At 34.5% G+C, this 115,343-nt stretch carries 92 protein-coding genes, 1 tRNA gene, 1 other RNA gene and 1 pseudogene (2 of these 95 only partly in view); 59 read left to right on the top strand and 36 right to left on the bottom strand.

The features are described 5' to 3' along the window. Both GAPWK_RS10075 and GAPWK_RS10070 read right to left on the bottom strand, forming a co-directional pair. Window positions 1-146, bottom strand: the beginning of a protein-coding gene (locus GAPWK_RS10075) for a YdgH/BhsA/McbA-like domain containing protein (protein ID WP_025316109.1). It extends 655 nt beyond the left edge of the window; 146 of the gene's 801 nt are visible here — the first part of the coding sequence; it begins with the start codon at window positions 144-146; its stop codon lies off the left edge, out of view. Window positions 147-579: 433 nt separating this feature from the next. Further along, the gene (locus GAPWK_RS10070; RefSeq protein WP_051516273.1) at window positions 580-1,104 is read right to left on the bottom strand and encodes an NUDIX hydrolase; all 525 of its coding nucleotides are present in this window, start codon (window positions 1,102-1,104) and stop codon (window positions 580-582) included. A gap of 106 nt (window positions 1,105-1,210) precedes the next feature. Between GAPWK_RS10070 and GAPWK_RS10065 the strand changes: the two genes are divergently transcribed. The 8 genes from GAPWK_RS10065 to era all read left to right on the top strand — a co-directional run bounded on the left by GAPWK_RS10065 (window position 1,211) and on the right by era (window position 10,619). Beyond that, the gene (locus GAPWK_RS10065) at window positions 1,211-3,682 is read left to right on the top strand and encodes a class I adenylate cyclase (protein ID WP_025316108.1); all 2,472 of its coding nucleotides are present in this window, start codon (window positions 1,211-1,213) and stop codon (window positions 3,680-3,682) included. Window positions 3,683-3,892: 210 nt separating this feature from the next. Continuing rightward, window positions 3,893-4,468, top strand: coding sequence for an RNA polymerase sigma factor RpoE (gene rpoE, locus GAPWK_RS10060; RefSeq protein WP_025316107.1), 576 nt, complete (start codon window positions 3,893-3,895; stop codon window positions 4,466-4,468). A 42-nt stretch (window positions 4,469-4,510) separates the two neighbouring features. Beyond that, complete coding sequence (locus GAPWK_RS10055) at window positions 4,511-5,074, top strand: RseA family anti-sigma factor (protein WP_025316106.1); 564 nt, start codon at window positions 4,511-4,513, stop codon at window positions 5,072-5,074. 6 nt (window positions 5,075-5,080) lie between these two features. After that, a complete protein-coding gene (locus GAPWK_RS10050) occupies window positions 5,081-6,064 on the top strand; it encodes a MucB/RseB C-terminal domain-containing protein (RefSeq protein ID WP_025316105.1) in 984 nt (327 codons plus the stop codon). Window positions 6,065-6,210: 146 nt separating this feature from the next. Continuing rightward, window positions 6,211-8,007: a translation elongation factor 4 gene (gene lepA, locus GAPWK_RS10045; protein WP_025316104.1), complete on the top strand. Its 1,797-nt coding sequence runs from the start codon at window positions 6,211-6,213 to the stop codon at window positions 8,005-8,007. A 19-nt stretch (window positions 8,008-8,026) separates the two neighbouring features. Beyond that, complete coding sequence (gene lepB / locus GAPWK_RS10040; protein WP_025316103.1) at window positions 8,027-9,031, top strand: signal peptidase I; 1,005 nt, start codon at window positions 8,027-8,029, stop codon at window positions 9,029-9,031. 8 nt (window positions 9,032-9,039) lie between these two features. After that, on the top strand, window positions 9,040-9,717 hold the full coding sequence (gene rnc / locus GAPWK_RS10035) for a ribonuclease III (protein WP_370531448.1): 678 nt from the start codon (window positions 9,040-9,042) through the stop codon (window positions 9,715-9,717). Beyond that, window positions 9,714-10,619 carry a GTPase Era gene (era, locus tag GAPWK_RS10030; protein WP_025316101.1) on the top strand — a complete coding sequence of 302 codons (906 nt, stop codon included), beginning with the start codon at window positions 9,714-9,716 and terminating at the stop codon, window positions 10,617-10,619. The genes rnc and era overlap by 4 nt, the downstream gene beginning before the upstream one ends. Before the next feature lie 215 nt (window positions 10,620-10,834). Here era and GAPWK_RS10025 read toward each other — a convergent pair whose 3' ends face one another. The 4 genes from GAPWK_RS10025 to GAPWK_RS10010 form a co-directional block, all read right to left on the bottom strand. Then, window positions 10,835-11,527: an L-ribulose-5-phosphate 4-epimerase gene (locus GAPWK_RS10025; protein WP_025316100.1), complete on the bottom strand. Its 693-nt coding sequence runs from the start codon at window positions 11,525-11,527 to the stop codon at window positions 10,835-10,837. Window positions 11,528-11,615: 88 nt separating this feature from the next. Beyond that, a complete protein-coding gene (locus tag GAPWK_RS10020; RefSeq protein WP_238551161.1) occupies window positions 11,616-13,004 on the bottom strand; it encodes a sugar porter family MFS transporter in 1,389 nt (462 codons plus the stop codon). Between the two features lie 111 nt (window positions 13,005-13,115). Then, entirely contained in the window at window positions 13,116-14,624 is a 1,509-nt protein-coding gene (gene araA, locus GAPWK_RS10015; protein ID WP_025316098.1) for an L-arabinose isomerase, read from the bottom strand. Between the two features lie 39 nt (window positions 14,625-14,663). Further along, window positions 14,664-16,325, bottom strand: a complete 1,662-nt coding sequence (locus tag GAPWK_RS10010) for a ribulokinase (RefSeq protein WP_025316097.1) — start codon at window positions 16,323-16,325, stop codon at window positions 14,664-14,666. 202 nt (window positions 16,326-16,527) lie between these two features. Here GAPWK_RS10010 and araC point away from each other — a divergent pair, with 202 nt between their 5' ends. The 3 genes from araC (at window position 16,528) to purD (ending at window position 20,938) form a co-directional block, all read left to right on the top strand. Beyond that, window positions 16,528-17,439, top strand: coding sequence for an arabinose operon transcriptional regulator AraC (gene araC, locus GAPWK_RS10005; RefSeq protein ID WP_025316096.1), 912 nt, complete (start codon window positions 16,528-16,530; stop codon window positions 17,437-17,439). 530 nt (window positions 17,440-17,969) lie between these two features. After that, complete coding sequence (gene purH, locus GAPWK_RS10000) at window positions 17,970-19,562, top strand: bifunctional phosphoribosylaminoimidazolecarboxamide formyltransferase/IMP cyclohydrolase (RefSeq protein ID WP_025316095.1); 1,593 nt, start codon at window positions 17,970-17,972, stop codon at window positions 19,560-19,562. A gap of 80 nt (window positions 19,563-19,642) precedes the next feature. Beyond that, window positions 19,643-20,938, top strand: a complete 1,296-nt coding sequence (gene purD / locus GAPWK_RS09995; protein ID WP_025316094.1) for a phosphoribosylamine--glycine ligase — start codon at window positions 19,643-19,645, stop codon at window positions 20,936-20,938. A gap of 101 nt (window positions 20,939-21,039) precedes the next feature. On the opposite strand, the gene GAPWK_RS09990 is transcribed toward purD, so the two are convergent. Next, window positions 21,040-21,408: a hypothetical protein gene (locus GAPWK_RS09990; RefSeq protein ID WP_025316093.1), complete on the bottom strand. Its 369-nt coding sequence runs from the start codon at window positions 21,406-21,408 to the stop codon at window positions 21,040-21,042. 735 nt (window positions 21,409-22,143) lie between these two features. Between GAPWK_RS09990 and rnr the strand changes: the two genes are divergently transcribed. From rnr to GAPWK_RS09945, 9 genes are all read left to right on the top strand, one after another. Beyond that, window positions 22,144-24,603 carry a ribonuclease R gene (gene rnr, locus GAPWK_RS09985; protein ID WP_025316092.1) on the top strand — a complete coding sequence of 820 codons (2,460 nt, stop codon included), beginning with the start codon at window positions 22,144-22,146 and terminating at the stop codon, window positions 24,601-24,603. Between the two features lie 7 nt (window positions 24,604-24,610). Further along, window positions 24,611-25,363, top strand: coding sequence for a 23S rRNA (guanosine(2251)-2'-O)-methyltransferase RlmB (gene rlmB, locus GAPWK_RS09980; protein ID WP_025316091.1), 753 nt, complete (start codon window positions 24,611-24,613; stop codon window positions 25,361-25,363). Between the two features lie 14 nt (window positions 25,364-25,377). Continuing rightward, window positions 25,378-25,992, top strand: coding sequence for a hypothetical protein (locus GAPWK_RS09975; RefSeq protein WP_025316090.1), 615 nt, complete (start codon window positions 25,378-25,380; stop codon window positions 25,990-25,992). 189 nt (window positions 25,993-26,181) lie between these two features. Next, window positions 26,182-28,272, top strand: a complete 2,091-nt coding sequence (locus GAPWK_RS09970) for a BglG family transcription antiterminator (RefSeq protein WP_025316089.1) — start codon at window positions 26,182-26,184, stop codon at window positions 28,270-28,272. A 26-nt stretch (window positions 28,273-28,298) separates the two neighbouring features. Beyond that, a complete protein-coding gene (locus GAPWK_RS09965) occupies window positions 28,299-28,601 on the top strand; it encodes a PTS sugar transporter subunit IIB (RefSeq protein ID WP_025316088.1) in 303 nt (100 codons plus the stop codon). Window positions 28,602-28,622: 21 nt separating this feature from the next. After that, on the top strand, window positions 28,623-29,912 hold the full coding sequence (locus GAPWK_RS09960) for a PTS sugar transporter subunit IIC (RefSeq protein ID WP_025316087.1): 1,290 nt from the start codon (window positions 28,623-28,625) through the stop codon (window positions 29,910-29,912). Window positions 29,913-29,926: 14 nt separating this feature from the next. Next, entirely contained in the window at window positions 29,927-30,331 is a 405-nt protein-coding gene (locus GAPWK_RS09955; RefSeq protein ID WP_025316086.1) for a hypothetical protein, read from the top strand. Window positions 30,332-30,343: 12 nt separating this feature from the next. After that, window positions 30,344-31,201, top strand: coding sequence for a class II fructose-bisphosphate aldolase (locus GAPWK_RS09950; protein WP_038517453.1), 858 nt, complete (start codon window positions 30,344-30,346; stop codon window positions 31,199-31,201). 11 nt (window positions 31,202-31,212) lie between these two features. Continuing rightward, window positions 31,213-31,824, top strand: a complete 612-nt coding sequence (locus GAPWK_RS09945) for an AAA family ATPase (RefSeq protein ID WP_025316085.1) — start codon at window positions 31,213-31,215, stop codon at window positions 31,822-31,824. Window positions 31,825-31,977: 153 nt separating this feature from the next. Here GAPWK_RS09945 and GAPWK_RS09940 read toward each other — a convergent pair whose 3' ends face one another. The 13 genes from GAPWK_RS09940 to GAPWK_RS09885 form a co-directional block, all read right to left on the bottom strand. After that, window positions 31,978-32,523, bottom strand: a complete 546-nt coding sequence (locus GAPWK_RS09940; protein WP_025316084.1) for a 5-formyltetrahydrofolate cyclo-ligase — start codon at window positions 32,521-32,523, stop codon at window positions 31,978-31,980. Window positions 32,524-32,555: 32 nt separating this feature from the next. Further along, a non-coding RNA gene (gene ssrS / locus GAPWK_RS14625) (6S RNA) lies at window positions 32,556-32,737 on the bottom strand. A 65-nt stretch (window positions 32,738-32,802) separates the two neighbouring features. After that, window positions 32,803-33,087: a cell division protein ZapA gene (gene zapA / locus GAPWK_RS09935; protein WP_025316083.1), complete on the bottom strand. Its 285-nt coding sequence runs from the start codon at window positions 33,085-33,087 to the stop codon at window positions 32,803-32,805. A gap of 7 nt (window positions 33,088-33,094) precedes the next feature. Beyond that, a complete protein-coding gene (gene dxs / locus GAPWK_RS09930; protein ID WP_025316082.1) occupies window positions 33,095-34,957 on the bottom strand; it encodes a 1-deoxy-D-xylulose-5-phosphate synthase in 1,863 nt (620 codons plus the stop codon). A 15-nt stretch (window positions 34,958-34,972) separates the two neighbouring features. Next, window positions 34,973-35,842, bottom strand: a complete 870-nt coding sequence (gene ispA / locus GAPWK_RS09925; protein WP_025316081.1) for a (2E,6E)-farnesyl diphosphate synthase — start codon at window positions 35,840-35,842, stop codon at window positions 34,973-34,975. Beyond that, the gene (xseB, locus tag GAPWK_RS09920) at window positions 35,835-36,080 is read right to left on the bottom strand and encodes an exodeoxyribonuclease VII small subunit (protein ID WP_025316080.1); all 246 of its coding nucleotides are present in this window, start codon (window positions 36,078-36,080) and stop codon (window positions 35,835-35,837) included. The genes ispA and xseB overlap by 8 nt, the downstream gene beginning before the upstream one ends. A gap of 151 nt (window positions 36,081-36,231) precedes the next feature. After that, a complete protein-coding gene (gene rmuC / locus GAPWK_RS09915) occupies window positions 36,232-37,578 on the bottom strand; it encodes a DNA recombination protein RmuC (RefSeq protein ID WP_051516271.1) in 1,347 nt (448 codons plus the stop codon). Between the two features lie 2 nt (window positions 37,579-37,580). After that, the gene (gene epmA / locus GAPWK_RS09910) at window positions 37,581-38,555 is read right to left on the bottom strand and encodes an elongation factor P--(R)-beta-lysine ligase (RefSeq protein WP_025316079.1); all 975 of its coding nucleotides are present in this window, start codon (window positions 38,553-38,555) and stop codon (window positions 37,581-37,583) included. A 67-nt stretch (window positions 38,556-38,622) separates the two neighbouring features. Next, window positions 38,623-40,980 (bottom strand): glucans biosynthesis glucosyltransferase MdoH, encoded by a 2,358-nt coding sequence (gene mdoH, locus GAPWK_RS09905; protein ID WP_025316078.1) that lies wholly within the window; start codon window positions 40,978-40,980, stop codon window positions 38,623-38,625. A gap of 18 nt (window positions 40,981-40,998) precedes the next feature. Further along, window positions 40,999-42,561 carry a glucan biosynthesis protein G gene (locus GAPWK_RS09900; RefSeq protein WP_080692486.1) on the bottom strand — a complete coding sequence of 521 codons (1,563 nt, stop codon included), beginning with the start codon at window positions 42,559-42,561 and terminating at the stop codon, window positions 40,999-41,001. 17 nt (window positions 42,562-42,578) lie between these two features. Beyond that, window positions 42,579-43,244: a hypothetical protein gene (locus tag GAPWK_RS09895; protein WP_025316076.1), complete on the bottom strand. Its 666-nt coding sequence runs from the start codon at window positions 43,242-43,244 to the stop codon at window positions 42,579-42,581. 152 nt (window positions 43,245-43,396) lie between these two features. Then, window positions 43,397-43,633, bottom strand: coding sequence for a YecH family metal-binding protein (locus tag GAPWK_RS09890; protein WP_025316075.1), 237 nt, complete (start codon window positions 43,631-43,633; stop codon window positions 43,397-43,399). Between the two features lie 177 nt (window positions 43,634-43,810). Beyond that, window positions 43,811-45,751: an exoribonuclease II gene (locus GAPWK_RS09885; protein ID WP_025316074.1), complete on the bottom strand. Its 1,941-nt coding sequence runs from the start codon at window positions 45,749-45,751 to the stop codon at window positions 43,811-43,813. A gap of 136 nt (window positions 45,752-45,887) precedes the next feature. Here GAPWK_RS09885 and GAPWK_RS09880 point away from each other — a divergent pair, with 136 nt between their 5' ends. After that, entirely contained in the window at window positions 45,888-46,661 is a 774-nt protein-coding gene (locus GAPWK_RS09880; RefSeq protein ID WP_025316073.1) for an alpha/beta fold hydrolase, read from the top strand. Between the two features lie 31 nt (window positions 46,662-46,692). Here GAPWK_RS09880 and GAPWK_RS09875 read toward each other — a convergent pair whose 3' ends face one another. From GAPWK_RS09875 to GAPWK_RS09860, 4 genes are read right to left on the bottom strand one after another with little or no spacing between them, the layout of a single operon-like run. Continuing rightward, complete coding sequence (locus tag GAPWK_RS09875) at window positions 46,693-47,016, bottom strand: type IV pilus modification PilV family protein (protein WP_025316072.1); 324 nt, start codon at window positions 47,014-47,016, stop codon at window positions 46,693-46,695. Next, on the bottom strand, window positions 47,009-47,446 hold the full coding sequence (locus GAPWK_RS09870; RefSeq protein WP_025316071.1) for a DUF2509 family protein: 438 nt from the start codon (window positions 47,444-47,446) through the stop codon (window positions 47,009-47,011). Before GAPWK_RS09870 ends, GAPWK_RS09875 begins: the two co-directional genes overlap by 8 nt. Beyond that, window positions 47,415-47,993, bottom strand: a complete 579-nt coding sequence (locus tag GAPWK_RS09865; protein WP_025316070.1) for a prepilin peptidase-dependent protein — start codon at window positions 47,991-47,993, stop codon at window positions 47,415-47,417. Before GAPWK_RS09865 ends, GAPWK_RS09870 begins: the two co-directional genes overlap by 32 nt. Beyond that, the gene (locus GAPWK_RS09860) at window positions 47,987-48,463 is read right to left on the bottom strand and encodes a prepilin-type N-terminal cleavage/methylation domain-containing protein (protein WP_025316069.1); all 477 of its coding nucleotides are present in this window, start codon (window positions 48,461-48,463) and stop codon (window positions 47,987-47,989) included. The genes GAPWK_RS09865 and GAPWK_RS09860 overlap by 7 nt, the downstream gene beginning before the upstream one ends. Window positions 48,464-48,684: 221 nt before the next feature. On the opposite strand from GAPWK_RS09860, the gene dapD reads away from it, so the two are divergent. From dapD to GAPWK_RS09830, 6 genes and pseudogenes are all read left to right on the top strand, one after another. After that, on the top strand, window positions 48,685-49,509 hold the full coding sequence (gene dapD / locus GAPWK_RS09855; RefSeq protein ID WP_025316068.1) for a 2,3,4,5-tetrahydropyridine-2,6-dicarboxylate N-succinyltransferase: 825 nt from the start codon (window positions 48,685-48,687) through the stop codon (window positions 49,507-49,509). Between the two features lie 104 nt (window positions 49,510-49,613). Beyond that, a complete protein-coding gene (locus tag GAPWK_RS09850; RefSeq protein WP_025316067.1) occupies window positions 49,614-50,105 on the top strand; it encodes a YajQ family cyclic di-GMP-binding protein in 492 nt (163 codons plus the stop codon). A 232-nt stretch (window positions 50,106-50,337) separates the two neighbouring features. Continuing rightward, window positions 50,338-52,611: a beta-glucosidase BglX gene (gene bglX / locus GAPWK_RS09845; protein ID WP_407919859.1), complete on the top strand. Its 2,274-nt coding sequence runs from the start codon at window positions 50,338-50,340 to the stop codon at window positions 52,609-52,611. 53 nt (window positions 52,612-52,664) lie between these two features. Beyond that, entirely contained in the window at window positions 52,665-54,365 is a 1,701-nt protein-coding gene (locus tag GAPWK_RS09840) for a sensor histidine kinase (protein WP_025316065.1), read from the top strand. After that, window positions 54,359-55,078, top strand: coding sequence for a two-component system response regulator BtsR (gene btsR / locus GAPWK_RS09835; RefSeq protein ID WP_025316064.1), 720 nt, complete (start codon window positions 54,359-54,361; stop codon window positions 55,076-55,078). The genes GAPWK_RS09840 and btsR overlap by 7 nt, the downstream gene beginning before the upstream one ends. Before the next feature lie 321 nt (window positions 55,079-55,399). Next, window positions 55,400-57,546: pseudogene (locus GAPWK_RS09830) on the top strand (carbon starvation CstA family protein). A 479-nt stretch (window positions 57,547-58,025) separates the two neighbouring features. On the opposite strand, the gene GAPWK_RS09825 reads toward GAPWK_RS09830, so the two are convergent. After that, entirely contained in the window at window positions 58,026-59,222 is a 1,197-nt protein-coding gene (locus GAPWK_RS09825; RefSeq protein WP_025316063.1) for an NAD(P)-dependent alcohol dehydrogenase, read from the bottom strand. Between the two features lie 132 nt (window positions 59,223-59,354). Here GAPWK_RS09825 and GAPWK_RS09820 point away from each other — a divergent pair, with 132 nt between their 5' ends. Next, window positions 59,355-60,248 (top strand): LysR family transcriptional regulator, encoded by an 894-nt coding sequence (locus GAPWK_RS09820; RefSeq protein ID WP_025316062.1) that lies wholly within the window; start codon window positions 59,355-59,357, stop codon window positions 60,246-60,248. A gap of 333 nt (window positions 60,249-60,581) precedes the next feature. On the opposite strand, the gene GAPWK_RS09815 is transcribed toward GAPWK_RS09820, so the two are convergent. Together GAPWK_RS09815 and GAPWK_RS09810 are read right to left on the bottom strand one after the other, a co-directional pair. Beyond that, on the bottom strand, window positions 60,582-61,046 hold the full coding sequence (locus tag GAPWK_RS09815) for an NfeD family protein (RefSeq protein ID WP_025316061.1): 465 nt from the start codon (window positions 61,044-61,046) through the stop codon (window positions 60,582-60,584). A 104-nt stretch (window positions 61,047-61,150) separates the two neighbouring features. Next, window positions 61,151-62,059: an SPFH domain-containing protein gene (locus GAPWK_RS09810; protein ID WP_025316060.1), complete on the bottom strand. Its 909-nt coding sequence runs from the start codon at window positions 62,057-62,059 to the stop codon at window positions 61,151-61,153. A 308-nt stretch (window positions 62,060-62,367) separates the two neighbouring features. Between GAPWK_RS09810 and GAPWK_RS09805 the strand changes: the two genes are divergently transcribed. From GAPWK_RS09805 to truB, 12 genes are all read left to right on the top strand, one after another. Next, window positions 62,368-64,854 carry a tetratricopeptide repeat protein gene (locus GAPWK_RS09805; protein WP_025316059.1) on the top strand — a complete coding sequence of 829 codons (2,487 nt, stop codon included), beginning with the start codon at window positions 62,368-62,370 and terminating at the stop codon, window positions 64,852-64,854. Between the two features lie 326 nt (window positions 64,855-65,180). Then, on the top strand, window positions 65,181-66,743 hold the full coding sequence (locus GAPWK_RS09800) for an anthranilate synthase component 1 (protein WP_025316058.1): 1,563 nt from the start codon (window positions 65,181-65,183) through the stop codon (window positions 66,741-66,743). After that, on the top strand, window positions 66,743-68,377 hold the full coding sequence (trpD, locus tag GAPWK_RS09795; protein ID WP_025316057.1) for a bifunctional anthranilate synthase glutamate amidotransferase component TrpG/anthranilate phosphoribosyltransferase TrpD: 1,635 nt from the start codon (window positions 66,743-66,745) through the stop codon (window positions 68,375-68,377). Before GAPWK_RS09800 ends, trpD begins: the two co-directional genes overlap by 1 nt. A gap of 15 nt (window positions 68,378-68,392) precedes the next feature. Next, complete coding sequence (trpCF, locus tag GAPWK_RS09790; protein ID WP_051516270.1) at window positions 68,393-69,775, top strand: bifunctional indole-3-glycerol-phosphate synthase TrpC/phosphoribosylanthranilate isomerase TrpF; 1,383 nt, start codon at window positions 68,393-68,395, stop codon at window positions 69,773-69,775. A 25-nt stretch (window positions 69,776-69,800) separates the two neighbouring features. Then, a complete protein-coding gene (gene trpB / locus GAPWK_RS09785) occupies window positions 69,801-70,994 on the top strand; it encodes a tryptophan synthase subunit beta (RefSeq protein WP_025316056.1) in 1,194 nt (397 codons plus the stop codon). Then, a complete protein-coding gene (trpA, locus tag GAPWK_RS09780; protein ID WP_025316055.1) occupies window positions 70,991-71,797 on the top strand; it encodes a tryptophan synthase subunit alpha in 807 nt (268 codons plus the stop codon). The genes trpB and trpA overlap by 4 nt, the downstream gene beginning before the upstream one ends. A 207-nt stretch (window positions 71,798-72,004) precedes the next feature. Then, window positions 72,005-72,081, top strand: a tRNA-Met gene (locus GAPWK_RS09775). A gap of 194 nt (window positions 72,082-72,275) precedes the next feature. Beyond that, window positions 72,276-72,737, top strand: coding sequence for a ribosome maturation factor RimP (rimP, locus tag GAPWK_RS09770; RefSeq protein WP_025316054.1), 462 nt, complete (start codon window positions 72,276-72,278; stop codon window positions 72,735-72,737). A 16-nt stretch (window positions 72,738-72,753) separates the two neighbouring features. Then, window positions 72,754-74,229: a transcription termination factor NusA gene (gene nusA / locus GAPWK_RS09765; RefSeq protein ID WP_025316053.1), complete on the top strand. Its 1,476-nt coding sequence runs from the start codon at window positions 72,754-72,756 to the stop codon at window positions 74,227-74,229. 17 nt (window positions 74,230-74,246) lie between these two features. Next, complete coding sequence (gene infB / locus GAPWK_RS09760) at window positions 74,247-76,946, top strand: translation initiation factor IF-2 (RefSeq protein WP_025316052.1); 2,700 nt, start codon at window positions 74,247-74,249, stop codon at window positions 76,944-76,946. A gap of 65 nt (window positions 76,947-77,011) precedes the next feature. Further along, window positions 77,012-77,389 (top strand): 30S ribosome-binding factor RbfA, encoded by a 378-nt coding sequence (gene rbfA, locus GAPWK_RS09755; protein WP_025316051.1) that lies wholly within the window; start codon window positions 77,012-77,014, stop codon window positions 77,387-77,389. 67 nt (window positions 77,390-77,456) lie between these two features. Beyond that, the gene (truB, locus tag GAPWK_RS09750) at window positions 77,457-78,359 is read left to right on the top strand and encodes a tRNA pseudouridine(55) synthase TruB (protein WP_025316050.1); all 903 of its coding nucleotides are present in this window, start codon (window positions 77,457-77,459) and stop codon (window positions 78,357-78,359) included. Between the two features lie 69 nt (window positions 78,360-78,428). On the opposite strand, the gene GAPWK_RS09745 is transcribed toward truB, so the two are convergent. Continuing rightward, the gene (locus GAPWK_RS09745; RefSeq protein WP_025316049.1) at window positions 78,429-79,475 is read right to left on the bottom strand and encodes a LacI family DNA-binding transcriptional regulator; all 1,047 of its coding nucleotides are present in this window, start codon (window positions 79,473-79,475) and stop codon (window positions 78,429-78,431) included. A 291-nt stretch (window positions 79,476-79,766) separates the two neighbouring features. Between GAPWK_RS09745 and GAPWK_RS09740 the strand changes: the two genes are divergently transcribed. From GAPWK_RS09740 to dnaB, 3 genes are read left to right on the top strand one after another with little or no spacing between them, the layout of a single operon-like run. After that, window positions 79,767-80,816 (top strand): aspartate-semialdehyde dehydrogenase, encoded by a 1,050-nt coding sequence (locus GAPWK_RS09740; RefSeq protein WP_025316048.1) that lies wholly within the window; start codon window positions 79,767-79,769, stop codon window positions 80,814-80,816. After that, on the top strand, window positions 80,803-81,594 hold the full coding sequence (truA, locus tag GAPWK_RS09735; RefSeq protein ID WP_038517445.1) for a tRNA pseudouridine(38-40) synthase TruA: 792 nt from the start codon (window positions 80,803-80,805) through the stop codon (window positions 81,592-81,594). Before GAPWK_RS09740 ends, truA begins: the two co-directional genes overlap by 14 nt. A 45-nt stretch (window positions 81,595-81,639) precedes the next feature. Further along, on the top strand, window positions 81,640-83,064 hold the full coding sequence (gene dnaB / locus GAPWK_RS09730; RefSeq protein WP_025316047.1) for a replicative DNA helicase: 1,425 nt from the start codon (window positions 81,640-81,642) through the stop codon (window positions 83,062-83,064). A gap of 69 nt (window positions 83,065-83,133) precedes the next feature. On the opposite strand, the gene GAPWK_RS09725 is transcribed toward dnaB, so the two are convergent. Genes GAPWK_RS09725 through GAPWK_RS09710 form a run of 4 tightly spaced genes read right to left on the bottom strand, consistent with a single transcriptional unit; the run spans window position 83,134 to window position 86,646 of the window. Further along, the gene (locus GAPWK_RS09725) at window positions 83,134-83,970 is read right to left on the bottom strand and encodes a metal ABC transporter permease (RefSeq protein ID WP_025316046.1); all 837 of its coding nucleotides are present in this window, start codon (window positions 83,968-83,970) and stop codon (window positions 83,134-83,136) included. Next, window positions 83,967-84,836, bottom strand: coding sequence for a metal ABC transporter permease (locus GAPWK_RS09720; RefSeq protein ID WP_025316045.1), 870 nt, complete (start codon window positions 84,834-84,836; stop codon window positions 83,967-83,969). Before GAPWK_RS09720 ends, GAPWK_RS09725 begins: the two co-directional genes overlap by 4 nt. A gap of 2 nt (window positions 84,837-84,838) precedes the next feature. Further along, window positions 84,839-85,729, bottom strand: coding sequence for a manganese/iron ABC transporter ATP-binding protein (locus GAPWK_RS09715; protein ID WP_025316044.1), 891 nt, complete (start codon window positions 85,727-85,729; stop codon window positions 84,839-84,841). Beyond that, on the bottom strand, window positions 85,729-86,646 hold the full coding sequence (locus tag GAPWK_RS09710) for a metal ABC transporter substrate-binding protein (RefSeq protein ID WP_025316043.1): 918 nt from the start codon (window positions 86,644-86,646) through the stop codon (window positions 85,729-85,731). Before GAPWK_RS09710 ends, GAPWK_RS09715 begins: the two co-directional genes overlap by 1 nt. 990 nt (window positions 86,647-87,636) lie before the next feature. Here GAPWK_RS09710 and tssB point away from each other — a divergent pair. The 16 genes from tssB to GAPWK_RS09630 all read left to right on the top strand — a co-directional run bounded on the left by tssB (window position 87,637) and on the right by GAPWK_RS09630 (window position 109,272). Then, on the top strand, window positions 87,637-88,137 hold the full coding sequence (gene tssB / locus GAPWK_RS09705; protein ID WP_025316042.1) for a type VI secretion system contractile sheath small subunit: 501 nt from the start codon (window positions 87,637-87,639) through the stop codon (window positions 88,135-88,137). Between the two features lie 74 nt (window positions 88,138-88,211). After that, window positions 88,212-89,744 (top strand): type VI secretion system contractile sheath large subunit, encoded by a 1,533-nt coding sequence (tssC, locus tag GAPWK_RS09700; protein WP_025316041.1) that lies wholly within the window; start codon window positions 88,212-88,214, stop codon window positions 89,742-89,744. Between the two features lie 35 nt (window positions 89,745-89,779). Next, window positions 89,780-91,132 (top strand): type VI secretion system baseplate subunit TssK, encoded by a 1,353-nt coding sequence (gene tssK, locus GAPWK_RS09695; RefSeq protein WP_025316040.1) that lies wholly within the window; start codon window positions 89,780-89,782, stop codon window positions 91,130-91,132. Window positions 91,133-91,142: 10 nt separating this feature from the next. Continuing rightward, window positions 91,143-91,808 carry a type VI secretion system protein TssL, short form gene (gene tssL, locus GAPWK_RS09690; RefSeq protein WP_025316039.1) on the top strand — a complete coding sequence of 222 codons (666 nt, stop codon included), beginning with the start codon at window positions 91,143-91,145 and terminating at the stop codon, window positions 91,806-91,808. Between the two features lie 11 nt (window positions 91,809-91,819). Further along, a complete protein-coding gene (locus GAPWK_RS14310; RefSeq protein WP_025316038.1) occupies window positions 91,820-93,559 on the top strand; it encodes an OmpA family protein in 1,740 nt (579 codons plus the stop codon). 33 nt (window positions 93,560-93,592) lie between these two features. Then, a complete protein-coding gene (locus GAPWK_RS09680; RefSeq protein WP_025316037.1) occupies window positions 93,593-94,081 on the top strand; it encodes an Hcp family type VI secretion system effector in 489 nt (162 codons plus the stop codon). Between the two features lie 89 nt (window positions 94,082-94,170). Next, the gene (gene tssH, locus GAPWK_RS09675; RefSeq protein ID WP_025316036.1) at window positions 94,171-96,930 is read left to right on the top strand and encodes a type VI secretion system ATPase TssH; all 2,760 of its coding nucleotides are present in this window, start codon (window positions 94,171-94,173) and stop codon (window positions 96,928-96,930) included. Between the two features lie 283 nt (window positions 96,931-97,213). Further along, complete coding sequence (locus tag GAPWK_RS09670) at window positions 97,214-97,480, top strand: PAAR domain-containing protein (protein WP_025316035.1); 267 nt, start codon at window positions 97,214-97,216, stop codon at window positions 97,478-97,480. A gap of 4 nt (window positions 97,481-97,484) precedes the next feature. Next, window positions 97,485-98,618, top strand: a complete 1,134-nt coding sequence (locus GAPWK_RS09665; RefSeq protein ID WP_025316034.1) for a hypothetical protein — start codon at window positions 97,485-97,487, stop codon at window positions 98,616-98,618. Beyond that, window positions 98,619-101,960 carry an ImcF-related family protein gene (locus GAPWK_RS09660; RefSeq protein WP_025316033.1) on the top strand — a complete coding sequence of 1,114 codons (3,342 nt, stop codon included), beginning with the start codon at window positions 98,619-98,621 and terminating at the stop codon, window positions 101,958-101,960. It abuts the gene before it with no gap. A 33-nt stretch (window positions 101,961-101,993) separates the two neighbouring features. Continuing rightward, window positions 101,994-103,598, top strand: coding sequence for a type VI secretion system protein TssA (tssA, locus tag GAPWK_RS09655; protein WP_025316032.1), 1,605 nt, complete (start codon window positions 101,994-101,996; stop codon window positions 103,596-103,598). 52 nt (window positions 103,599-103,650) lie between these two features. Then, window positions 103,651-105,414: a type VI secretion system baseplate subunit TssF gene (gene tssF / locus GAPWK_RS09650; RefSeq protein WP_025316031.1), complete on the top strand. Its 1,764-nt coding sequence runs from the start codon at window positions 103,651-103,653 to the stop codon at window positions 105,412-105,414. Continuing rightward, window positions 105,378-106,421 (top strand): type VI secretion system baseplate subunit TssG, encoded by a 1,044-nt coding sequence (gene tssG / locus GAPWK_RS09645; RefSeq protein WP_025316030.1) that lies wholly within the window; start codon window positions 105,378-105,380, stop codon window positions 106,419-106,421. Before tssF ends, tssG begins: the two co-directional genes overlap by 37 nt. A 13-nt stretch (window positions 106,422-106,434) precedes the next feature. Next, window positions 106,435-106,950 (top strand): type VI secretion system lipoprotein TssJ, encoded by a 516-nt coding sequence (tssJ, locus tag GAPWK_RS09640; RefSeq protein ID WP_025316029.1) that lies wholly within the window; start codon window positions 106,435-106,437, stop codon window positions 106,948-106,950. Continuing rightward, window positions 106,950-107,375: a type VI secretion system baseplate subunit TssE gene (gene tssE / locus GAPWK_RS09635; RefSeq protein ID WP_025316028.1), complete on the top strand. Its 426-nt coding sequence runs from the start codon at window positions 106,950-106,952 to the stop codon at window positions 107,373-107,375. The genes tssJ and tssE overlap by 1 nt, the downstream gene beginning before the upstream one ends. A gap of 970 nt (window positions 107,376-108,345) precedes the next feature. After that, complete coding sequence (locus tag GAPWK_RS09630; protein ID WP_025316027.1) at window positions 108,346-109,272, top strand: L-lactate dehydrogenase; 927 nt, start codon at window positions 108,346-108,348, stop codon at window positions 109,270-109,272. 498 nt (window positions 109,273-109,770) lie between these two features. Here GAPWK_RS09630 and GAPWK_RS09625 read toward each other — a convergent pair whose 3' ends face one another. From GAPWK_RS09625 to GAPWK_RS09610, 4 genes are all read right to left on the bottom strand, one after another. Beyond that, on the bottom strand, window positions 109,771-110,751 hold the full coding sequence (locus tag GAPWK_RS09625; RefSeq protein ID WP_025316026.1) for a Gfo/Idh/MocA family protein: 981 nt from the start codon (window positions 110,749-110,751) through the stop codon (window positions 109,771-109,773). Window positions 110,752-110,962: 211 nt separating this feature from the next. Then, window positions 110,963-112,504: a threonine ammonia-lyase, biosynthetic gene (gene ilvA / locus GAPWK_RS09620; protein ID WP_025316025.1), complete on the bottom strand. Its 1,542-nt coding sequence runs from the start codon at window positions 112,502-112,504 to the stop codon at window positions 110,963-110,965. A gap of 2 nt (window positions 112,505-112,506) precedes the next feature. After that, a complete protein-coding gene (ilvD, locus tag GAPWK_RS09615; RefSeq protein ID WP_025316024.1) occupies window positions 112,507-114,357 on the bottom strand; it encodes a dihydroxy-acid dehydratase in 1,851 nt (616 codons plus the stop codon). Window positions 114,358-114,489: 132 nt separating this feature from the next. Beyond that, window positions 114,490-115,343 carry the 3' portion of a branched-chain amino acid transaminase gene (locus GAPWK_RS09610; protein WP_025316023.1) on the bottom strand. Its footprint extends 76 nt past the window's final position, so the window shows 854 of its 930 coding nt (coding positions 77-930); its start codon lies beyond the right edge, outside the window — the gene reads right to left on this strand; its stop codon occupies window positions 114,490-114,492.

Here is a 115,343-nt window from a genome sequence, read left to right as displayed (position 1 = left end):
AAATATCTACCAGTTACCGAAATTTCTTTAAGTGGAATTAAGTTTTTTGCTTCTTGAGAGGTCAAAGCATCTGCTGCATAAACATTAGCAACTGGTAATGATAATAAAATAGCAAGAGTAATGGATGATTTGTTAAAACGTTTCATGATCATTTCCTTCATTTATAAATTATTAAAACTAAAGTTAATTTTTAACGCTTTTTTAAATTTGAAAAAAAAGCATAATTTACAGATATTTATATACGATCAAACTCTAAGATTTTTATGTCTATATCTACACATTTTTAATTGCGTTTAGCCATAAATCTTTATCTTAAAAATATAAGAGTAGTTTGTTTTAATATATTTGGATTTAATGAAACTCATAAAGAAATATATAGTAATAAATGAAACTTATAGAAACATTGTGCTAAAAATACAAAGATTACTGAAGAACGTTAATTAAAGTAGAAATATTTTTTTAAATTAGATTGCTGATTTTTCTTAAATTATGTTGCTTTTTGAATTGTATTAATAAATTGTATTATTATTTGAGCAGTTAGACCCCAGATAATATAATTATTATATTGATAAAAGTAAACTAAATGTTCAGATCTTTTTTGCCAGTCTTTTGGGCGATTGGGTAATAAGTTATAAGGAAAATCATTATCTGGTTTATGCCCAACTTGCATTGTAGCATGTACAGGTTGATTTTTTTAAACCACTCAAGCGGAACCGTAAAAATGCTTTCAACTTCGTCAAAGTTCAGTTTTAAATTATCTATAGAATCAATTTTACCTACAAATGGATAAATTATCATTCCTAGTGTGGCAATAAATTTAGGTAACTGACCTAAAATAGTAATTTCATTGCTTGAAAGTCCCAGTTCCTCACATGTTTCTCTTTTTGCCGTTTGTTCTGGATTTATATCTTCCATTTCAATTTTACCGCCAGGAAAGCAGATATCACCTGGTTGCCATTTGAGTTTATGAGATCTAATTTGAAATAACAAGTGTAATTGATTATCTACGTTCACAATTGGAATTAATACTGCGGCTTTATTATTGATTTGTTTAGGGTGCTTAACTGTTTTCAAAATATCCGTTATTTTTTCTAATGTGATCATAATATTTATTTTGTTTTTTAATTTAACGTTCTATTTACGTTATAATAATAAAATGTTAGATTGAAATTGTTTGTTAGTAGTACACGTGTTTTACTTGAATAATGCCATGCAATATTATATTAACAACATAAAAAAACAACTTAAAGATCTTGCTTTATTGAAACATGAACGTGCTCTTAATGCTATGTCAGAAGAATTTCAACATGTTTTTTCGTTTCTGCCGGCTCTTTTTCACTTTCATGACCCCAAACTTCCAGGCTATTTAAATGAAGATATGCCCAAGGGTATTGCATGTTATGAAATTTCTGAAACTATTTCTACCCAATTAAAAAATGATTTTAATTTTATTGCTCCATTAACAACTGTTAAACCTGACATTTCGGCTCTATATTCAATGGGTAGCACATGTTCAATTGGACAATCAGTTGCATCAGATTTGGATATTTGGATTTGCATTGAAAATAATTTATCAGCAGATAGAAAGTCATCTTTACAAAAAAAATGTCGTTTAATTGAGCAATGGGCTAAAGAATTAGGAATTAAATTAACTTTATTTGTTGTAGATGTCGATCGCTTTATTAATAAGCATCATGAATGTTTAATCGGTGAAAATTGCGGTTCGGCTCAACATATATTATTGTTAGAAGAGTTTTATCGTTCGGCCAACTTATTGGCAGGTAAATTATTATTATGGTTTGCAGTGCCTAGCGATTTAATTATTAATAACACAAAATATCCGACTTATGAAAAGTGTGTTCAAGCATTAATCGAGCAGAATATTATCATCCGTGATGAATGGATTGATTTTGGTCCATTAACTGGACTATCAGCAGAAGAATATTTTGGCGCCAGCTTATGGCAACTTTATAAAAGTATTGATTCTCCGTTTAAAGCTGTTTTGAAAACTTTATTACTTGAAGCTTATTCATGGATTTATCCTGAAAATAAACCGATCGCATATGAGATGCGTAGTTACATTCAAAAGGCAGAAATTTATCAAGGTTGCTATTTAGATTCGTACTATATGCTTTTGCAACGATTAACTGATTATCTTGTTGAAATTAAAGATTTTTCACGATTAGAACTGATTAGAACGTGTTTTTATTTAAAAGTTAATGAAAAATTATCTGTACCTAGTCGTTTGCCATCTTGGCGTCGAAAAGTCCTTGACGATTTAGTTAAACAATGGGGATGGAGTAAAGAGATTATTGCTAAATTAGATGCTAGCAATACTTGGAAAATAGAACAGGTTCGTGAAATACACGAAATATTATTGCAGACAATGATGACTGGTTATCGCAATTTACTAAATTTTGGTCGTCGTAATAATTTAGATTCATTAATTAGCCCACAAGACTTAGCAATATTAACACGTAAACTTTATGCATCTTTTGAAGTATTACCTGGTAAAATAACCACATTAAAACTAAATATTTCCAATAATTTACAAGAAGATACGCTTACATTTATTTATGTTAAAGAAGATAGGATAAATCGAGCAGGTTGGTATGTGTATAAACAAAAACCAATTTTAAATGACATCATTGGTCATCAATATATAGAATATAGTAAACATTTGGTTAAATTAGTTAGTTGGTGCTATTTTAATAATATGATTTGTGATTCAACGGAGTTTTATTATCATAATGGTGAAGATCGCGATAAGACTAAAATAACCCAATTTATTAAAGATTTAAAAGCATATTTTCCTATTAATGTTCCAACCGCAACCGAAGAACAACTTTATGGACCCTGCGAAATACGTCACTTAGCCATAATTTTAAATCTCGAAAACGATCCTACATTAAACTTAAATTTAGAAGATGAATTTAATTCGAACATATTAAATTATGGTGAAAATGAATTAAGCTTAGTTGGATCGATAGACTTATTATATCGTAATTCTTGGAATGAAATTCGTGTTTTACATTTTAATGGTAAATTATGTGTTCTTGAAGCTATAAAAGCGTTACTTAACCGAATGCATAAAGATGCAGATTTACCCAATTCATTGGAAATATTTTGTTATAGTCAATGCTTAAATAACCAAATTAGACAACAAATAAAAAAATTGATGGATGATTGCGTAGAACTGAGATTAAGTTCTACGATAAATAATTTAACTCAAGTTAAACCTTTGAGAATTGATGGTGAATCTTGGTATCTATTTTTTGAACGACTAGGTGTCTCTTTCCACCAATTTGAAAATGCCATTGATTTTTATGGTGCAGTGTCTAATAATAAAGCTCAAGGAAGACCATTAAATATACTAGATGAAACGAATGAACTGCCTAAAGAAATAGACAGCGTAGCCTATCAAGGTGTAATTCAGTTCTTTTTCGAAGATACCAACACGGGATTTGATCTTTATATTTTAAATGAGAATAATCAAATAGAAATATATCGAAATTGTAATGGTAGTAGAGAAAATATGGTCAAAGCCATTAATGATTTTTATGTTTTATCTGATGATAGATTTACTTTTACTACGAGTAGTTCTGTCAATTTCAATCTACCGCAATTTTATCAAATTACTTATAATAATGCTGGCGAACGAGAGATCTACTTATTGAATTAACACTGATCTGTAAAGTTACAGCATATTATAAAAAATTCAATAAAATTAATATTATTTATTATAAAAAATGTTTCAAAGGTATTTTGATATGAAAAAAATTATATTTCTATTAAAATAAATGGGAACTTTTTTCAAATTTAACAATCTAACTGTAAGTAAGCACATTTTGGGGCCACAAGCAGTTATTAACATAGTGAGGGTTGGCCTTTAATGGGGGAGCAAATAACAGACCAAGTATTAGTTGATCGCGTATTAAATGGGGACAAAAATGCGTTCAATTTGCTTGTTGTTCGTTATCAAAATAAACTCGCTCATTTGGTTTCTCGCTATGTTTCAGCTTCTGAGGTTCCAGATGTTGTGCAAGAAACTTTTATTAAGGCTTACCGCTCTTTAAGCCTATTTAAAGGTGAAAGTATATTTTATACATGGTTGTACAGAATAGCAGTTAATACAGCAAAAAATTATTTAATTTCTCAGGGGCGTCGGCCTCCATCATCAGATATTGATGCAAGTGAAGCCGAAAGTTATGACAGTGCAGAATCTTTAAGAGATATTGATAATCCAGAAAGTTTAGTACTTTCAAAAGAAGTTGGAAAAGTTGTATTTGAGGCAATTGAAGCGTTACCTGATGATTTAAAAACAGCTATTACATTGCGTGAAATTGATGGTTTAAGTTATGAAGAAATTGCCGAAATTATGGGTACACCTGTTGGTACAGTAAGATCACGAATTTTTAGAGCCCGTGATATTATTGATGAAAAGATTAAACCATTAATAACTGATTAAAATAATTTAATTTAAAGTAGCTATAAAATTAAGGTATCTACTATGCAAACAGAACAGAAACAGCAACTTTCATCCCTTATGGATGGTGAGCTTAAAGATGATCATTTCATTGATGCTGTATCAAAAGATGAAGACTTACAGGCATGTTGGCATCGCTACCATGTTGTAAGATCAGCTATGCGTGGTGAGCTACACAGTAGTACATTAACTTTAGATATTTCAAAGCAAGTTGCTCAAGCTATTGCTGATGAAAACTTATATTTTGAGATGACAGATCAGCCGATCCCAAATGAAGTCAATATACCAAAAGCTGAAAATCTATTTTGGCATCGTATAAAAGATGCGGTGGCAAAAGTCAGTCAAGTTGGATTGGCGGCTTGCGTAACGTTAGCAATTATTGCTGGTGTTCAATACCAACAAGGACAATCAGATAATCTAAATGGGGCTCCAACACTGAATACTTTACCAGTTGGAGTCAATGTTGCACCTGTTGGTGGTATTCAACAACAACATAACGATCAACAATTATTCGAAAAAAGACAATATGATAAAATTAGATTGCTTGTTCAGGATTATGAGTTACAAAAAAGACTTAATGCTCATTAACTTTTTATGAATTGTTCATTTTATTTAAATAAACTTAAAATTAAACAGAGTATAAAATTTATCATTACTCTGTTCTTGCTCTTATTTACTTTTACTGCGTATGCGGAAAACACCGATAAAGCATTAGAGTTGTTGAATAGTATGCACAAAGCTGTTAAGACAAGCAATTATCAAATTCATTTGCTTTCTCAAGACAAAGATCAATATGCTACCACTTATGAATATTCTCATTTAGGATCAGAAAAACAAGATGATATCAAAGCTCAATTACTTTATCTTGAAGGTCCAGCAAAAGAAATTATTCTCAACAATGGAATAACCAGTTATTTTCAACCAGATAGTGCTTCTTTTTCTATAACTAGCCCACGTATTACCGAAGCCTTTCCCGATGTGATTTATAATGATTTCAGTCAATTGGTTGATATTTATGATTTCATTTTATTGGGTAAAACTAGAACAGCTAATCGCAGTGCGCAATTAGTAAAAATAATTGCTAAAGACAAAGATCGTTATAGTTATATTATTTGGATTGATGATGAAAATTATTTACCTCTTCGAATTGACTTGCTTGATCAAAATGGTGAAATTATAGGTCAACAAAAAGTAGTTGATTTAGACGAAAAGTTCGATCCAAAAGAGATTAAAGAATATATAGACAGTCGCAATTATCCTATCTTATTATCAATTGAAAAACAAAATGACATATTAGACGTTTGGCATTTAGCATGGTTACCTAAAGGGTTTAAAGAAATTGCTGCTTATAATGTTAATTTTTATAATTCTGATATTGCAACTAAATTGTTTTCAGATGGTGTGTTTTCCTTTACAGTTAATGTGTCTTCGGAACAATCAAACCAGTTAAATCAGCTTATTATGCAAGGTGATAGAACAATTTTTTCGACAAATATTAATAATAAAAATATTATTATTATTGGTAATTTGCCTAAAGTTACTATTGAACGTATAGCCCAAAATATTGTCGAGAAATAATCGCAAAACTTTCGATAACACTATGCTTGGCGGTTATTAATGTGTAAAATGTGCCTTTTCTATTTTTCGTGATTATCTTACCTGTTATTTTTGATAATAACATTTCAGGTAATTAACAGTATATAACTAAAATATAATTTATTGATATGAATAAAAATATCCGCAATTTTTCAATCATTGCTCATATTGACCATGGTAAATCAACGCTTTCAGATCGTATTATCCAAATTTGTGGAGGACTTTCTGATCGCGAAATGGAAGCACAGGTTCTTGATTCAATGGATCTTGAACGTGAACGTGGTATTACAATTAAAGCACAAAGTGTTACGTTAGATTACCATGCAAATGATGGTCAAACATATCAGCTTAATTTTATTGATACTCCTGGGCATGTAGACTTTTCTTATGAAGTTTCTCGTTCACTTGCAGCATGTGAAGGCGCATTATTAGTTGTTGATGCAGGACAAGGCGTTGAAGCGCAAACCCTTGCAAATTGCTATACGGCTTTAGATATGAATTTAGAAGTTGTTCCAGTGCTTAATAAAATTGATTTACCTGCGGCAGAACCTGAACGTGTAGCTGAAGAAATTGAAGATATTGTCGGTATTGATGCAAGTAATGCGGTTCGTTGTTCTGCCAAAACAGGTGTGGGTGTGGCAGATGTATTGGAACAATTAGTAAAAGATATTCCTCCACCTGAGGGAGATTCAAATGCGCCACTACAAGCACTAATTATTGACTCATGGTTTGATAACTATTTAGGCGTCGTATCTTTAATTCGTATCAAAAATGGCGAATTACACAAAGGTGATAAAATTAAAGTTATGAGTACTGGCATGACTTATAATGTTGATCGTCTTGGCATTTTTACACCTAAACAAGTTGATAAAGAAACTTTAAATTGTGGTGAAGTTGGCTGGGTAGTTTGTGCCATTAAAGATATTTTAGGGGCGCCAGTAGGTGATACTTTAACATTAGCTAAAAGTCCAGCAGATAAACCACTACCTGGTTTTAAAAAGGTCAAACCTCAAGTTTATGCTGGTTTATTTCCAACCAGCTCTGATGATTATGAAGCATTCCGTGATGCATTGGGCAAATTAAGTTTGAATGACGCATCGCTATTTTATGAACCAGAAAATTCTGGCGCTTTAGGATTTGGTTTTCGTTGTGGTTTCCTTGGTTTATTACATATGGAGATCATACAAGAGCGTCTGGAGCGCGAATATAATCTTGATCTTATTACTACAGCACCAACAGTAGTTTATGAAGTTTTAACAACTTCAAATGAAATTATTTACGTTGATAGTCCTTCTAAACTTCCAGCAGTAAATAACATTCAAGAACTACGAGAGCCAATCGCCGAATGTAATATATTGGTTCCACAAAACTATTTAGGTAATGTAATTACATTATGTGTTGAGAAACGTGGTGTGCAGACTAATATGGTTTATCACGGTAATCAAGTTGCATTGACTTATGAAATTCCAATGACAGAAGTAGTTTTAGACTTTTTTGATAAATTAAAATCTACTTCTCGTGGTTATGCTTCATTGGATTATAGTTTTAAACGATTCCAAATTGCTGATATGGTACGATTAGATGTATTAATCAATGGTGAACGTGTTGATGCATTAGCATTAATTACTCACAGAGATAATGCGCCTTATCGAGGACGAGAATTAGTGGAAAAAATGAAAGACCTTATTCCTCGTCAGCAATTTGATATCGCTATTCAAGCCGCTATTGGTAATCATATTATTGCTCGTTCAACGGTTAAACAATTACGTAAAAACGTATTAGCTAAATGTTATGGTGGTGATGTTAGCCGTAAAAAGAAACTTTTACAGAAGCAAAAAGAAGGTAAAAAACGCATGAAACAAGTCGGTAATGTTGAGTTACCACAAGAAGCGTTTTTAGCTATTTTACATGTGGGAAAAGATTAATCAGTTAAAGAGGTAAAAAATGGCTGGGACATTTGCCATAATACTAACAGTAGCTACATTGATTACAGCAATCTTCTGGTTTTTAGAAAAATTTAGATGGAAACCAGCAAGACAACGAAAAGTTGAAGAGGTTCGCAAACAACATAATGGCGAAATTGATGGGAAAATACTTGCAGAAGTAGGTAAACCTAAAGGTTGGGTTGAAAGTATATCATCCTTCTTTCCTGTTTTGTTTGTTGTATTTGTGATTCGTTCATTTCTATTTGAACCTTTTCAAATACCATCAGGTTCAATGATGCAAACTTTACTTATTGGTGACTTTATTGCAGTTCAAAAGTATTCTTATGGATTGAGAGATCCTATTACTAATACAGTATTAATCTCTACAGGTCACCCTAAACGAGGTGATGTTGCTGTATTTAAACATCCAAATAATCCTCAAATGGATCTGATTAAACGGGTTGTTGGATTGCCTGGAGATAAAATTGTATATCTCATTAACGAGAAGAAAGTACTGATTTATCCTGCTTGCCAAACTAATGATGCAAATTGTGTTGGTGGACAAAAATCTGAACCATTAGACTTACATTATACGCAACCACAACCAAGCAATTGGAAAGAAGTGCATCAAGAATTTAAAACAAGTCCGAACTTTTATACATTAGAGCAATATGCAGATAAAGGTATTGTCGATTCTCAATCTGTTGTCGCACTTAATATGAATATACAACAAGAAACGTTAGGCGATAAACCTCATGAAATTTTAACCACCCAAGGTTCACATGAGGATCCTAATTATTTTTATCGCCAAAATGGTCAACCAATTGCTACATGGATAGTACCTAAGGATCACTATTTTATGATGGGTGATAATCGAGATAATAGTGGTGATAGTCGTTATTTTGGCTTTGTACCTGAACAAAATTTTGTTGGACGTGCAACAGCAATTTGGATCAGTTTTGAAAAACAACCAGATGAATGGCCAACAGGCATCCGATTTAGCCGTATTGGTGGTATACATTAATTGCAATGATAATGAAAAAATTTAATCAAATACAACAATCAATTGGTTACCAATTTAATAATTTAGCTTTATTAGAGTTGGCACTTACTCATCGTAGTGCTAACAAGTTACATAATGAACGTTTAGAGTTTTTAGGTGATTCGATTTTAAGCTTTGTGATAGCTAACGAACTATATGAGCGTTTTGTCAAACAAGATGAAGGTGATTTGAGTCAAATGCGTGCAACACTTGTTTGTGGGCAAACACTGGCTGAAATGGGTAAAGAATTTAAATTAGGTGATTATCTTATTCTTGGTCAAGGCGAGTTAAAAAGTGGCGGCTTTCGTCGTGACTCGATTATTTCTGATGCCGTTGAAGCTATTATTGGTGCTATTTATTTAGATAGCAATATCGAAACAGTACGACGCTTAATTTTGACGTGGTATCAAACTCGATTGAACCAAATTCAACCTGGTATTAAACAAAAAGATGCCAAAACACGCTTACAAGAATATCTGCAAGGCATTCATTGTGAGCGCCCATGTTATTTAATTCTTGAAGTAACAGGTGATAATCATGAGCAAGAATTCTTAATTCAATGCAAACTTGAGAATGATAGCCGTGAATATTTAGGGCGAGGTCTAAGCCGTCGCAAAGCCGAGCAAGCAGCTGCTCAAGAAGCACTTAATCAATTAGGTATAAAATGACAAAAACAACACAACATTGTGGATTTGTCGCCATAGTAGGTCGACCAAATGTAGGTAAATCAACATTATTAAATCAACTACTAGGCCAAAAAGTTTCTATAACATCGCGTAAAGCGCAAACAACACGTCACCGAATTATTGGTATTGATACTCAAGATAATGATCAGATTATTTATATTGACACTCCGGGCTTGCACATAGAAGAAAAAAGAGCGATTAATCGTTTAATGAATCGTGCTGCAAGTAGCTCAATTGGTGATGTCGAATTAGTAATTTTTGTTGTTGAAGGTACACATTGGAATGATGACGATGAAATGGTTGCCAACAAACTTAAAGATTGCAAATGCCCAGTATTGTTGGTAATTAATAAAATTGACAATGTTATCGACAAAACTCAATTATTACCGCATATTCAAGAAATCAGCCAAAAAGTTAATTTTCTTGATGTCGTGCCAATTAGCGCTGAAAAAGGTGATGGCGTTGATATTATAAAAAAAATTGTTAAAACACATTTGCCAGAGGGCGAACATCATTTTCCGGAAGATTATATCACCGATCGCTCTCAACGATTCATGGCGTCCGAAATTATTCGTGAAAAGTTAATGCGCTTTTTAGGTGATGAGTTGCCATATTCAGTTACGGTTGAAATTGAACAATTCAAAGTTGATGAACGTAATGGAATGTATCGTATCAACGGCTTAATATTAGTTGAAAGAGATGGTCAAAAGAAAATGGTCATTGGCAACAAAGGTGAAAAAATCAAAAAAATTGGTATAGAAGCCCGCAAAGATATGCAAACATTTTTTGACAACAAAGTACATTTAGAGCTTTGGGTTAAAGTTAAAGCGGGTTGGGCCGATGATGAGCGCGCATTGCGTAGCTTAGGTTATAGTGATGATTAAGCCAAACTTAACCAAACAAAAATCAGGCAAACATTTTGCCTGATTTTTTATCTATTAAATAATCTTAGAAGCTGTGTTCTTTTGATTATTAATTTCTTAAAAATTTTAATCGCTATACCCAATCCTTTTTATTTAAAAGTTAATTAATTTATATTCATAACAGCGTTGTTAATTAACGGCACAGCTACTATCTAACTTATTTTTTAGTTAAATATTTAAGTTTGCCCATAATAGGCATTTTTACCGTGCTTACGATAATAGTGTTTATCCAATAATTCTTGTTGGATTTTAATACCGATATTCAGATTGCGGGTCGCTAGTGCCATAGCAGCAATTTCTTCTAAAACAACCGCATTATGTACGGCATCATCAGCATTTTTTCCCCATCCAAAAGGACCATGCCCAGACACAAGAACACTAGGTATTGCCATAAAATCAATATTGCGTTTATTAAACTCCTCAATAATGACTTTCCCCGTATTGAGTTCATAATTATTAGTTATTTCAGTTGGTGTTAATAAGCGCGTACAAGGAATATCACCATAAAAATAATCTGCATGAGTAGTTCCTAAAGCAGGGATATCTAATCCTGCTTGTGCCCAAATTGTTGCATTACGGGAATGAGTGTGAATAACTCCGCCAATTTGTTCAAACGTTTTATAAAGTTCAATATGCGTTTGGGTATCGCTTGAAGGATTTAGTTTACCTTCAATTTTCTTTCCATCAAGATCAATTATGACAATGTCTTCTGTTGTCAATTTATCATAAGGAACGCCAGATGGCTTAATGGCAATGACACCATTATCTCTATCAATTTCTGATACATTTCCCCATGTAAAGGTTACAAGTTGATAATAAGGTAATAATAAATTTGCGGCTAAAACGCGTTCTTTTAATTGAGTAAACATACCAAGCATCCTGTTTAATAATGAATAGAAAAACTACTGTTCATATAGGACAATACCAATCTGCATTGTCCTTAATGCATTACTTTTGCTAATAATCATCACCTATATGACACAATTTCTTGCCTGACATCAGATTTTTTTCGATTCGCTCAAGGGAAATGTTTTTTGTCTCGGGTACGAAGAAAATAACAATAAAAATAAATAAAACATTCATGCCGGTATATAACCAAAATGTTTGTGCAACACCGATATTATTTAATAATGTAAGGAACGTTGCTCCAATAATCATATTTGAAATCCAGTTTGTAGCTGTAGAACAAGTTACACCAAAATCACGACTTTTAAGTGGTTGTATTTCAGAACACAAAATCCATACAACAGGTGCCGCACTCATTGCGTAACCACCAATACACATAATTGCCATACCGACAGCAGCATAGGACGTGAGTGATGATGCGTTACCATTTTCAATAAGTTGCAAACAAATACCTAATATCAAAGTACCTAATGCCATAATACCAAATCCAACTTTTAGAATTGGTTTTCGACCCAGTTTATCAACCGTAAAAATCGCAATAAACGTTGCTAATACAAAGGTCAATCCGACAATTATTGTTGCAATCATTTGTTGTTGTGTACTTTCAAAGCCTGCAAGGCTAAAAATTTTAGGTGCGTAATACATAATGATATTCATCCCGGTAAACTGTTGCATCGCTTGTAAAGCCATACCAAGATAAACTGTTCGGCGAACATTCTTGTTTACTTTAAACAATGTCCATCCTTCCTGTTTTTCTTTTAAACTATCTTTAATATCATTAAATTCTTGCTCAATTTTTTCAGGATCGCTACGGATCGACTTTAAAACCTGCTCAGTTTCATTTAAGCGTCCTTTGGATGCCAACCATCTAGGACTATTAGGAAGAAAAATAACAACAATAAATAAAATAATTGCTGGTACAGAAATAATACCCAGCATCATTCGCCAATTACCCGTGTAACTAAAATAAGTATCGGATAAAAAAGCTACCAAAATACCAACTGTTACCAAAAGCTGATAAGCTGCAATCATTTTTCCCCGGATATTTTCTGGTGCCATTTCAGAAAGATAAAGTGGTGCGGTGTATGATGCTATACCAACGGCAAAACCTAAAATAACTCGCCAAACCAGTAGTACTTCTACATTAGGTGCTAAAGCAGATCCAAAGCAACTTACAATAAAAAACAAAGCTCCCGCTAATAAACTATATTTTCTTCCTAAATAGAAAGATAACCACCCATTAGACAATGCTCCTAAAGCAGCCCCCAACATCATTGAACTTACTACCCATTCTTGTAGTTGAGTCGTTAATTCAAATTGAATTGTGATGAATGGTAAAGCTCCTGCAATAACACCAATATCCAAACCAAACAATAATCCCGCCATTGCAGCGGAAAAGCCAATCAAGAAAGTCATCTTTTTGGCAGAATCTTTTGCCATTTCATTCGTCGCTAAAAGCGTATTTATACTCATGTTTTTTACCCTTTTATTCTGTGATTTTGGAAATAATTGGAAAAAAATATTTCCAATTATTAGATTAAAATGAAGTTATCAAGCATAAGGATTACAATACGCAATCTCATTCCAACGTAATTCATTTCTAAAATCATTGATTCTTGTGTCACCATCAATAACGAGAAGTTCAATATTATGCAGTTGTGCATAAAGTCTAAAATAGTCCATTGAAAGTGCCTGGGTATAAACTGAATGATGTGCAGCACCTGCTAAAATCCATGCTTCAGCAGATACATTAAGTGATGGTTTTGGTCTCCAAACTGCACAAGCTACAGGTAATTTGGGTAGTGTATAAGGCTGTTTAATTGTTTCGAGCTCATTTGCGACTAATCTGAAACGATTACCGATATCGATCAAACTTGCATTTATTGCTAAACCTGGTTTTGATGGAAAAATAAGCCGTGCAGGATCAGCTTTATTGCCAATACCTAAATGTTGGATATCTAACAAAGGTTTTACTCCATCATCTATAATCGATGGACAAACTTCTAACATATGTGAACCGACAACCAATTCATTACCTTTAGTAAAATCATAGGTATAATCTTCCATAAATGCAGTACCACCTGTAAGGCCTTTTGCCATTAATTTCATAGTACTAAGTAAGGCTGCGGTTTTCCAATCTCCTTCACCAGCAAAGCCATAACCTTTAGCCATTAATCTTTGTACGGCAAGACCTGGTAATTGCTTCATACCATATAAGTCTTCAAACGTTGTAGTGAATCCGGAATAGTTACCTTGTTTTAAGAATTGCTCAATTCCCAATTCAATTCTTGCTGCATCAATTAGATTTTGTCTTTTTTCACCATTAATTTGTGCAATAGGGGTGAGTTGGTAAAGTGTTTCGTATTCCTCAATTAACTGATTGATTTGGCTATCATTAATTGAATTAATTACTGACACTAAATCACCAACGGCATGGGTATTGACCGAATAACCAAATTTAATTTGTGCAGAAACTTTATTACCTTCTGTTACCGCAACTTCCCGCATATTGTCGCCAAATCTAACAATTTTCATGGTTTTTTCGGCATCAATTGCAACACAAACTCGCATCCATCGTGCAATTTGATCATGCACATCTTTATCTTTCCAATAACCCGTTACCAGGGAATGAGGTAGGCGCATACGAGAACCAATAAAACCAAATTCGCGCCCACCGTGTGCAGTTTGATTGAGATTCATAAAATCCATATCCATTGAATCCCAAGGAACGACTTCATTAAATTGAGTATGAAGTTGTAAAAGAGGCTTTTGTAAATGATTTAATCCATTAATCCACATTTTAGCTGGTGAAAACGTATGTAACCACGTTATTAATCCAACACACTTTGAAGAATAGTTAACTTCCTGACAAAGGCTGTATATATCGTCAGGTTTTGTCGCAAGTGGTTTAAGTATAATCTTTACCGGTAATTTTGCTTCTTTATTAAAATAATCCGTTACCTGTTGGATATTCTTTTTTATTTGTTCAAGTGCTTCTGGTCCATAAAGGTGTTGACTACCAGCAACAAACCAAATTTCAGCTTCTTCATAAACAAACATAATGGACTCCTTTAGAATTTATTCACATTGTTGGTAAAACTAAGCGTTATAGTTTGGTTCACTAGAAGCTGACCAAACTAAATACTTTTCATATAATTGTTGATATTTTTGTACTCTATTCTCATTAGGGGTGAATGTGGTTTCGAGCTTACTGGACATCCTACTTTGAGCGCTTGGGATATCTGTATAGACATTAGCTGAGACTGCGGCAAATATTGCAGCGCCTAATGCGCAACATTGTTCTGAACTCACCACTGTCAGTGGTCTATTCATTACATCAGCACAAGTTTGCATGATGATGGGCGATTTTTTAGCTATTCCTCCTAATGCAACAATGTCATTAACTGGTACATGTTGATTAATAAAACATTCCATAATGGCTCTTGCGCCGAAAGCAGTTGATAAAATCAAACTACCAAATAAGGTGGCAGCATCAGTTGAAATAGTTAAATTGGTAATAACACCTTTAATTCTTTGATTAGCGTAAGGGGTTCTTCGACCATTGAACCAATCAAGGGTGATTGGGATAGTATCTAAATTTGGATTTTCGGCCCAAGCTTGTGCAATATCGCTTAGAAAATTATGTTTTAAAGTTTGTACAGTCGATTGCAATTCTGGTGAAGTTGAAATCAATTTTTCTAACGGCCAACACAACAGTTTTTGAAACCATGCATATATATCTCCAAAAGCGGATTGACCTGCTTCAAGACCGATAAAATTTGGCATTACACTACCATCAACTTGGCCACAAATACCTTTAATTGAACGATTAGCAATGACAGCTTGCTCAGCTAATAAAATATCGCAGGTCGAAGTACCAATTACTTTCACTAACGTATAAGGTTTTGCACCAGCACCAACGGCACCCATATGGCAATCAAATGCACCACCAGCAATAACGACCGTTGGTGGTAAACCTAATTTTTCAGCCCACTCTTGGGTAATTGTCCCCACTTTTTTGTCAGCAGTATAAGTTTCTTCAAATAAAGGATAAGGTAAAGCAGTAACTAAGACAGGATCGATTTTTTCAAAAAAGTCATAAGGTGGTAGTCCATTCCATTCTTCGCTCCAAAAACACTTATGACCTGCAGCACATCTACCACGCTTTATCTCGTTCGGTGCGGTTGTTCCTGATAATAAAGCAGGTACCCAATCACAAAGTTCAATCCAAGATGCAGAAGCATTTTTCACGTCACTATCTTGACGAAAAATATGCATAATTTTGGCCCAAAACCATTCCGAAGAATACACTCCACCGCAATATTCTAAATATTTTGCATAACGGTCATCTTTGCAAACGTTATTAATCTCTTCTGCTTCATTTACTGAAGTATGATCTTTCCACAAAATAAACATAGCGTTAGGATTATCCATAAACTCTGGTTTTAAAGCTAAAACATCCCCATTTTCATCAATTGGGGCAGGAGTAGAGCCAGTTGAATCTACACCAATTGCAACTACATTTTGTGCATCTGATTTAAGTTGTTTTACAACAGATTGTATTGATTGAGTCATTGACTCAATATAATCAAGTGGATGATGTCTAAATTGATTTTTTTTAGGATCACAAAACTGACCTTTAGCCCAACGTGGGTAATAAATGACTTCTGTGGCTAATTCTTTTCCATTCTGGCAATCGACGGCTAATGCCCTGACAGAATCGCTACCAAAATCTAATCCAATGGTTATTTTTTTATTCATCCGCTAACACCTCTAAGAAAAATCAAATCGAGTTTTTAGGAGAATAGTTAATTTTGGATAAAACAAGTAGGTGTATTATTGCTATAAATATAGACGATTTTGCACACCTAATTTGTTTTGTGATGAAGATCTCACAATTGTCACTACTCAAAAAAATTTTTTATGTAAAAATAAAAAAATCTCGAAAAGTAGGAGATGACATATGACAAGTCAACAACAAAATGACCCTTTACTGCCGGGTTATTCATTTAATGTCCATCTGGTATCTGGATTAACACCGATTGAAAAAGAAGGAAAATTTGATTTCTTTATAGATCGCCCAAATGGACTAAATGGCTACATTATTAATCTTACTTATGCAGGGCAAGGTACTATTTATCGTAACGATGAATCATTTAACTGTTATCCGGGAGATTTTGTACTTTTTCCACCAAAAGAACCTCATTTGTACGGACGAAAAGAAGATGAAAATAATTGGTTTCATTTTTGGATCTATTTCAGACCAAAATCAACCTGGAAGTATTTATTAAGTTGGGAGAACCGAATAAAAAAAACTGGCTTTTATCGTCCTAATACTCAAGTAAAAGATGAGCTAGAGAAATTATTTATAAAAATTGTCGAGGTAGGGCAATCAAGTACAATTTATTCTGAAAATTTAGCAATGAGCATGTTAGAGCAATTTTTAATTCGTCGTGCGCAAGAAACCTCAAGCACTAACCATACTAAAATTGATACACGAGTAATGCAAGTTTGCAACTATTTAATTGATACACTGGATGAAAACAATTTTAAGCTTGACATCGTAGCCCAAAAAGTTTGTTTGTCGACATCGCGAATTGCTCATATTTTTAAAGATCAGATAGGTATGTCGATTGGTGAATGGCGACAAGAGCAACGCGTAAATCGTGCCAAACTATTATTGCAAACCACTAACTTGAATATTGCCGATATTAGTCGAACAATTGGATTTGATGATCAGCTCTATTTTTCGAGAATTTTTAAAAAAAGAATTGGACTGAGTCCTCAAAAATATCGCCATAGTACTCAAGAACAAAATGAACGAAAAATCCAAAGTGTTAATTCGCTTTATCTATATGATAAACAAAATAGCTAAATTGCTGAAAAATTTTAGTAAGTAGCGACATTTCTATAAGACATTAAATTTTAATAAACAAAAAATTATTTATACAATAACCAGAGAGCGAAATACTATCTTTCTTCTCATTTTATTAAAGAAAATGTCCTTATAGCTTTTTATAAAAATGAATTTAGCTAACATAAATGTAATTAAATGCTGATAGTTATCAAAATAACTAAACTTAAATATATTAAGATAATCGAAAGTCATTATTATGTAGCTATTAAAATATCAATGAAGTAGATTAATTTTAGTTAAGTATTTGTTACTAGTGTTTTGATAAGATAAAGTTGATATCAAAATCCAATAATTGTAAAAAATTTTAAATCAAGATAACTTTAATTAACAGGAATTAACAAAGGTTATCTATTTAATTATTCTCTTTAAAAATAAAAAAATTAAAATGTTTTGATTTTTTTAAAAAGTTAATACTAAACATCGTTCCTTGTTTTATATATAATAGCCACTTACGGACTTGGATTTGAATATAAATTTCGGAGCTTTTCATGCAGCAGTTTCGTCCTATTCGTCGTGCTTTACTTAGTGTTTCTGATAAAACGGGAATTGTTGAATTCGCCAAAGCCTTATCAGAAAGAAATATTGAACTCCTTTCTACTGGTGGTACTGCCAAATTATTAATCGATAACCATATTCCAGTTACTGAAGTGTCTAATTATACGGGGTTTCCTGAAATGATGGATGGACGAGTCAAAACCCTACATCCTAAAATACACGGTGGTATTTTAGGGCGTCGAGGCATAGATGACGAAGTCATGCAGCAACATCAGATCGATCCTATAGATATGGTGGTTGTTAATTTATATCCCTTTGCTAAGACGGTTGCCAATGCCAATTGTACTTTAGAAGATGCGATAGAAAACATTGATATTGGTGGACCAACCATGGTGCGATCCGCTGCAAAAAATAATAAAGATGTCGCCATCGTAGTTGATTGTCAAGACTATAGCACAATCATTGATATGCTTGATAAACAGCAAAATTGCCTTTCTTTCAAATATCGATTTAGCTTAGCTATAAAAGCATTTGAACATACAGCTAAATACGACGGTATGATTGCTAACTATTTTGGCAAACTTGTTCCACCATATTATGGTGAAACTGAAAAACCAGCAGGAGAGTTCCCGCGAACCTTAAATCTTCAATTCATCAAAAAACAAGATATGCGATATGGTGAGAATGCTCATCAACAGGCTGCTTTTTATATTGAAGAAAATCTTGAACAAGCTTCAATTGCCACCGCCAAACAGCTACAAGGTAAAGAATTATCCTATAATAATATTGCCGATACAGATGCTGCGTTAGAATGTGTGAAATCATTTGATGAACCCGCTTGCGTAATAGTTAAACATGCTAACCCATGCGGTGTAGCTGTAAGTGATAATATTTTAAATGCTTATCTTAATGCCTTTAAAACCGATCCTACTTCCGCTTTTGGTGGAATTATTGCTTTTAACCGGCAGTTAGATGCTAAAACAGCCCAAACAATAATTGATAAACAATTTGTTGAAGTGATCATTGCACCGTCAATTAGTGCTGATGCATTGGTTATCACACAAGCTAAAAAGAATGTTCGAGTGCTTGAATGCGGTGAGTGGTCAACGTCATCGTTAGCGAGTTTGGACTTTAAACGTGTTAATGGTGGTTTATTAGTGCAAGAGCGTGATTTGGGTATGATTACACCCGAGCAGTTAACCGTCGTCACCAAGCGCCAACCAACTGAGCAAGAGCTTTCAGACTCTCTATTTTGTTGGAAAGTGGCTAAATTTGTAAAATCAAACGCGATTGTTTATGCAAAAAATAAAATGACCATCGGTATTGGAGCCGGTCAAATGAGTCGTGTGTACTCAGCTAAAATCGCTGGTATTAAAGCACAAGACGAAAATCTAGAGGTTGCTGGTTCTGTTGTTGCTTCTGATGCCTTTTTCCCTTTCCGTGATGGCGTTGATGCAGCTGCGGCGGCTGGGGTAACTTGTGTGATCCAACCAGGCGGATCGATTCGTGATGAAGAAGTCATCCAAGCTGCAAATGAGCATAATATTGCGATGATTTTTACCAACATGCGCCATTTTAGGCATTAATGCGTGTTTCTAGTTTGTTTTATATTTATTAAAATTACATTGGTTATCTTCTTAAGGAAGAAGCATATAAAGGATCTTTTATGAAAGTATTAGTGATTGGGAATGGTGGGCGCGAACACGCGTTAGCTTGGAAAATAGCACAGTCTCCATTAGTATCTAAAGTCTTTGTCGCTCCAGGAAATGCAGGGACTGCACTTGAATCAGGTCTGGAAAATATTAATATCAAAGCGACGGACGTCAGCGGATTATTGAATTTTGCTCAGCAAGAGCAAATTGATCTTACCATTGTTGGTCCTGAAGCTCCATTAGTCATTGGTGTTGTTGATAGCTTTCAAAAGGCTGGATTAAAAATCTTTGGTCCAACAAAATCGGCATCGCAACTTGAAGGTTCGAAAGCCTTTACCAAAGATTTTTTAGCACGGCATAACATCCCAACTGCCCAATATCAGAATTTTACTGAACTTGAACCAGCGCTAGCCTATATTCGTGAGAAAGGCGCACCAATTGTGATTAAAGCTGATGGTTTAGCTGCGGGTAAAGGTGTTATTGTTGCCATGACACTTGAAGAAGCCGAAGCTGCTGTAAACGATATGTTGGCAGGCAATGCTTTTGGTGATGCTGGACACCGTGTGGTTATTGAAGAGTTTTTAGAGGGTGAAGAAGCCAGCTTTATTGTTATGGTGGATGGCAAAAATGTCGAACCAATGGCAACCAGTCAAGATCATAAACGCGTTGGTGATGGTGATACAGGTCTTAATACGGGTGGAATGGGAGCGTATTCACCAGCACCGGTTGTGACCGATGAAGTTTTTGCTAAGATCATGGAGCAAGTGATCTATCCGACTGTCAATGGTATGGCGCAAGAGGGCAATGTATATGTTGGCTTTTTATATGCAGGCTTGATGATTGATAAAGAGGGAAATCCCAAAGTTATTGAATTTAACTGTCGCTTTGGTGATCCTGAAACTCAACCGATCATGATGCGTTTGCAGTCAGATTTAGTCAAATTATGTTTAGCGGCAGTCGATGGTAACTTAGATACCGTAAAATCAAAATGGGATCCTAGACCAGCATTAGGTGTTGTAATGGCTGCAGGAGGTTATCCTGGCGACTATAATACGCAAGATGAAATCATTGGATTACCAACCGAATCATCTTCAGATTGCAAAGTATTCCATGCAGGTACTAGCTTTGAAAAAGGGCAAGTGTTTACCAAAGGTGGGCGCGTTCTTTGTGTCACCGCTTTAGGTAACACAGTCCTAGAGGCTCAACAACGTGCTTATCAGCAAGTTAATAATATTCGTTGGCATGGCTGTTTTTATCGCCATGATATAGGTTATCGAGCCATTGAGCGTGAAAAACATAATCATAAATAGTAATATTAGCTAAATTTAATAACTCAAGGCGTCCTAGGACGCCTTTTCATTAACAAAAACGTTAATCAAAAGTCTAAACTTTTAAAGCAATGGGAAACTTCTCAATGACTAAAAAAACCCAAAATGGCTAAAATCGTTACTATAACAACGATATTATAAATACCATAAGCTCGAATAAAATAGGCGACAGAAGGTGAAAAAATAGGTAAATACGATGCTATAATACATACAAAGATAGCGTTGAATAAGTATTTTGACCAATTTTCAAGTTGTTTATTCCAAAAAAATATTATAAATACAGTGATAACGGATAAAATAAGGGAAAAAAATGCTAATCTAAAAGTCTTAGAAGTAAACATGTCAAACCAACTTTCTGCTGAATAGTCTACTAGGCCCGCAACGAACAAACCTGGTAATATTACAAAAGCCCAAAGAATTTTTTCTAAAATAAAAACAATCGTTTTTTTCATGCTTTTCAGTATTTCCTTATTTTCGAAATTATTATCTAAGTTATAACTATATTTTATATCAATATTATATTGTGTATAGCATGATTATAAATCAATAAGATAACAGAATAAAACAGACGAAAATTGAAGATAAAAAATTGTTTAATTAATATAACTGCATTGGTTGAAAAGCTTAAAAAAGCCAAAAACTACTCTGTTAATCAATTTTTTAAATTCAGAAATTAATGTGATTCAAATTCTAAAGAAAACATATCAACTAATTGGGTATTAATTGGATGCAATAAAATAAAAAGTAAGCAAATAGATAATAATGATTTTAAAAGTTAATAGAGTTATCACCGGACTGAAAATAGCTTATATAACTTAAATTGCTTATATCATTTTAATAAATAAAATGACTATATTTTATATAAAAATATAGATAGTTATTATTACAGCTAACATAAAAATAGCTTAGTGAAAATAACATTTAATTGAAACCAGCTAATGCTTGATTTTATGAAGATATATTCGATAATTTTTTATGATCTAAATTATCGTCTGAATAGTAAATTGCTATTAATGTATAATGTAATAAAGCTTGATATCTATCTTTTGTGTTTACCAATATTAATAATTTATTAAATAAAAATTAATTAAGAATCCTCTGATTGTTGTTGATAAATTGAATGTTCATTTTAAGTTATATCACTCTGTGTTATGCTAGCATTAATATTAGATCACAGGATGTTACTTATGATAAAAGATCCTTTCTTTGATAGAGAATCAGAAAAGTATGATTCCCCAATTGCCAGTCGTGAACTTATTTTAGATTACCTTAAAAAAGAAGCAAAACCAGCCAATTTAGAGAAAATTGCCCAAGCTGTTGCGATTAAAAATGATGAGCAAAAAGTGGCTTTGCATCGTCGTTTGCGTGCGATGGAACGTGATGGACAAGTCGTGTTTACCCGCCGTAAATGTTATGCCTTACCTGAAAAATTTGATATGGTTAAAGGAAGTGTAATTGCACACCGTGATGGCTTTGGTTTTTTGCGAGTAGAAGGTAATCCAGAGGATTATTTTTTATCACCTGAACAGATGAAAAAAGTGTTACAAGGCGATGTGATTTTAGCTCAACCATTGGGAACCCAATATCGTGGTAAAGTCGAAGCACGGGTCGTGCGAATTTTAGAGCCTCGTAGTAATTTTATTGTCGGACGATACTTTATCGAGCAAGGTGTCGGATTTGTAGTGCCGGATGACAGTCGTTTAAATTTTGATATCTTGATTGTGGGCAAACCCGACCGTACGGTACGTATGGGCTCTGTTGTGGTAGTTGAATTACAGCAACGACCAGAGCGTCGTCAAAAAGCGGTAGGGATCATTAAAGAAGTGCTTGGCGAAATTATGGGAACCAATCTTGCCATTGATATTGCGCTTCGTAATCACGAGATCCCTTATGAATTACCGAAAGCGGTTATAAAAGAGACCAGCAAATTTACCGAACAAGTTCCAGAAAATGCCAAAAAAGGCCGCAAGGATTTGCGTGAATTACCATTGGTAACAATTGATGGCGAAGATGCTCGTGATTTTGATGATGCTGTTTACTGCCAAAAAAATCGTGGAGGAGGCTATCGCTTATGGGTCGCAATTGCGGACGTGAGTTATTACGTCCGTCCAGGTAAAGCATTAGATAAAGAAGCCTGCTTACGCGGTACATCAGTCTACTTCCCATCTCGCGTGATCCCTATGTTACCCGAAGTGTTATCTAATGGACTTTGTTCGTTAAACCCGCAAGTCGATCGCTTATGTTTAGTGTGTGAAATGACTGTATCAAATAAAGGTCGTCTAACAGGTTATGAATTTTACGAAGCCGTGATGAATTCCCATGCAAGATTGACTTATACCAAAGTTGCTAAGATTTTAGATGGTGATAAAGAATTACGTGAGCATTATCGTGATTTAGTTCCACATCTTGAAAACTTGCAAGGTCTTTACAATGTACTTGATAAAGCTCGTATTGCGCGTGGTGCGATAGGTTTTGAGTCCGAAGAACCAAAATTTATTTTTAATGCTGATAAACGTATTGAAAGCATTGAACTGACTCAACGCAATGTTGCTCATAAAATCATTGAAGAGTGTATGATTTTAGCGAATGTAGCCGCTGCAAAATTTGTGATTAAAGCTGATGTTCCGTCTTTATTCCGTGTACATGATAGACCTGATGAAGAGCGTATGAATAATCTGCGTAGTATTTTAAGTGAACTTGGGTTATCACTTGGAGGTGGTTCGACTCCTAAACCAAAAGATATTGCTGAGTTAATGGTCGCTGTTGAAGAGCGCCCAGATCATGATATGCTACAAACTGTTATTTTACGGTCAATGAGACAAGCCATTTATGATCCAGAAAATCGCGGACATTTTGGCTTAGCACTTGAAGAGTACGCACACTTTACTTCGCCTATTCGCCGTTATCCGGATTTACTCTTACATCGAGCCATTAAATGGATTTTAGCTGATCAAAATCACAAAACAAGCAAAACGGGTGGTTATCGTTATAGTACTAGTGAAATGCTTTACTTTGGTGAACACTGCTCAATGACTGAACGTCGAGCTGACGAAGCTGTTCGCGATGTAGTAGATTGGCTTAAATGTGATTACATGCAAGATCATGTTGGTGAAGTCTTTAACGGAACTATTTCAAGCGTGGTTAATTTTGGATTCTTTGTTCGTTTGGATGATTTGTTTATTGATGGTTTAGTTCATGTCTCTTCACTTGAAAACGATTATTATAATTTTGATGGCTCACGCAACCGCCTTATCGGCGAAAATACTCGTTTCGTATATCGTTTAGGCGATAAAGTACAAGTTAAAGTCGATAATGTGAATCCTGAAGAACGTAAAATTGATTTTTCATTAGTGGGAAGTAATAATAAACCGAAACGTCAAGGTAAAACAGCTAAAGATAGAACCAAACAGGATAAAATCGATTTAAGTGCTGATTTACCAATTAGACGAAAAGCGAAAAAATCATCCAGCAAGAAAAGAAGTACTAATGCTAACACTATTGCTGAAACTAAAACCCAAAGCAAAAATAAGACCAAAACAAAAGCGATAGTGAAAACTAAAGCTAAGTCAAAAAATAAAAATAATACAAAGAAAAACAGTAAATCAAAATCGACAAGTAAAAAACAACGAGTAAAAAATAAAGAGTAGCAAATAGATGAGTGAAACAGTTTATGGTATGCATGCTATTGAAGCATTATTAGCGCGCTCACCAGAAAGAATTATCGAGGTATTTATTATTAAAGGGCGTGAAGATAAACGTCTAATTGCCCTTGTTCACCAATTAGAACAGCTGGGATTGCCGGTTAAAGTAGCTAATCGTCAGTGGTTGGATGAAAAAACCAAAAATGGTGTCCACCAAGGTATTCTAGCTATGGTTAAACCAAGTCGCGGTTATCATGAAAACGATATTCCACAACTGATGGAACAGCAACCCAATCCTTTAATCTTAATTTTAGATGGAGTGACTGATCCCCATAATTTAGGAGCATGTGTTCGTACTGCTGATGCAGCAGGTGTAAGTTTTATTATAGTGCCAAAAGATCGCTCAGCACCACTTAATTCTACCGTACAAAAAGTAGCGTGTGGTGCGGCAGAAAGCGTTCCTGTTGTGCGAGTAACTAATTTAGCCCGTACCATGCGAATGCTACAAGATGAATATCAAGTTTGGATTGTCGGTACTGCTGGTGAAGCTGAAAGAACACTTTATCAAACCGAATTTTATAAATCATCCACTCAGACCACACTCGCTTTGGTGATGGGTGCGGAAGGTGAGGGTATGCGTCGTTTAACGAAAGAACACTGTGACGAACTAGTTAGTATTCCAATGTCAGGCATTGTCTCTTCACTTAATGTATCGGTTGCAACCGGTGTCTGTTTATTTGAAATCGTGCGCCAAAAGAACAAATAGTAAGGAAGGGTAATATGCTAGGATTGCTTAAAAAACTATTACCAACCAAAAAAGAAATGCCACCGCTTTCAGGGCGAGATCTTCATGGTCGTAATAATGTTGGGTATCCGACTATGCAAATTTCACGGGAAATTGATAATCTTGTAAAAACGCAGTACAAAGCCATCAAACCGATTATCAACCAATATAAGGATACTTTGTTTTTTAAATGGGGACCAAGTGTTATAAATGATAAATTGAATGATGAACAACTAGCCAATTTATCAGGTCGCAATTTACAAATGGTCTATTTGTTATTATTTCGTGATATGCTTCGGTATATTTCTGAACTCGTTACGTTAAAAAATGTACCTGAAAATTGGCCAGATGTTTTTGCCCAAACAGTATTGGATAATTGTCGTATGCTTAGTGATGATGATGATAAAGATATTGCGAAGAAACAGCAATTATTTGCTAATACTGAACGTTATACAGTGGATGTGCCTATTGATGAAAAAAATCCTGATAATACCAACATTCCTGATTGGACAGTGCCTATTGCCGAACTGATCATGATTCCCTCAGATATGATCTACAAATGTCACCGCCCATTAATGATTGCAATTGAAAAGCGAAAAAAACATGTTTAATGTTATTTTCTAAAAAATAATTAAATGAATCCTATTTTAAGGATTCATTTTTTTCTGATTCTTTATTTTCCTTTTTTTGATCATTTCCAATCTATAAATTTTGCAATAAATATTTGCAAAAATACCAACTAGGTAAGCTAATTTATCTCACTTATACTGCATTTAAGAAGTAAATAGGTGAGTAAGTTTATGCGAACAAGAACCATCGAATTATTTAAGAAATTTATTTCAATCGACTATCCTTTAACTGTCGAAATGCTATCGGAAGATTTTCAAATTAGTGCACGAACCTTGCGCAATGAAATTAATGAAATTAATGCTTTTTTACAAAAAAGATGTTTACCCGAAATTTCAACAGTCCGTAATAAAGGTTTTATCATCAATGCCACACAAGAACAAAAACAACAAGTTCATAATGCGTTATTAGGGGTATCAATTTCACCTATTTTAAGTAAGGATGAACGCCAATTCGATTTGTTGTTATCAATTGCTTTTTCTAATAGCCCAACTATTTTATGTCATAAAGAAAATATCTACTTTGTTTCGAAAAGTGTATTAGATGAAGATATCCGTAAACTTAAATTGCGATTAAAAAAATATGACATTGAATTAACTAGCCTGCCTAAACAAGGAATGCAACTCATAGGATTAGAACGTTCTATTCGTTTAATGATGTACGAAGCAATTAATCAATTCTATGGTAATTTAGAATTGAATAAACCGTTACATGAACTGAGTTTAATTCAGCAACTATTATTTAAATATGTACCTCAAAATCTTATTATAAATCTATTAAAGCTTGCTCATAAAACAATTAGTCAAATTCATGATGAAATCTATGTTCAACAAATTGTAATCTTTACTGCTATATGGTTGATTCGTAATAAACATCAGCATCATTTAACTATGGTTAGAGCCGATTTCAGGCACAATGAATCTGGACAAATTACCAAATTTATTCATTTAGTTTGCCAATATGAAAAATTGCAAATTAATCGACAAGAACAACAATATATTATCTATATGCTTGAAGCCTTTAACACAAAGGATATTAATAACTATGTCGAGTGGTTGAATGCACAGTTATTGGCAATTAAACTAGTGAATTATGTCGAAGAAAAAACACAAATTCCATTTTCAACCAAACAAGAACAGCTTTATGAAAACCTTTGTAAACACTTAGCCGGATTGATCGCCAGAGTAAGTAATAATATTCATATTATTAACCCATTACTTGATAATATAAAACAAAACTATGAAGAAATTTACTGTGTAATAAAATCCTTTATACAAAACTCGGAAGCTAATTTAAGTCATAAAGTTTCTGATGATGAAATCGCCTTTTTAACAATCCATTTTTCTACTTTTGTTAGTGCAATTAACCAAGATCGTAGCTATTTTTTTAAAGCTGTGGTTATTTGTGATCATGGCATTGCTACCTCTAATTTATTAGCTGAAACACTCAAAGAGTTTTTTAATATTGATATCTTGGCAATTCTAGGTCGAAATAATTTTGAATTATTGGATCAACTTGATTATGACTTGATTTTTTCTACATATCCGTTACAGCATTCGGCTCATCCCGTATTAGTGTTAGAACCAATTTTGAAAGAAAAAAATCACCCCATTATCACCGATTTTCTAGCTAAACATCGATCGAATCAACGTATTGTCAATCATTTGGATGATGCCACTGATCTTTTTTATTCTCTTGTCGATTTAATTCAAGAAAGTGGAGGCGTTGTGTCTGCACCTATTTATAACCGCCTTGAAAAGTGCTTAGCGATTAATAACCTCAAAATCAATAAAAGGAAAATCCAGCCTATGTTGAAAGATATACTGACTGATGATGACATCATATTGCAACAAGATTGCCGTGATTGGCGCCAAGCTATCACCATTGCTGCAGAACCACTATTAAAAAAATGTTTCATTTTACCATCTTATATCCAAGCCATGATTAGCTCGGTTGAACAATATGGCCCATATATTGTGATAGGTAAGGATTTAGCATTAGCGCATGCTCGACCAGAAGATGGTGTTAATCAATTAGGCGTGAGTGTAGTTACCATGCGTCATCCTGTGGATTTTGGTAATTCAGATATGGGACCGGTAAAAATTATATTTTGTTTGGCTGCCATCGATTCTTTTTCTCATCTCAATATTATGCGTAGCTTAATTGAATTGATTAATGATGAGCAAAAACTTAAACAACTCACCAATTGCCAATCGGTACAGGAATTTAAAACAATTTTATTTAATGAAACAAAATCGGCTTGAACAACTCAGTCTTAGGAGGATTGAAAATGAGTAACTTAACTATTTTATTTGTTTGTGGCGCTGGATTAGGCAGTAGTTTTGCTGCACAAATGGCTACCGAAGACGTGCTAAAAGCTAAGGGTATTGAAGCAAATTTAGATCATACTGATATTTCATCTGCTGCGGCGATGAATGCCGATATTATTATCACAGCTGAAAACTTTCGTCCACAGTTTGCCAAATTCAATATTAACGATAAAACCACTATCGTATTCCTTAAAAATATTGTTTCTAAAATCGAAATTGAGGAAAAACTTTGTCCCGTTTTAGAGCAAAAAGGGCTGATTTAGTAGCGATAACAGGAGAATACTATGAATGTCATTAACTTTATTATCGACAATATTTTAACGCAGGCCTCAATAACCATTAGTTTGATTGCCATGCTTGGGCTTATTTTACAAAAAAAATCATTTGGACAAATAATCTCAGGAACGCTTAAAACTTTATTAGGCTTTCAGGTGTTAAATGCAGGTTCAAGTATTATTGTTGGTAGTTTGACTTATTTTGGTCAAATATTTACCGCCGGTTTTGATATGCAAGGAATCATTCCATCCATTGAAGCCATAAACGGACAGGCCATGAATCAGCTAGGCTTAGGACGCGATATTGCACTGACCTTTTTGATGATCTTTATTTTTAATATTCTTATTGCTCGTTTAACTCGCTGGAAATACATCTTTTTAACTGGGCAGGCGATTTTATGGATGGCGACCATGACGACCGTATTTGGTAGTGTAGCAGGTCTTTCAGGGATAGCTTTAATTTTAGTGGGAGGTTTTATTGGTGCTGTTTTTGCAGTAATGATGCCAGCCATTGCACAGCCAATTATTTATAAAGTTACTGGTTCAAATGATATTGCTCTTGGTCATTTTTGTACAATCGGTTATCTATTTGAAGCGGGTGTTGCTTATGTGGTAGGTGAAAAAGGTGAGAACAAACGTTCAATTGAAGATATGAAATTGCCGAAGTCATTCGAATTCCTACAAGATACATATCTATCTGTTATGGTTGTTATGGTACCTCTTTATGTCATTACTGTGTTGTTTGCTGGTGAACAATATGCCTCAACTTTATCAGGTTCACAAAACTATGTGATCTACGCCTTTACACAATCGATTATCTTTGTGGTAGGGATCTATGTATTGTTAGCTGGGGTGCGCTTATTACTTGGTGAAATTGTGCCAGCGTTTAGAGGCATTGCCATGAAAGTAGTACCAAATGCCATTCCAGCACTTGATTGTCCGGTGTTCTTTCCATATAGCCCAAATGCAGTAATTTTAGGTTTTATTACTACTTCAATTGGTACTGTTATTGCTATGTTAACACTGCCGTTCTTCGGTTTGGCGATGATCTTACCTGGCATGTTGACTAACTTCTTTGCAGGGGGAACTGCAGGCATATTTGGTAATGCAATTGGTGGACGTCGTGGCGCTTTAATTGGCGGGATAGCTCATGGCTTTTTTATTACCTTATTACCTGCACTGCTCGTTACTATTTTTACGCAAATGGGCTTTGTTAATGCTACTGCAACTGATGTGGATACAGTAACGGTCGCATTACTTTATGCGTGGGTTTTAGGTCCAATATTGAAACACTTTTAACAAGGATAATTGCTATGTTTAGTTTCTTCAAAAAGAATAAACAGAAAGTTAAAGAGCCCAAGGCCGAAATAAATGCCAGCTTAACATCAGAACAAATCGTTGAAATTGAGCAATCGATTCAGCAATTGCAACAACAAATTGCGAACAGTGATGATGCGAAACTTCTAGCGGTTTTAAATGAAAAAACAGGAATGTTGTATCACCAGTTAGAACGTATTGATTTAGCGATTGAGTATTTAGAAATCAGTTTGCAACATAAAAAATCAATTGGAGAAAGTTATAAAATTTTAATGAGTTTATACAACCTAAAACGCGCCGAGGCTGCAACAAATGGGTCAATGGCTGATATCGATTTTTGGATGAATAAAATGGACTCCATGCGTAATATCGCCAAACAAGTAACGATTCTACGAGATTAAAGGAAAATTATTATGTATACCAATCTAAAAGCTGTAACTTCAATAGCACAAAAGCTTAATTTTACCGTAGGTGCATTTAATACACATAATTTAGAAATGTTACCCGATATGCTTCGTGCAGCCAAAGAAGTGGGCGCACCTATTATTATCCAAACAAGTGTCGATACCGCACGCTATATTGGCTTTAAAGTTTTGGTAAATGCTGTAAAAGCCATCGCAGATGAAGAGATAGTCGATGCGGTATTGCATTTAGATCATGCAAAAAATTTTGATGATATTAAACAAGCAATCGACAGCGGTTTTACCTCAGTCATGTTTGATGGTTCTTCACTTCCTTTTAAAGAAAACATATTAAAAACGCGTGCGGTTGTTGAATATGCTCATGCACGTGGAGTTTCAGTTGAAGGGGAACTGGGCACTATAGGTGGCACAGAAGAGGGGATTAAGGTTGATGACAATGACAAAGTCTATACTAAACCTAAAGATGCATTAGAATTTGTTAAGGCAACGGGTATTGACGCTTTAGCCGTTGCTATTGGCACTAATCATGGACAATTTAAATCAAAAACAGAAGTGAATATTCCGTTGTTGAAAGAAATACATGCCCTGGTTAATATTCCATTGGTTATTCATGGAGGGACAGGTGTTAAAGAAGAAGATTATCCTGAATTGATTAATAATGGTATTCGCAAATTTAATGTAGGTACCGAGTTATTAGTTAACTGGACACAAGTGGCCAAAGATAAGTTTGCACAAACTGAAGTAAATAAATCATTACGTCACAATATTATTCCTGCTAATCAAGCGGTAAAGGAAATTGTGAAGCATAAAATGAGCTTATTTCTTAATGTGAATGGTTGTATTAACTGAGGTGCATTGATATGCAGAAATATTTAATTTTACTGGCAGGTTGTCCATGTACAGGCAAAACGTATCTAGTTAAACAATTGCAACAGCAATTTAAAGACAGCTTTGTGTTAACACCCGATGAAGCTAAAGTTTTGTATGCTGAATCGATTGGTTTTAATTCTAAAGCTGAAAAAGAGGCGTTAGAACACAAAGTCTGGCAATTTTATTATGGTGTGCTGCAACTGTATATGGATGCAGGTAAAAGAATTATTATTTCTGAATATCCTTTCAGTGATAAGCAAAAAAAGCAACTCAGTGAATTTGCTGATCACTATTATTATCAAGTGATTACAATCCGCTTGGTTGCTGATTTTGATATATTATGGCAACGTCGCTACCAACGCGACCGCTCACCAGAACGTCATTTAAGTCATATTATGCAACACTATCATTATGGTGATAAACTTGAAGATCGCAATTTAGCTGATGATTTAGTAACGAAAGAGCAATTTTTTCAAATATGCCAAACCAGAAAGTATGATCAGTTTGCTTTAGGTCAAGTGATTGAAGTAGATGTAACGCAATATGCAAAAGTCAATTATTCAAGTTTATTAGATAAACTCAAACAAATTATTAAACAATAACTCTTTTGCAGTAAAAAATGCCGACTTAATTATGTCGGCATAGTTATTTTTTGCTTTCTTTTTGTTATTTCTATGGCTAATCAATAGGAAGAATACAAAAAAGTATGCGCAATATTGCTTAACTATATAAAATTATTGCCATTATTGATACTATTAAGCGTAGATAATCTCAGGTAGCTTTATATCCCATGGTTGATTATCAATATGTGGTACTTTTTGACAAGCAAAAGCCAGACCTATCGGCAGAATTTGCTGGTTTTGATAGTTAGCTAACATACGATCATAAAATCCTCCCCCCATACCCATACGGTAACCTCTCTCATCAAAAGCAACCAGCGGAGTGAAAATAATATCTAATTTTTGGTATGGTAATACATTTAGTACATTTAAAGCTGGTTGCAATATATTAAATTTATTTTTAATTAAAGAGGTTTGTGGGGTGTATTTCAAAAAGAGTAAATGCGTAGAAACAAATGGGTGTATAACAGGCAAATAGACAGATTTATTTTGTTGCCATAGATATTCTATAATCGGTTTTGTTTCGACTTCACCATCAAATGATAGAAATATTGCTATATTTTTTGCTAATTTTATACCTTGATGTTGGATGATTCGTTGATAAATAGCATGTTGCGCATTAATGCGTTCGGCTAAAGGGAGTTGGCGTCTTTTTTGGCGTATATTTTGTCTAATATTCATCAGTTATCACTGTAGAAATAAAACAAGATAAAAACACTCCAAGATGTCGTTTAGGGTCGTAACCCTTGAACCCAAGGTTCAAGGTGAACAACATGTTTCGATTTTTAGGTTTCCTTACAAGTAAGGCTTACACACCAATCGAAAATCACATCGTTCTAATGTAAAGAATATCGGCTCAGGGGACTAACCCACATCGCGAACATCCCAGAGATGTATATAATATTACAGAATTTAATAAATGATACAAGAAGGTTTTTATCAAATTTACAAATAAAAACGCTAATTGTTGGTATTCAAAGCAGAATCAAGCAATTGTTGTAGCATTTTTAGCCTGTGGCTAAATTCGTTACTTTTTTCTTTTTCCTTAGTTAACTCGTAAGAAATATTGAGTGCTGCGGTCATGATTAGTTGCTCACTACCTATTTGTGGAGATTTTTCACGCAAATTAGATAAGCGCGCATCCAAATCTTTTGCGGCATTGGTTAGTGCGTCAACTTCATCAACCGGACAATTGAATTTTAATGTACGTCCAAAAATTTGAATAGTGACAGCTTGAGTTTCCATATTTAACCTATTGATTTATAAATTCATTAATTTTTTCTATAATATGTTCACAGTTTAATCCCATCTCATTTCTCATCTCATTTTGAGATCCTTGAGGAATAAACTTATCTGGTAATCCAATATTTAAAATATCACATTTTATTTTTTTAGATAATAAAAATTCACAGACGCCACTACCTGCGCCACCTTTAATACTATTTTCTTCTACGGTGACAAGTATATTATGAGTTTGGCTAATGTGCAAAAGGACTTTTTCATCTAATGGCTTAACAAAACGCATATCAATGACTGTAGCATTAATTTTTTTACCCGCCTGTAAAACTTCAGGTAGTAATGTGCCAAAATTAAGTAAAGCTATATTTTCACCTTCAATGCATAATTTTGATTGACCTATTGGTAAGGGTGCTAATGGCTCTAATTGCACACCACAACCTTCACCACGCGGATATCGCACTGCTGCAGGCCCATTGTGCAAATAACCTGTATAGAGCATTTGTCGACACTCATTTTCATCACTAGGTGTCATTATGACAAAATTAGGTATGCAACGCATAAAACTTAAATCAAATGCTCCTTGATGAGTTTCACCATCGGCACCAACAATACCTGCTCTATCTATCGCAAATAAGACAGGTAAGTTTTGAATGGCAACATCATGAATAACTTGGTCATAAGCACGTTGTAGAAAAGTGGAATAAATTGCTACGATTGGTTTTAAACCACTAATAGCAAAACCCGCAGCAAGTGTAACGGCATGTTGTTCAGCGATGGCGACATCAAAAAATTGATCTGGATAAAGATTGGCAAACTTGGTCATACCAGATCCTTCACTCATTGCAGGCGTGATAGCCATTAACTGCTTATCGTTTTGTGCCATTTCACACAACCAATCACCAAAAACTTGTGAATAGGTTGGTGTAACTTTGTTTGCATCTGGCAATATTCCATCATTGGGATTAAATTTTGGTACACCATGCCATAAAGTTGGATTTTGTTCTGCTGGTGCGTAACCTTTGCCTTTCTGAGTAATAACATGAAGCAATTGAGGTCCTTTTAGTTGCCGAACTTTTTGTAAAGTGGTTACTAAACTTTCAACATCATGCCCATCAACAGGACCAATATAATTAAAACCAAGTTCTTCAAATAAGATTGCTGGCGTCACTAAACCTTTTAAATGTTCTTCGGTTTTTTTTAATAATTCTTTTAAAGGTGGAATGTTTGCAAGCACTCGTTTGCCACTTTCACGGAAAGAAGTGTAGGTTTTACTTGAAAGAATTTGGGCTAAATGTTGGTTAAGTGCACCCGTATTTTCTGAAATTGACATGTCATTGTCATTAACAATGACTAACATGTCGGGTTTAACATGCCCAGCATGATTCATTGCTTCAAATGCCATACCAGCGGTAAGTGCGCCATCCCCAATGATTGCTACTACCTTTTGTCTGGATTGTTTTTTTTGCTCACTAATAGCAATACCTAAAGCGGCACTTATAGAAGTCGAAGAATGGCCTGTAGTTAAAACATCATATTCGCTTTCATTGCGATGTGGAAATGGATGAAGTCCACCTTTTTGCCGAATTGTGAGCATTTGATCACGCCGACCGGTCAAAATTTTATGCGGATAAGCTTGATGACCAACATCCCAAATAACTTTATCGAAAGGAGTATGATAAACATAATGCAGTGCCACTGTTAATTCAACCACCCCCAGTCCTGATGCTAAATGTCCACTAGATTGACTTACGCTATTTAACAAAAATTGTCTTAACTCACGACAAATTTCAGGCAGTTGAGATTGAGGATAACATCGTAGATCCTGTGGAAAGTTAATTTTTTTTAATAAGGGATAATTATCCAAATTCATTTTTATCATTAAGTCATCGTGTTAACTATTTCGATTTATAATAAAACCAGCGAGATCTTGCAGTGGTTGGCTATTATAAGGTATTTGGTTGAGACTATCGATAGCTTGATCATATAACTGTTTTGTCATGTCTATAGCTGTTTGTAAGCCTAATAAAGCAGGATAGGTAGATTTCTCATGTATAATATCGGAGCCTTTAGGTTTGCCCATAATAGCTTGTTCACCAATAACATCTAAAATGTCATCCTGAATTTGAAAAGCGAGTCCAATTGCTTGAGCATAGCTATCGAGCAAAGAATAGTAAGGCTTACTTATATCGCCACTGGCAAATGCACCTAATCGGACCGCCGCGTTAATTAATGTTCCAGTCTTATAGTTGTGGATTTTTTGTAAATGTTCAAGGGTGATAGATTGGTGTTCGGCTTGCAAATCAAGTGACTGCCCTAAGCACATACCCGTTAATCCGCTAGCATTGGCAAGTTCAGAAATCATATCAATTTTAACTTGATTATTGAGGTGTTGGCTTTCAGATAATAAACTAAATGCTAATGATTGTAACGCATCTCCAGCAAGTATTGCTTCTGCATGTCCATATTTGATATGACAAGTCGGTTTTCCGCGTCGTAGATTATCATTATCCATAGCAGGTAAATCATCATGAATTAATGAATAAGTATGAATCATTTCAATTGCAGCTGCCGCTTCATCAAGTTTTGCTAACGAACAATCAAACATTTGTCCAGTTAAATAAACCAGTATTGGACGGATTCGCTTACCGCCAGCTAACAAGCTATAGCTCATAGCTTGTTGCAATTTAGTAGAAGAGAACTGAGTTATATAAGTTGCTAAAAACGTATTGATTCGCTCTTGTAATGGTTTTAAATTATTCATTATTATCGGTTAAAAATTCAGATAGTTCTGCATCACAATTCTCAGATAATAATATCTGAATGCGTTGTTCCGCTTGTTGTAATTGTTTTTGACCAGATTTAGCTAATTTGACACCTTTTTCAAACTCATTCAATGCTTCGTCTAACGGTAGATCACCATTCTCTAATTGTGAAACAATGGTTTCAAGTTGTTTAAGTGTTTCTTCAAAACTAGGTTCAGTAACTTGTTTTTTAGCCATATTGTATTCCTTGTTGTACAAAATCAGTATACACGTATTTTCAGTAATGTTGAATTAAGATGTTTTTATACTCAAACGTATGCATTACCTCAAACTTTTTGACAAAATTCTACAACGTGAATTTAATTGATTAGCCATCACAGTAAAATATTTAATCTTTATCTTTGTTAAGTTCATCTACAGACAATAATGCAATGTCTGGATTAATTGGTTTTTTAACTTCTACTCCTAATTCTCGAAATCGCTCAATTTGACCAATAATATTACCGCGACCTTTGGACAATTTGTTAAGAGAGTTTTGGTAAGTTTGCTGAGCTTTATCAAGGGTGCTACCAAGGTTTTCCATATCTTCAACAAAACCGCGAACTTTATCATACAATTTACTTGCTTTATCTGCAATTAGCTCAGCATTACGATTTTGGTGCTCATAACGCCATAAATTATGAATCGTACGTAAGGCAACTAAAAGAGTTGTTGGGCTGACAATCATAATGTTATTTTTGAGTGCATCATTAATCAATGATGGATCACTATCAATAGCACATAAAAATGCTGGCTCAACAGGGATAAACATTAATATATAATCTAATGAATTAATGCCGATTAACTTATGATAATCTTTTTGGCTAAGCTGCTTTAAATGGTTACGTACAGCGGTTAAATGATCGGATAATGCTTTGGTTTTTACAATTTCTTCATCGTTATTAAAATAACGTTCATATGCAACCAACGTCACTTTTGAATCAATAACCACATCCCCTCCTTGAGGTAGATGTACAATCACATCAGGTTGTAAACGTTGGTTATTTTCATTGGTTAAATTGACCTGCGTATCATATTCATAACCTAATCTTAAACCCGAATTATCAAGTATTTGACTAAGTATAAATTCTCCCCAATTTCCTTGAACCTTATTGTTACTTTTTAAAGCATTAGTGAGATTGGTTGCCTCTTTAGCCATTTGTTGATTTAGTTGCTGTAAATTACGAATCTCATGAGTAAGAGTATGGCGTTCTTTTGCTTCCTCACCAAAACTATCTTGCACTTGCTTTTTAAAGCTATCTAATTGTTCTTTTAAAGGTGATAATAAAAAATTAAGGCTCTGCTTATTTTGTTGTTCAATTTTTTTACCACTATGCTCAAATATACGATTGGCTAAGTTTTCAAACTGAGTTGTAAGCCGTTGTTCACTTTGCTCTAGTATTGTCTGGCGTTCATGGGCTGCATTACGCGTTTCTTCTAAACGCGTTTTCAGCTCGCTAATAGTAGCAAATTGCTCAATATTTTGTTGTCGATATTGGTTTAATTCAGTATCAAGTTGATTTACTTCATTGGCTAATGTTTGATTCTCTTGCCTTACCTGAGAAAGTTGTAAATTAAATACTTGGTTTGAATTATTAATAATCAGCTGCGATTTGACCAATAAAATTAATAAAATCAATGATACTATCCCAAGAATAATTGCGATCCACTCAGTTAGACCTAAATTACTTATCATCACTAAGCCCTTTCAAAGGTAAATGAAATTACATCATCTAGTTTCTTTGAATTTAGCGCTAACATGATTAAGCGATCTAAACCTACCGCAACTCCTGCACAGTCAGGTAGGCCATTTTCCATAGCAGCTAATAGCTCAATATCGATTTCTTGTTGAGGTAGATTAAGATTGAGCCTATCTTGATTGTTTTGTTCAAAACGTTGTTTTTGTTCTTGTGGATTAGTTAATTCTTTAAAACCATTAGCGAGTTCAACGCCTTTGTAATAGAATTCAAAGCGACCTGCAACTCGATGATCTTCACTGCTGATTGCGGCTAATGCTGCTTGTGACGCAGGGAAATTATATACAGCAATAGGTTTATCATGACCAATATGTGGTTCAACGCCAAAAGTAAATAAACATTGTAATAAACCATCTTTATCAAACTCTTCTGTTTTGATTCCGATATTTAATTGATTAACAGCATTAACTAATGTTGCTTGATCTGCTTCTAATGGATCAATATTAAGGTGACGTTGAAACGCTTTTTGGTAAGAAACACGTTCCGCGGGTTCACAATCTAAAATTGTTTGTAATAGATCATCAACTTCATTAATCATTTGCATCATATCAAATTGAATTCGATACCATTCAAGCATAGTAAATTCAGGATTATGAAAATCACTGATTTCCTCATGATTGCGAAAACATTTACAAATCTGATAGATTGGACCGCTTCCCGCTGCTAATAAACGTTTCATGTGGTATTCTGGACTGGTAATTAATGACATCTTTCGCCCAAGCTGTTCATCGAATTCACCCGGTCTAAAAAAGGTAGTGGAGAAAGAATTCAAATGCACATCAGTAACGGCATATTGGCTCAAGGTCGGCGTTTCGACTTCCAATATACAGCGATCAGTAAAAAATTGTCGTACTTGTGAAATAATTTTTGCGCGCTTAAGTAGGTTATTGATAGATGCGGAAGGTTGCCAAGTCATAAAAAATATCCATGGATTTTGATCAATTACTAAAAGGAGAAAAATAGAGCTTAAGCCCTATTTTTTATTATTGACGTTCATTTTGCCATAAAGTGAATAAATTGTCGTATTTTTCTTGCAGCTGCCATATATGCTGATGTAATTCAGAAAGAATGATTGGATCTTCCAAAATTGCTAACTGTTGTTCTTTATTAATTTTTTCTAAATCAGCTTGTTTAAGTTGCTCAATTAATTCAAGACGTCTTTGCTCAATTTTTATATTAGGTAAATGGCGAGAAGTGGACAATGCGCAAGCTAGCGCATTGTAAATAGGATCAATCAATGTCATGATAAAACCATGTTCAACGATATTAGCTTCCGTTTTAACTAGATATTCACCTGTCATGGTCACAGCTTTTGCTGGATGAGTTTCTTCTGGCGTTAAAAATAGACCTAGTTTTTTGGTTTTCATACCAATGCTTGATAATCCAGAAACTCTAACCACTAATGGCGAAATAGTCAGTGGAATTAGAATAGCAATATACCAGTAAGTAAACTGAGGATTTAACCAAATAATTACGCCAAGCCAAATAATGCCTAATAAAGAGAGAGGCCAACAAAAATAGAAAGATTCTCCCCATGTTAAGGCATCATCGTTTCTTGAAGGTGATTTCCATTGAATTTTACTGCCTAGCCATGCTTTTATCACGAACTTACTATGGAATATCATGCGTATTGGGGCAAGTATCATCGACCAGAACATTTCGATGAAAATTGATAGAGTTAGCTTGAAAATTCCACCGACATCTTTGGCGCCTGTTTTAGCGATGATAATGCTATAACTAAAGAATTTTGGTGCAAACAATAATACCATCGTTGTAGATAACAATTGTAATGCCAAATTTTCATCCCACCTTGGCCATGTCGGATAAAATTGATTAGGTTGGAAAAAATATTGTTGATCGGATAAATTAAAAACTAATAAAAGCAGCGTTGAGAAAAATAAAAATATTAACCATAATAAAGATGAAATATAAGCCATTCCACTAGTTAAAAACATAACCCTATGTGTTAAAGTTATACCACTTTTAAAAATCAATCTTAAATTAATTAAGTTCCCCATACACCAACGGTTATCTCGTTTTAGATCTTCAATCATATTGCCCGGTAATTCTTCATAACTACCATTTATATTATAGGCGATCCAAACTCCATATCCTGCACGTCTCATTAAGGTAGCTTCAACTAGATCGTGTGACAAAATATGAATTGGCCCTTTGCGTTTTTGTAGTGGAGATAAAATACAGTGTTCAATAAACGGTTTTAAGCGAATCATGGCATTGTGCCCCCAATACTGTGCTTCGCTAAGTTGCCAAAAATGGGTTCCGGCACAAAAAATATCACTGTAAATCTGATTGGCAAATTGTTGAATTCGACCATAAAGCGTTTTCATTCTAACTGATTTTGGCGGGGACTGTAATATGCCAGCTTTAGGTGTCATTTCCATCATGGCAATCATATTTAAAATACAATCACCTGTCATAATACTATCGGCGTCAAGTATTAACATATACTCATATAAATGTCCCCAACGTCGACAAAAGTCATCAATGTTACCACTTTTACGTTTCACTCGACGTTTACGATGTCGGTAAAAAATTTGGCATCCATTATTATCCTTTTGTGCATTAAAATCAGCCCATGCTTTTAATTCATTTACATAAAGATCGGGATCATTCGTATCGCTTAAAATATAAAAATCACAGCAATCTGCGTGACCAGTTTCAACCAAAGATTGATAGGTCGCTTGTAATCCAGCAAAAACTCGTGCTACATCTTCATTACAAATTGGCATAACTAACGCAGTACGATGATTAACATCAATGTGTTTTGCTGCATCTTTAGGGATCTCAATAGTATAGCGGTCTTTTCTTATTACAGCTAAAATCAGTCCCATAACGCTTGTCCAAAAGCCAATTGAAATCCAAGCAAACAAAATTGCAAATAGGAAAATAATAAATCCTTGTATAATATAAGGGACGATACTGTATATGGCTAATTCAGGATTATTCGCCCAATTAGCCATAAAATTAATTTTTTGCCAACTTTGATAAGGTAACAGTGTTGATAGATAGGTAGTTCCGAAATATGTTTGTATTACAATTAGTGCAAACATTATTAAGCGACGGATAACCGCGATGAGATTAACTTTAGCTTTGAAATTGCTTTTATAGCGTTTGTTCCATGTTTGTGGTTGAATCGAAACGCGTTCAACTTTAGGATAACTGGGTTGCTGGTTTCTTTCATCAATATAGTTTGATGTGTCGCCAATTTGATTTAGGCGATATTTCAGAAACTCAGTATCATTTGGCTCAATTTCATTGTTTTTTGATTTCTGGCGCCAACTATCTGCGCCAGAAAGAGTAGCAAAGTAATCTTTTTTCATTATGTTATCTTATTATCGTTATTGTCCAGGATATTGACCGCTCCAGGTCTCAGATAAAATTTGATTCGTTTTTTCCGAAGCTAACTGAACGCGAATATCCGTTGGTTTTTTATTGTCTTTAACATTGAACCGAAGAAGAACTCGCCAACCTTTTGTTACTGAATTATATTCTACATCACAGCTCACAATAGATCCGTTATTGATGCTTGATATTGCTTTAACAGGTTCTTGTTCTGATAAATTAGGGCCAGCAAAGTCAATAACGTAAGCGTTCGAACCATCTAGTTTACGAATTAAATTTGCTTGCTTTATATCACCTAATGATAGTCGAGTGCTAGTTGCTCTAGCTACATTATCGGGATAGCGTTGCTTTTCATTTAATGAATAGTGCAATCGGTATTTAATATCAAGACTGTCACCAGATTTATAATGTTTTTCAGGCACCCAGAAAGAAACGATATTATCGTTTGTTTCATCTGCAGTTGGGATTTCAACCAGTTCAACCCGACCTTTTTGCCAATTACCTAATATTTCTGTCCAAACACTAGGACGAAGTTCATAATGATCATCAAGATCTTGGTAATCCTCAAATCCATTATCACGCTGAATCAATCCAAAACCTTTAGGATCATCTAAACTATATGAAGAAAAAGATAACCGCTTAGGATTATTCAATGGTCGCCATATCCATTCACCATTGCTAGATAAAATCGATAGTCCATTAGAATCATGCATTGCTGGTCGATAATTTAATAAAGGTGATGGCTGGTTTGGACCAAATAAATACATACTAGTTAAAGGTGCGATGCCAAGTTTATTTACCGCATTGCGAAAAAAGATTTTAGCTTCTACGGTTATTGTGGTATCTACGCTTGGTACTAAAGTAAGCTTATAAGCACCAGTTACGCTAGGTGAATCGAGTAAGGCATAAATGACTAAATGTTTTTGTTTAGGAAGTGGTCTTTCGATCCAAAATTCTTTAAAACGAGGAAACTCTTCACCTGTCATCTCACCAGTATCAATTGCTAACCCTCGAGCAGACAAACCATATCGTTGATCTTTTCCAACTGCACGGAAATAGCTACCACCAAGAGCTGTAAAAATTTCATCATCGGTTTTATCTGGGTTATTTATTGGATAATGAACTTTAAATCCAGCAAATCCAAGTTTTTTTGTGTTTAGATTATCCAATCCAACTTTACTTAAATCAAAATAACTTGGATCGAATTTAATTTCATTAACTTTATTATTGGCAATTTCATTAATTTGAACGGGCGTATCAAAATACATTCCTTCATGATAGAACTCTAATTTAAAACGAGTTTTTTTATCATTCCAAAAGGCTTTTTCATGATTAAATTGAATTTTTTGATAATCAGCAAATTGTAGCGTGGCTAATTCATTGGGTATGTTCTTTGTGGGTTGTACATAATTTTTCTTGGATAGCTTTTCTGCTTTTGTAACAACATCCTTAAACGAAAAAGCCGATGAAGAAAAACTAATGCAAAGAGTTGAAACTATGCAAAGAATTTTACAAGTTACTGTTTTACTAAACTGACTAATTGGTAATAAATTATACATAAAAACTCGCATTAGGATTATCGGAAAATATTTAAATAATTGATAATGTTATTTTTAGGATCATGCAAACACTTTTCCATAAATTCTGTTTTCATTTCTTGAAGAATACTTGGATTTTCGTCAATCAAAAAATGAGAATAGTCATCCTTGAGAATTTTAGTGTGTAAGATTGATAAATCTTCTTTATTCATTTTGAATAATGCTTTAAAAGTAGAAATTTTATCATTGTTGTTAGTATATACTGCTGCGGTAAAATCAGCTGAAAGGTCGCAATAGTTTTTAATATTTGCTTGGGTAGCGTTGATTTTACTTAATTCAATTTTATGTTCTATCTGATTATCCTCAATGACTTTTTTAATTTGAACATCATATTTCAATTTATAATACTCATTAAGGTAAAAATTTAACACACAAGCTGATTGGTTCTGATCGTTAACACAGTTTAGAATACCTTCATTAGAAATGTATTCATTAAAATTTTTTGATTGAAGTAATTTTTGTAATTTATTTTTAGCATTAACTACGTAAGAGTTATTCGTTTCTGTTTTTTGCATTAGAACAGATAATTGATCCGTTTCGATCTGCGGTGGTTCTAAAGTTTTATTTGGTTTAGCCGATTTATGTGCACAACTGGCAATAAAAATAGGAACCATTGCGCATATAAAAATATTACTTAATTTCATATATAAATTCCATGAATATATTTTTCGAGTTGTAATTATAGGGCAGGCTAATATCTGCGCGAAATTATATACTCATATTCTATTAAATACACTATACGATTAGTTTAAAAGTGTAAAAAAGCATACTGAACATTCACTAATATCTTACAGAGTTAATGACGACAGATTTTTTTTTCGTTGACTGTAAATCCAGAATTATTAACAGGTTTGAATTTACCCTTTAACTTTAAAAAGCAGATGAGTTGTTCAGCATTCATATTGGTTTCAGAGCAAGTGTGAAATTTAGCATTTTTACCAAACTGTTGTTCAATGGCTTCAAGTAGAGATGAGTCTGTATAACTATTACCAGCCATCATTTGTAAGACTTCATGTCCATGAATTGATAACATAGCATCCTCTGAATCTTGTTTATTTTAGTTAGTATAAATATTTTAATGGATGGAGAAAGATATCAGATATTATCAAGAAAAAAAAGAGTTTAAGCGTTAAAATATCATCAATTATTAGTTAGGTAACCCCTGTGTGAAACCAGGGGCTAATGAATGAACAAGATAATTTGAAGTCAATCATTTATCTGTAACTAATTTAACTATTATTGATTGACTTTCTTTTTTAACTTGATGGATCTTAATATTAAGGGTATCTGAAAGTTTATAACAGATATCATTATTAATTCTAATAACACCTTCTTCGGGACTTGAAACTACTTCGTCTCGAACTGGGTGAATCATTGAAAGTGGTAAAAATACAAATGCACCAATATCGGTTAAACGCAGACGAGCACCTCCGCGGTTGATATCGACAATTTCAGCAACAAAACTATCACCAATTTTATCAGATAAATATTGAATATAAAGATTTTCAGCAATATCACGTTCAGCATAACGTAATAATTTGCGCCTTTCATTCATGATTTTTAACTGCTCTTTATCTGGTTCATTTAAGGGTTGTGAACGTAAATAATTTTTAATTAAACGATGATTAACCATATCCCCATATTTGCGTATTGGTGATGTCCAAGTTGCATATGCATTTAATCCTAAGCCAAAATGAGGTTGTGGTTGAATAGAAAAATCAGCAGGACTTTGACATTTACGGAGCCGAGCTGTTAAAAACTCATCATTATCGATAATTCGTCGTAATTTGATATACCCATCAAAAGATAATAAAGATTCTTTATCAAATCCTTCAATACCATGATTACTTAACACCTTCAAAATTTGATCAATAAATTTAATGTCAAAACCTGAATGAGTATTGAATATACCAAATCCGATTTTATTATTTAATTGCAAAGTTAATGCTTGATTAGCAATGATCATCACTTCCTCAACAATTTGACTGGCAATCCGACGAGGTTCCTTATTGATAGATTTTACATGACGGTTTTCATCAAGCACAAAACGATAATCATTGCTATCTTTGAAAACTAACGCATTGTTTTGTCGCCAAATGGTTCTAGTTTTTGCCAAAGATGACAATAAGTTAAGTTGTTCGGGTAATGTTGCGTTATTAGATAGCAATTCATCATTATTTTCTAAAAAATCTGAAACATTATTATAAGAAAGTTTCGCTTTTGATTCGATAAATGCAGGCATAAAAGTGATACTATTTTCATCTATTATACCATTTGCATCGATATTAATATCGCATACTAATGCTGGCCGTTTTTGGTTTTCCTTTAAAGAACAAAGGTCATTAGCTAATTCAATAGGTAACATTGGAATATTAAAATCGGGTAAATATGTTGTGAAACTTCTTTTTTTAGCTATTTTATCAAGTTGGCTGTCTTGTAAAATATACGCAGTTGGATCTGCAATAGCGACTTTTAATTGATAATTACCTTGCTCGTCCTTTGAAACAGAAATGGCATCATCCATATCTTCTGTATATTCACTATCGATGGTAAAAAAGTTTATATCGGTTAAATCTTGACGATCAGTCAGTTCCTTTTCATTAATTGTTAATGTGTCCGGCTGTGGTGAATTATCTTCTAAATTATATCGGGCTAAAGTTTTTAACCAAGGTAGGTAAATTGAACTATTTTCAGCAATAAAATGCGTGATTTCTGCTAGAAAATTATTCTTACCTTCTTCAAGAGGATGAGAAATCAAGGTAGCAACTACCCAATCATCTTCTTTAAGTTTTTCTTGAACCTGTTTGTTAATTTTACAGCGAATAGCTAAATTAGCAGGCATGTTTTCAGGATAAATAACCATTGATCGCTCTTGAAAACCTATTTTTCCTATAAATCTTTGTAGGGGGCTTTCAATTAATGATTCTGGTTCAAAAACCTTTTTATCACCATTTTCAATTACTGTTCCAGATACTTTATCGCCATTGCATACGGTTTTCATTTTATTTGCAGTAATGAAATAACTGGTTTTATTATCAACATCTAAAAAACCAAATCCTTTCTCATGGGCTCGGACGGTACCTTCAATACGCGGTGTTTGTTGATGAAGTTCTTGCTTTAGTTGTGCAAGTAGCGGATTATTTTGAAACATACGATTTAACACTTTTTTAAAAACTGTTTCAAGATTTTATCATAGTTATAGAGATTATTGTTATTGAATTAATAGTTGGTGACTTAGGCAAAACCATATAATATTGATCTATAAATTTTAAAGGCTAAGTTCAAATATGAAATTAAATTATAAATTGCAAGGTAAAGGACAACCTATTGTTTTTCTGCATGGAGTGTTTGGTAGTTTAGATAATTTAAATATGCTAGCCAAAGATTTGGTATCTGATTATCAAACAATTCAAGTTGATTTGCGTAATCATGGTTTATCTCCTTGGTCTGATCAAATAAATTATACCTCTATGGCGCAAGATGTAGCCGAGCTTTGTCATGAACTTCAATTAAAAGACATAATTTTAATTGGGCACTCTATGGGGGGCAAAGTAGCGACGCAGTTATCACAAGTCATACCACAGATCATCCAAAAAATAGTCGTGATTGATATTGCGCCAGTAAAATATAGCAGTTCGCCCAATGCCATTATATTAAGAACTTTAATGTATTGCCTTAATAACCAAATCACCGATAGAAAGCAAATTATGGCAGTTATGCAAGAAGCCGGTCTTAGCGAAGCGACTTGTTTGTTTTTATTAAAGTCTTATAAAAAGCAACATTGGTTATTTAATTTACAAGTTATTAATGACCAATATGCTAATATATGCGACTGGCAAACCATACCATCAAGCTCGCCATGTTTAAAACCAATCTTATTTATTCGTGGCGGTAATTCGGTTTATTTGGCCGACAAATATCAAAATACTATTTATGCTCAATTTCCTAATGCTAAAATTGTAACCATAGAAGGTGCAGGGCATAATGTGCACGCTGAAAAAACACAACAAGTTTTACAACTTTTACATGATTGGTTAAATTGCTCATCTTGTTCTGTTTAATTTCTGTGTTTCTTACATTTAGTATCGATAGTTAATTGCAAAATAGCCGTTTTTGTTTCACTGGTTTAATATTAATCGGCGTCACAGTAACTAAAACCATTTTGCATCTACGATTGTATAGATCAATTTGTAGAGTATATTGCCAATCATTGGGAATAATATGGTTGGCAATATCAGGATAACTTTCAAGGAGTTCAAATGCGATTTGTTCTGCTTGTAACCGATTAGAAAGATAATGATGCTGATAAATAAGTGATTGTTGGTAACTTGTAAAACCAAGAATAATTATTGAAAATAGTGAACTCGCTATCATTACTTCAATTAAACTAAAACCCATACTATTTTTATTACTCACAATCACTACTCCTTTTTTCTGGGCAATAATCTAACCAATGACCTTTTTCTACAACCAGTTTTGTACCTTTTAGATGTGTAAGGGAGTATAAAAACAAACCATCAGCCTCGCCTCGTAAAAGTTGATAATTATCCACTTTTAACAATGATTTTTTTACACAAGCTTTTAACTTGTATTTTGTGTCTGTTAAGCATTGCCATTGCTCCGTTGGTGTTTGCCACTCTTGTGTTAATGCCCAATTTAGTGCTGAACTGGCTTGATTGAATCGTTGATAATAACGAGTTTCCATGACAATGGTTTTATGCCATGAAATTAATAATTGATTAAAACCAGTTAATAATAGTAATCCAATGATCATTAAAATAACGACCATTATTATTGCGCTAAATCCATTTTCATTATTTCGAGTCAGTTTTAGATAGGTTTTCATTTTTGATTATTTTTGTTACCTGATATTTAACGTGTTTCTGTTTTTTTAGTTCTGCTCCTATTGATAATTCAATAGTGTTATTTTTCTGTTTAATATCGAATTTTGTTATTTTAATTTCAGCAGGGTCAAATAATTTTTCCCACTTAGTTTCTTTGCAATTCACTGCCCCTGTTCTGTATTCAACATTATTATTTTTAAAGCGGTAAGTAAAAATATCAGAATTATTTAAGTTCCACTGATCGTAGACCCAATCATGGCGGATTTCACTGTCATATCGGATAATTATGCAATTTTGAGATCTCACAATCTCTAGAGCGTTGTTTTTCATTTTATTCGAATCATCGGCGATGAATCCCGCTCGTTTAATGTCTTTTGATAAGCCAACTAATGCTTGCTCAACAGCTTGTTGTAAATGAGTTATTTGATAATAATGCAAAGTGTTTTGTTGTAACTGATAATAAAAAGATGTTACACCGATAACAATCAAGCTTGTTAAAGTGATACTGATGAGCATTTCAAGTAATGAAAATCCTAACTCTTTTAACATGGTGGGAAACTTGGTAAATAACTGTTCAATTGGCAAAATCTAATGCGCCCACGGTAGGATACGAAAACTTTACTTTTACCAATCTCATTTGACAGTTCTAAGGAAAATGATTGTGCCATATTGCGTCTTCCCCAAAAATAAATAACTTTTTTCTCAGTTAATCCTGAAATTTCTACAGAATTATTCGGTTTAATAAATTGTAATTCACCTTGTTTACAAGATGCTGGGCGTTCTTCTGAGGTAATGGTTAAACACCAAGGAGATGAAAAAACAAAAAGCTTGTAATTTTGATTTTCAGTATAAGCTTTAACTTGAACTTCATTTAAAAAGTTAGCCAATTGCTTTGTTGTTGAAACTAATTCATTGCGAAGTTCAATTAATTTCCAATGATGAACGCCTACCGTGGCAAGAATAGAACTAATACCTATGATTATTAAAAGTTCGAGTAATGAAAATCCTTGATCATGCATAGTAATTTTTGTACTTAAAAATGATATGAATGATTGTACAATTTACTCATTAAATGTTTATTATGTAGGAAAAATTTGTGTGATTTATTCCAAATAAATTTTATTTTTTTCTTACTGTACTTACTACTCTTGACAAACCACTTAAAAAGAATGACATATTATATTATACTGTCTACTCATTTTACATTTACTAACGGACTTATAAGTAAGGGAAACTCGAGATGCAACAATTACAAACTATTATCGACGCAGCCTTTGAACGCCGCGCAGAAATCACTCCTTCAAATGTTGATGCAGTAACGCGTGATGCAATTAATCAATGTATCGCTTTATTAGACAGTGGTAAAATGCGTGTTGCAGAAAAGATTAATGGTGATTGGGTGACTCATCAATGGTTAAAAAAAGCGGTGTTGCTCTCTTTCCGTATTAATGAAAACCAACTTATTGATGGCGGAGCAACAAATTATTACGACAAGGTGCCATTAAAATTTGCTGATTATGATGAAGCCCGATTCCAACAAGAAGGTTTTCGTGTTGTACCATCCGCTATCGCCCGTAAAGGTGCTTATGTTGCCCGCAATACCGTATTAATGCCATCTTATGTCAACATTGGTGCATATGTTGATGAAGGTACAATGGTTGATACATGGGTTACAGTTGGATCTTGTGCTCAAATTGGTAAAAATGTCCATTTATCTGGCGGTGTAGGTATCGGTGGTGTATTAGAACCATTACAAGCTAACCCAACGATTATTGAAGATAACTGTTTTATTGGTGCTCGTAGTGAAATCGTTGAAGGTGTGATTGTCGAAGAAGGTAGTGTGATCTCAATGGGTGTATTTATTGGACAAAGCACTAAAATTTATGATCGCGCAACAGGTGAAGTTCATTACGGTCGTGTACCAGCAGGTTCTGTTGTGGTATCAGGTAACTTACCAACCAAAGATGGCAAATATAGCCTATATTGTGCAGTAATTGTGAAAAAAGTTGATGCAAAAACATTAGGTAAAGTAGGTATTAACGAGCTACTACGTACCATCGATTAATTTAACTATCATTGTCTTTACATGCCGCCTAATTAGAAAGGCGGCGAATATTTTATTCATTCTTAAATTTAATCATATTTATAACCCTTATAAGAGGATAGTTTATGCCTTCTTTTGATATTGTCTCTGAAATCCAAATGCCTGAGGTTAAAAACGGCGTTGAAAATGCTACGCGAGAATTGGCAACCCGTTGGGATTTTAAAAACGTTGAAGCATCGTTCGAATTGAATGAAAAAAATGAAACGATCAAAGCGACAAGTCAATCTGACTTCCAAGTACAACAGTTGCTTGATATTTTACGTGATAAGTTAGCCAAGCGTGGTATTGATGGCGGTGCTTTAGAAATTCCGGAGGAGATGGAACACAGTGGAAAACTTTATAGCATTACTGTCAAGCTTAAACAAGGGATTGATAAAGAGCTAGCTAAGAAAATTGTAAAGGCTATCAAAGATAGTAAAATAAAAGTACAGGCTCAAGTACAAGGCGAGCAGGTACGTGTTACAGGTAAATCTAGAGATGATTTACAGGCCACTATGGCTTTAGTTCGAAATGGAGAATTTGGACAACCGTTCCAGTTTACAAATTTTAGGGATTAATCAAATTAACATCCATTTTTATCGACATTATTCGGCAACGTTAACCTTTAAACAATTCAATTTATTCTTGTCAAAAAGTTTGAGGTTAACACTACGTTTTAGTATAAAAAATTAAAATAACCATTACTAAAACGACTTAAATATGAAAATCAACTTAGTAGGAAATAAGTTTTTTTCAACGAATACGCTATGCTATTCATTAGTCTATCTTCTTAATTAAAAAAATATTATGATAAAAAAAATAACTGTATTTTTATTTTTTATCGCCTTTTCAGGGAGTGTATTAGCTCAACAAACTAATAACGAAGAAAAGAAGCGATTTATTGATGACCTATTATCTAAAATGACCATTGAAGAAAAAGTAGGTCAACTACGTTTAATTAGTGTCGGTGATAACCATCCACTTAACCAGACGCTCAATGAAATTGAAACTGGCGAAATAGGGGGAATATTTAATACGATTGTCGAACCCGATCTATCCCAGATGCAAGATCGTGCTTTAAAATCACCCAATAAAATTCCTCTATTATTAGGTTTTGATATTATCCATGGTCATAGAACTGTATTTCCCATCAATTTAGGCATAGCAGCAACTTGGGATCGCAATGCCATAGGGAAAGTGGCGCAAGTCTCGGCCGATGAAGCTACATCCGATGGATTAAATATTACTTGGGCTCCTATGGTTGATATTACTCGGGATCCAAGATGGGGAAGAGTTTCAGAAGGTTTTGGTGAAGATCCCTATTTAACCTCAGAAGCTGGACGAATTTTTGTTGAAAAGATGCAAAATCAGTCATTAAATGATAAAAAATCGCTTGTGACTTCGGTTAAGCATTTTGCTCTTTATGGAGCTGTTGAAGGAGGGCGTGAGTATAACAGTACTGATATGAGTGAACGTAAAATGTTCCAAGAATATTTGGTACCTTATAAAGCGGCTATTGATGCTGGTAGTCGGGCTGTGATGGTCTCGTTAGTAAGTGTTAATGGTATTCCCGCGACGGCTAATCACTGGCTTTTAACCGAAGTGTTGCGCGATAAATGGCATTTTAACGGCGTTGTGGTTAGTGACCACGGTGCAATACGCGAACTTATTAATCATGGTGTGGCAAGTGATCCCAAAGATGCCGTGCGTGTTGCTATTAACGCCGGTATTGATATGAGCATGAACGATGAATATTTTTTAAAATTTTTACCCCAACTGATTAAAGAAGGTGCAGTTACCGAAACTCGAATTAATCAAGCTTGTCGTCATGTGCTTGAACTTAAATATGATATGGGATTATTTAGCGATCCTCATCGTAATTTAGACCCTAAGTTAGATATTGATACCATGTTTGCTGATAACCGTTTGCATCGCCAAGAAGCAAGAGAGGTGGCTCGCCGTAGTATTGTTTTATTAAAAAATAACAATAATGTTCTACCAATTTCTAAAAATGCAAAGATTGCCGTGGTAGGTCCATTGGCTGATTCAAAACGTGATATTTTGGGTAGTTGGTCTGCGGCAGGTCGCGCTAGTTTAGCGGTAACACCACTGGAAGGTATTAAACATGCGGCGAATAATGCTCAATCAGTTGATTATGCTTTTGGAGCCAATTTATCAAATGATGCTAATTTATATCGCTTTCTAAATTTATATGCAGAGATTACCAAATTTGATAATAGACCAGCGGATAAAATGATTACCGAAGCGGTTGACAAAGCTAAAAAAGCTGATGTGGTAATTGCGTTTGTTGGTGAAGCTCAAGGCATGGCACATGAGTCATCCAGTCGTACCGATATATCGTTACCTGCAAGCCAAAAACAGTTAATTAAAGCATTAAAAGCAACGGGTAAACCATTAGTGATTGCTTTGATGAATGGACGCCCTTTGACATTAACTGAAGAGTATGCCCAAGCTGATGCTATGCTTGAAACTTGGTATTTAGGTACAGAAGGTGGTAATGCTATTGCGGATGTATTGTTTGGTGATTATAACCCTTCAGGTAAATTACCTATGTCTTTTCCTTATAATGTTGGGCAGATCCCTGTCTATTACAGCCATTTAAATACTGGGCGACCAAGAGGAACTGAAAACATGGGTAAATATACAACTTCCTACTTTGATAGCCCTAACGAACCATTATTTCCATTTGGTTTTGGTTTGAGTTATACCGATTTCAACATTGATTTTGTTTTATCCAACACTGAAATGACAAAGGACAGTGAAATTGTTGTAACTGCTAATATTGAAAACATTGGCGATAAGTTGGGAACACAAACCGTACAACTGTATTTACAAGACATAACGGCGTCGGTGAGCCGTCCAGTCAAGCAACTTGTCGGTTTTGAAAATATTACTTTAAAACCGCATGAAAAAGGACAAATAAAATTTGTAATTAAATATGACATGTTAAAATTTTGGAATGATAAAATGCAATATGTTGCCGAACCTGGTAAATTTAATGTGTTCGTTGGTTTTGACTCAACAACTCAGAATAAACAGACATTTATTTTATTAGACAAATAAATTAGTAAGCTTTAATCGAAATTTTTTGGCCGTTTCGATTGGGTAGCAATATTATGTTTGAATTTGATCTTGTCTTACAGCTACTACAACAAATGTGTGTTTACTTAGTGATTGCTTATTTACTAAGTAAAACGCCCATTGTTATTCCTCTTATGCAAGTTACTGTGCATTTACCTCACAAATTAGTTTGCTATTTTATCTTTTCTTTATTTTGTATTATGGGAAGCTATTTCGGCTTACATATTGAAGATACGATTGCCAATACACGTGCTATAGGCGCTATTTTAGGTGGACTCCTTGGTGGACCTATAGTTGGGTTTCTTGTAGGTATTACTGGTGGATTCCATCGCTATTTGATGGGTGGTATTACTGCTGAAAGTTGTATGTTATCAACAATCTTAACGGGTCTATTAAGCGGTCTGCTCCACTATGTATTAATGAAAAAAGGGCGGGTCGATCTTATCTATAATCCGTTTTTAGTGGGTATTTTAGGATTATTAGTAGAATCACTTGAAATGATATTAGTACTAATCATTTCTCGACCTTTTGATGTCGTTTCGCACGCTATTAGAAGTATTGCCGCACCCATGATTGTTGCCAATAGTATTGGCGCCGCGATGTTTATGCGGATTTTATTAGATAGACGGGCAATATTTGAAAGGTACACTTCGGCTTTCTCAGCCAGAGCATTAAAAATTGCTGTTAGTACAGAAGGTTTATTGCGAGATGGTTTTAATCAACGTAATAGTACTAAAGTTGCTGAAATTATTTATCAACAACTTGATATTGGTGCAGTGTCGATCACCGATCGAGAAAAAATATTAGCTTTTATTGGTATTGGTGATGATCATCATAAACCTGGCACGCTAATAACATCCAATAGCACTTTAGAGGCGATTGAAAAAAATGAAGTACAATATCTTGATGGGGCTCATCAACCTTACCAATGTTCAATAAGTAAAAATTGTCGCTTAGGTTCAACTTTGGTAATCCCGCTTCGAGGTGAAAATAATACTGTTGTTGGCACAATTAAATTGTATGAAGCAAAAAATACCTTATTTAGTTCTATAAATCGAACGCTTGGTGAAGGTATCGCCAGTCTGCTATCTGCACAAATTTTAGCAGGTCAAAATGAACACTACAAACAACTGCTTTCTAAAACAGAAATTAAATTACTGCATGCGCAAGTTAATCCTCACTTTTTATTTAATGCGTTAAATACGTTGCTTGCTGTCATACGTCGTGATAAAACGCAGGCCTCACAATTAGTTCAAAATCTGTCTACTTTTTTTAGAAAAAACTTAAAAAGAACTGAAGAGATAGTCTCTTTAAAAGATGAACTTGAACATGTTAATGCTTACTTACAAATTGAAAAAATGCGGTTTATGGATCAGCTGACTATCGAATTTGATATTCCAACCGAATTAGAATTTGTACAATTGCCTGCATTTTCATTACAACCCATTGTTGAAAATGCTATAAAACATGGCACTTCACAATTGATAGGTGTAGGTAAAGTAATAATTCGGGCTTATGCCAATAAGCAATCGATGATATTAGAAGTGATTGATAATGCTGGTAATTACTGTGAAAATAAAAAAGATAACAAAGGATTAGGACTTAATCTTGTCGATAAACGAATTAAGATTCGTTATGGTGAAAAATACGGTATCAAGATAGAATGTGAACCAGATGAATATACTAAAGTAATGTTAACCTTGCCTTTGCAAAAGGATACGAATGTTCAATGCTAAAAGTTATTATTGTCGATGATGAATTACCCGCACGCGAAAATTTACGTTGCTTATTAGAAAATGATCCTGAAATATCTATTATTGCTGAATGTAATAATGCTATGGAAGCAATCCGTGAAATTCATCGGCTGCAACCAGATGTCGTTTTTTTGGATATTCAAATGCCCAAAATAAACGGTATTGAAATGTTATCTATGATCGACCCACAAACAATGCCTAGGATTGTATTTTTAACTGCTTATGGCGAATTTGCTATCAAGGCATTTGAAGAACAAGCTTTTGATTATTTACTTAAACCGGTTGAACAAGAAAGATTAAATAAAACTTTATATCGTTTACATCACCAATGTTTATCAGGGAATATTAACCATTTAGAAGAAGTGAATCAGGATTTAAAATATATCCCATGTGTTGGACATAATCGAATTTACTTGTTAAATTTGGAGGATGTCTTTTATGTTTCATCGAAAATAGGTGGAATTTATGTTTTTAATCAATCCAATAATGAATATTTTACGGAGTTAACCTTAAAAACACTTGAAGACAAAACACCTTTAATACGTTGTCATCGGCAATACCTAGTTAATTTAAAAAAACTTAAAGAAATCCGTTTTAATGATGCGGGTGGTGTGGATGTCATTTTTATCAATGATATATCTGTTCCAGTCAGTCGCCGTTATTTAAAATTCCTTAAAGAAAAGTTAGGTCTATAACAATTGGACATAAGCATACTTTACGGGTAGATATTCTACTAATAATGTTTTACCGCTTAGTGTCTAATTTTGACCACTCATAGTCTTAATCTAACCTGAAACTTAAATATTATTACTATTTTTACAAGTTAAAAATTACTATATTCTCGAACGTAAAAGGACCATTAGTTGATAAATTAATCCATTTAAAGTATGAAAATTTAATCTTTGAGTAATGTTAAAAATTCTTTATTAACCATTTGCGACAATTATTAAATAACCTCAATTTTGTTGGACTTAAGTATCAAACTAATTAATTTTAAACTTATAAAGAGAATTATTATGAATAATAAAGTCTTTAAGCATATTCCATGGCTAATCTTGGCCGTTATAGGAGCATGTTGCCTTGCTGTTGTTGCCTTAAGGCGTGGCGAACATGTTAGTGCACTTTGGATTGTTGCCGCTTCGGTGTCAATTTACCTTGTTGCATATCGTTATTACAGTTTGTATATCGCTTCAAAAGTTATGCAACTCGATCCTACCCGTGCAACTCCGGCTGTCCTTAATAATGATGGTTTAAACTTTGTACCAACAAATAAATATGTCTTATTTGGTCACCACTTTGCTGCTATTGCTGGTGCGGGTCCTCTTGTTGGTCCTGTTCTTGCTGCACAAGTAGGTTATTTACCGGGCACACTTTGGCTACTTGCTGGGGTCGTTTTTGCTGGTGCAGTGCAAGACTTTATGGTTCTATTCTTATCATCACGTCGTAATGGTTCATCATTGGGTGAAATGATAAAAGAAGAGATGGGGCCTTTTCCGGGAACCATTGCTTTGTTTGGTTGTTTTTTAATTATGTTAATTATACTAGCCGTATTAGCATTAATTGTTGTTAATGCATTAGCTGAAAGTCCTTGGGGGTGTTTACCGTCTGTTCAACTGTACCAATTGCCTTATTTATGGGTATTTATATGCGATTCCTAAGGCCGGGACGAGTTCTAGAAGTTTCAGTTATTGGTATTGTGTTATTAATCTTATCAATATGGTTTGGTGGCGTTATTGCTAGTGATCCTTATTGGGGACCAGCATTAACCTTCAAGGCGACCACTATCACCTTTGTTCTTGTGGGTTATGCTTTAGTTTCTGCCATGTTACCTGTATGGTTAATTTTAGCACCGCGCGATTATTTAGCGACTTTCTTAAAAATTGGAGTAATTGTTGGTCTCGCAATAGGTATTGTTATTTTAAATCCTAATTTAAAAATGCCAGATGTTACTCAATATGTCGATGGCATGGGTCCTGTTTGGAAAGGTTCGTTGTTTCCATTCTTATTTATTACCATAGCTTGTGGTGCGGTTTCGGGATTCCATGCACTGATTTCATCAGGTACTACACCGAAATTATTGGCTAATGAAAACGACGCACGTTTTATTGGTTATGGTGCAATGTTAATGGAATCTTTCGTGGCAATGATGGCTTTAGTTGCAGCATCAATTATTGAACCGGGCCTCTATTTTGCAATGAATACTCCGCCAGCGGCGTTAGGTATCACCATGCCAGATTTGCATAAACTTGGGACTGATGAAGCACCAATGATTTTGGAACAATTAAAGGATGTCACAACACATGCTGCTGCAACGGTAAGTTCTTGGGGATTTGTTATTTCACCTGAAGAAATCCTACAAACTGCAAAAGATATTGGTGAACCATCTGTATTAAATCGTGCTGGTGGCGCACCAACGTTAGCGGTGGGGATTGCTCATGTGTTCCATCAAATTCTTCCGGGTGCCAATATGGGCTTTTGGTACCATTTTGGGATCTTATTTGAAGCACTGTTTATCCTTACTGCATTAGATGCAGGTACGCGATCTGGTCGCTTCATGTTACAAGACTTATTAGGTAATTTTGTACCATTCTTGAAAAAAACAGATTCACTTGTAGCAGGCTTTATTGGTACATTAGGTTGTGTTGGTTTATGGGGTTATTTACTCTATCAAGGCGTTGTCGATCCATTAGGTGGTGTTAAGAGCTTATGGCCATTATTTGGTATCTCTAACCAAATGTTAGCAGCTGTGGCACTTGTGCTTGCAACTGTTGTATTAATTAAGATGAAACGAGCCCAATATGTCTGGGTAACAATTATACCAGCAATATGGTTATTAATTTGTACAACATGGGCATTATCATTGAAATTATTCAGTAATGATCCGCAATTAGAAGGATTCTTCTATTTAGCCAGCGAGTATAAACGTCGTATCGCTGAAGGCAGTTCATTAACCCAACAGCAAATTGATAACATGCACCATATTGTAATCAACAATTATACTAATGCAGGTTTAAGCATTCTATTCTTGGTTGTTGTTTATAGTATTATCTTCTTTGGTATTAGGACAGCTCTAAAAGTTCGAAATAACAAACATAGAACCGATAAAGAAACCGCTTATGTGCCTATTCCCGAAGGTGGTGTAAAAACATCTATGTCACATTAGTTAATCATCATTAGGATGTCTTATTAATCAGGCATCACTAATGATAGTGAAAAATAGCCAATTTTCATTATATGCTCATCAATCAATATCGGTTGATGGGCATTTTTTTATAAATAACTTTATGAATTAAATAGAAATAGATTGCTATTTACAATTCTCTAATTTGATTTTATTGGAATGATTTCCATGTTGACAGCTTTTGCTTGTTGGCTAATCCTATCTTGCATGTAATGACTACTGCGCTATTTTTTTACGAAAGATATCGTCATTTTTTTGATTTAATAATCAGTAATCGGGATAAATGCTATATCAAAAGCCTTACCAATGATATGAACTTCAATTGCTTTTTGTTTTAGTGTCGTTTGATACTGTCAAGAACCCGTAAGTTTAATACTCAAACCAAAAGTCGTATATTTAATACGACTTTTGGTTTTAATCATGTTTGATGATAGATATTGTCTTTAATTTGCTAATTTAATCTAAATGGTAGCAGCGTCAATTACATAACGGAAGCGTGCTTTTTTCGCTACTATATCTTTCCATGCTTGATTAATTTGATTTGCGCTGATCATTTGAATTTGTGGGCGCACTCCCGTTTGAGAACAGAACTCCAAAAGCTCTTGAGTTTCAGCAATACCACCAATCAATGAAGCATTAAAATTCACCCGCGACTGTGACATTACAATATTGCTAATATCAAGCATAAAATTTTTCCCCATTCCGACCACGGTAAAATAGCCGAATGGTTTCACAGTTGCCGCGTATTGTGCTGCATCAAACTGTTCTGGCACGGTGGCAATCATATAATCTAATTTGCCTTTATAAGGTTGTAATTTACTAAGATCATCGACTACAATCACTTCTTCTACTCCAAGATTACGGATATCTTGTTCTTTTTCAGCCGTAGTAGTAAAGGCATAGACTTTGGCTCCTTTGGCAATAGCAATTTTCACTGCTAAATGTCCTAAACCTCCAATGCCGACAACGCCGACTTTATCATCCTTATTAATTTTGTATTTCATTAATGGCGAATATGTTGTTATGCCAGCACACAATAATGGAGCGGCTTCTTGTAGTTTAATGTTTTCGGGAATATGTACCGCAAAATGATCGCGTACTACAATGTGACTGGAATAACCGCCTTGAGTGATTGAGGTTGGCTCACGGTTGTCTGGATTGCCATAGGTGAATAGCGTTTGGTCATTGTCACAATGTTGTTCTAAACCATTTTTACAACTATCACATTCTAAACAAGAATCAACCATGCAGCCGACACCTGCACGATCACCTATTTTAAATTTAGTTACATTTTTTCCTACGGCAATAACAATGCCTACAATTTCATGACCAGGTACTTGCGGATAGGTTACTTTGCCCCAGTCGCCTTTTTCTTGATGAATATCTGAATGACAGATGCTGGCGTATTTGATTTCGATTAATATATCATTATCTCCTACAGGGCGACGTTCAAACTCCCACGGGCGCAGTTCTCCCGATTCATCAAAAGCAGCGTAGGCTTTTGTTTTTACATTACCACCTGTGTAGTGATATTTCATTTGGGCTGTTGGGGTAATTGAGGCTGTATGAGCAGACACCATACCAGCTCCGACAGTGGCAGACAATTTTGAAAAATAACGCCGAGAAATTAATGTGTTCATAATTGAATCCTTATCCATTATCTAAAAATGAGGTTATTTTATTAGACATTCACCTTTTTTATAAAGCTATCGATTACATTGTAATCTACTGAATGATCTCTTAAAATGACTAAAATAAGAAAACACAATTCCAAAAAATGAGATCATGAATTGAATCGTTTAGATGCTTTGAAATATTTTGTAGTAGCGGCAGAAGTATTAAGTTTTAAAAAAACCGCTGCGCAATTTTCTGTTTCACCACAGGTGATCACCCGAATGATTGCCGAATTGGAAAATGATTTGGGCGAACCACTATTTAAGCGAAATACCCGAAGCATTACGTTGACTGATTTTGGCGAGTCGTTTATACCTAAAGCGGTGCATTTTTTGCAGGAAGAACAGCAGTTATTTGGTTCGTCCAAAAATGCAAAAGATGAATTACGTGGTACAGTTCGAATCACCTTACCACCGTATCCATTTTTTGATCGCATTCTATACCAATTATTGACCGCACTGGCTCCATATCCACAGATTAATATCGAATGGCGGACGGATTTTGAAATACTTAAGGCTGTAGACGACCAAATCGATATCGGTATTCGCATTAGTAAAACGCCCAATGAACATTGGATTGCTAAAAAAATCTATGTTATGCAAGAGCCGATTGTTGTATCACCTAAACTTATCACCCAAACAGGTTTGCCAAAAGATATATTTGAATTGGCACAAAAATTTCCTGTAGGGAATATTTTTAATTCAAGTACTGGTAAAGCATGGGATTGGATTATAGGTGATTTGCCAATACCTCTGGTCAATCCTTGTGTCGTTACTACCGATTTAAAGAGTTTGCTGCAAGCTACATTAGCAGGTCGAATTTTTGCGCCAATTGCTCGCCAAGATTGCCAGCATTATCTTGACTCAGGGGAGCTGGTTGTTGTGTTCGATAATTACGAAAATGAAATATGGTCATTTTATCTTTACAGGCCAAATCAAACAATTACCCCTAAACGGGTTTTACTTGTTTATGAAATATTAGAAAAACTTCTAACGGAATCGACTACTTAAAATACCGATACCAATTTTTGAGTGATCTCAAACCCAAAGATAAATTTATATATCAGTTTTAAATTATTTGTTACAAAAAATATTATTTTTAGTCTAATAGTTTAAGGCAATAAGCTTCATCTTAGGCAATTAATGAGGATATTCTTGTCTAGGGCATCGGAATTTAATTATCAAAATAACATTTAGTTTAGAATGTATGAATTAAGGGAATTTTACCGAACAAATACTCGTTTTAACCTATTGAGTATTTTGCGATTATGACCATAAAAAAACGCGTCAATGACGCGTCTTGTAATTAAATTGTTACTGATTAATTCAATCAATACTGTATCATTAATGATTTAATGGTTTTACATGCAAAGTTAAACCGTCAATTGAAATAACCTCAACTGATTGACCAACGTCGAGATCTTTATCACATCTTGCTGACCAAGTTCCATCTTTAATTTTAACTCTTCCTGAACCATTAATAATCGCATCGGTAACAACCGTTTTAATACCAATTAACTCTTGTTGAGGTTGATTGATCTGATTTTTTCGTGATTTATTGTGATCTCGTTTTTTTAATACAACCCACCAGATATAAGCTGAAGTGAGAGTGAAAATAGAAAAAAGGATCCATAAAACAGGCCAAGATAAAGGTAAAATCCAAGCGATTAAACCAACAACAATGGCTGCAATTCCACTCCAGAGCGCATATCCGGTCGTTCCTAATAGTTCAGCAATCAGCAACAGACCGCCTAAAGCAATAAATATCCAGTGAGGTGAATCATAAATAATCATTAAAAAATCAGACATTGGTTTTACCTTTAATTTATTGATTGAAATATATTTTTCAATTATTTCTTAGCTAATTAGTTATCAACTATGAAATTTATGACTCAAACTTACTTTAATACGGGCTATTTAGAATTTTTAATTAATTCTGCAATACCGCCAATGCTTCCCATAAGAGATGACGCGTCAAGCGGCATCATTACCACTTTACTGTTATCTGAAGCACCAATCTGTTTTAATGCCTCAGTATATTTTTGAGCAACAAAGTAGTTAATTGCATTAATATTACCAGCCGCAATCGCATCCGAAACCATTTGTGTTGCTTTTGCTTCCGCTTCTGCAGCACGTTCACGAGCTTCAGCTTGTAAAAATGCGGCCTGTTTTTCACCTTCGGCTTTTAAAATTTCAGACTGTTTTTCACCCTCGGAACGTAAAATAGCAGCTTGGCGGATCCCTTCTGCTTCTAGGATTTCAGCACGCTTATTACGTTCAGCTTTCATCTGTGCATTCATGGCTGCAATCAATTCTGCCGGTGGGCGCACATCTCGGATTTCAATACGGGTAATTTTAATGCCCCAAGGACTGGTTGCATCATCAACAATACTCAGTAATTTTGAGTTAATATGGTCACGTTGTGATAACATCTCATCAAGTTCCATACTACCGAGTACGGTACGAATGTTGGTCATCATAAGATTAATCACAGCACGTTCAAGTTGATTGACTTGATAAGCGGCTCTTGCGGCATCTTGTACTTGAATAAAGCAAACTGCATCAATTTGCACATTAGCATTATCTTTAGAAATGACTTCTTGAGATGGAATATCAAGCACTTGTTCCATCATATTAATTTTACGACCCACACCATCCATAAAAGGAATAATGATATTTAAACCTGGTTCAAGAGTGTGAGTATATTTACCAAAACGCTCAATGGTATATTGGTAACCTTGTGGCACAATGGTAATGGCTTTAACAACAGTTGCTATAGCAAGTACAACAATCACTGCAACAAGAAGATAAAATATAGGCATAAGTTAAATTCTCTGGTTTTTGGGAATAATTAAAAGTGTAAATCATTTTAAACGCTATAAAGTACTTTGACAAATTATTAATTTACATAACTATATGAAATTAAAATAGCTTCTTGTATTGATTCTACTTATAAACATAATATATCTATAACAAAATTGTTCAAAATAAAATTCATTAACAAAATGTTTTCGTATTTTATTGAACTGTTGATAAAATCAAATGATCCAAAAATATACCTAATGTTATTAACAGTGTAATACCTTAAATACTATTAATTGACTATAAAAATAATAAAAAAGGAATTGGGATGGAACAACAAAAAACAGAATTAAAAATCCAACAACGAATTAAGCAACTCAAAAAAATTACTCGGCATGATGGTGCAGAAAAATATGCACAAGCTCAATTTGAATTGTTTAAGATTTATTATTTCGATAAAAAAGATTGGCAGCTAGCAATAAAATATCTTTCAAATATTGAAAAGCAAGATAATCCACAGATATACGCTAAGGCACAATTTTGCTTAGGCTATATCTATCAATATGATAAAAACAATAAAGAAAAGGCGGAACAATGTTATTTAAATGTTAAAAAGGAAGATAATCCTAAGGTATATGCTCAAGCACAATGTAAATTAGGTGTTATCTACCAAACAGTAAAGTATAACATTGAGATGGCTGAACAATGTTATTTAAATGTTAACAAGCAAGGTAATCCTAAGTTATATGCTCAAGCACAATGTAAATTAGGTGATATTTACCGAAAAGAAAAACATAACATTAAGCAGGCTGAGCACTATTATTTAAAGGTTAAAAAGGATGATAATCCAGAGGCATATGCTCAAGCACAATTGAATCTAGGTATTATTTGCCAGAATGAAAACAATAATATTGAGAAAGCTGAACAATATTATATAAATGTTAAAAAGAAAGACAATCCAAAGGCATATGCTCAAGCACAATTATATTTAGGGATTATTTACCAATATGAATATAATAATTATAATCGGGCGGAAGAATATTATTCAAGTATTGAAAAGCAATATTATCTAGATAATCTAAGAGTATATGCTACAGCACAAGTGAATTTAGGTATTATTTACCAATATGAATATAATAATTTTAATCGGGCAGAAGAATATTATTCAAGTATTGAAAAGCAAGATAATTCAGTGGCATATGCTGTGGCACAATTTAATTTAGGTGTTATTTATCAAAATAAAAAAAATATTGAACTAGCTGAATATTTTTATTTTAATGTTGAAAAGGAGGATAATCCAGGGATATATGAATTAGCACAATTTTATTTAGGTGATATTTACCAAAATCAACATAATATTGAGAAGGCCGAACGCTGTTATTTGAATATTGGAAAGCAAAATAATCCAATAATATATTCTTATGTACAATGGATATTAGGTGATAATGTTTTCTTTGACAAAACAAAAGTTAAATTAAATTCAGCGGAAGAGCATTATCAAAATGTGGTTTATTCTAATGACACTTTTCAAATTTATATTATTGCTCAAATGATGTTATCTATGATTAGCAATAAAAATTCATCAATATTTGAAGAAAAACAACGAGATGACTTGGTAGCCAAAATTTGTGATATTAGAGAATTAACAATTGACATACAAAAAGAATTACTTGTAGAGTTTAATTTAAATGAATCTAAAAATAATGATGGACTAATATTTGAACGACAAGTTGCGCATTATACCAAACCAGAAGTGTTATTTAATCTTTTAAAAAATAAACCAAGTGATTTTCGTTTAAATGTGGTTGATTTTATGAATGATCCGACAGAAAACCAAGTTTTAACTGATTGGTTAGGTATAAATACTGAAAATAATAATGAAATCAAAACGTTTTTAGCTAGTTTTTCATTTAATCATAATTCATTAAATCAATTTAGGCTTTATGGTAATGAAAACAATATTGTTGGTTCAAGTGTCAGTGTGGTTTTTAATAAAAAGTTTTTTGGTGATGATATTAAGCGGAGTATTAATCCTGAGAGTATTAATTATTTTTTCAATAATACAGACTTTGGTTTAGCAAGAAATGATTCAGCTAAAAGCGTAGTGGCAACTATGGGATTAAATAATTCAAATGAAAATTTGAATCAAAAGAGCGATAACACGAGCAATGATTTAATCGTAAATTCAAACCCAAAAAACTCTGAAACTGTTACTGAAAAAAATATTACATCTTCTGTTGGTTCTTTGCCATTATTCCGCTGTCTCTACTTTGATCCAAAAAATGGCTACATTAGTATTGCTAAACGTAACAAGTACTCCTTTTTTTTAGAACATCAAAGTGATTCTCCTGAAAATATTGATGCGAAATGGAATGCTTATTTAGACTCGCTAAATGAAGAAGCAAAAATAAATACAGTTAGAAAAAAACTAAATCAAATTCATAATATTATTTGTAGACTAAAAAAATCAAGAAAAGTAAAAAAAATAACTAATTTGGATCAATTGATTGCTTTAGCATTGATGCCTATCTCATGTTTAGTCAAGCATGCCGCTTTTGAGGATGAAGATGAATGTCGGATGATTTATATTACCAATATTGCAGATGAGTTAATACAAGCACCGACAAATTATGCTTATGCAAATAGTCTATTTGTTAATTATGGCAAAATAGAAGATTATCTTGAAAAGATCTACTTAGGTCCTCAATGTCAACCTCATCATAAATTGTGGATCACAAACCATGTGAGAACCTCTCAATCTAAAACCAGAAGCAAGCCGATTAAAGTAGTTCAATCGGAAATGCCATTACGTTAACAATAAAAAGCGCGGATTAATCAACGCGCTTTTTTATCTTATAAAAATTAATTTTTATTCATCGAACATAAAATATTCACTTGACATTGCATCATTGAACTAGTTTAATAGTACAAAATTTATTTTATACCGATAACATTATGAAAATACAATCTTTACATTTTATTACTCGTCCATTCACTTACTTTGGTTGGTGGTGTGGTTCATTTTGCGGGTAATGTGATGATGGATGGTCTTTTTCGCAAAACCCGCTTAGTGCGGGTTTTTTAGTTTCAGGATATTAAAAGAATTCGTCTGAATAAAAATTTAAACATAGAGAGTCAACAATGAATAAGCCAACATTAACTCAAATAACCAAAACCATCGGTTATTATCAAGATCCGACTCAGGTGTTTTACCAATTATGTGATAACCGACCTGCGACGCTGCTGCTTGAATCGGCTGAAATTGATAATAAGCAAGGTATTAAAAGTGTGATGATTATTGATAGTGCTTTGCGCATTTCAGCAATCAATACCAAAGTCACTATTGAAGCGTTAACAACCAATGGTGAAAAACTATTACCTTTGTTGCAACAAGCCGTTGACGATAAAGTAATTAAAACTTTCGCTAATGCGCAAACATTAACGTTAGTTTTTTCTGATATTGATCATCTGCAAGATGAGGATTCACGTTTGAAATCTTTGTCGGTATTTGATGCATTAAGAACCTTGTTAACGGTAGTTAATGTACCAGAAAATTCCAGTCCAGATGCGGTTTTTGTTGGCGGATTATTTTGTTATGATCTGGTCGCGGGATTTGAAAACCTACCAATTTTATCTTCTGAACAGCGTTGCCAAGACTTCTGTTTTTATTTAGCTGAAACACTATTAGAAATAAATCATAAAGATCATCTATCCATTTTAAAAGCGACTGCATTTACGTCCGACACTAAAGAAATTGAACGATTAACGCAAAGATTAAATGATTTGCAAACAACGTTAAGCAAACCGATGAAACCAATTGATAGTCAGTCGCTTGCCAAAATCGATGTAAGTTGCAATAAGAGCGATGATGATTTCAATACCATCGTAAAAAAAATGCAAGATGCCATTCAGCAAGGCGAGATTTTTCAAGCAGTACCATCGAGACGTTTTACATTGCCTTGTCCAAAACCGTTATCAGCTTATCAAGTACTAAAAACCAATAATCCAAGTCCTTATATGTTTTATATGCAAGATAAAGATTTTGTGTTATTTGGTGCTTCTCCTGAAAGTGCACTTAAATATACTAAGGCAACCAATCAGGTTGAAATCTATCCTATTGCTGGCACACGCCCACGAGGTCTGACCAAAAATGGCGATATTGACCATGATTTGGATAGTCGTTTAGAACTTGAGATGCGAACTGATAAAAAAGAGTTGGCTGAGCACCTAATGCTGGTTGATTTAGCCCGCAATGATTTAGCTCGTATTTGTGAGCCGGGTACACGTTATACCAAAGAGTTGTTGAAAGTCGATCGTTATTCGTTTGTGATGCATTTAGTTTCGCGGGTTGTAGGGCAGTTACGTCAAGATTTAGATGCATTACATGCTTATAAAGCTACGATGAATATGGGTACATTAACTGGCGCACCAAAAGTGCGTGCAATGCAATTAATTGCTGAATCCGAAAAAGTGAAACGTGGTAGTTATGGCGGAGCAGTAGGTTATTTTACCGCAAATGGTGATCTTGATACCTGTATTGTGATTCGCAGTGCTTATGTTGAAGATGGCATAGCCACGGTGCAAGCTGGTGGGGGAGTGGTGTTGGATTCGGATCCTCAGTCCGAATCAGACGAGTCACGTAATAAAGCTCGCGCAGTAGTTAGGGCAATTATGGCAGCACATAATGTAGAAGGTGTATTCTAATGGCTAATATCTTATTTATTGATAATATTGATTCATTTACTTATAACTTGGTTGATCAATTACGTAATAGCAAACATTGTGTGACGGTCTATCGTAATACTATTCCTGCCGATGTGATTATTGAAAAATTATCACAAATGCAAAATCCTATTTTGATGTTATCTCCAGGTCCTGGTACACCAAGCGAAGCGGGCTCTATGCCTGAACTGTTAAAACGGTTAAAAGGTAAATTACCAATCATTGGCATTTGCCTTGGGCATCAAGCTATTGTTGAATCTTATGGTGGCAGTATTGTGCCAGCGGGTGATATTTTACATGGTAAGGCATCGCTTATTGAGCATGATGAGCAAGCGATGTTTGCAGGGTTGCCTAATCCATTGCCAGTTGCGCGTTATCACTCTTTAAAAGGTGAAAATATTCCCAAAACGCTCACGATTAATGCACTTTGCAACAATATTGTAATGGCTGTACGCAATGATGAGGATCGGGTTTGTGGTTTTCAGTTTCATCCAGAATCCATTTTAACCATTCAAGGTGTAAAATTGCTAGAGCAAACGATAGCTTGGGCACTTAATCCACCACAAAAAATAGCCGAACCTAATCAGCAAAAAGCAATTGTTGATAAACAAGAATACAACATTCAACCAATATTAAATAAGTTGTATTTAGGCCAAACAATTACGCAGGAAGAAAGCAAAATACTTTTCAACCTCATCATTCAAGGTAAAATTGAGCCAACGGTATTAGCAACGGCTATCATCAGTATGAAAGTGCGTGGCGAAAAACCAGATGAAATTGCGGGTGCAGCGCAGGCTTTGCTTGAAAATGCAGATAGTTTTGATATACCTGATTATGATTTTACCGATATAGTCGGTACAGGTGGAGATGGTACGAACAGTATTAATATTTCAACCGCCAGTGCCTTTGTAGCCGCTGCATTGGGTTATAAAGTGGCAAAACATGGTAATCGCGGTGTGTCGAGCAAATCGGGATCTTCTGATGTGTTATCTGCTTTAGGCATTAAATTAAATATGCCAGCCGAAGCATCACGTAAAGCTTTAGATGAATTAGGTGTTTGCTTCTTGTTTGCCCAGCAGTATCATTCAGGGTTCCGTCATGCAGCGCCAGTACGACAACAGTTAAAAACACGTACTATTTTTAATGTATTAGGACCATTGATTAATCCATCTCGTCCTAAACGTATTTTATTAGGGGTTTATCATCCTGATTTGATCCAACCTATTGCAGAAACATTAAAAATGCTTAACTATACTCATGCTTATGTGGTACATGGGGCTGGAATGGATGAAGTAGCGATTCATGGCGCTACCCAAGTGGGTGAAGTTAAAAATGGCGAAATTCGTTATTTTACTTTAACGCCTGAAGATTTTGGTCTACCAACCTATACAGTAAAAGATATTGAGGGCGGTACGCCAGAGATGAATCGTGATATGTTAATTGCGATTTTACAAGGTCATGGTAAACCTGCTCACGAAGCAGCAATTGCTGTCAATGTAGCGATGTTGATGAGTTTGTTTGGTCAAGCTGATCTTAAACAGAATGCTAAACGCGCGATCGATATGATGCATAGCGGTAAATCTTACGAGTTATTGCAAAAGTTAGCAGCAAGATAATAGATGGAGAATAATATGGTAATTGCAGCATTAACCAAAAATGTTGAAATGGCAACAGTATTAAAAAAAATCATTAATGATAAGCAGATTTGGTTATCTCAGCAGCAAGCAGCTAAGCCACTTGCAACTTTTCAATCGGATGTGAAACCAAGTGATCGTGATTTTTATCAAGCTTTAAATCAAGCTAAAACGGCGTTTATTTTGGAGTGTAAAAAAGCTTCGCCGTCTAAAGGATTAATTCGTGATGATTTTGACCCAGCCGAAATTGCTAAAATTTATAAAAACTATGCAACGGCTATTTCGGTTTTGACCGATGAAAAATATTTTCAAGGTCATTTTGAATTTTTACCGATTATACGTAAAGAGGTGACGCAACCTGTACTTTGTAAGGATTTTATTATTGATGAATACCAAATCTATTTGGCTCGTTATTATCAAGCTGATGCCATTTTATTAATGCTATCAGTCGTGACAGATGATGAGTATCAACAGTTAAGTGAGGTTGCTCATCGACTTAATATGGGCGTTTTAACCGAAGCGAGTACTGAAAGCGAAGTAGAACGAGCAATTAAATTAGGCGCTAAAGTTATTGGCATTAATAATCGTAATTTGCGCGATCTTACCGTAGATTTAAATCGAGTTAAAAATTTATCGAAAACGATTCCTGACGATCGTATTGTGATTAGCGAGTCAGGAATTTATACTCATAATCAAGTAAAGGATCTGCGTCAGTATGCCAAAGGCTTTTTAATTGGCAGCGCGTTGATGTCAGAGCCTAATTTAGATTTAGCCATTCGCAAAGTCGTGTTGGGCGAAAATAAAGTCTGTGGGTTAACTCGTGCCGAAGATGCGGTCAATGTTTACCAAGCAGGAGCAGTATATGGCGGGTTGATTTTTGTTAGTAGTTCACCGCGTTATATTCAACCTAATAAAGCCCGTAGTGTGATGTCGGCGGCACCTCTTAATTGGGTGGGCGTTTTTAAAAACCAAGGCATTGATGAAGTATGTCAAATTGCTGAGCAGTTATCTCTTTACGCCGTGCAACTGCATGGTAAAGAAGATGCTGACTACATACAAGCTTTACGCGAAAAGCTACCTTTAACCTGCCAAATTTGGAAAGCATTAAGTATTGATGGCACAGTCCCAGAGCATCATAATCCATTAGTTTCACGTTATATATTTGACAATGGTGCGGGTGGAACAGGTAAAAGTTTTGATTGGTCATTACTCGAGAATCATGAGTTAAGTAATGTGATTTTAGCTGGAGGCATCAATCCAGAAAATATCAAGTTAGCTATTGCAACCAGTGTGATTGGGGTTGATCTCAATTCAGGAGTTGAACAGTCACCTGGCATCAAAGATAAACAGAAAATCAACGCAGTATTTGAACAAATTTAATTTTTAATTATAAAAAGGAATGGTTATGTCTAAATTAAATCCTTATTTTGGTGAGTTTGGTGGGCAATATGTCCCCCAAATATTAATGCCTGTACTAGAACAACTTGAGCAAGCTTTTTTATCAGCGATACATGATCCAAATTTCCAAAAAGAATTTAATGATCTATTAGTTAATTATGCCGGTCGACCAACTGCGCTGACATTATGTAAAAATTTAACTGCGGGTACTAAAACTAAACTTTATTTAAAACGAGAAGATTTAGTGCATGGTGGGGCACACAAGACCAATCAAGTATTAGGTCAAGCTTTACTGGCTAAACGCATGGGTAAAACTGAAATTATTGCTGAAACTGGAGCAGGGCAGCATGGTGTTGCTTCAGCTTTAGCTTGTGCTCTATTAGGCTTAAAATGCCGAATCTATATGGGCGCTAAAGATGTTCAACGTCAAGCACCTAATGTCTTTAGAATGCGACTAATGGGCGCAACAGTGATCCCTGTTGAAACAGGTTCAGCAACGTTGAAAGATGCCTGTAATGAAGCGCTACGCGATTGGTCTGGTAGCTATGAACACGCTCACTATATGCTTGGTACAGCAGCGGGTCCACATCCTTTCCCAACTATTGTGCGTGAATTCCAACAAATGATCAGTCGTGAAGCTAAACAGCAAATTTTAGAGCGTGAAGGTCGTCTGCCTGATGCTGTTATTGCTTGTGTTGGTGGAGGATCTAATGCGATTGGTATGTTTGCTAACTTTATTGATGATAAATCCGTTAAATTAATTGGTGTTGAACCAGGTGGACATGGTATTGAAAGTGGCGAGCATGGAGCTTCATTAAAACATGGCAAGTTAGGTATCTATTTTGGAATGAAAACCCCAATGATGCAGACTGACGAAGGACAAATTGAAGAGTCTTATTCAATTTCAGCAGGACTTGATTTTCCAGCAGTGGGCCCACAACATGCTTATTTAGATAGCATTGGCCGAGCGCAATATGTTTCGATTACTGACGATGAAGCTCTTGATGCGTTTAAAGAATTATCCCGTCATGAAGGAATTATCCCCGCACTTGAATCATCACATGCATTAGCCTACGCGATGAAAATGATTAAAGAAAACCCAGACAAAGAACAACTATTAATTGTTAACTTATCTGGTCGGGGTGATAAAGATATATTTACTGTTTATGATGTTTTAAAAGCAAAAGGAGAAATACAATGAGCCGTTATCAAAAACTGTTTGCAACTTTAGCAACGGAAAAACGTGGTGCATTTGTTCCTTTTGTACCGGTTGGCGATCCAACACCTGACCTTTCGCTAAAAATTATCCAAACCTTGGTTGATGCTGGCGCTGACGCCTTAGAATTAGGTATTCCATTTTCAGATCCAATGGCTGATGGTCCAACTATTCAAAATGCCAATATCCGTGCTTTTAAAGGTGGTATTAGCGTTGAAAAATCGTTTGAAATTTTAAGTAAAGTAAGAAAGCAAAATGCTGATATTCCAATGGGATTGCTTATTTATGCTAATTTGGTGTTCAAAAATGGTATTGATAACTTCTATGCTAAATGTGCCAAAGCAGGCGTAGATTCAGTATTAATTGCTGATTTACCTGTTGAATATGCACCAGAATTTACCGATTCTGCTGAAAAGCATGGCATTGACCCAATATTTATTTGTCCACCTAATGCAGATGATGAAGTGATAAAGAATATTGCTAAGCAAGGTAAAGGCTATACTTATTTGGTATCGCGTGCAGGAGTAACCGGTACTGAAAATCGTGCTAATAAACCTTTAACCCATTTACTAGATAAATTACACCAATACGGGGCTCCGCCAGCGATTCAAGGATTTGGTATTTCTGAACCATTTCAAGTTAGTGAAGCAATTAAATCGGGTGCTGCTGGGGCTATTGCTGGTTCAGCTACAGTTAAAATTATTGAGCATAATCTGGATAACACAGACAAAATGCTGAGAGAATTAGCGAGCTTTGTAAAAACGATGAAACAGGCAACAAGCAAGTAATCTTATTTGAAGACCGGACATTGGTATAATGAAGTTGAAAAATGGATTTTTATACCAATGTTAGTTAATCAATTGTGTATAATTTGTCTCAATGCACAAGCAAAGTTATAGTGTGTTATTTTTTAAAACTTTAAGCATAATTGATAAAACTAGCGTTATTTTAAGTTGCATTTTATTCAAAAAGAAGTATAATTCTCAGTCATCTATCGCGGGGTGGAGCAGCTTGGTAGCTCGTCGGGCTCATAACCCGAAGGTCGTTGGTTCAAATCCAGCCCCCGCAACCACTTAGATTTTCATTCATAAATCAATCAACCCTTTTTATTGCATGAAAGTTCAACTCAAGTGGCTTCATTATAGTTAGTTTTTTTAAATGTAGCCTCGCATGTCGAGGTTTTTTTTCGTGTTGTGATTTTAAGCGTAAGTTTAAAAAGAATGTTGGGCTTTATGCCCTTTTTTATTTTCTGCAGTGGAGGTTTGTTTGGCTAATATAGAACAGCAATTAACTGATATCATTCAAGAACCAGTAAATGCACTTGGTTTTGAGTTAGTTGGCGTTGAATACATTCGTGGTCGTTATCCTGTACTTCGAGTCTATATTGATAATGAAAATGGTATAACTGTTGATGATTGTGCTGATGTTAGTCGACAAATTAGCGCAGTACTTGATGTTGAAGATCCTATCAAAGACGCCTACAATCTTGAAGTTTCATCTCCAGGTATGGATAGACCTCTGTTTACGCTTGAACATTATCAACGCTTTATTGGTGAAGAAGTCACTATTAGTTTACGTATTCCTGTTGCAAATCGTCGCAAGTGGAAAGGTAGGATAAAATCCATTGATAATGACATGATTACATTAACGGTGGAAGATAATGATGAAGTGTTTGCTTTTAGTAATATACAGAAAGCAAACATAGTACCTAATTTTAACCTTAAATAGAGTACGGGTGTAAAGGATGAATAAAGAAATTTTAGCTGTTGTTGAAGCAGTATCAAATGAAAAAGCACTAACACGTGACAAAATTTTTGAAGCGCTAGAAACAGCATTAGCAACAGCCACAAAAAAGAAACAGAATGTGGAAATTGACGTCATTGTAAAAATTGATCATAAGACAGGCGATTATGACACATTCCGTCGTTGGCATGTCGTGAATGATGTTACTCAACCAACGAAAGAAATAACATTAGAAGCAGCACAATACGAAGATCCATCAGTACAACTCGGTGATTATGTTCAAGAACAGATTGAATCAGTAGCATTTGACCGTATTACTACCCAAACAGCGAAACAAGTTATTGTACAAAAAGTGCGTGAAGCTGAACGAGCCATGGTAATTGACATGTTCAGAAATCGCATTGGTGAAATAGTAACGGGTATTGTCAAGAAAACTAACCGTGATAGTGTAATTCTTGATTTAGGTAATAATGCCGATGCAATGATGTTACGTCATGACATGTTACCACGTGAAAACTTTCGTATTGGTGACCGTGTTCGTGGTATTTTATACCTTGTTGAACAAGATAATAAACCAGCACAACTTTGTATTAGTCGTTCTAACCCTGAGATGATGGAAGAATTATTCCGTATCGAAGTGCCAGAAATTGGTGAAGAGATGATTGATATTAAAGGTGTTGCTCGTGATCCAGGATCGCGTGCTAAAATTGCAGTTAGCAGTAATGACCGTCGTATTGATCCAGTCGGTGCTTGTGTTGGTATGCGTGGTGCACGTGTTCAAGCGGTATCAAATGAATTTGGTGGTGAGCGAATCGATATTGTTTTATGGGATGATAACCCTGCACAATACGTAATTAACGCTATGGCGCCTGCAGATGTGGTGTCAATCGTTGTTGATGAAGATAAACATACTATGGATGTAGCCGTTAATGCCGATACGTTGCCACAGGCAATTGGTCGAAATGGGCAAAATATTCGTTTAGCGTCACAGCTCACGGGTTGGACATTAAATGTTATGAGTACCGAAGATTTACAAGAAAAACATCATGCAGAATCTTTTGCTTCAATTAGTAATTTCATGAAGCATTTAGATATTGAAGAAGATCTTGCACAACTATTAGTTGAAGAAGGTTTTACTTCATTGGAAGAACTTGCTTATGTACCTGTTGATGAATTACTTGAAATTGAAGAACTCAATGAAGAACTCGTTGAAGCATTAAGAAATCGAGCTAAAGATGCATTAACCACAATGGCATTAGCGACGAGTGGTGACAAAAGACCTGCTCAAGATTTATTAGATTTGGCAGGTATGACAAAAGAATTGGCCTATCAATTGGCACAACATGACGTAACTACTTTGGAAGATTTAGCTGAACAAGGTACCGACGATCTAGCCGATATTGAAGGTTTAACAAGTAAACAAGCTGGCGATTTTATTATGGCTGCACGTAATATTTGTTGGTTTGCAAATGAATAATTGAGGGAAAGTAATACATGACCAAAGTATCAATCGAAACACTGGCTCAGGAAATAAATACTCCAGTGCAAACACTTTTGCAACAGTTTGCTGATGCAGGCATGAAAAAAACAGCATCTGATACTGTAACACAAAAGGAAAAAGAAGCTTTGCTTGCGCATTTAAATCCTCAGCAAGGTCCGACCAAATTAACGTTGCAACGTAAAACACATTCAACTTTAAATGTGTCAAGTGCTGGTGGTAAAAGCAAAGAAATTAAAGTAGAAGTCCGTAAAAAACGTACTTTTGTTAAGCGCGATCCGGCTGAACTTGTAGCAGAACAAGAAAAAGCTCGTCTTGAAGCTGAAAAAATTAAGCAAGAGGCTGAATTGAAAGCCCGTAAAGAAGCGGAAGAAAAAGAAAAATTAGCGGCTGCAGAAGAAGCCAAAAAACGTGAAGAAGAAGCTAAAAAGCAAGCTGAAATTCAGGCTCAAGCACAAGCTAAGGCTGAAGAAGAAAAAGCTAAGCAAGTAGCTAAAACAGAACAAGCGCACCCTGTGGATCCTAAAGTGAAAAAAGCACAGGAAGAGAAGGCTCGTTTAGAGGCCGAAGCTAACGAAATTAAACGAAAAGCAGAAGAAGAAAATCGTCGTAAACTTGAAGAAGACGCTAAACGTATGGCTGAAGAAGCACGTAAATTAGCAGAACAATACAATGATACAGATGAGACTGATAATACAGATGATGATGATTATCATGTTACCACTTCTAAATATGCAAGAGCGGCTGAAGATGATACCGATCGTGAAGTAGAAAGCGCTCGTGGACGTGGTCGCAACAGTAAGCAAACTAAGCAGAAAAAAGGTAGCAAACTTTCTGAAGGTAAAGCTGAACGTGAAGAAGCGCGAGCCGTTACCCGAAGTGGTCATAAAAAGAAAGGTAAAAGTGCATTGCAACAAAGCTTTAATAAACCAGTACAAGCGGTTAACCGTGATGTTGTGATTGGTGAAACAATTACCGTTGCTGAATTAGCCAATAAAATGGCTGTTAAAGGCTCAGAAGTCATTAAAACCATGATGAAAATGGGAGCAATGGCAACCATTAACCAAGTAATCGATCAAGAAACAGCACAGCTTGTTGCCGAAGAAATGGGTCATAAAGTAGTACTTCGTCGTGAAAATGAGCTTGAAGAATCACTTATGAGCGATCGTGATACTGGCGCAGAAAAAGTTGCACGTGCACCTGTTGTGACCATTATGGGACACGTTGACCATGGTAAAACATCGTTACTTGATTATATTCGTAAAGCGAAAGTTGCATCAGGCGAAGCAGGTGGTATCACTCAGCATATCGGTGCATACCATGTTAAAACTGCAAATGGTGAGATCACTTTCTTAGATACTCCAGGCCATGCGGCATTTACTTCAATGCGTGCTCGCGGTGCGAAAGCGACCGATATCGTGGTACTTGTTGTTGCTGCTGATGACGGTGTAATGCCACAAACAATTGAAGCTATTCAGCATGCTAAAGCTGCGAATGTGCCAATTGTTGTTGCTGTAAATAAAATTGATAAACCAGAAGCCGATCCTGAGCGCGTAAAAGGCGAATTGGCTCAATATGGCGTTATGTCAGAAGATTGGGGTGGTGATACTCAGTTTGTTCATGTTTCAGCTAAAGCAGGTACAGGTATCGACCAACTACTTGAAGCGATCTTATTACAAGCTGAAGTACTTGAATTAACTGCCTACGAAACTGGAATGGCAAGTGGTGTTGTTATTGAATCATTCCTTGATAAAGGTCGTGGTTCTGTTGCTACCGTACTCGTTCAATCAGGTACATTACGTAAAGGCGATATTGTACTTTGTGGATTTGAGTATGGTCGAATTCGTGCAATGCGCAATGAATTAGGTAAAGAAGTGACTGAAGCGGGTCCATCTATCCCAGTTGAGATTCTTGGTCTATCTGGTGTGCCATCAGCGGGTGATGAAGCAACCGTTGTACGTGATGAGAAGAAAGCTCGTGAAGTTGCGCTTTATCGACAAGGTAAGTTCCGCGATGTTAAATTAGCTCGTCAACAAAAAGCGAAACTTGAAAACATGTTCACCAACATGACCGAAGGTGATGTATCTGAACTCAATATCGTGTTAAAAGCAGATGTTCAAGGTTCCGTTGAAGCAATTTCCGATTCATTACTTAAACTATCAACCGATGAAGTTAAAGTTAAAATTATTGGTTCAGGTGTAGGTGGTATTACTGAAACTGACGCTTCTCTTGCTGCGGCATCTAATGCCATTATTTTAGGCTTTAACGTACGTGCTGATGCATCTGCGCGTAAAGTGGTTGAAACAGAAAACTTGGATCTACGCTACTATTCAGTAATTTATGATCTTATTGATGAAGTTAAACAAGCAATGAGCGGTATGCTTGCACCTGAGTACAAACAAGAGATTATTGGTCTTGCTGAAGTACGTGATGTCTTTAAATCACCAAAATTTGGTGCAATTGCTGGCTGTATGGTAACGGAAGGTGTAGTGAAACGTCATAATCCAATCCGTGTATTACGTGATAATGTGGTTATCTATGAAGGCGAACTTGAATCATTACGTCGCTTTAAAGATGACGTCAACGAAGTTCGTAATGGTATGGAATGTGGTATTGGTGTACGTAACTATAATGATGTTCGCGTTGGCGATGCTATTGAAGTGTTTGAAACTATCGAAATCAAACGTACGATTTAGTCATTACGCTGTCTTTTATAAGCAAGGTTCAAGCCTTGCTTATTTATATTTAAAGGAAAATAGATATGGCAAAAGCATTTAATCGTTCATCTCGAGTCGGACATGAATTACAAAAAGAAATTGCAATTATCTTACAACGGGAAATCAAAGATCCCCGTTTAGGTATGGTAACCGTTTCTGGTGTAGATATTTCACGTGACCTTTCATATGCTAAAGTTTTTGTGACTTTTTTAAATGATGAAGATCCGCAAGTTATCGAACAAGGTTTAAAAGTGCTTAATGATGCGAAGGGCTATATTCGTACTTTAATTGGTAAAGCCATGTCCTTACGTATTATTCCTGAGATTAAATTCTTTTATGATGAGTCTCTGGTGAAAGGTATGCATATGTCTAATTTAGTAACGAATGTTATTAAGCAAGACAACGAGCGTCATAACGATTAATTTTAAAAATAACCTCCAATTTTTTGTAAAAAAGTTTGAGGTTAACTATACGTTTCAGTATAAAAATATGATGAATATAAAAAAAACTCGCCGTGATCTTCACGGCGTTTTATTGCTAGATAAACCACAAGGCTTGACGTCAAACGACGCGCTACAAAAAGTAAAGCGATTGTTTAATGCGAAAAAAGCAGGGCATACCGGAGCGCTTGATCCATTAGCAACGGGTATGTTACCAATTTGCTTTGGTGAAGCGACCAAATTTTCGCAATATTTGTTAGATTCTGATAAGTGCTATCGTGTCATTGCTAAACTTGGTGAACGAACTGATACTTCTGATGCTGATGGTCAAATAGTTAGCACCAAACCAGTTGAGGTAACTGAATCGCAAATCAATGAAGCTTTAACACATTTTCGTGGTGATATTTTACAAGTGCCAACGATGTTTTCAGCGCTAAAGTATCAAGGTAAGCCACTTTATGAGTATGCTCGTCAAGGTATTGTAATTGATCGCGAAGCTAGACCTATCACTGTTTATAAAAATCAACTTATTCAATTTGATATTAAAAAAAACGAATTGACGTTAGAAATACATTGTTCTAAAGGAACTTATATTCGCACGATTGTTGATGATCTAGGTGAACGACTTGGTTGTGGTGCACACGTTATTTATTTAAGACGTTTGCAAGTATCCAACTATCCTATTGAAAATATGGTTACCTTAGACGCATTAGAAGAGATGAACGATAAAGATCAACTCTTAATGCCCGTAGATAGTCCATTACAAGATTGTCCTAAAGTTATACTGACTCATGCTCAAGGTGATGATATTTTATTGGGTCGAACAATTGAACTCGATACTAGTAATGCAGTTGAAACATTGGTAAGAATCTATCAGGATGAACAATTTATTGGAGCAGGAATACAATTGTTTAATAAATTATCGCCAAAACGATTAATATCAACTTCATAATATTTAATCATGTTTAAGTGAATGAATTGGCTAAATTGAGTTAAGCTAACACAGTATAAGTTAACATTTTTAATAAAAAAATGTTTCTGTTTCAATAAGATGGTAGCGTTTAGTTGTAGCTAATTCATTCCTTATATATTGGCAAAGCAAGGTAGCGGCTTCTTGACCCATTTTATACATGGGTTTATTAATTCGACTTAGCTTATCTAATTCATTATATTGCCTATCTGTTGAGTGGCTAAGATAAGTTATTGTAATCGGTTGAGGCAGCTGAATTTCACTCTCCTTTGCTTGATGTAATGCGCCTAAGATGACACTATAATTTGTTGAAAAAGATTGATAGTTTTGTAATCTTTCATCTAAATAATTTAGATTAACATTATCACAACAGATAATAGCAGTAGGGGGATTATTACTATTTATTAATTGTTTAATCGCCGCTCTGCCATGTTCATAGGTAAAGCAATCTTCGATAAGATAGTCTTTGTTAATGCTAATATTAGCTCTTAGTAAAGCTTGTTTGTAGCCTTGTAAAAAAAGTGTTGAACTGATTTTATTGTTATCATTAAATAGTACTGCAATTTTGGAGTGAGAATTATTGAGCAAATATTGGGTTATTTGATGTCCAATCACTAAATGATCAAAATGGACACATATAAAGTTTAAAGAAAAGTGATTAACTAACACAATAGGCGGTAAAGCTTTTTTAAAATGCTCGAGTTCCTGCAAATAAGGCGCATCATTAATAACTAAAATACCAGCAAAGGAATTTTGACTAATATATTTAATTAAATAATGGATGTCTTTTTTTGTTTGATAAGGAAAGCGAAAGTAAAAGATTGCAAAACCAGTTTGAGTTAACGTTTCCTCCAAACCATAGTTAATTAATGTTCTTGTGATAAATTGATTGTCCAACACTAATATTTTATTACTGCTATTATGATCATTATGTGGTTTAAAATTATTATGAATATCAATGTTGAGCTCCTCAATGGCTTGATAAACTTTAGATTGTGTCATGGGTGAGGTTAAATGTGGTTTTTTTAAAACTCTCGACACGGAAGCAATGGATAAATTGGCTTGTTTAGCAATGGTTGATAATGTTTTTTTTGCCATGATAAACGTTTCTAATTTGGTTTTATAATTGTTTTAATTTAACGATGTTTATTCAATTAGTAACTGAGAAAGATTATTTTTATCGATCAATGTTCCAAAAAACTTATTAGAGTTATAAAAAAATTATTAAAAACTTACGTTAATTTTTTTAAAATCTAGTCTAATCAACTTTTTTATATGAATAACGTTAAAGCGAACAAATGCCAATACCATGTCGAAATATCTTTTTCCGCTATAATTACGATATAGTGCTATAATTACTACTAAACTTTTTTATTTGGGTTATTAAATATGTCTGCATGGAATATTGCGATTGTTGGTGCGACAGGACAAGTAGGTTCTGCGCTAGTTGAATTGTTACAAGAACATTGTGTTCAAACAGACGAAGCACAAACTGATAGTGCGCAAAAACATAATTTTCAGATTGAAAATCTTTATTTAGTTGGAAGTGATAATAGTGCTGGCGAAATTGTGCGCTTTGCGGGTAAAAACTTAACGGTTATTGATAGTGCACAAATGGACTGGAGTCAGTGCCATTTTGCCTTTTTTGTTGCTGGTGCAAAAACGAGTGAAAAATATGCGCAAATAGCGACCGATTCTGGTTGTGTTGTTATTGATGCCAGTGGTTATTTTGCTACTCAAGATCATATTCCATTAATTGTGCCTAAAGTTAACAACAATGTGTTAACTGAATATCGTAATGATAATATTGTTGCAGTAGCAAGTGCAACGGTATGTCAGTTATTGCGTTGTGTGGCATCGCTAACAGATACTGAATTATTAACCAATTTACATGCAACCAGTTTCATTCCTGCATCGCTTTACGGTAAGCCAGGTGTTGATGAACTAGCAGGACAAAGTGCACGTCTACTTAATGGTATGCCAGTTGATAATGAACTGTTTGATAAACAATTGGCTTTTAATTTATTACCAATATCACATGAACTTGATGATGTGGCTTTAGGTGAAAAATCACAAATTAACCAAATTCGCAAAGTTCTTAATAATTATGATTTGCCAATTTCCATTGAATCGGTGGTGGTGCCAGTATTTTATGGACTTGCCCAAGCAATTAATGTATCGAGTAGCTTACCGATTGAATTGGATATGGCGCGATTTGGCGAATATGATGTTGAGGTACAAGAAGGTAACTTGCCAACACCAGTAACGGAAGTTAGCGCTGAATTTGAATCTCAATTAACAATAAAATTGGCTAATTTACGGCACAGTTATGGAAATTATGAACAAATTCAATTTTGGTCAGTAGCTGACAATGTTCGCTATTTAGGTGCATTAATGTTAATTGAGACGCTTGAGATCCTAATTAATGACTACCTCTAAAATCGCATTAGGTATTGAGTACGATGGTAGTGGCTATTTTGGTTGGCAACGCCAGCAATCAGTTGATTCTATCCAAGCAAGATTAGAATCAGCATTATCGACTGTCGCTAATGAGCCAATAAACCTATTTTGTGCAGGTCGAACCGATGCGGGCGTGCACGCAACAGGACAAGTCGTGCATTTTGAAACCCAAGCTATACGATCTGAAACTGCTTGGACAATGGGGGTCAATGCACATTTACCGATAAATATTGCCGTGCGTTGGTCGCAAGTGGTCGATGATAGCTTTCATGCTCGGTTTAGTGCAACAGCTCGGCGTTACCGTTATGTCATTTATAATAACCGTTATCGTCCAGCAATTTTGGCCAAAGGTGTTTCACACTATTATTTGCCTTTGAATGAGGCATTGATGCATCAAGCCGCACAGTATCTATTAGGTGAAAATGATTTTTCATCATTTAGAGCGGCACAATGTCAATCACGAACACCTTGGCGTAATATTCATCATATTGAAGTAACAAGGCAGGGCGAATATATCATTGTTGATATTAAAGCTAATGCATTTGTTCACCATATGGTTCGCAATATAGTAGGTAGTTTACTTGAAGTTGGCGTAGGCAATAAACCGCCAATATGGATTAATGAACTTCTACAAGTAAAAGACAGGACTCAAGCGGCAGCAACCGCTAAACCTGAAGGATTATATTTAGTTCAAGTGGATTATCCAGATGAGTATCAAATACCTAATCTTGCATTAGGGCCATTATTTTTAGCGTAAGTGAATAAGCTTAACGATAAATTAGTTTAAAAAAAGATGAACGTAATGAATACAGATGAAACAAGCTTAAACAGAGATTCTAGAAATCAAGAGTCGAAAAAATCAAATCTACATAATATCAAGATGCCTCCGCATTCAATTGAGGCAGAACAAGCTGTACTTGGTAGTTTGATGCTTGATAATCAACGTTGGGATACCGTTGCTGAAATGATTATGGATCGCGATTTTTATTCGCGTCATCATCAACTGATTTTTTCAGAAATGCATTCGCTGATTAGTAAAGGTACACCGATTGATTTAATCACTTTATCAGAAAGCTTAGAGAGCAAAGATCTATTAACAGATGTAGGTGGATTTGCATACTTAGCTGAGCTTTCTAAAAACACGCCAAGTGCGATTAATGTGGTTGCTTATAGTGAGATTATTCGACAGCAGGCGATTTTGCGTGAATTAATCAGCGCTTCAAATGAAATCGCTGATAACTGTTATACCACAGAAGGTCGAGACAGTAACGAAATATTAGATTTAGCAGAAAGTAAAATCTTTCAAATTGCTGAAAGCCGAACAAAACAGGGCGAAGGTCCAAAAAGTATCACAGAAGTGCTTGAAGCTACAGTTGCTAAAATTGAAGAACTGTTCCAACGTCCACATGACGGGGTGACAGGTGTTTCAACGGGTTATATTGATTTAGATAAAAAAACGGCTGGCTTACAACGTTCAGATTTAATTATTATTGCTGCAAGGCCATCAATGGGTAAAACCACATTTGCAATGAATTTATGTGAAAACGCAGCAATGACGCAAGAAAAACCCGTACTAATATTTAGTTTAGAGATGCCATCAGAGCAAATTATGATGCGTATGCTTGCCTCGTTATCGCGTGTTGATCAAACACGCATCCGAACAGGACAATTGCAAGACGATGATTGGGCAAGAATTTCCAGCACGATGGGATTATTACTTGAAAAGAAAAATATTTATATTGATGATTCTGCAGGTTTAACGCCAATGGAACTGCGATCACGGGCTAGACGTATTTATCGTGAACATAAAGGTTTAAGTATGATCATGGTCGATTACTTACAATTGATGCGTGTACCAAATATTTCTGAAAACCGAACTCTAGAAATTGCCGAAATTTCACGCTCATTAAAAGCGTTAGCAAAAGAGTTACAAATTCCAGTAGTAGCTCTATCACAGCTAAACCGTAGTTTGGAACAACGAGCGGATAAGCGACCAGTGAATTCAGATTTACGTGAATCAGGCTCTATTGAACAAGATGCTGACGTCATTATGTTTATTTATCGTGATGAAGTTTATAATGAGGCATCGGAACATAAAGGGATTGCTGAAATTATATTAGGTAAACAGAGAAACGGTCCAATTGGTAAAGTTCGCTTAAAATTCCAAGGCCACTTTTCTCGATTTGATAATTATGCCGATGCTAGTAAATATATGGATGATGAATAATTATAGCCAATCACCGAAAATATTAAGCGTGAGTAGATTTATACTCACGCTTATACCTAACATTTCTCATTAATTCCTTACACTTTTCCTTACTATAAATTGGTAAATCTGCACGCCTAAAAAGATAGTGGCTTGCAAAATTACAATACATGCACTAGTCGATGCATCTAAATAGAAGCTAATTAGTATTCCGATAACAGTTGAAAACATCGAAACAATTACTGCTATCAATAGCATCCTTTCAAAACGTTTAGTTAACGAAAATGCAATAATGCCTGGAGCTATCAGCATCGCAATAACCAAAATCACGCCAGCTGTTTTTAAAGAACTGACGATAGTTAGAGCTAAAACACAAAGTAATCCATAATGTAATAATTTTACTGGTAAACCTACAACTTTGGCTTGAACTGGATCGAAACAATATAATAGTAAATCACGACGCTTGATGATCACTATTGCTGATACTATCCCTGCAATTAAGATAATTTGTTCTAACTCAGCATAACTCGTGCCCAGCACACTACCAAATAGGATATGATTTAAATGTTGTGATGTATCTACTTTTGAAAACAGTACTAAACCAAACGCAAACATTCCCGAAAACACAATTCCCATTACTGTATCTTCTTTTATACGGCTATTTTCTTTAATATAACCCGTGGCAACCGAGCACAATAATCCTGAGGCAAATGCACCTATGATAATCGGAATCCCTGCTAAATAAGCAAGTACAATGCCCGGTAATACTGCATGTGATATGGCATCTCCCATCAATGACCAGCCTTTTAACACTAAAAAGCATGATAGGAGAGCGCAAACAATACCTGTGGCTAGTGCCGCAATAATGGCTCGTTGCATAAGAGGCAGAGTAAAAGGATAATAAAGATATTCCAATAAATCTGTCATATATTTGCCCCGTTATTTAATCGGCTTTGTCTAATTCGTAAACGGTTTGAGATTAAACCTTGTTTTGGTGCAAACAAAAAGACCACAATAAAAATCAATGTTTGCAGTGTAACAATAACGCCACCAGTTTCACCATTTAAAAAGTAACTAAACCAAGCACCAATTGCACTGGTTGATGCGCCAATTACTACTGAAATAATTAACAGACTTGAAAATCGATTTGTTAGCAAATAAGCGGTTGCACCGGGAGTGACGACCATAGCGATAACCAAAATAGCACCAACTGTTTGTAGGGCTGCGACAGTACAAGCGCTCAAAATAGTGAAAAAAAGAATTTTTAAATGCAAAGGCTTTAGACCAATTGATCGTGCGTGGATTTCATCAAAAAATACGACTAATAGATCTTTCCAAAAAAGAAGTAACAAAACCAAAGAAACCAAAATAATGATTTGTACCTGCCACATATCACTATCATCAATGCCTAAAATATTCCCAAAAATAATAGTTTGCGCATTAACAGAAGTGGGATTTAGCGAAATAATTAATAATCCAATTGCAAAAAAAGTCGAGAAAATAAAACCGATAATGGCATCTTCTTTTAAGCGTGTAATGGCACGAATGATAGTTATGGATAATGCTGCAAGTAATCCCGTAAAAAAAGCTCCGACCGAATAAGGCAAACCAAGTGCATAAGCACCAGCTACACCTGGGACAACCGAATGTGATAACGCATCGCCCATTAGGGACCAGCCTTTTAACATCAGAAAGGCTGATAAAAAAGCACAAGCTGCACCAACAATGCTACTAACCCATATGGCCTTAAGCATAAAATCATAGGTAAATGGCTCCAGTAACAATTCCATTATTGTCATCCTTTTGCTTGACTTGATTGATCATTAACCAACAAATCTTGGTGTGGAGAATCATCTTTTCCTTCACCATAAAAAATAGCAGCACGTTCATCGTCGGTTAAGATGGATACTTTACGTGGATCTTCATCTTGGTGTAATTTATCGCCAGACAAACTCAAATAGCGCAACGCACCACCAAAGGTCGTCATCAAATTTTGAGGGGTAAAGGTAGTTTTGGTTGGTCCAAAAGCCAGTACCGTTTGATTGATTAACACGACTTGATCACAAAATTCCGGCACACTACCTAAATTATGGGTAGAAACTAAAATAAGATGGTTTTCTTTTCGCAGAGCTTTTAACAAATCGATAATGGCATTTTCAGTTTTTACATCAACTCCTGTAAAGGGTTCATCTAGTAACAATACTTTACCTTGCTGCGCTAAAGCTCTTGCTAAAAAAACACGTTTTTTTTGCCCTCCTGATAATTCACCTATTTGACGGTGCTTAAAGTCCAGCATATTTACACGTTCAAGTGCAATATCAACTTGTTTTTTATCTTCTTTACTTGGTATACGAAAAAAAGACATATGACCATAACGTCCCATCATAACGACATCGGATACCAAAACAGGAAAATCCCAATCAACTTCCTCCGTTTGTGGCACATAGGCTATAATGTTTTGCTTTAATGCTTGAGCAACGGAAATATCATTAAATGTTACTTGTCCACGTGTTGGGCGAATCATTCCCATAATACTTTTAAATAACGTGGATTTACCACTACCATTCACTCCAACAAGAGCACAAATGGTTCCGCCATTAAGACGGAAACTAGCATCATGAATTGCAGTATGACCATTATTATATGTCACCGTGATGTCATTAACATTTAAGCAAATTTTTGTCATTAATTTTCAAATCCTTTAGCTATGGTTTCAACAGTGACTTTCAAAAGATCGATATAAGTGGGAACAGGACCGTCTTTTGTGGAAAGCGAATCAACATAAAGCACACCACCGTACTTAGCGCCTGTTTCTTTGCTGACTTGCTTTGCAGGTTTATCAGAAATTGTACTCTCACTAAAAACAACAGGAATTTTATTCGCTCTAACTAAATCAATAAGATTTTTAACTTGTTTAGGTGTACCTTGTTGTTCAGCATTAATTGGCCATAAATAGGCTTCTTTTAAATTATAATCACGAGCTAGATAGCTAAATGCTCCTTCACTTGTTACTAACCAGCGTTGTGCTTCTGGGATTTTAGCTAAACGTTCACGTAATGGAGCATCAAGCGCTTTAATCTTAGCAATATAATCCTCGGCATTTTTATTATAGATACTGGCGTTTTGAGGATCATACTTAACAAAGGCGGCACGGATGTTTTCAATGTAAATCAAAGCAAGTGTCGGCGACATCCATGCATGAGGATTTGGATTACCTCTATAACTTCCTTCTTGAATTGGCATTGGTTCAATACCTTCTGTTACTACAACTGATGGTACATTTTTAACATCTTCAAAAAAACGTTCAAACCAAAGTTCCAAGTTCAGTCCATTCCATAAAACTAAATCGGCTGAAAGGGCTTTAGTAATATCCTGAGGGGTCGGATCATATTCGTGTATTTCGGCGCCAACTTTAGTAATTGATTCAACGGTTGCAGCATCCCCCGCAACATTTTGCGCAATATCTTGGATAACAGTAAAGGTGGTAACAACTTTAAATTTTTTTTCTGCCGCAGAAGACTCGGATATACCTGTAAGAACAAGCAAAGATGATAGTATTAATGATAGTAGGGTTTTGCGCCGTTTAAAATAATTAAGCTTCATTAGCGACTCCTTTTGTTTAAAACATAATCAGATTGAAGTACAATAAAAAATCAGTGATAGTGTTTATGATTTAAAAAGTAAAATCCGTTTTACTGATAATTCTTTAGATTAAATTTGTTTTTAAAATTTTAATTTAAATGTTAATGAGAATTATTATCATTAAATAAACAAAAGTCAAATTTTTTTTCTAAAATTTAATAAACTAAACAAGTAAATTTTTTTAAGATAATATATTGTATGAAGGAATTGCATTGAAAATAGATTGTTTATCTACGTAAATGATAGATATTGTGGAAAAGCATATATAAAAATATTAACTATTAAACAATGTAAAAGTTCAATTTTTGAATAATATCTATCTAATTTATCTTACAATAAATACAACCAGTCTTTTATTAGAAATAATAATATTTGATTTATATATTTGTAATATATGAATTGTTAACATCACTGAACCCCCAACCTTAACAAATTTCTGTATAAACATTAATCGTTCTGTGGAAGTTAAATCTTCTATTGTCAAAATTAGTACTTAATCTGATATAGGTTTTTAAAATCAAAGATAAATAAACAAAAAATTGGAATTAATTTCGCTAACAATTTTTCTGATTTCTTAACTTAATTTTACAAAAATTTACTGATATAAAAATAAACGGAAATTACCAAATAAATATTTAAAATGATTATTTATTTATTTATAAATAAGATTATTAATCAAATATTTGACTAAATTTCTATCATACTAAAATCATTTACTAGTAAATAAACTTTCGTAAAATTTATTTAAAAAACTTAATATTAACAGTAAGTTCGTTAATTCTAAATAGTATACAAATGATATAAGAGCTTTTTTTTTACAAAAAAAATTAAATAAAACTATTAATGAAGGTTGTAAATTGATTTTAATTAGTGTAAATTCCAACCAGCAACGGATCAATAATTGATCTCGCTTCTAAGATTTATAAAAAATAGGGAAATTAAGGAATTAAGATGTCTAATAGTTATCAAAATGAAGTACCTGCTGCACGAGTTAATATTGAACTAGATCTTCATACAGGTGGGTCTAAAAAGAAAGTTGAATTACCGTTAAAAATTTTATCTGTTGGTGATTATGGTCGTGGTAAAGATAAACGTACTCTTTCAGAAAAAGAAAAAGTGTCTATCAACAAGAATAATTTTGATGCAGTATTAAAAGACTTTAAACCTGAAGTAGCGCTTAACGTTCCTAATACGCTTGCTGATGATGGTAGCAATGTCAATGTAAATATTTCTTTTGAATCAATGAATGATTTCTCTCCAGAACAAGTCGCTAAGAAAATCCCTCAGTTACGTTCTTTGCTTGCAATGCGTAATTTACTAAGAGATTTAAAATCTAATTTGCTTGATAACGCAACATTTCGTTATGAACTTGAAAAAATCGTTAAAGATGAACAATTGTCTGATGAGCTACGAGCAGAATTAGAATCGATTGTAGCTCAAAGTACCAAATAGTTTTTTATAAGAATTAGTTCAAAAAATTAATGATAATTTAGTGCATTAAAGATAAGTATTACGAGAGAAAAACAATGGAACAAAAGCAAGAGAATAAAGCTACTGTAGAAACGGTTTTACAAGAAACAGGAAGTGTTTACCAATCTTTATTTGATAAAATAAATTTAAATACAATTAACAAAGTAAGTGATATTGACAAGTATGAAGATAGTGAAGTTTTATTTGAAACTTCACAAGATGAACGAGTTACGATGGCTGTTAATATACTACTTCAGTTAATACAAGGTTCATCTCAAAAAATCGAAAAGTTAGATAAACATTTACTTGATTATCATATTAGTCAAATTGACCAAAAAATTAGTCGCCAACTTGATGTTGTGATGCATAATGAAACCTTTCAAGAAATTGAATCAACATGGCGCGGTCTAAAATTTTTAGTTGATCGTACTGATTTCCGTCAAAATGTAAAAATTGAACTCTTAGATGTATCTAAAGAAGATCTTCGCCAAGATTTTGAAGATGCACCTGAAATTTCTCAAACGGGTTTTTATAGACACACTTATATCCAAGAATATGATACACCAGGTGGTGAACCAATTGGCGTAACGATTTCAAATTATGAATTTGATCGTAGTTCACGAGATATAGCTTTATTACGTAATATTTCTAAAGTTGCGGCATCAGCACATATGCCATTTGTTGGCTCTGTCGGGCCTAAATTCTTTGGTAAAGAGACCATGGAAGAAGTTGCGGCAATCAAAGATATTGGAAATTATTTTGATCGTGCAGAATATACTAAATGGAACAGTTTCCGAGAAACTGATGACTCACGTTATGTTGGCTTAACCTTACCTCGTGTCTTAGCTCGTTTACCATATGGACCTGAAACTGTTCCAGTTCGTAGTTTTAACTATATTGAAGATGTTAAAGGTCTTGACCATGATCGTTATCTCTGGGCTAATGCATCTTATGCTTTTGCTGCAAATATGGCACAAAGCTTTGTCCGTAATGGCTGGTGTGTTCAAATCCGTGGACCACAAGCTGGAGGCTTAGTTGAAGATTTGCCTATTCATCTTTATGATTTAGGAACTGGTAATCAAGTTAAAATTCCAACGGAAGTCCTTATTCCAGAAACTCGTGAATTTGAATTTGCTAATTTAGGCTTTATACCATTATCTTTCTATAAAAACAGAGACTATGCATGTTTCTTTTCTGCTAACTCAACGCAGAAACCAGCACTTTATGATACTAAAGAAGCATCTGCAAATAGTCGCATTAATTCTCGATTACCGTACATTTTCTTATTATCACGTATAGCTCATTATCTTAAAGTTATTCAACGTGAGAATATTGGTGCAACTAAAGATCGACGAACACTTGAACTTGAACTTAACAAATGGATTGGTGGTCTTGTTACAGAAATGACCGATCCAAGTGATGAAGTTCAAGCATCACACCCGTTACGTGAAGCAAAAGTAATTGTTGAAGACATTGAAGATAATCCAGGATTTTTCCGTGTTAAAACATTCTTAGTTCCTCACTTCCAGATTGAAGGGATGGATATTAATTTATCAATGGTTTCACAAATGCCAAAAGCTAAAAATTAATATCAATTATAGGAAAAACTGGAGTCTCAGTGTAAATGAAAATTTTTCGTCCTTTATGGAATGAAGGCGTCTTCTTGACGCCTCAACAATTCCAACAACAAGAGTTATGGCGGCAATATTCTTCACAAAACTTAATGGCTATGTTAATAGCTAATCCGTGGGGTGTTGAAAAAATAAATATTGATACACAATCACTTTCAATTGATCGTCTTAAAGCTGAATCGATCAGCATTCGTTTCATTGATGGTGTAGTTATTAATACGGATATAGCTGATAATTTGCCAGAAGCAAGAATGTTGAACACTGATATCCCAGTTGAACTCAATGAAGTCACTGTTTTAATCGGAATTCCATTATTAAATGCTAATGGTGGAAACTGTCTACAAGATAATCAACGTATAGAAAGACCACTTCGTTACAGAAAAGAGTGGGTTGAAGTACCTGATCTTTTTGGTCAAAACTCTGAAACAATTGCTGTTGAACGTTATGCGTTAACCTTTTTGTTTGATTTTGAAGATAATAGTGATTATGTAACTTGTCCAGTCGCTCGTTTGAAACGTGATCTTAATGGTCGATTTGTATTAGATCCTCAATACATTCCACCAATATTGAATCTATTGACACAAAGCGGAGAATTACTGAAAGAATTAGATCTTTTATGTATTCAAATGCAAGCGAAACGTCAACATCTACTTGGTTTGCGCCATGAACGTAATCAGCAAATTGCTGAATTTGCAACTGCAGATGTTTCTTTATTTTGGCTCCTTAATGCATTGAGTTCATTTGAGCCCCAACTTAAATTTTTACGAGATAATCCAACAATTCATCCTGAACGTCTTTATCAAACTTTAACATCGTTTACTGGATCTTTATTGACTTTTTCATTAGTAAATAGTGTTAATGATATTCCTGCTTATCAGCATGATAAACTTAATGATGTTTTTCCTCCGCTTTTTGAGTTATTGCGTAATTTATTAGAAGAAAGCTTACCTTCACGTTTAATCAAAATTGATTTACTTCATGATCAAGATACCTTATGGACAGGGCGGTTGAATGATTCACGTCTTCTTGAGGATGCAGATTTTTATCTTTCAGTTCGTTCTAGTATGCCGGGCCATGAACTACAATCTCGATTTCCACTATTGTGTAAAGCAGGGGCGCCAGATGATGTTAGACAAATTATACATTCAGCACTTTCAGGTATTCCGATCAAAGCATTAAATCATGTACCAGCAGCAATACCTTTACGTTTAGAGAATCAATATTTTGCTCTGGATTTGTCTCATAGTGCAGCAAAAAATATGTTGCTTGCAAGATGTTGTGAATTCTATGTTCCAAGGACAATGCCAGATATTTCATTAGAACTTTTCGCAGTACTGCGATCATAGGGTTAGAGTAATGAATACAGAATCAAAAAAAATTATTATCGATGAATTATTGCGTGACTCAATATTAGTGGTTGTGGAACTAAAGGCAAAAGCAAAAATTCTTTCAGGACATAAACTATATGAACATTGTAAAGAACAAATCAAGAATGTTCGAGAAACTTTATATAATGCACAATATAAACAAGATGTTATAGATGATATTAGTTACGCATTGTGTGCCCTATTAGATGAAACAGTCTTACTTTATCAAAAAGATAATCCAAGTGATCAAGGCTATGATGAATGGTTAGGTGAACCACTACAAGTCATCTATTTTAATACCAATAATGCAGGTTATGACTTGTTTGAAAAAGTTCGTAGTCGTTTAAAAGAAGATAAAAAAGAAGAAATTGTTCTAAGCTGCTTTGATAGAGTATTAGGGCTAGGATTCCAAGGATGTTATTTGGGAAAACCTCAAATGGAACGAGAACATCTTATATTAGCGCTTCGAGAAGCATTGCGTGAATCCGAACCAGAACAAAATCACCCTATTATTGAACAAGCTCAGGATCATCGTTATTGGGGAAGAAAGACTTTACTTTTATCTTTAACAGCATTGTCTTTTATTTGCGTTATCGCACTATACTTTATCTTAAATAATCAACTTGATAATTTAATTGATTCGCTTATTGGTTAAAAAGAGGTTTTATGAGCGATTATCCTAAGCGTATTCAGATTATTTATGCTACTGTCTTAAGTCTACTATTGTTATTTGTTTTTTTACCAATAACAATGGGATGGCAAATTATAGGATCAGTATTAGTGGTAGTGATAGCCATGGGTATATTATGGCGAATGAAGCGCTATCGAAAAATACTTGCTTCATCGACGACTAATATTGCTTTCTTAACTGAAAAACTTGATTTGCTACCTGCAAAACAGCGTTATCGTCTGCCTATTTTATTAGTAACAGGCAGTGGTGCAAAAGATTTTTTCCCTGATGACTTATCTTTAGCTCAATCGAATATTTTAATTTCATCTGAAGCCGTTTGGATCTATGTTGATGAATATTCACATTTGCCGATAGTCTATGATTCGTTAATAGCTAAATGGCCTGATATGCTTGGTCGGGTAGGTATTTTTTTAGCTTTGACTCCAGAAATTGAAGATAAACAAGGGATCTTTATTGCAAAATTGCAAGCTTTTCGTCAATCTTGGGTTGATACAAGTAAAATTGCTAAATATTCATTACCTGTTTATTTATCGGTACATATTGGATTCAATGATTTAATTTATGATGAATTTGAATCTATTCCTGTTCAATGGTTTCAACTTAAAAAACAAAAATTATACTTGATTGATCGTTATTTATCTCCATTAAATAATTGGGTGAATGATATTAAAATTTCACCAAAAGAAAGAGAACGTCGTTTAAGTCTTCAAGCCTTTTTAAATGAATCTAAAGATTGGGTTGAAAAGGTGGTTTTGTCAACATTAGCGGATCCTAAACAACCCGTAGCAAAATGTATTCCAGCTGCTGCGGCTATTTATCCTGTTAATCAAGAGGTTATTACTAATAATATAATACAAATTCAATGGGAACGTCTTACAACCATGACACTCCCTAATACTCGAAAAATACAAGAAACTATCAGTCCTCCGGATGATTTAGTAAAGTTTATGCCTATTGCATATCCGTTTTCTCCTATTATCTCAATGATCTGTGGATTACTCGTTATAACTTCCTTATTTACTATGGGATGTTTAGGTGCATCATTTAAAAATAATATAAAACTTGCCAAGCAAGTTGAAAGCGATATTGATTTTTATAATTCTATTGCTATGGATAATTATGATGAAAAATTAAAAGCATTAGAAATTTTGAAAAACGACAGAATAATGTTGAATAAGTATTTTTCACAAGGTGAACCTGTACGCTTAGGTGTAGGGCTATACCATGGGCAACAGCTCATAGAGCCATTAAATATTGCCATTAGTAAATACGTTGCAATGCCTCCAAAAGTGATAGAACCTCCTCAGGTGGTAATACCTGTGGTAATACGTTTAGACAGCTTGGCATTATTTGAAACAGGTCAATCAAATTTGAAACCTGATTCTACCAAAATACTGATCAATGCTTTAGTTGAAATGCAAAAGCAAATAAAAACTAATCAGGATACTGGGTGGCTCATCTTAATTGGTGGGCATACCGATTCCACAGGTAATGAAGACAAGAATATACAATTATCTTTAGATCGTGCTCTTTCAGTTAGAAATTGGTTCATGAAAACAAGCGATATGCCTGAAACCTGTTTTGCCATACAAGGGTATGGTTCAAAAAAACCGTTGGTTGATAACGATACTGCAGAGAATCGTGCTAAAAATCGACGTGTAGAAATAAGCTTAGTTCCTCAAATGTCAAATTGTTTTTTGACACAAGAAAACTAAGGAATTTAACTAAAACAAAAAAGGAGTAAAACAATGGCTGTTCCAGCATATATGTTCTTAAAAGATGACGGTGGTGCGGAAATTAAAGGATCTGTAACCGTATTTGGTCGTGAAGGTAGTGTTGAAGTTGTTGAGTTCGACCACAAAGTGTACATCCCAACAGATGGTAACACTGGTAAATTAACTGGCACACGTGTTCATAAAGCACTTGAGTTCGTTAAAGAAGTCGATGCTTCATCACCTTATCTTTACAAAGCAGTTACCACAGGTCAAAACTTAAAATCAGTTGAGATCAAATGGTACAAAATTAATGATGCTGGTCAAGAAATTGAGTATTTTAATACGTTTATGGATGGCGTAAAAGTTGTATCTGTTAAACCAGAAATGCACAATATCAAAGACCCTTCAAAAGAACAATACAATCATTTAGAGCGTGTTGAACTTCGTTACGAAAAAATTACTTGGACTTATAAAGATGGTAACATCATCCACTCAGATAGCTGGGTAGAAAGTCGAGCGTAATTTAATATTTGCTGATCCTTACCTGACTTAAGGGTCAGCATCTTTGGGAATAAAGATTAGAGATCAATATATAATAAAAAGGAATAGTAATGATTGCCGATCCATCTATTTTATTAAGGCGACTGAACCCTTACTGTGCAAAATCACTTGAATCTGCGGCAGAGTTATGTCAAACCCGCGCTCATACTGAAATCACACTTGAACATTGGTTGTTAAAACTATTAGAGCAAGGATCTGGTGATATTACAATCATAGCAAGGCATTATCAGCTTGATATGGATAAAATTTGGCAAGGGCTATTAAATTTCCTTGATGCATTACCGCATACTATTAACAATAAACCTAGTTTATCATCATCACTTATCGCTGTATTGCAAGCAGCATGGTTAAAAGCTTCATTAGAAGATCACGAAGAAACAATTCGGTCTCTTCATATCCTACAAGTTTTACAAGAAATGCCACAATGTTTAAAAGCACAAGATGCATGGCAACTTTTAAGTTTAACACCTGTTTCTTTAAGGAAACTCCGTTCAAAATTAGATGAACTATCTGATGAAAGTCCTTTGAATGATTCAAATGATGGTTTACAAAATGATCTACAAAATTTAGATCATCATTCACAAGTAACACAAGCTGAAGATGAAAAAGAAGATAATAAGGCTCTTAAGCAAAAACATCATCAAGCCGTATTAAGTCGCTTTACAGAAGATGTTACCGAAAAAGCCAAAGCAGGTAAAATTGATCCTGTATTAGGTCGTGATAAAGAAATTAGACAGATGGTTGATATTTTATCCCGTCGTCGAAAAAATAATCCAATTTTAGTGGGTGAGCCTGGTGTGGGTAAAACAGCTTTAGTTGAAGGATTAGCATTACGAATAGTAGAAGGCAATATACCAAATAATCTTAAAGATGTGAGCATATTAACGCTTGATTTAGGCTTATTGCAAGCAGGTGCTGGCGTAAAGGGCGAATTCGAACAAAGACTTAAAAATGTTATTGATGCAGTACAGCAGTCACAAACCCCAATTCTCCTGTTTATCGACGAAGCTCATACCATTATTGGTGCTGGAAATTCAGCAGGTGGTGCGGATGCGGCAAATTTGTTAAAACCAGCATTAGCTCGAGGGGAATTAAGAACCATTGCGGCAACAACATGGTCAGAATACAAGCAGTATTTTGAAAAAGATGCTGCACTTGAACGTCGTTTTCAAATGGTTAAAGCAGATGAGCCTGATGATGAGAAAGCTTGTCTCATGTTGCGCGGATTAAAATCACGATATGCGATCCATCATGGTGTTCATATATTAGATGAAGCAGTAAAAACGGCTGTATCTTTATCTCGTCGTTATATAAGTGGTCGTCAACTTCCTGATAAAGCAGTTGATCTTTTAGATACTGCTTCAGCTAGAGTGAGAATGAGCCTTGATACTATACCTGAATCTATCATTGAACTTGAAGCAAAAATTGCATCTTTAACAATCGAAAAAGTAGCGATTGAAGATGATTTATTATTAGGTGAAAACAATTCATCTGAGCGTATAACTGAAATCAACAAACAATTAGATGATTTACAAAAACAACTAAGCATCGAGCAAACTCAGTTTGAAGAAGAAAAGAGAATCATTGAAGAACTTATTGAATTGAGAAAACAATTAACGGCCACGCCAGATCCAAAATTGTCAAAACAGTTGACTGATACACAAGAAAAATTAAATAAATTGCAAGGAAACAGACCTTTATTATCCCTTGATGTTGATAGTCGAGTAGTTTCTTCTGTTATTGCTGATTGGACAGGTGTTCCTTTAGAAAGTTTATTAAAAGATGAGCAAAGTCACCTTATGGCGCTTGAAGATGATTTACGCAAACGAATTGTTGGTCAAGATAATGCTCTATTTGAATTAGCAAAACGTATTCGAGCAACTAAAACAGGATTGACCTCGGAAGATGCACCTATGGGCGTATTTTTATTGGTTGGGCCGTCAGGCGTGGGTAAAACTGAAACAGCACTAGCGCTTGCAGACACATTATTTGGTGGTGAGCAATCACTTGTTACTATCAATATGTCTGAATATCAAGAACCCCATACGGTATCTCAACTTAAAGGCTCTCCTCCAGGTTATGTAGGTTATGGTCAAGGTGGTGTGTTAACTGAAGCAGTCAGAAAGAGACCTTACAGTGTAGTGTTATTAGATGAAATTGAAAAAGCCCATCGTGATGTATTGAATTTGTTCTATCAAGTTTTTGATCGAGGATTTATGCGCGATGGCGAAGGTCGTGAAATTGATTTTCGTAATACCTTAATACTTATGACATCTAATTTAGGTAATGACGAATTAATGGCTCTATTTGAACAGATGCCAGATGCTGATACTGCCACTCAGCATGAATTATTACGACCAATTATCCGAGAACATTTCCAACCAGCATTATTGGCTCGTTTCCAAACAGTTATTTATACACCTTTATCAGACAAAGCGTTGCAGCAGATAGTCAAAATGAAATTGGATAAAGTTGCTTCACGAATACAAAAACATTACAAAATTGACTTTAAAGTTAGTGAGCAATTATACAATCAACTGGCTTCTTCTTGTTTGTTACCTGATACCGGGGCTCGTAATATTGACAGTATTTTGAATCAACAAATTTTGCCTGCAATCTCAAATTTATTATTACAAAGAAAGAATAATAGTAATGGGAAAGCTTTAACATTATTGCTTGATTTTAGCGAGATTGAAGGAATAACACTCGAATTAGTTGATGACTCGAGAAAACAAAATTCGGAAAAAACAAAAAGTAAATCTGTCAAAGATAAAACAAAATCTACTAAACCTAAGGAAAAGCAACAATAAAAATCAGATTGAATTGATTAATAACATGATGTTTTTTCTATGAAATAAACTGGTCAATTGGCATAAAACTTATTGATCAGTTTTAAATAAAATTAAAATAGGCAATGATAATATTGCTTATTAAGCATAATAAATACAGTGCAAGAATTGATAACAGATCTTAAATAACTATCTATATATAAAATCGTATGAAATGTGATTAATTAGAATATTGTAAAAATTGTGAATTTAAAAGTATCGTTTAACTAGCGTTTTATTTGAGAATTTATTAAGGGATAAAATAATGGGAAAAAACGTGGTTCGATTAGGAGACCCTACAACTCATGGTGGATCAGTTATTTCTGCTTCTTCAACAATGATTGTAGAAGGGAAACCTGCAGCTCTATTAGGTGATCTAGTTAGCTGTCCTAAGAAAGGACATGGCGTAAATAAAATTATTGAAGCTTCAACGACTTGTTTTTCTGATGGTAAACCAGTTGTCGTGGATCAATGTACATGTGAATGCGGTTGTAAAGTGATTTCAACATTAAGTACATCGGAGATTGACTAATATTATGTCTTGGCCTAAACCTAAGGTACTTAACCCATTAAAGCCACCATTAAAATTACATCGAGGTCGATGGTATTTGTTTTTTATAGTTCTGAGTTTTATCACAACTATTTTACTTATTATAATCTGGCCGAATGAAAGTTATAGTTCACAGTGGATATTTTGGATATCAGCTACAATTATTCCAACAACAATTACTGGAATTGCTGTCAGTATACGATTGTATATATATGGTCTAGCTCAAGAAGAATATGAGATATGGCAGTTAGAACAGAAAAACATTGATGAAAATTGGAAAAACTGGGCAATGAAATCTTTAGTGATTCTTGATAGCTATTATGTTTTACCTAATCACCTAACTGTAAAAGACATCATAAATAACGGTGTAAATCTACCATCTAAAATCAATAAATCTTTAGAGTTTGGTGACGAATTTAATATTAAAATATATCTTGAAGAAGTTTTTCTATCTTTAAGTAAATTGTTACCTGAATTATCGGAAAAGGAAACAATTAATATCAATATTTATACATCATTAGAATCAAGTCCTCTTTTAGAAGAAGATATTAATAATGCTTATCAAACCGCAAAACTACCATGGAAATACAAGTTATCACAGCATATATCAGATAACGTTAATGCTGAAATACTACAAGAAATGATAGATGACTCGCAAACAAGTCTTCAACTTGTAATTATAAATAATACCATTTCATTAAACTCGGCATTTTTGTGTGCTTTTTTAGGAACAAGCAAACAACATTATCAAGATTTGGGAATAAATAGTGCTAAAGTTGAAATTTTGAGACCAATGGTAGCAACAGAGCTTGATAATGCTATTGGCCAAATGATAGATATGCAACATGCTATAAAACAAGTTAAACAAGTTTGGTTTACTAATGTGGAAAAAAAACAACAAGTAGAAATTTTAACACTATTAGCTGATCAAAAAATTTCCCTAGACAATCAAATTAATTTAGACAGTTTTATTGGTAATCAGACTGGATTAAGTTATTGGCTTTCTTTGGCTATGGGATGTGAAATGGTTATGCTCACTAACCAAAATAATCTTATGACTGCATATAGTCATAATAAATGGTTACTTTCAAATTTGGCAGTATTACGTCGGGAGTCGTAAATGAAAAATAAATGGAAACTGATTGGATTAATTTTCATTATATTATTAGGAGCACTAATTCTAGCTGCAGGACTTTTTTTCTGGGGAGCAGGTTTAGGATATGTAACAACAGGACAGAAATTTTCAATATGGTTACAAGCAATGCTTTTATTGCTCGGTTTATTGTTAACACCTGTTATTATTACTAGTAATCGTAAAATGTGGGCTAAAGATAAAGTTAAGCGTGAATCATTGAATCCTGCTGAAAAGAAACCAGTAAAAAAAGTTGTTACTTATCCTGAATTTTCAGAAATAAACAATCAGTGCAAATCTCGTTACGGTCTGTTTTGGCGTTATAAAGTTCGAAAATGTTTAGTTATTGGGTCAACATCCGATGTAGAAACATTATTCCCTAATTTACAACAAGCTAAATGGCAATTAAGTGGTCAATCACTAATGGTTTATGGCGGGGATGTTTCAAGTGAAGTAAATATTTCTTGGATGAAAACATTAAAGAAACATTTTTCACGTTATGTACCATTTTATCATAAACCTCTGGATGCAATTATTTGGGCAGTTTCAAAAAATTATCTTGATAATACTAGACAACAACAAGTTTTAGTTGAAAAAACAATATTACAACTTAGATCTCGCGATAAAATTTTAAGGTGGTCAGCCCCACTTTATTTAGTATCAGGACAAACAAGTGAATGGTCACAAGAAGGAAGAATTGAACAAAGCGTTGGGATAACGTTTTCTTCGTCCAAAAATAACATCGTTGACTTAGCAGATTTATCTCTAAAACAGTTAGCAACTGAATGTTGTCAACGAGGTATACAACAGGTTAAAGAAAACTCTTATTATGCGTATTTGCTTCAGTTAAGTCAGAATCTGGTCAAAAACGATATTGATAAAATTAAACGATATTTGAGTTCATTGATCTCACTGCGTTATGTTCCAAATCTCCGAGGACTATTTTTTACGCCTTATCAGTCATCGAAGCCAACGGAAGAGCAAGAGTTTTACGATTTAAATCATTTTGTCATGACGCCAACATGGCAATCAATCGTTGATGATGCAAAATCAAATGTTGGACGAAGACTTGGATTAAATTGGGCGGCAATCTCTTGTTATGTTTTATTTATATCTATGATCATGACGGGATGTGCTATGCTCACATCTTATTTTAGAAACGAATCATTAATTGAAGATAGTATTAAACTTGCTAAAACTGCTGATGATTCTGCTACTAAAGATTATACTTCAAGATTACAAATTCAATATCAGTTACAACAAAGATTAGAGCAATTATTGTTTCGCCAGCAAAATGGAGCGCCACTATCTTATCGTTTTGGATTAAACCATGATGGTAAATTATTAAAAAAATTGTGGTCTAGCTACTACACAACAAACTTACGAAACATTGTTATACCATTTAAAGATTTAATGACGGATTATTTAGAGTTATTAACGCAACTACCTCCAGATGATCCTCACAGAGACGAATTAGTTGAATCGGCATATGATGTATTGAAAGTATACTTAATGATGAGCCGCGCTGATAAAAGTGATGGGGATTATTTGAGTCAATTTGCAACTAAAAAATGGAGAGCACCGGACGAAGTTAGTGATGGTAATTGGCAGAAATTAATGCCTGATCTTGTTCGTTTTTGGGGACAATCATTAAATTTACATCCTAAATGGGCACAAAAGGAAGATCCATCATTAGTAAAAAATGCTCGTCAGATCTTGATTAATAAAATTGGTGCACAAAATGCGGTTAACTCAATTTATAAAAAGATGATCCAACAAGCTAGTCAGAATTATGCAGATCAGAGTTTGAACCAATTACTTGATGGTTTTGATAATCACTTACTATTCTTTAGTAATGATGAGCTACCAGGTATTTATACGCGAAATGCTTGGGAAAATACTATCAAACAGGAAATAAATGAAGTCTCTAAACTCCGTCAAGAACAAATTGATTGGGTTTTAAGTGATGGTGATAATTCATTACCTAAATCAATTTCGTCTGAATCATTAAAAAAACAACTTACTGAATTATATTTTAGTGAATATAGTGCTGCATGGTTGAATTTTTTAAATGGTATAGAATGGCGTCAATCTGATAATGTTACAGATGTTATTGAACAGCTAACAATACTTGCTGATAAAAGACAATCTCCTCTAGTAGCATTAGTAAACGCAATTAAGTACCAATCAGAGGTAACTTATAGCGAAGATGGATTGTCTAGTAATATATTACGTTCAGCTAAAGATTTAATTAATAGCAATAAATCACCGACAGGAATGTCTAAGAAGAATAATGAAGCTATAGGCCCTTTAACAGAAACATTTGCACCTATTGTTAGTTTGCTAAGAAATGATAATGCCAATGGTCTTTCTTTAGAAACTTATTTATCACGTATAACTCAAGTGCGATTGAAATTACAAAATATAACTAATAGTGCAGAACCTCAAACAATGATGCAAGAATTAGCTAAAAGTGTATTTAAAGGCACTTCAGTTGATTTAACAGAAACTAGAGATTATGGTAATTTAATCGCTGCTAACTTAGGAAAAGAATGGTCAGGATTTAGTTATAGTCTATTCAAAAAACCTTTAGAACAATCATGGCAAGTAGTATTGACACCTGCAGCAGAAAGTTTTAATGATATTTGGCAAAATTATGTTGTCAGTCAGTGGAAAAAATCTTTTGCTGGTCGCTATCCTTTTAAAAATAGTGAAAACGAGGCTTCATTACCTGAATTAGCTCGTTTCATCCGAGCTGATACTGGCATTATAGATCGATTTATTATCAGTGAATTAAATGGTGTATTAGATAAGAAAGGTGGTATTTGGGTGGTAAATAATGTTAATGCTCAAGGGCTTAATTTTTCACCTAAATTTCTTGAAGCCTTAAATTTATTTAATCAACTTTCAGCAGAAGTGCTTGAAACAGGTGATATATCGTTATCATTCGATCTAATGCCTCGCACTGGAGGAAGTACCGCAAGGACAGAATTAATAATAAATAAGCAGAAACTTGAATATTTCAATCAAATACCTACTTGGCAACGTTTTAATTGGCCTGGTGATGGATATGCACCTTATTCACAGCTCAGTTGGAGTAGTAATAATTCAGGTTTAAGGTTATATCAATACTATAGTGGTGATTGGGCATGGATAAGGTTACTTGAATCTGCATCAATTAAGCCATTGGATTCCAGTCGCTATGAATTGGTTTGGGAAGCTAAAGATGGTAATAAACTTAGATATGTTTTAAGAACACAACTAGGTGGAGGACCACTAACGTTATTGAAATTACGTAATTTTACTTTACCACAAAACGTATTTGAATAATGTTGGATTATAATCGGATATTGGATTAACGTTATGTTTAGTCAATTATTAAGCCGTTTTACAGGTACTGATGATCAGAGCAAATTGATACAAAAGTTAAATCAAACTTGGAGTGATTGGTTACAGCCAATCACTCCAGATAAACCAACCGGTGAAGATTTGACTTATCATGATACATTTCAAGATATTAAAGAACAAATTGCAAAAATATCTGGCATAGATTATTCATTTGTTATTGTTGAGAGTGAAAGCTTATTAAAACGAAGTAGTAAAGATATTCGTGTGGCTACATATTATTGTTTAGCACGATTATATCAAGACGGTGTAGAAGGTTTTGCTGATGGTCTTGAAATACTGGCTGGCTTACTTGATAAATTTGGGCCATTGATTTATCCGTCAAGACCTAATATACGCAAAAATGCCATTGAATGGCTTACTAATGCGCGTTTTATAGATCAGTTGACACAATTACAACCTATAAATGATGAGTATTTAAGTCGAATTATCGCTGCGTTAAGCCAGATAGATAGTAATTGTCAGAAATTATTTACTACTGAAACGTCTAATCAGTCAACAACACCTCCTGATTTATCGGCGTTGGTTCATTTTTTTGGAAATATAGCAAAACAACCAATTAAAACCCAAAATGAAGAACAGCCGTCTCAAACGACGGTCAATACTATATCCTCCCCAGAAGTACAACAAAGTAATGTTGAAATAAAAATTAGTTCTCAACGTGATTTACTTGATCAAGCTAGAAAGATGGCCGCATTTTTACGAGAAAATCCTGAAGGATATCTTGCTGCAGGGCGTTTTTTACGAGTAATCCGTTGGGATATGATTTTAGATTTGCCACCTGTTGATGCTAAGGGTAAAACAAGATTACCAGCACCAAGAGCGGAACTTAAACAAAATATTAATCGATTAATACTTCAAAAGCAATGGTCAACACTTTTCGAACGTGTTGAAAATGCTTTTATGGAAAGTGCAAATCATTTTTGGTTAGATTTACAACGAGCTTCCGTTTTAGCCTTAAAAAAAATGGGTGAACCTTACCAGTCATGGGCTGATATTTATTTAACAGATATTGGCTTAATGTTAGAGCGCTTAAATGGAATTGAAAATCTCCATTTTGACAATGGTATGCCTTTTGCTGACGATGAAACACTAAGCTGGATTGCCAGTGATGCTCGTATACATCATTTAGGTGAAGGTGATAGTCTTGAACCTATTGCTGTATCAGGTGAAAACGATTGGGCTGAGATTGAAAAACAAGCTTTAGAATTAGCTAATACTGAAAGCCTAGAATATGCATTTCAATGGATACAAAGTTTGCCATCGTTGCATTCACCAAAACAGCAATATTTATTGCAATATACGCAAGCAAGAGTTGCAGAACAATTAGGAAGGCAAGATATTGCATTAACATTACTTATTGGATTAAATAATCAACAGCAATCAATGACCCTATTGCAATGGGAACCTGAACTATTATTTGATATTAAAAGATCTTTACTCAAATTAATTAAACAAAAAAATTCACAGAAAGATAATAATAAAAATTTTGGTGAAAAAATAGAGGAATTGCAGCATGAACTCATGCAACTCAATCCAGCTAGGGCACTAAGTGTAATCTAAAATCTTAATAAATGAGTGACGTTAGAAAAACATAAAACTAAAGAGATAAAGAATGGATGATTTAATTTTACGCTATTATGAGTCAGAAATGCGTTATTTGCGAGAAGCTGGGAAAGAATTTGCCAAAATTCATCCTGACAGAGCAGGTCAATTGAATTTAGATCGTGTTGGTGATCGTGATCCATATGTTGAAAGATTATTTGAGGGTTTTGCTTTTTTGACAGGACGATTGCGTCAAAAAATTGATGATGATTTACCCGAATTAACAGAGAGCCTTGTGAGTTTGTTATGGCCTCATTATTTACGATTAATTCCTTCATTATCGATTATTGAGCTTACACCAAATTATTCCACATTATCACGTTTGGAAATTATTCCCAAAGGTTTACAAGTTCAAACAGAACCTCTTGGACCGTCAGGAACAAGGTGTCAGTTTCGAACAACTCAACAGGTAACTTTACAACCAGTTAAAATCAATCAAGTAAAATTAGGGATACACCAAGATGGACGGAGCATTATCAATATTCGTTTAAGTTTTGGTGAACTAATTGATTTTGAGCAAGTTGATTTATCTAAACTACGACTCTATTTAAACGCGGATGCACCAATTGCATCAGCTTTACATCATGCGTTAACTCACCAAGTTTCAGCGATACAGTTGCGCTATTCAAACCAGCCTAATGAAATAGTCAGTTTTCAAGGAAAAATAACGCCGGTTGGCTTTAGTGAAGACGATCGCTTATGGTTAAAACCTGATAATGCTTTTGCTGGCTATCAGTTATTATTAGAATACTTTGCTTTTCGCGAAAAATTTATGTTTGTCGACCTACATGGACTTAACATTCGTAATGTTCCAGAAGGTTGTGAATATATTGATATTGAAATTGTCTTAAGTCAAACTTGGCCAAATGATATGCCTTTTAATAAGGACAACATTCGATTACATTGTGTGCCAATCATAAATTTATTTGATATGGAAGCAGATCCTATTATAGTTAATCAATTAGAAAGTGAATACCTGCTTAGACCATTATTACGTCAAGATGGACACATCGAAATTTATTCAGTTGAAAATGTTGAAGCTATAACTCGTAACGGTCGTTATAGTTATGTCCCTTTTACTAGCTTTAAGCATAGAGGTGGTATGTTACGTCATGATGCACCGGAAAGGTATTATCATACTCACGTTCGAAAAGGTGCTTCTGGATTACATGATACTTGGTTAGTTTTGGGTGGTAAAATTTGGGATAAAGGGCAATCTCTTGAAACTGAAACGTTATCATTACGAGTTACTGGAACCAATGGTATGTTACCTCGCAAGACGTTAAGTAATGCTCGTATCGAATCACTATGCAGTTCACAAAATAGCATTTCGAGTGTTAAAAATTTATGTTCGCCAACATTACCTTGTTATCCGCCGACCGAGGATCGCTTTCATTGGCGAGTATTATCGCATTTAGCACCTAATTATTTGTCATTAATTAATGCAGAAGTATTAAGAGGAACACTTGCTTTATATGATTGGACTGAAAATGAGCTTAATCGACGACGTTTAGAAGGTATCGTCGATGTTTCTCATAGAATGATAAAACGGATTGAAAAAGGAATGTTACAAAGAGGAATAGAGATCGAAGTAACTATAAATAGTTTCCAGTTTACTGGCGAAGGTGATGTGATGCTTTTTGGTGAGTTATTACATCAATTTTTTGCCCTATATGCTGATGTTAATATATTTACTCAATTAGTCATCAATCTTCTACCTGTTGGAAATAAAATAGTATGGAAACAGAGCAAAATATCGAAAGTAGCGCTTTAATGCAGGAGCTTGAAAAAGTACTGCCAAAAATGAACTTCTATCGTTTTTGTCAGTTACTTGAGCAACTCTATGCTAAAGAACCTATACTAGGAAGATCGGAAACTCCAACGGGTGATCCTTTACGATTTGCGCCATCAGTTGATATGTCATTTCCTGCTAGCGAATTACAATATATTGAAAGGTCTCCGTATTTAAATCGTCCTGCAACGGTAAGAACTCGCTTTTTAGGTTTGTATGGTGTTGATGCAGTATTACCTTTTGGATTGTTGCACAATATCATACGCCGTGAAGAAAACTATCATGCAATGACTGATTTTTTGGATATATTCAACCATCGATTCATAACACAATTTTATCGAATTTGGTTAAAATATCATTACCCAGCTTGTTTTTTAAGTGGTGGTAAAGATTCTATATCTCAGTGTTTACTTGGGCTAACTGGGCTTATAATAAAAGGAACTAGCGAACAAATCGGTTCACCTGCTTCGCGGTTTTTAGCCTTGTTAGGTTTAGTTACACAAAAAACACGAACTGCTGAAGGTATTGCTGGTTTAACAAGGGTAATAGTTAATGATGCTAAGGTTGAAATAACGGAATTTTATCCTACTTGGCACTCTATTGAAAATCCTGCACAAGTAGGTGGTAAAACGAACAAAATAGGTTTAGATGGTAGTGCTGTCTTAGGATCTCGCTTAAGAGAATGTAATCAAACAATTCATATAGCCATAACTCCTCAACATGAAGATCAGATTATAGACTTACTTCCTGATGGGCAATTATATAAGGATCTTATGGCACTGATACGTGCTTATTTAGGTTATCAAGTTGATGCCAAAATTACACTTTATATTAAGCGAAATTTTTTGCCGCGCAGTCAACTAATATCAAAGAATTGTCGATTAGGGCAAACTGCATCATTAACCAAAATGACAGAAAATAGCGAGTATATTGAAGATAAGGTAGCAGTAAATTTAGGTCACTATTGTGGAATTGATTATACAGCATAAAAAAGGAATAAGTATGAAACGATTTAATTTAATTATTATTTGTCTACTAACTATCTGCTTAAGTGGATGTGGTATAGCACAAAGCCTAACGAGAGGAGCATCTAGTTTAGGGAACAGTATTTTTTCATGGGATATTAAAACATTACACTTAGATATAACTGCTAGATCTGAATTAAATCTTGATGATGAAGATAAATCATCTCCTGTTGTTATTAGAATTTATCAGTTAACTAAAGATACTGCTTTCAAATCTGCGTCTTATCAAAATCTAGTTGATCAAGATAGTGATGAATTGAAATCAACGTTGCTTGATACTAAAGAAATTGTGTTAAAACCTGATACTTCTGTTTCAATTGAAGTACCTTTTGACAGTAAAGCAAAATTTGTCGCGGTAGTTGCTCTTTATAATAATCCTGATTTAAAAGCGGATAATTGGCGATTAGTATTAAAACGCTCTGACTTACGCATAACTAAAGCTCGCAAAATAGAAGCAAGTAAATATATCATCAAACTAGTGGATAAAGATTAATGAGTGCATCTTTGTACGATATTTTATATGGTTATTTTGAGTCAGGTATAGCCATTGAAGATGTATCTGAAAAAGAACAAACTGTTATTAGTGTAATGGATAATATTGAGCGTATTTTAAATAGTCGGGCTGGTGCAATTATGCATTTGCCCGATTATGGATTACCTGATATGTCGACTATTTTTCAAGCATTACCTTCCTCGGCTTATGTTTTGATGCGGGCAATTGAGCAAACGTTACTAACCTATGAACCAAGACTACATGCTATTAACATCAATATTGATGAAAAAAATAATGATAGCATGGTATTGGCATATGAAATGACTTGTTATTTTAAAGAGGGCGGATTGGTTCGATATGGTACTTATTTTATGCCAGATGGTAAAGCTCGGTTAAAATACACGCGTAAAACACATAAAATCTGATATTAAATTACTTAAAAAATTATACTAAATAACAATAAAAATAATATAAGTAATAAGATCAATAACTTTATCAGTGAGCTAACTTATAAAGTTAATGGAAGTAATGTATTGTCAATGATAGAAAATAATCGCTATACATTAAATATGGACGGTTTGCCTGCTGAAGTTTCAATCTTACAGGTTGAGGGTAATGAACAACTTAACCAGCGTTGGCATTAAACTATTACTTTTACCAGCTCAAATAAACATCTTCTTGTTGAATCATTTCTTAATCAAAATGCCTGTTTGTGTTTTAACCCGGCGAATTCTAACAATTTAAGTGATATTGCAAATAAAGGACTTGATGCGCTCAATTCTTTAACCTCCGCCAATCTTTTACAAGCATTAAAACAGTCCGAGTCATTATATAGATCAATATTGTGTGATTAGTACAGCTAACGATAATTATGAACTAAAACCTCGTACCCAAAAAGAAAAACTGAATTGCTAAAAAGTGATCGTAACGCAAGAAAATTCTTCAAAATAAAAAGCAATATTATAAAATTTAGAAAAAATTAATTGAAGATATAGGATTTAACATCTGGTCTTTTTCAAAATAAAGAAGAATTTACATATAATTTATAAGCTACTTTGGTATAAAAAATGTTATTGAAAATAAACCAGAATTGGACAAGATTAATACATAACGCATATGAAGATAATCATGATATTTTAGGTTAAATTCACTTCACTTAATCCCTTGAATAAGCATAATTAAGATTTCCCTAAAAAATTTTTTAAGCAATTAACTTACTCTATATAGCCATCTAGCAAAAAAATTACCGTTTAACCATTTTATATAAATTAGTTTTATAAAAATCACAAATCATTAATAGCTGGAATTTGTAATACAGTAGGTATACGATGAATAAATATTAATCAAAGTTAATTAACTTTATGTTTGAATAAATCGAAATTAATTGGGGGTAGCATGAAATTACGAAAAGTGATGATTATCGGCGTTGGTAATGTTGGTTCAACTACTGCTTATACATTTGTTAATCGCGGTATTTGTGAAGAAATCGCACTCGTTGATCTTAATAAAGAATTAGCATATGGACATGCGCAAGATCTTTTAGATGCTGCAGCTTATCGACAAAATATGGTTAAAGTCAGTTTGCGTGAATCGACCGATTGCGCAGACATTGACATTGTTATTATCACCGTTACATCAGGGCTAGCCCAAAAAAGCCGAAAAGAAGAGTTAGACGGAACATCCAAAATTATCGAAAGTATTGTACCTAATATGATGAAAAATGGATTCAACGGTATTTTTTTAGTCGCGACAAACCCTTGTGATGCCATTACTTATCAAGTTTGGAAATTATCTGGATTACCTCGTCATCGTGTGATTGGTACAGGAGTGTGGCTTGATACGGTGAGATTACGTCGATTATTGGGTGAAAAAATGGATATTGGCCCACAAAGTATTGATGCTTTCATTGTCGGTGAACATGGTGACTCTCAATTTCCTGTTTGGTCACATTCTTCGATTTATGGTATTAATCTAAATAAATTAGAAAAAAATAAAATTGATTTTGCTCAGATCGGTACTCAAGCTCGAAAAATGGGCTTTGAAATCATGGAGAGAAAGCACTGTACTGAATATGGGATTGCTAGCACTATCACCGAAATTTGCCAACATATATTTACCAACAGTCACCGAGCTTTAGCTCTTAGTTGTATTTTGGATGGTGAATATGGCTATAAAAATGTTGCTATTGGTGTACCAGCAATACTTGACCAACATGGTATCAAAAAAATTATTGAACTTGATTTTATTGAAAAGGAAAAGCAGTTATTTGCAAACAGTATTGAAATTGTTAAAGGTTATATTGAGCATATTAATTTAAAATAATGTTTTTTACCATTACTCAATTAGGGTATAAGCTTAATATTTTTCATTTGTGGCATGATTTTTTTAAATTTGCCACAAATAAGATTTTTAATGATATTAAAAAAGGTATTTGGGAATATAATTGAATATCTTCTAAATAATATTATTTCAATTTGATAACATTCAGCAAGAATCAAAGAATAAATAGGCATGCGAGTAATATATTAGATTTGTTACAACGGTTTATATTTTTTAAAAAATTAGTTCTGTAATATTAGCTATAATCAACATTTAATTGAAAATTGGTTAGAGATTTATTTAATTATAAACATTAAAAATCATTAAAATGGCAATTTAAAATAGAAAATTGTTGCTAAAAAAATTTTAAATGTCCAAAAGTATTGGTTTATATTTGTAATATTAGATTAGCATATTATTAAATATCAATCATATAAAAGACAGAAGCAAAGAGTTGGCAATAATCCATACCTATTCATTGCTATCGCCTATCTTTAATTTTTAATCATTATCAGCTGGGAATTTTACGTTGATTTGTTTTCTTATTTCGGTCAATAATTCTGATGAAATCAATGAATATTTTAGCCCTTTATGATTTATTTGTCTTAGTCGATAGAGATCGGCAAATTCTAACGCTTCATAATACATTTCGTTACTATTTTGTTTAAGGGTTATTTCTTGTAATTCTCCTTGCCTTGGTTGATAGAATACTTGTTCACAGCCAGATAAATGTTTAATGATTAAAGCACCATCTTCACCTTGTATTTCGCTATGAATAAATGAGTTAGTGACTTTAGAGTGCCAAATAATGACATCAAAGTCATCATAAGTTAGTAAAACTGTACCATGAGCATCAACTCCGGAATCAAGTTGTGTGCCACTGGCATATATTGAACTAGGCTTTTTCCATAACCCTATTGCAAAATTAAGTGGATAAACACCAATATCCATGATTGAGCCGTTCGAAAATTGAGGATTAAAAGTGTTGGGATTTTCACCGTCTAAATAACTAGAGTACCGTGATGAATATTGACAATAATTTAATAAAGCTTTGTGTATTTTTCCTAATTTAGGTAGATAATTTCGAATTAATTCAAAATTGGGTAGATAAAAGGTTTTCAGCGCTTCAAAGATGATTTGTTTATTTCGTTTAGCAAAATCGACTAATCTTTGGGTTTGTTCCAAATTTGATGTTAAAGGTTTCTCACATATGACATCTTTATTGTTTTCTAACATCAATTTTGCTTGTGCAAAATGTAGTGAGTTCGGGCTTGCAATATAGACTACGTCAATATTAGTATCGTCAGCTAATTGTATTAAATCATCATAGATAACATTAACATTATATTTTTGCGCAAACTGGCGAGCTTTATTTATATCTCGCGAATAAATAGCGGTAAGTTGATACTGCTGAGTTTGTAATGCGGCATCAATGAATTTTTCTGTGATCCAGTTGCTACCTATTGTTGCTAATCTAATCATATGCATGCCTTTATAAATTTATTTGTTATGTTAATTATTTTGTAAAAAAGTTTGAGGTTAACATAACGTTTTAGTCTATTTTTTTATTATATTATTAACAGTTCAGATAACATGAATAATAACACTTTTTATATTTAACCGATATATATTAAAGAACTAAATAATTGATACCAATTAAGACCACCCATTGTAAAAAGGGTGGTCATTTATTTTAATGCGAGTTGGTAAGAAATAATTTAATTGATGTGTTTTGCGTTTCATTATGGAAACCATAACCAAGTTCGGTTAAATGTTGAGTAAATTTATTGCTATCTGTTTCATCGATTTCAAAAGCAGCAAGTACTCTTCCGTAATCTGTGCCATGGCTACGGTAATGGAACATGGAAATATTCCAATTTGTGCCTAATGTTTGTAAGAATTTAAGTAATGCACCTTGTGATTCAGGAAATTCAAAACTATAAACTTGTTCTTGTATTGGGTTACATGGTTTACCACCAATCATATAGCGAACATGTAGCTTTGCCATCTCGTCTTCGGATAAATCAACAACAGCATATCCAGCAGCAGTTAATTCTTGTAGGATGTCCTCTTTTTCATTACTTTTCGATATTCTGACACTAACAAAAATGCATGCGGATTTATCGTCATGATAACGATAGTTAAATTCTGTTACTGAGCGTCCGCCTAATAATTTACAGAAAGCTAAAAAACTACCTTTTTTTTCAGGAATCGTTACCGAGAATAATACTTCGCGTTTTTCACCCAGTTCACAACGTTCTGAAATGTAACGCAAATTGTGGAAGTTTAAATTAGCACCTGACAAAATATGTGCTAGATTTTCACCACGAATATTGTGTTGATCAACATATTTTTTTAGTCCTGCGAGTGCAACCGCACCAGAAGGTTCAGCTATTGCGCGCACGTCATCAAATAAATCTTTTACTGCAGCGCAAATTTCATCGCTATCAACGGTAACAATATCATCAATATATTGTTGGCAGAGTCTAAATGTCTCATCTCCAATACGCTTAACTGCAACACCTTCAGCAAATAATCCCACTCGACTTAAATCAACGGGTTTACCTGCATCAAGTGCAGCTTTTAAACAGGCTGCATCAGAGGGTTCGACCGCAATAACTTTGATTGCTGGCATAATTTGTTTGATTAATACTGCAATGCCTGCAGCTAGACCTCCACCACCAACAGGCACAAAAATGCGATCAAGTTTGGCATTTTGTTGAAGTAACTCCATAGCAATACTGCCTTGACCAGCAATGACCAAGGGATGATCAAACGGAGGAATAAAAATTCGATTTTGTTCTTTGGCTAGTTCCATTGCTTTGGCTTTGGCTTCATCGAAATTAGCACCATATAAAAGTACTTTACCACCAAACTCTTTGACAGCTTCAACTTTGATATCTGCTGTAGTTAACGGCATTACAATAAGCGAACTTATGCCTAATTTAGTGGCTGAAAAAGCAACTCCTTGAGCATGATTACCAGCCGATGCGGCAATCACGCCGCATTTACGTTCATCTTCACTAAGACTGGCGATCATTGCTTGAGCGCCACGAATTTTAAAACTATGGACTAATTGCCGATCTTCACGTTTTACAAAGATTTGGTTTTCTATTCTCGATGAGATTTTTTCCATCTTTTCAAGCGGTGTGACATCCGCCACATCATAAACAGCGCTGCAAAGTGTTGCTTTTAAATAATCAGCACCAGTAAGTTTATTATTTTCTTGTTTCACAGTTAGCCACCTAGTTTGCTTTTATCACGAACAGCACCTTTATCTGCGCTAGTTGCTAGACTTGCGTAAGCTTTCAGTGCGTATGACACATAGCGATTGCGATCATGTGGTGTATAAGCTTTATCACCACGAGCAAGTTCCGCTACACGTCGTCTTTCAAGTTCATCATCAGGTACATCTAAAATTAATTTACGGTTAGGAATATCAATATCAATAATATCACCATCACGTACTAAACCTATCAAACCACCATTAGCCGCTTCTGGTGAGATATGTCCGATCGATAATCCAGATGATCCACCTGAAAATCGACCATCAGTAATAAGTGCACAAGCTTTGCCAAGACCCATTGATTTTAAATAGCTGGTTGGATAAAGCATCTCTTGCATACCTGGTCCACCTTTAGGACCTTCATAAATAATTACTACTACATCGCCAGCAATCACTTTACCACCTAAGATTGCATCGACCGCATCTTCTTGACTTTCAAATACTTTGGCAGGCCCGCGAAAAACTAAGTTTTCGGCAGCAACACTGGCAGTTTTGACAATTGCGCCATCTTGAGCGACATTACCATAGAGTGTAGCTAAACCACCATCTTGACTATAAGCATGGGCTTTGTCACGAATACAACCGTTTTCACGATCGTCATCAAGCGTATCCCAATAGCAATCCTGTGAAAAAGCTTTAGTCGTACGGATCCCAGCTGGTCCACTACGATACATTTTTTTCACAGTTTCATCATTAGTTTGAGTAATATCGTATTGTGCAAAGGTTTCTTGCAGAGTCAGTCCGAGAACATTGTGAACATCACGTCTAAGCAATCCAGCCTTATCTAGTTCAGACATAATCGATACCACGCCACCAGCCCTATGAACATCTTCCATGTGATATTTGGCTGTACTTGGCGCAACTTTACATAAGTGTGGTACTTTGCGTGAGAGTCTATCAATATCTGACATTGTGAAGTCAATTTCACCTTCTTGAGCAGTGGCTAGTAAATGTAGCACTGTGTTAGTTGAACCACCCATGGCAATATCTAATGACATAGCATTTTCATAAGCGGCTTTGGTTGCAATAGATCTTGGTAGGTAAGATGCATCATCTTGTTCATAATAACGTTTAGTAATTTCTACAATACGTTTAGCGGCTTTAAGAAATAACTGTTCCCGCTGTTTGTGAGTGGCAACAAGTGAGCCATTTCCTGGCAGTGACAAACCTAAAGCCTCAGTTAAACAGTTCATGGAATTGGCGGTAAACATACCTGAGCAAGATCCACACGTTGGGCAGGCAGATTGTTCAATAGCTTCACTGTCAGCATCACTAACATTTGGGTTAGCACTTTGGATCATAGCATCAACAAGATCGAGTTTGATAATCTGGTCAGATAATTTTGTTTTACCTGCTTCCATTGGCCCACCTGATACAAACACTGTAGGAATGTTGAGTCGAAGTGACGCCATTAACATGCCTGGAGTTATTTTATCGCAATTTGAGATGCAAATCATGGCATCAGCACAATGTGCATTTACCATATATTCAACAGAATCAGCAATCAGTTCTCGTGATGGTAATGAGTAGAGCATACCACCATGTCCCATTGCGATACCATCATCTACTGCAATAGTATTGAACTCTTTAGCAATACCACCCGATGCTTCAATTTGTTTGGCGACAAGCTGCCCAATATCTTTTAGGTGTACATGTCCCGGTACAAATTGCGTAAATGAGTTAACTACTGCAATTATAGGTTTTCCAAAGTCTTCATTTTTAACACCCGTTGCACGCCATAATGCACGGGCTCCAGCCATATTCCGACCTTCTACGGATGTTGCTGAACGATATTTAGGCATTTCTTGCTCCCAACTTTTTATTATTCAAGTTACCATTTAAAACGGTATCTTGTTTTACATGATGCTATAAAGTAAATCATATTCTTGAAAAAAATCCGCCGTGTTAACTGGAGGATCTCTAACTGATATCCCTTATTTAACTAGATCTAACCAGCCATATTTATCTTCAGTTTGACCATTAAATAGACCAAAGAATGTTTGCTGGAGCTTTTTAGTAATTGGACCACAGCGACCAATACCGATTTCGATACGATCAACACTACGAACAGGAGTAATTTCAGCGGCAGTACCTGTCATAAAGACTTCGTCAGCTAAATAGAGTGATTCACGAGATAATGTTTGTTCACGTACTTCGATTCCTAGATCGCGAGCAAGGGTGATGATAGCATCACGAGTGATTCCCGGTAGTGCTGATGAAGATAATAATGGTGTAAATAATATACCATCTTTAACGATAAATAGGTTTTCACCTGAACCTTCAGAAAGTTGACCATTTACGTCTAACGCAATCCCTTCTTGGAATCCATTAGCACGAGCTTCTGATCCGATCAGTAGTGATGATAAATAGTTACCACCAGCTTTTGCAGCAGCTGGAATGGTGTTTGGTGCAAAACGATGCCATGATGATACCATCGCATCGATACCTTGTTCTAAGGCGTCTTCACCAAGATAAGCTCCCCATGGGAATGCTGCAATCATGACATCTGTTTTATAACCGGCTGGAGGTATAACGCCCATACCAACATCGCCGATAAAAACTAATGGACGAATATAAGCACTTTCTAAATTATTCTTTTTGATAGTTTGACGGGTTGCTTCCATAATTTCTTCAAGAGTATATGGGACAGGAAAACGATAAATTTTGGCTGAGTTTAATAATCTTTGAGCATGTTCTTTATGACGAAATATAGCAGGCCCTTTATGTGTATTATAGCAACGTACACCTTCAAACACCGATGTGCCATAATGTAGTGCATGTGACATTA

The organism is Gilliamella apicola (assembly GCF_000599985.1).
In the GTDB taxonomy this organism is placed as follows: Bacteria; Pseudomonadota; Gammaproteobacteria; order Enterobacterales; family Orbaceae; genus Gilliamella; species Gilliamella apicola.
This window is presented reverse-complemented; position numbering and strand designations above follow the sequence as displayed.

Bases quoted from the DNA above. Each gene is read 5' to 3' on its own strand.
- trpD (WP_025316057.1), top strand. From the start codon at position 66,743: ATGGCTAATATCTTATTTATTGATAATATTGATTCATTTACTTATAAC.
- GAPWK_RS09865 (WP_025316070.1), bottom strand. From the start codon at position 47,993: ATGTTAAAAGAGTTAGGATTTTCATTACTTGAAATGCTCATCAGTATC.
- GAPWK_RS09975 (WP_025316090.1), top strand. From the start codon at position 25,378: ATGCTAGGATTGCTTAAAAAACTATTACCAACCAAAAAAGAAATGCCA.
- nusA (WP_025316053.1), top strand. From the start codon at position 72,754: ATGAATAAAGAAATTTTAGCTGTTGTTGAAGCAGTATCAAATGAAAAA.
- dnaB (WP_025316047.1), top strand. From the start codon at position 81,640: ATGAATACAGATGAAACAAGCTTAAACAGAGATTCTAGAAATCAAGAG.
- GAPWK_RS09710 (WP_025316043.1), bottom strand. From the start codon at position 86,646: ATGAAGCTTAATTATTTTAAACGGCGCAAAACCCTACTATCATTAATA.
- GAPWK_RS09805 (WP_025316059.1), top strand. From the start codon at position 62,368: ATGGAACAACAAAAAACAGAATTAAAAATCCAACAACGAATTAAGCAA.
- GAPWK_RS09800 (WP_025316058.1), top strand. From the start codon at position 65,181: ATGAATAAGCCAACATTAACTCAAATAACCAAAACCATCGGTTATTAT.
- lepB (WP_025316103.1), top strand. From the start codon at position 8,027: ATGGCTGGGACATTTGCCATAATACTAACAGTAGCTACATTGATTACA.
- GAPWK_RS09840 (WP_025316065.1), top strand. From the start codon at position 52,665: ATGTTTGAATTTGATCTTGTCTTACAGCTACTACAACAAATGTGTGTT.
- GAPWK_RS09880 (WP_025316073.1), top strand. From the start codon at position 45,888: ATGAAATTAAATTATAAATTGCAAGGTAAAGGACAACCTATTGTTTTT.
- btsR (WP_025316064.1), top strand. From the start codon at position 54,359: ATGCTAAAAGTTATTATTGTCGATGATGAATTACCCGCACGCGAAAAT.
- tssC (WP_025316041.1), top strand. From the start codon at position 88,212: ATGGAACAAAAGCAAGAGAATAAAGCTACTGTAGAAACGGTTTTACAA.
- GAPWK_RS10020 (WP_238551161.1), bottom strand. From the start codon at position 13,004: ATGGCAAAAGATTCTGCCAAAAAGATGACTTTCTTGATTGGCTTTTCC.
- GAPWK_RS09970 (WP_025316089.1), top strand. From the start codon at position 26,182: ATGCGAACAAGAACCATCGAATTATTTAAGAAATTTATTTCAATCGAC.
- tssH (WP_025316036.1), top strand. From the start codon at position 94,171: ATGATTGCCGATCCATCTATTTTATTAAGGCGACTGAACCCTTACTGT.
- araC (WP_025316096.1), top strand. From the start codon at position 16,528: ATGACAAGTCAACAACAAAATGACCCTTTACTGCCGGGTTATTCATTT.
- GAPWK_RS09870 (WP_025316071.1), bottom strand. From the start codon at position 47,446: ATGAAAACCTATCTAAAACTGACTCGAAATAATGAAAATGGATTTAGC.
- GAPWK_RS10050 (WP_025316105.1), top strand. From the start codon at position 5,081: ATGAATTGTTCATTTTATTTAAATAAACTTAAAATTAAACAGAGTATA.
- GAPWK_RS09825 (WP_025316063.1), bottom strand. From the start codon at position 59,222: ATGGATAAGGATTCAATTATGAACACATTAATTTCTCGGCGTTATTTT.
- mdoH (WP_025316078.1), bottom strand. From the start codon at position 40,980: ATGAAAAAAGATTACTTTGCTACTCTTTCTGGCGCAGATAGTTGGCGC.
- rmuC (WP_051516271.1), bottom strand. From the start codon at position 37,578: ATGATAAGTAATTTAGGTCTAACTGAGTGGATCGCAATTATTCTTGGG.
- GAPWK_RS10025 (WP_025316100.1), bottom strand. From the start codon at position 11,527: ATGTTTACTCAATTAAAAGAACGCGTTTTAGCCGCAAATTTATTATTA.
- GAPWK_RS09725 (WP_025316046.1), bottom strand. From the start codon at position 83,970: ATGACAGATTTATTGGAATATCTTTATTATCCTTTTACTCTGCCTCTT.
- GAPWK_RS09955 (WP_025316086.1), top strand. From the start codon at position 29,927: ATGTTTAGTTTCTTCAAAAAGAATAAACAGAAAGTTAAAGAGCCCAAG.
- GAPWK_RS10055 (WP_025316106.1), top strand. From the start codon at position 4,511: ATGCAAACAGAACAGAAACAGCAACTTTCATCCCTTATGGATGGTGAG.
- GAPWK_RS09745 (WP_025316049.1), bottom strand. From the start codon at position 79,475: ATGGCAAAAAAAACATTATCAACCATTGCTAAACAAGCCAATTTATCC.
- GAPWK_RS09665 (WP_025316034.1), top strand. From the start codon at position 97,485: ATGTCTTGGCCTAAACCTAAGGTACTTAACCCATTAAAGCCACCATTA.
- ilvD (WP_025316024.1), bottom strand. From the start codon at position 114,357: ATGCCTAAATATCGTTCAGCAACATCCGTAGAAGGTCGGAATATGGCT.
- araA (WP_025316098.1), bottom strand. From the start codon at position 14,624: ATGTTTGTTTATGAAGAAGCTGAAATTTGGTTTGTTGCTGGTAGTCAA.
- trpCF (WP_051516270.1), top strand. From the start codon at position 68,393: ATGGTAATTGCAGCATTAACCAAAAATGTTGAAATGGCAACAGTATTA.
- truB (WP_025316050.1), top strand. From the start codon at position 77,457: ATGATGAATATAAAAAAAACTCGCCGTGATCTTCACGGCGTTTTATTG.
- epmA (WP_025316079.1), bottom strand. From the start codon at position 38,555: ATGACTTGGCAACCTTCCGCATCTATCAATAACCTACTTAAGCGCGCA.
- GAPWK_RS09960 (WP_025316087.1), top strand. From the start codon at position 28,623: ATGAATGTCATTAACTTTATTATCGACAATATTTTAACGCAGGCCTCA.
- GAPWK_RS09850 (WP_025316067.1), top strand. From the start codon at position 49,614: ATGCCTTCTTTTGATATTGTCTCTGAAATCCAAATGCCTGAGGTTAAA.
- GAPWK_RS09900 (WP_080692486.1), bottom strand. From the start codon at position 42,561: ATGTATAATTTATTACCAATTAGTCAGTTTAGTAAAACAGTAACTTGT.
- GAPWK_RS09860 (WP_025316069.1), bottom strand. From the start codon at position 48,463: ATGCATGATCAAGGATTTTCATTACTCGAACTTTTAATAATCATAGGT.
- truA (WP_038517445.1), top strand. From the start codon at position 80,803: ATGACTACCTCTAAAATCGCATTAGGTATTGAGTACGATGGTAGTGGC.
- tssL (WP_025316039.1), top strand. From the start codon at position 91,143: ATGAATACAGAATCAAAAAAAATTATTATCGATGAATTATTGCGTGAC.
- GAPWK_RS09940 (WP_025316084.1), bottom strand. From the start codon at position 32,523: ATGAATATTAGACAAAATATACGCCAAAAAAGACGCCAACTCCCTTTA.
- infB (WP_025316052.1), top strand. From the start codon at position 74,247: ATGACCAAAGTATCAATCGAAACACTGGCTCAGGAAATAAATACTCCA.
- tssG (WP_025316030.1), top strand. From the start codon at position 105,378: ATGGAAACAGAGCAAAATATCGAAAGTAGCGCTTTAATGCAGGAGCTT.
- GAPWK_RS09815 (WP_025316061.1), bottom strand. From the start codon at position 61,046: ATGTCTGATTTTTTAATGATTATTTATGATTCACCTCACTGGATATTT.
- GAPWK_RS09965 (WP_025316088.1), top strand. From the start codon at position 28,299: ATGAGTAACTTAACTATTTTATTTGTTTGTGGCGCTGGATTAGGCAGT.
- era (WP_025316101.1), top strand. From the start codon at position 9,714: ATGACAAAAACAACACAACATTGTGGATTTGTCGCCATAGTAGGTCGA.
- GAPWK_RS09680 (WP_025316037.1), top strand. From the start codon at position 93,593: ATGGCTGTTCCAGCATATATGTTCTTAAAAGATGACGGTGGTGCGGAA.
- GAPWK_RS09990 (WP_025316093.1), bottom strand. From the start codon at position 21,408: ATGAAAAAAACGATTGTTTTTATTTTAGAAAAAATTCTTTGGGCTTTT.
- trpB (WP_025316056.1), top strand. From the start codon at position 69,801: ATGTCTAAATTAAATCCTTATTTTGGTGAGTTTGGTGGGCAATATGTC.
- rlmB (WP_025316091.1), top strand. From the start codon at position 24,611: ATGAGTGAAACAGTTTATGGTATGCATGCTATTGAAGCATTATTAGCG.
- tssF (WP_025316031.1), top strand. From the start codon at position 103,651: ATGGATGATTTAATTTTACGCTATTATGAGTCAGAAATGCGTTATTTG.
- GAPWK_RS09885 (WP_025316074.1), bottom strand. From the start codon at position 45,751: ATGTTTCAAAATAATCCGCTACTTGCACAACTAAAGCAAGAACTTCAT.
- xseB (WP_025316080.1), bottom strand. From the start codon at position 36,080: ATGGCTAAAAAACAAGTTACTGAACCTAGTTTTGAAGAAACACTTAAA.
- GAPWK_RS10065 (WP_025316108.1), top strand. From the start codon at position 1,211: ATGCAATATTATATTAACAACATAAAAAAACAACTTAAAGATCTTGCT.
- rbfA (WP_025316051.1), top strand. From the start codon at position 77,012: ATGGCAAAAGCATTTAATCGTTCATCTCGAGTCGGACATGAATTACAA.
- lepA (WP_025316104.1), top strand. From the start codon at position 6,211: ATGAATAAAAATATCCGCAATTTTTCAATCATTGCTCATATTGACCAT.
- ispA (WP_025316081.1), bottom strand. From the start codon at position 35,842: ATGAATAATTTAAAACCATTACAAGAGCGAATCAATACGTTTTTAGCA.
- trpA (WP_025316055.1), top strand. From the start codon at position 70,991: ATGAGCCGTTATCAAAAACTGTTTGCAACTTTAGCAACGGAAAAACGT.
- GAPWK_RS09715 (WP_025316044.1), bottom strand. From the start codon at position 85,729: ATGACAAAAATTTGCTTAAATGTTAATGACATCACGGTGACATATAAT.
- GAPWK_RS09740 (WP_025316048.1), top strand. From the start codon at position 79,767: ATGTCTGCATGGAATATTGCGATTGTTGGTGCGACAGGACAAGTAGGT.
- GAPWK_RS09660 (WP_025316033.1), top strand. From the start codon at position 98,619: ATGAAAAATAAATGGAAACTGATTGGATTAATTTTCATTATATTATTA.
- rpoE (WP_025316107.1), top strand. From the start codon at position 3,893: ATGGGGGAGCAAATAACAGACCAAGTATTAGTTGATCGCGTATTAAAT.
- tssA (WP_025316032.1), top strand. From the start codon at position 101,994: ATGTTTAGTCAATTATTAAGCCGTTTTACAGGTACTGATGATCAGAGC.
- purH (WP_025316095.1), top strand. From the start codon at position 17,970: ATGCAGCAGTTTCGTCCTATTCGTCGTGCTTTACTTAGTGTTTCTGAT.
- tssB (WP_025316042.1), top strand. From the start codon at position 87,637: ATGTCTAATAGTTATCAAAATGAAGTACCTGCTGCACGAGTTAATATT.
- purD (WP_025316094.1), top strand. From the start codon at position 19,643: ATGAAAGTATTAGTGATTGGGAATGGTGGGCGCGAACACGCGTTAGCT.
- GAPWK_RS09895 (WP_025316076.1), bottom strand. From the start codon at position 43,244: ATGAAATTAAGTAATATTTTTATATGCGCAATGGTTCCTATTTTTATT.
- tssJ (WP_025316029.1), top strand. From the start codon at position 106,435: ATGAAACGATTTAATTTAATTATTATTTGTCTACTAACTATCTGCTTA.
- GAPWK_RS10070 (WP_051516273.1), bottom strand. From the start codon at position 1,104: ATGATCACATTAGAAAAAATAACGGATATTTTGAAAACAGTTAAGCAC.
- GAPWK_RS09945 (WP_025316085.1), top strand. From the start codon at position 31,213: ATGCAGAAATATTTAATTTTACTGGCAGGTTGTCCATGTACAGGCAAA.
- GAPWK_RS09890 (WP_025316075.1), bottom strand. From the start codon at position 43,633: ATGTTATCAATTCATGGACATGAAGTCTTACAAATGATGGCTGGTAAT.
- GAPWK_RS10010 (WP_025316097.1), bottom strand. From the start codon at position 16,325: ATGAATAAAAAAATAACCATTGGATTAGATTTTGGTAGCGATTCTGTC.
- GAPWK_RS14310 (WP_025316038.1), top strand. From the start codon at position 91,820: ATGAGCGATTATCCTAAGCGTATTCAGATTATTTATGCTACTGTCTTA.
- GAPWK_RS09630 (WP_025316027.1), top strand. From the start codon at position 108,346: ATGAAATTACGAAAAGTGATGATTATCGGCGTTGGTAATGTTGGTTCA.
- GAPWK_RS09810 (WP_025316060.1), bottom strand. From the start codon at position 62,059: ATGCCTATATTTTATCTTCTTGTTGCAGTGATTGTTGTACTTGCTATA.
- tssK (WP_025316040.1), top strand. From the start codon at position 89,780: ATGAAAATTTTTCGTCCTTTATGGAATGAAGGCGTCTTCTTGACGCCT.
- GAPWK_RS09670 (WP_025316035.1), top strand. From the start codon at position 97,214: ATGGGAAAAAACGTGGTTCGATTAGGAGACCCTACAACTCATGGTGGA.
- GAPWK_RS09950 (WP_038517453.1), top strand. From the start codon at position 30,344: ATGTATACCAATCTAAAAGCTGTAACTTCAATAGCACAAAAGCTTAAT.
- dapD (WP_025316068.1), top strand. From the start codon at position 48,685: ATGCAACAATTACAAACTATTATCGACGCAGCCTTTGAACGCCGCGCA.
- GAPWK_RS09625 (WP_025316026.1), bottom strand. From the start codon at position 110,751: ATGATTAGATTAGCAACAATAGGTAGCAACTGGATCACAGAAAAATTC.
- zapA (WP_025316083.1), bottom strand. From the start codon at position 33,087: ATGGAAACTCAAGCTGTCACTATTCAAATTTTTGGACGTACATTAAAA.
- tssE (WP_025316028.1), top strand. From the start codon at position 106,950: ATGAGTGCATCTTTGTACGATATTTTATATGGTTATTTTGAGTCAGGT.
- rnr (WP_025316092.1), top strand. From the start codon at position 22,144: ATGATAAAAGATCCTTTCTTTGATAGAGAATCAGAAAAGTATGATTCC.